Annotated in this window: 89 protein-coding genes and 1 pseudogene; 71 read left to right on the top strand and 19 right to left on the bottom strand. The window is 46.2% G+C overall.

Annotated elements, in window-relative coordinates:
• Window positions 1-134 precede the first annotated feature (134 nt).
• On the top strand, window positions 135-1,034 hold the full coding sequence (locus HMPREF1548_RS05305) for a nucleoside hydrolase (protein WP_021634798.1): 900 nt from the start codon (window positions 135-137) through the stop codon (window positions 1,032-1,034).
• 4 nt (window positions 1,035-1,038) lie between these two features.
• Here the strand turns inward: HMPREF1548_RS05305 and HMPREF1548_RS05300 are convergent, their stop codons facing one another.
• Together HMPREF1548_RS05300 and HMPREF1548_RS05295 are read right to left on the bottom strand one after the other, a co-directional pair.
• Window positions 1,039-2,610, bottom strand: coding sequence for a response regulator transcription factor (locus tag HMPREF1548_RS05300; protein WP_021634797.1), 1,572 nt, complete (start codon window positions 2,608-2,610; stop codon window positions 1,039-1,041).
• Complete coding sequence (locus tag HMPREF1548_RS05295) at window positions 2,607-4,334, bottom strand: sensor histidine kinase (protein ID WP_021634796.1); 1,728 nt, start codon at window positions 4,332-4,334, stop codon at window positions 2,607-2,609. Before HMPREF1548_RS05295 ends, HMPREF1548_RS05300 begins: the two co-directional genes overlap by 4 nt.
• Before the next feature lie 270 nt (window positions 4,335-4,604).
• Between HMPREF1548_RS05295 and HMPREF1548_RS05290 the strand changes: the two genes are divergently transcribed.
• The 12 genes from HMPREF1548_RS05290 (at window position 4,605) to HMPREF1548_RS05235 (ending at window position 22,635) form a co-directional block, all read left to right on the top strand.
• A complete protein-coding gene (locus HMPREF1548_RS05290; RefSeq protein WP_021634793.1) occupies window positions 4,605-6,128 on the top strand; it encodes an ABC transporter substrate-binding protein in 1,524 nt (507 codons plus the stop codon).
• Window positions 6,129-6,207: 79 nt separating this feature from the next.
• Entirely contained in the window at window positions 6,208-7,125 is a 918-nt protein-coding gene (locus HMPREF1548_RS05285) for an ABC transporter permease (protein ID WP_035321183.1), read from the top strand.
• Window positions 7,126-7,138: 13 nt separating this feature from the next.
• The gene (locus HMPREF1548_RS05280; protein ID WP_021634791.1) at window positions 7,139-8,023 is read left to right on the top strand and encodes a carbohydrate ABC transporter permease; all 885 of its coding nucleotides are present in this window, start codon (window positions 7,139-7,141) and stop codon (window positions 8,021-8,023) included.
• Between the two features lie 108 nt (window positions 8,024-8,131).
• On the top strand, window positions 8,132-9,460 hold the full coding sequence (locus tag HMPREF1548_RS05275; RefSeq protein WP_021634790.1) for a glycoside hydrolase family 1 protein: 1,329 nt from the start codon (window positions 8,132-8,134) through the stop codon (window positions 9,458-9,460).
• 15 nt (window positions 9,461-9,475) lie between these two features.
• Window positions 9,476-11,026 carry a DUF5597 domain-containing protein gene (locus HMPREF1548_RS05270; protein WP_021634789.1) on the top strand — a complete coding sequence of 517 codons (1,551 nt, stop codon included), beginning with the start codon at window positions 9,476-9,478 and terminating at the stop codon, window positions 11,024-11,026.
• Between the two features lie 23 nt (window positions 11,027-11,049).
• A complete protein-coding gene (locus HMPREF1548_RS05265) occupies window positions 11,050-13,467 on the top strand; it encodes a glycoside hydrolase family 3 N-terminal domain-containing protein (protein ID WP_035321118.1) in 2,418 nt (805 codons plus the stop codon).
• Entirely contained in the window at window positions 13,464-16,037 is a 2,574-nt protein-coding gene (locus HMPREF1548_RS05260) for a glycoside hydrolase family 3 protein (RefSeq protein WP_021634787.1), read from the top strand. The genes HMPREF1548_RS05265 and HMPREF1548_RS05260 overlap by 4 nt, the downstream gene beginning before the upstream one ends.
• Window positions 16,038-16,295: 258 nt before the next feature.
• Complete coding sequence (locus HMPREF1548_RS05255) at window positions 16,296-17,285, top strand: hypothetical protein (protein ID WP_051358323.1); 990 nt, start codon at window positions 16,296-16,298, stop codon at window positions 17,283-17,285.
• 258 nt (window positions 17,286-17,543) lie between these two features.
• The gene (locus tag HMPREF1548_RS05250; protein ID WP_021634784.1) at window positions 17,544-18,752 is read left to right on the top strand and encodes a DUF6273 domain-containing protein; all 1,209 of its coding nucleotides are present in this window, start codon (window positions 17,544-17,546) and stop codon (window positions 18,750-18,752) included.
• A gap of 280 nt (window positions 18,753-19,032) precedes the next feature.
• Window positions 19,033-21,003 carry an ABC-F family ATP-binding cassette domain-containing protein gene (locus tag HMPREF1548_RS05245; protein WP_035321115.1) on the top strand — a complete coding sequence of 657 codons (1,971 nt, stop codon included), beginning with the start codon at window positions 19,033-19,035 and terminating at the stop codon, window positions 21,001-21,003.
• A complete protein-coding gene (locus tag HMPREF1548_RS05240; protein ID WP_157065638.1) occupies window positions 20,982-21,809 on the top strand; it encodes an N-formylglutamate amidohydrolase in 828 nt (275 codons plus the stop codon). The genes HMPREF1548_RS05245 and HMPREF1548_RS05240 overlap by 22 nt, the downstream gene beginning before the upstream one ends.
• 37 nt (window positions 21,810-21,846) lie before the next feature.
• Complete coding sequence (locus HMPREF1548_RS05235; RefSeq protein ID WP_021634780.1) at window positions 21,847-22,635, top strand: sugar phosphate isomerase/epimerase family protein; 789 nt, start codon at window positions 21,847-21,849, stop codon at window positions 22,633-22,635.
• 96 nt (window positions 22,636-22,731) lie between these two features.
• Here the strand turns inward: HMPREF1548_RS05235 and HMPREF1548_RS05230 are convergent, their stop codons facing one another.
• The gene (locus HMPREF1548_RS05230; protein ID WP_021634779.1) at window positions 22,732-24,921 is read right to left on the bottom strand and encodes a hypothetical protein; all 2,190 of its coding nucleotides are present in this window, start codon (window positions 24,919-24,921) and stop codon (window positions 22,732-22,734) included.
• A 292-nt stretch (window positions 24,922-25,213) separates the two neighbouring features.
• On the opposite strand from HMPREF1548_RS05230, the gene HMPREF1548_RS05225 reads away from it, so the two are divergent.
• Both HMPREF1548_RS05225 and HMPREF1548_RS05220 read left to right on the top strand, forming a co-directional pair.
• Window positions 25,214-27,055: a glycoside hydrolase family 36 protein gene (locus HMPREF1548_RS05225; protein WP_021634777.1), complete on the top strand. Its 1,842-nt coding sequence runs from the start codon at window positions 25,214-25,216 to the stop codon at window positions 27,053-27,055.
• Between the two features lie 81 nt (window positions 27,056-27,136).
• Complete coding sequence (locus tag HMPREF1548_RS05220) at window positions 27,137-28,738, top strand: N-acyl-D-amino-acid deacylase family protein (protein ID WP_021634776.1); 1,602 nt, start codon at window positions 27,137-27,139, stop codon at window positions 28,736-28,738.
• A gap of 51 nt (window positions 28,739-28,789) precedes the next feature.
• On the opposite strand, the gene HMPREF1548_RS05215 is transcribed toward HMPREF1548_RS05220, so the two are convergent.
• On the bottom strand, window positions 28,790-29,869 hold the full coding sequence (locus HMPREF1548_RS05215; RefSeq protein WP_035321110.1) for a uroporphyrinogen decarboxylase/cobalamine-independent methonine synthase family protein: 1,080 nt from the start codon (window positions 29,867-29,869) through the stop codon (window positions 28,790-28,792).
• Between the two features lie 394 nt (window positions 29,870-30,263).
• On the opposite strand from HMPREF1548_RS05215, the gene HMPREF1548_RS05210 reads away from it, so the two are divergent.
• From HMPREF1548_RS05210 to HMPREF1548_RS05170, 9 genes are all read left to right on the top strand, one after another.
• Complete coding sequence (locus HMPREF1548_RS05210; protein ID WP_035321109.1) at window positions 30,264-32,021, top strand: extracellular solute-binding protein; 1,758 nt, start codon at window positions 30,264-30,266, stop codon at window positions 32,019-32,021.
• Window positions 32,022-32,088: 67 nt separating this feature from the next.
• Window positions 32,089-32,997, top strand: coding sequence for an ABC transporter permease (locus HMPREF1548_RS05205; protein WP_021634772.1), 909 nt, complete (start codon window positions 32,089-32,091; stop codon window positions 32,995-32,997).
• A 12-nt stretch (window positions 32,998-33,009) separates the two neighbouring features.
• Window positions 33,010-33,900 carry a carbohydrate ABC transporter permease gene (locus HMPREF1548_RS05200; RefSeq protein ID WP_021634771.1) on the top strand — a complete coding sequence of 297 codons (891 nt, stop codon included), beginning with the start codon at window positions 33,010-33,012 and terminating at the stop codon, window positions 33,898-33,900.
• Between the two features lie 24 nt (window positions 33,901-33,924).
• Entirely contained in the window at window positions 33,925-36,945 is a 3,021-nt protein-coding gene (locus HMPREF1548_RS05195; protein WP_021634770.1) for a glycoside hydrolase family 3 C-terminal domain-containing protein, read from the top strand.
• A 30-nt stretch (window positions 36,946-36,975) separates the two neighbouring features.
• Window positions 36,976-37,851 (top strand): AraC family transcriptional regulator, encoded by an 876-nt coding sequence (locus HMPREF1548_RS05190; protein WP_021634769.1) that lies wholly within the window; start codon window positions 36,976-36,978, stop codon window positions 37,849-37,851.
• Window positions 37,852-37,915: 64 nt separating this feature from the next.
• Complete coding sequence (locus HMPREF1548_RS05185; protein WP_021634768.1) at window positions 37,916-39,199, top strand: family 43 glycosylhydrolase; 1,284 nt, start codon at window positions 37,916-37,918, stop codon at window positions 39,197-39,199.
• A 39-nt stretch (window positions 39,200-39,238) separates the two neighbouring features.
• The gene (locus HMPREF1548_RS05180) at window positions 39,239-42,694 is read left to right on the top strand and encodes an alpha-L-rhamnosidase (protein ID WP_021634767.1); all 3,456 of its coding nucleotides are present in this window, start codon (window positions 39,239-39,241) and stop codon (window positions 42,692-42,694) included.
• 149 nt (window positions 42,695-42,843) lie between these two features.
• Window positions 42,844-43,854: a family 43 glycosylhydrolase gene (locus HMPREF1548_RS05175; protein WP_021634766.1), complete on the top strand. Its 1,011-nt coding sequence runs from the start codon at window positions 42,844-42,846 to the stop codon at window positions 43,852-43,854.
• Window positions 43,854-46,535, top strand: coding sequence for a glycoside hydrolase family 3 protein (locus tag HMPREF1548_RS05170; protein WP_035321165.1), 2,682 nt, complete (start codon window positions 43,854-43,856; stop codon window positions 46,533-46,535). The genes HMPREF1548_RS05175 and HMPREF1548_RS05170 overlap by 1 nt, the downstream gene beginning before the upstream one ends.
• Window positions 46,536-46,669: 134 nt before the next feature.
• On the opposite strand, the gene HMPREF1548_RS05165 is transcribed toward HMPREF1548_RS05170, so the two are convergent.
• Window positions 46,670-47,584: a LysR family transcriptional regulator gene (locus HMPREF1548_RS05165; RefSeq protein ID WP_021634764.1), complete on the bottom strand. Its 915-nt coding sequence runs from the start codon at window positions 47,582-47,584 to the stop codon at window positions 46,670-46,672.
• A 253-nt stretch (window positions 47,585-47,837) separates the two neighbouring features.
• Between HMPREF1548_RS05165 and HMPREF1548_RS30395 the strand changes: the two genes are divergently transcribed.
• The 8 genes and pseudogenes from HMPREF1548_RS30395 to HMPREF1548_RS05125 all read left to right on the top strand — a co-directional run bounded on the left by HMPREF1548_RS30395 (window position 47,838) and on the right by HMPREF1548_RS05125 (window position 55,262).
• Window positions 47,838-48,458: a cyclophilin-like fold protein gene (locus HMPREF1548_RS30395; protein WP_021634763.1), complete on the top strand. Its 621-nt coding sequence runs from the start codon at window positions 47,838-47,840 to the stop codon at window positions 48,456-48,458.
• A gap of 36 nt (window positions 48,459-48,494) precedes the next feature.
• Entirely contained in the window at window positions 48,495-49,361 is an 867-nt protein-coding gene (locus HMPREF1548_RS05155) for an aldo/keto reductase (RefSeq protein ID WP_035321160.1), read from the top strand.
• Between the two features lie 186 nt (window positions 49,362-49,547).
• Window positions 49,548-50,360 (top strand): flavodoxin, encoded by an 813-nt coding sequence (locus HMPREF1548_RS30390; protein ID WP_021634761.1) that lies wholly within the window; start codon window positions 49,548-49,550, stop codon window positions 50,358-50,360.
• Between the two features lie 16 nt (window positions 50,361-50,376).
• Complete coding sequence (locus tag HMPREF1548_RS05145) at window positions 50,377-51,096, top strand: DUF4405 domain-containing protein (RefSeq protein ID WP_021634760.1); 720 nt, start codon at window positions 50,377-50,379, stop codon at window positions 51,094-51,096.
• 46 nt (window positions 51,097-51,142) lie between these two features.
• Complete coding sequence (locus HMPREF1548_RS05140; protein WP_021634759.1) at window positions 51,143-52,015, top strand: DUF3737 family protein; 873 nt, start codon at window positions 51,143-51,145, stop codon at window positions 52,013-52,015.
• A gap of 79 nt (window positions 52,016-52,094) precedes the next feature.
• Window positions 52,095-52,316, top strand: coding sequence for a hypothetical protein (locus tag HMPREF1548_RS05135; protein ID WP_021634758.1), 222 nt, complete (start codon window positions 52,095-52,097; stop codon window positions 52,314-52,316).
• 87 nt (window positions 52,317-52,403) lie between these two features.
• Window positions 52,404-53,585: a MalY/PatB family protein gene (locus HMPREF1548_RS05130; RefSeq protein ID WP_021634757.1), complete on the top strand. Its 1,182-nt coding sequence runs from the start codon at window positions 52,404-52,406 to the stop codon at window positions 53,583-53,585.
• Between the two features lie 210 nt (window positions 53,586-53,795).
• Window positions 53,796-55,262: pseudogene (locus HMPREF1548_RS05125) on the top strand (sulfatase family protein).
• A 46-nt stretch (window positions 55,263-55,308) separates the two neighbouring features.
• Here HMPREF1548_RS05125 and HMPREF1548_RS05120 read toward each other — a convergent pair.
• Window positions 55,309-56,139, bottom strand: a complete 831-nt coding sequence (locus HMPREF1548_RS05120; RefSeq protein ID WP_035321107.1) for a creatininase family protein — start codon at window positions 56,137-56,139, stop codon at window positions 55,309-55,311.
• A 195-nt stretch (window positions 56,140-56,334) separates the two neighbouring features.
• Here HMPREF1548_RS05120 and HMPREF1548_RS05115 point away from each other — a divergent pair, with 195 nt between their 5' ends.
• On the top strand, window positions 56,335-58,098 hold the full coding sequence (locus HMPREF1548_RS05115) for an ATP-binding protein (RefSeq protein ID WP_021634752.1): 1,764 nt from the start codon (window positions 56,335-56,337) through the stop codon (window positions 58,096-58,098).
• Between the two features lie 37 nt (window positions 58,099-58,135).
• Here HMPREF1548_RS05115 and HMPREF1548_RS05110 read toward each other — a convergent pair whose 3' ends face one another.
• The 4 genes from HMPREF1548_RS05110 to HMPREF1548_RS05095 are packed head-to-tail and all read right to left on the bottom strand — an operon-like array spanning window position 58,136 to window position 61,569.
• Window positions 58,136-58,891, bottom strand: a complete 756-nt coding sequence (locus HMPREF1548_RS05110; RefSeq protein ID WP_035321105.1) for a hypothetical protein — start codon at window positions 58,889-58,891, stop codon at window positions 58,136-58,138.
• Window positions 58,892-58,940: 49 nt separating this feature from the next.
• Entirely contained in the window at window positions 58,941-60,383 is a 1,443-nt protein-coding gene (locus tag HMPREF1548_RS05105) for a sensor histidine kinase (protein WP_021634750.1), read from the bottom strand.
• Window positions 60,380-61,039 carry a response regulator transcription factor gene (locus HMPREF1548_RS05100; RefSeq protein ID WP_021634749.1) on the bottom strand — a complete coding sequence of 220 codons (660 nt, stop codon included), beginning with the start codon at window positions 61,037-61,039 and terminating at the stop codon, window positions 60,380-60,382. The genes HMPREF1548_RS05105 and HMPREF1548_RS05100 overlap by 4 nt, the downstream gene beginning before the upstream one ends.
• A complete protein-coding gene (locus tag HMPREF1548_RS05095; protein ID WP_021634748.1) occupies window positions 61,036-61,569 on the bottom strand; it encodes a hypothetical protein in 534 nt (177 codons plus the stop codon). The genes HMPREF1548_RS05100 and HMPREF1548_RS05095 overlap by 4 nt, the downstream gene beginning before the upstream one ends.
• A 343-nt stretch (window positions 61,570-61,912) precedes the next feature.
• Between HMPREF1548_RS05095 and HMPREF1548_RS05090 the strand changes: the two genes are divergently transcribed.
• A complete protein-coding gene (locus tag HMPREF1548_RS05090; protein WP_051358322.1) occupies window positions 61,913-62,626 on the top strand; it encodes a LytR/AlgR family response regulator transcription factor in 714 nt (237 codons plus the stop codon).
• Window positions 62,627-62,635: 9 nt separating this feature from the next.
• On the opposite strand, the gene HMPREF1548_RS05085 is transcribed toward HMPREF1548_RS05090, so the two are convergent.
• On the bottom strand, window positions 62,636-62,980 hold the full coding sequence (locus HMPREF1548_RS05085) for a GNAT family N-acetyltransferase (RefSeq protein ID WP_021634745.1): 345 nt from the start codon (window positions 62,978-62,980) through the stop codon (window positions 62,636-62,638).
• A 109-nt stretch (window positions 62,981-63,089) separates the two neighbouring features.
• On the opposite strand from HMPREF1548_RS05085, the gene HMPREF1548_RS05080 reads away from it, so the two are divergent.
• The 4 genes from HMPREF1548_RS05080 (at window position 63,090) to HMPREF1548_RS05065 (ending at window position 69,323) form a co-directional block, all read left to right on the top strand.
• Window positions 63,090-65,462, top strand: coding sequence for an ABC transporter permease (locus tag HMPREF1548_RS05080; RefSeq protein ID WP_035321152.1), 2,373 nt, complete (start codon window positions 63,090-63,092; stop codon window positions 65,460-65,462).
• Window positions 65,463-65,602: 140 nt separating this feature from the next.
• Complete coding sequence (locus tag HMPREF1548_RS05075) at window positions 65,603-66,289, top strand: response regulator transcription factor (protein ID WP_021634743.1); 687 nt, start codon at window positions 65,603-65,605, stop codon at window positions 66,287-66,289.
• A gap of 8 nt (window positions 66,290-66,297) precedes the next feature.
• Window positions 66,298-67,338: a sensor histidine kinase gene (locus HMPREF1548_RS05070; RefSeq protein WP_021634742.1), complete on the top strand. Its 1,041-nt coding sequence runs from the start codon at window positions 66,298-66,300 to the stop codon at window positions 67,336-67,338.
• A gap of 173 nt (window positions 67,339-67,511) precedes the next feature.
• The gene (locus tag HMPREF1548_RS05065) at window positions 67,512-69,323 is read left to right on the top strand and encodes an ABC transporter permease (RefSeq protein WP_035321151.1); all 1,812 of its coding nucleotides are present in this window, start codon (window positions 67,512-67,514) and stop codon (window positions 69,321-69,323) included.
• A 168-nt stretch (window positions 69,324-69,491) separates the two neighbouring features.
• Here the strand turns inward: HMPREF1548_RS05065 and HMPREF1548_RS05060 are convergent, their stop codons facing one another.
• Together HMPREF1548_RS05060 and HMPREF1548_RS05055 are read right to left on the bottom strand one after the other, a co-directional pair.
• Window positions 69,492-70,460 (bottom strand): helix-turn-helix transcriptional regulator, encoded by a 969-nt coding sequence (locus HMPREF1548_RS05060; RefSeq protein ID WP_021634740.1) that lies wholly within the window; start codon window positions 70,458-70,460, stop codon window positions 69,492-69,494.
• Window positions 70,461-70,658: 198 nt separating this feature from the next.
• The gene (locus HMPREF1548_RS05055) at window positions 70,659-71,027 is read right to left on the bottom strand and encodes a helix-turn-helix domain-containing protein (RefSeq protein ID WP_025489249.1); all 369 of its coding nucleotides are present in this window, start codon (window positions 71,025-71,027) and stop codon (window positions 70,659-70,661) included.
• Window positions 71,028-71,382: 355 nt separating this feature from the next.
• Between HMPREF1548_RS05055 and HMPREF1548_RS05050 the strand changes: the two genes are divergently transcribed.
• From HMPREF1548_RS05050 to HMPREF1548_RS05025, 5 genes are all read left to right on the top strand, one after another.
• Entirely contained in the window at window positions 71,383-71,658 is a 276-nt protein-coding gene (locus tag HMPREF1548_RS05050; protein WP_021634736.1) for a hypothetical protein, read from the top strand.
• A gap of 161 nt (window positions 71,659-71,819) precedes the next feature.
• On the top strand, window positions 71,820-73,517 hold the full coding sequence (locus HMPREF1548_RS05045) for a type 2 periplasmic-binding domain-containing protein (protein ID WP_021634735.1): 1,698 nt from the start codon (window positions 71,820-71,822) through the stop codon (window positions 73,515-73,517).
• Between the two features lie 96 nt (window positions 73,518-73,613).
• Entirely contained in the window at window positions 73,614-74,570 is a 957-nt protein-coding gene (locus tag HMPREF1548_RS05040; RefSeq protein ID WP_021634734.1) for an ABC transporter permease, read from the top strand.
• Between the two features lie 18 nt (window positions 74,571-74,588).
• Window positions 74,589-75,494: a carbohydrate ABC transporter permease gene (locus HMPREF1548_RS05035; protein WP_021634733.1), complete on the top strand. Its 906-nt coding sequence runs from the start codon at window positions 74,589-74,591 to the stop codon at window positions 75,492-75,494.
• 447 nt (window positions 75,495-75,941) lie between these two features.
• Window positions 75,942-77,048, top strand: a complete 1,107-nt coding sequence (locus HMPREF1548_RS05025) for an aldo/keto reductase (protein ID WP_276945827.1) — start codon at window positions 75,942-75,944, stop codon at window positions 77,046-77,048.
• Between the two features lie 15 nt (window positions 77,049-77,063).
• Here the strand turns inward: HMPREF1548_RS05025 and HMPREF1548_RS05020 are convergent, their stop codons facing one another.
• Window positions 77,064-78,281 (bottom strand): ATP-binding protein, encoded by a 1,218-nt coding sequence (locus tag HMPREF1548_RS05020; protein ID WP_021634730.1) that lies wholly within the window; start codon window positions 78,279-78,281, stop codon window positions 77,064-77,066.
• Window positions 78,282-78,544: 263 nt separating this feature from the next.
• Between HMPREF1548_RS05020 and HMPREF1548_RS28805 the strand changes: the two genes are divergently transcribed.
• Window positions 78,545-78,685, top strand: coding sequence for a hypothetical protein (locus HMPREF1548_RS28805; RefSeq protein ID WP_181970052.1), 141 nt, complete (start codon window positions 78,545-78,547; stop codon window positions 78,683-78,685).
• 120 nt (window positions 78,686-78,805) lie between these two features.
• Window positions 78,806-79,036, top strand: coding sequence for a hypothetical protein (locus HMPREF1548_RS05015; RefSeq protein ID WP_021634728.1), 231 nt, complete (start codon window positions 78,806-78,808; stop codon window positions 79,034-79,036).
• Window positions 79,037-79,086: 50 nt separating this feature from the next.
• Here HMPREF1548_RS05015 and HMPREF1548_RS05010 read toward each other — a convergent pair whose 3' ends face one another.
• A complete protein-coding gene (locus HMPREF1548_RS05010) occupies window positions 79,087-80,184 on the bottom strand; it encodes a helix-turn-helix domain-containing protein (RefSeq protein ID WP_035321099.1) in 1,098 nt (365 codons plus the stop codon).
• 226 nt (window positions 80,185-80,410) lie between these two features.
• Between HMPREF1548_RS05010 and HMPREF1548_RS05005 the strand changes: the two genes are divergently transcribed.
• From HMPREF1548_RS05005 to HMPREF1548_RS04900, 22 genes are all read left to right on the top strand, one after another.
• Window positions 80,411-82,420: a right-handed parallel beta-helix repeat-containing protein gene (locus tag HMPREF1548_RS05005; RefSeq protein ID WP_021634724.1), complete on the top strand. Its 2,010-nt coding sequence runs from the start codon at window positions 80,411-80,413 to the stop codon at window positions 82,418-82,420.
• Between the two features lie 103 nt (window positions 82,421-82,523).
• Window positions 82,524-82,739, top strand: a complete 216-nt coding sequence (locus tag HMPREF1548_RS05000) for a dTDP-4-dehydrorhamnose 3,5-epimerase family protein (protein WP_021634723.1) — start codon at window positions 82,524-82,526, stop codon at window positions 82,737-82,739.
• Between the two features lie 999 nt (window positions 82,740-83,738).
• Window positions 83,739-84,878 (top strand): GHMP family kinase ATP-binding protein, encoded by a 1,140-nt coding sequence (locus HMPREF1548_RS04995; protein WP_021634721.1) that lies wholly within the window; start codon window positions 83,739-83,741, stop codon window positions 84,876-84,878.
• 101 nt (window positions 84,879-84,979) lie between these two features.
• Window positions 84,980-86,299 carry an HAD-IIIA family hydrolase gene (locus HMPREF1548_RS04990; RefSeq protein WP_021634720.1) on the top strand — a complete coding sequence of 440 codons (1,320 nt, stop codon included), beginning with the start codon at window positions 84,980-84,982 and terminating at the stop codon, window positions 86,297-86,299.
• Between the two features lie 27 nt (window positions 86,300-86,326).
• Entirely contained in the window at window positions 86,327-86,974 is a 648-nt protein-coding gene (locus tag HMPREF1548_RS04985; protein ID WP_035321098.1) for a D-sedoheptulose-7-phosphate isomerase, read from the top strand.
• Between the two features lie 53 nt (window positions 86,975-87,027).
• On the top strand, window positions 87,028-87,750 hold the full coding sequence (locus HMPREF1548_RS04980) for a WecB/TagA/CpsF family glycosyltransferase (protein ID WP_286137814.1): 723 nt from the start codon (window positions 87,028-87,030) through the stop codon (window positions 87,748-87,750).
• A 71-nt stretch (window positions 87,751-87,821) separates the two neighbouring features.
• The gene (locus tag HMPREF1548_RS04975) at window positions 87,822-88,808 is read left to right on the top strand and encodes a metallophosphoesterase (protein WP_181970053.1); all 987 of its coding nucleotides are present in this window, start codon (window positions 87,822-87,824) and stop codon (window positions 88,806-88,808) included.
• A gap of 58 nt (window positions 88,809-88,866) precedes the next feature.
• The gene (locus tag HMPREF1548_RS04970) at window positions 88,867-90,252 is read left to right on the top strand and encodes a preprotein translocase subunit YajC (RefSeq protein ID WP_021634716.1); all 1,386 of its coding nucleotides are present in this window, start codon (window positions 88,867-88,869) and stop codon (window positions 90,250-90,252) included.
• Window positions 90,249-92,264: a GGDEF domain-containing protein gene (locus tag HMPREF1548_RS04965; protein WP_021634715.1), complete on the top strand. Its 2,016-nt coding sequence runs from the start codon at window positions 90,249-90,251 to the stop codon at window positions 92,262-92,264. Before HMPREF1548_RS04970 ends, HMPREF1548_RS04965 begins: the two co-directional genes overlap by 4 nt.
• Before the next feature lie 7 nt (window positions 92,265-92,271).
• Window positions 92,272-93,573: an O-antigen ligase family protein gene (locus HMPREF1548_RS04960; RefSeq protein ID WP_021634714.1), complete on the top strand. Its 1,302-nt coding sequence runs from the start codon at window positions 92,272-92,274 to the stop codon at window positions 93,571-93,573.
• Window positions 93,566-94,999, top strand: coding sequence for a flippase (locus HMPREF1548_RS04955; protein WP_021634713.1), 1,434 nt, complete (start codon window positions 93,566-93,568; stop codon window positions 94,997-94,999). The genes HMPREF1548_RS04960 and HMPREF1548_RS04955 overlap by 8 nt, the downstream gene beginning before the upstream one ends.
• Entirely contained in the window at window positions 94,996-96,090 is a 1,095-nt protein-coding gene (locus tag HMPREF1548_RS04950) for an acyltransferase family protein (RefSeq protein WP_021634712.1), read from the top strand. Before HMPREF1548_RS04955 ends, HMPREF1548_RS04950 begins: the two co-directional genes overlap by 4 nt.
• Window positions 96,091-96,108: 18 nt before the next feature.
• Window positions 96,109-96,345 (top strand): phosphopantetheine-binding protein, encoded by a 237-nt coding sequence (locus HMPREF1548_RS04945; RefSeq protein ID WP_021634711.1) that lies wholly within the window; start codon window positions 96,109-96,111, stop codon window positions 96,343-96,345.
• A gap of 3 nt (window positions 96,346-96,348) precedes the next feature.
• Entirely contained in the window at window positions 96,349-97,740 is a 1,392-nt protein-coding gene (locus tag HMPREF1548_RS04940; protein WP_021634710.1) for a class I adenylate-forming enzyme family protein, read from the top strand.
• 11 nt (window positions 97,741-97,751) lie between these two features.
• Window positions 97,752-98,702 carry a glycosyltransferase family 2 protein gene (locus tag HMPREF1548_RS04935; RefSeq protein WP_021634709.1) on the top strand — a complete coding sequence of 317 codons (951 nt, stop codon included), beginning with the start codon at window positions 97,752-97,754 and terminating at the stop codon, window positions 98,700-98,702.
• Window positions 98,703-98,902: 200 nt separating this feature from the next.
• Complete coding sequence (locus HMPREF1548_RS04930) at window positions 98,903-99,595, top strand: alpha/beta hydrolase family protein (protein ID WP_181970054.1); 693 nt, start codon at window positions 98,903-98,905, stop codon at window positions 99,593-99,595.
• A 23-nt stretch (window positions 99,596-99,618) separates the two neighbouring features.
• Window positions 99,619-100,683: a glycosyltransferase family 2 protein gene (locus tag HMPREF1548_RS04925; protein ID WP_021634707.1), complete on the top strand. Its 1,065-nt coding sequence runs from the start codon at window positions 99,619-99,621 to the stop codon at window positions 100,681-100,683.
• Between the two features lie 70 nt (window positions 100,684-100,753).
• Window positions 100,754-101,722: a capsular polysaccharide synthesis protein gene (locus HMPREF1548_RS04920; RefSeq protein WP_021634706.1), complete on the top strand. Its 969-nt coding sequence runs from the start codon at window positions 100,754-100,756 to the stop codon at window positions 101,720-101,722.
• Window positions 101,719-102,783 (top strand): glycosyltransferase family 4 protein, encoded by a 1,065-nt coding sequence (locus HMPREF1548_RS04915; RefSeq protein ID WP_021634705.1) that lies wholly within the window; start codon window positions 101,719-101,721, stop codon window positions 102,781-102,783. The genes HMPREF1548_RS04920 and HMPREF1548_RS04915 overlap by 4 nt, the downstream gene beginning before the upstream one ends.
• 203 nt (window positions 102,784-102,986) lie before the next feature.
• On the top strand, window positions 102,987-103,763 hold the full coding sequence (locus HMPREF1548_RS04910; protein WP_198168613.1) for a DUF2971 domain-containing protein: 777 nt from the start codon (window positions 102,987-102,989) through the stop codon (window positions 103,761-103,763).
• A 178-nt stretch (window positions 103,764-103,941) separates the two neighbouring features.
• Window positions 103,942-105,324, top strand: a complete 1,383-nt coding sequence (locus HMPREF1548_RS04905) for an AAA family ATPase (protein ID WP_083492919.1) — start codon at window positions 103,942-103,944, stop codon at window positions 105,322-105,324.
• Window positions 105,312-106,070: an RloB family protein gene (locus HMPREF1548_RS04900; protein WP_021634702.1), complete on the top strand. Its 759-nt coding sequence runs from the start codon at window positions 105,312-105,314 to the stop codon at window positions 106,068-106,070. Before HMPREF1548_RS04905 ends, HMPREF1548_RS04900 begins: the two co-directional genes overlap by 13 nt.
• 28 nt (window positions 106,071-106,098) lie before the next feature.
• Here HMPREF1548_RS04900 and HMPREF1548_RS04895 read toward each other — a convergent pair whose 3' ends face one another.
• The 4 genes from HMPREF1548_RS04895 to HMPREF1548_RS04880 form a co-directional block, all read right to left on the bottom strand.
• Window positions 106,099-107,112 carry a sensor histidine kinase gene (locus HMPREF1548_RS04895; RefSeq protein ID WP_021634701.1) on the bottom strand — a complete coding sequence of 338 codons (1,014 nt, stop codon included), beginning with the start codon at window positions 107,110-107,112 and terminating at the stop codon, window positions 106,099-106,101.
• Window positions 107,102-107,788 (bottom strand): response regulator transcription factor, encoded by a 687-nt coding sequence (locus HMPREF1548_RS04890; protein ID WP_025489279.1) that lies wholly within the window; start codon window positions 107,786-107,788, stop codon window positions 107,102-107,104. The genes HMPREF1548_RS04895 and HMPREF1548_RS04890 overlap by 11 nt, the downstream gene beginning before the upstream one ends.
• Window positions 107,789-107,874: 86 nt before the next feature.
• Entirely contained in the window at window positions 107,875-109,929 is a 2,055-nt protein-coding gene (locus tag HMPREF1548_RS04885) for an ABC transporter permease (protein WP_035321095.1), read from the bottom strand.
• A complete protein-coding gene (locus HMPREF1548_RS04880) occupies window positions 109,919-110,695 on the bottom strand; it encodes an ABC transporter ATP-binding protein (RefSeq protein ID WP_021634697.1) in 777 nt (258 codons plus the stop codon). The genes HMPREF1548_RS04885 and HMPREF1548_RS04880 overlap by 11 nt, the downstream gene beginning before the upstream one ends.
• Window positions 110,696-110,949: 254 nt before the next feature.
• Here HMPREF1548_RS04880 and HMPREF1548_RS04875 point away from each other — a divergent pair, with 254 nt between their 5' ends.
• The 4 genes from HMPREF1548_RS04875 (at window position 110,950) to HMPREF1548_RS04860 (ending at window position 113,937) form a co-directional block, all read left to right on the top strand.
• The gene (locus tag HMPREF1548_RS04875) at window positions 110,950-111,285 is read left to right on the top strand and encodes a hypothetical protein (protein WP_147331810.1); all 336 of its coding nucleotides are present in this window, start codon (window positions 110,950-110,952) and stop codon (window positions 111,283-111,285) included.
• A gap of 23 nt (window positions 111,286-111,308) precedes the next feature.
• The gene (locus HMPREF1548_RS04870) at window positions 111,309-112,952 is read left to right on the top strand and encodes a tetratricopeptide repeat protein (protein ID WP_021634695.1); all 1,644 of its coding nucleotides are present in this window, start codon (window positions 111,309-111,311) and stop codon (window positions 112,950-112,952) included.
• A 103-nt stretch (window positions 112,953-113,055) separates the two neighbouring features.
• The gene (locus tag HMPREF1548_RS04865; protein WP_021634694.1) at window positions 113,056-113,412 is read left to right on the top strand and encodes a hypothetical protein; all 357 of its coding nucleotides are present in this window, start codon (window positions 113,056-113,058) and stop codon (window positions 113,410-113,412) included.
• A gap of 42 nt (window positions 113,413-113,454) precedes the next feature.
• Complete coding sequence (locus HMPREF1548_RS04860) at window positions 113,455-113,937, top strand: RNA polymerase sigma factor (protein WP_021634693.1); 483 nt, start codon at window positions 113,455-113,457, stop codon at window positions 113,935-113,937.
• Window positions 113,938-114,046: the final 109 nt, after the last annotated feature.

The following is a 114,046-nucleotide window of genomic DNA, read 5'->3' as shown; positions in this document are numbered from 1 at the left end:
AAAACTGGCTTAATCAGCAGGCACTAATTAGCACTGATATTAAGTCGGATTATATAAAGTAAGTAGTAAGATTATATAAAGATTCCTGATTAAGCCGGTGGTAAACTTGTAGTATATAAGGAAGGAGGATAATTATGAATTATCATTACAACTGCCCGGAACATAAAAAGGTAAGAATCATTATTGATTCAGATGCAAAAAATGAGGCGGATGATCAGTTTGCTATCGTCCATGCGATGCTTACTCCTAAATTCAAGATCGCAGGCATTATAGCTGCACATTTCGGTAACTTCCACTCTGAGAATTCCATGGAGGATAGTTATAAAGAATGTCTGAAATTAAAAGAAATGATGGAATCTGATGTAAAGGTTTACAAAGGCGCCGCCAAATCGATTGAATCCAGGGGAATATATGAGTATTCCGAGGGGGCAGATCTGATTGTCAGAGAGGCTTTGAAAGATGATCCATCCCCTTTATACGTTTTATTTATGGGGCCAATCACAGATATGGCGTGTGCTTTGCTGGAGTATCCTGAAATACAGGATAAGGTGACAGCCATTTGGAATGGAGGCGCAGCCTACCCGGCTGGTGGAATGGAATTCAATTTAAGCAATGATATCCTCGCGGCTAACATAATAATGGAATCTGATATGAAGGTCTGGCAGATACCGGCAGATTGTGTCAGTGAGGTAATCTGCGGGATAGCAGAACTTGAACAAAAGGTAAGACCATATGGGAAAATCGGAAGGTATCTTTTTGAACAGCTTTCTGAGTTTAATGACTCCCCTTATGCCCACTGGACTTCAGGAGAAACCTGGGGACTTGGGGATTCCTGTACAATAGGCGTATTGCTGCATGACAACAGTTACTATTATAATATGCAGGAAGCCCCTCGGTTCAACATGGATATGACCTACGTGCATAATACCGGCTATAGGAAAATCCGTGTTTATCATAAGATGGATGCAAGATTTATCCTGGAGGACTTTTTCAGCAAGCTTGCGCTCACTTATAGGAAGCAAAAGCAGCTCTGATAGTTCAGTCTTTCCGTTCATCCGTAGGGGATACCCCCATAACTCTCCGATAGGCCTGGGAAAAGTAGGAGAAATTATCATATCCGAGTTTTGAGGCAATCACACTGACGGGAAGAGCGGTGGTTTGCAGCAGGTTCCGGGCCGATTCCATTTTGATTTTTAAAATATATTCTTTGAGCGTAATACCGCATTCGTTTTTAAACAGACGGGACAGATAATCGGCATTCATAAACAATGCGGCGGCCACATCTGCGGCGGACAAGGGCTGGTCTATATGATTTTCCAGATAGATTTTGGCCCGTTCCACCGCATTTTTTTCATTTCCGCAGGAGCTTTCCTCTGACTGGAAGTAATGGGTCGTCTCCTTAACGACTTCACGCATTTCCGGCAGGGAACGGGCATTCTCGCCCCGTTCCAGCAGGGGCAGGATTTTTTGTAGCTCCCTTCCCGGAGTATTTAACGCGTTGAGTATAATCTGCTGGAATTGAACCCAGAAGATATGGAGAAATCTGTGGTTTACCTGCTTTTTTTTGATGGCGTCATCAAAAAAATGATATACTTCCTCACATACAGTCTGCCCGTCCCCTTCTGCAAGAAGGTTTTCCCATCTGCGTATCTGTAAGTTATCCGCATACCTGGCAAAATGAGGCTGTGAATCGGCCGTACCGGTACTGAATATTCCGCTTGTCTGCAGGACATTGTCCCTTTTGGCCTGAAGCAGCCCCCCTGACAGTGTATTGAGCTGATTCAACGGGACCGCCGGGCTGCAGTAAAATGCGATGTCACAGTGCATATGTCCGGAAATTATGGGGTAGGCTCTGCTTAAAGGCTCCAGTATGGTATCCGGATCGGTGAAACGTCCGTTCGGTGCGTAGATAAGCCACCCCATAGAGGTGGAGTCAATCGTAAAAGACAATATTCCGTAATGTTTTTCTTCGTATACCTCAGTGACAATATTGTTGAGGGCGAAGTTCCATTCCTGGGCGGGCCAGGGCAGGGTATGCCACCGCAGTATATGTCCCCAAATGGAAAAACAGTCAGTTGCGGGGGTAACCTCCTTTCCCAACCGCCGGAGCACATCGCGTAAAGCAGAAATGGAAAGTGTTTTGCCGGCGGCCCAGTCGCTGAACAGGTTCTGAAGCAGGCCGGGGGTGTGCAGCTTGGCAAGCGTTCCATATTGCTCCAGTTCTTTTTCCGCATGTTCTTTTTTTACCCGTTGAATCGCCTTTGCCACGGTGGATTGAATATCCTCATAACGTGCGGGCTGCAGAATGTAGTCGAAACAGTTGAGCTTGATGGCTTCTTTGGCATACATAAAATCAGCGTGGGAAGTAAGAAATATACAGACAAAGTCCATTCCCTGCCTGCGTGCCCATCGCAGAAGGGAAAGCCCATTTTCTCCGGGCATTTCTATATCGCATAAAAGAACGTCGATTCGTTCCTTTTCCAGTATTTCCCTGGCCTGGATGGCATTGCCTGCAGTTCTGACGGATGTAATTCCCAAAGCATCCCAGTCCAATCCGGACATAAGACCGCTTAAAATACTTATTTGATCGTCTACCAGGAGAACAGTCATTGTAAATCACCTCCGGAAATGTTTGCATGTATGGGAAGAAATAGTTCAGCACAGGCGCCGCCGGCCAGATTCCTGAAATACAGAGTGGCTTTTTCCCCATACAGAAGACGCAGCCGCTGTTTCAGATTGGCTATGCCCACATGATAATCATTGTATACCTCATTGGCCGGGCCATTAAGTGTTTTCAGGATTTCTGCAGGGAAGCCGGCACTGTTGTCAGAAACTGTGATGTTTAAGTAACCGCCGTCCTCGCTGGCAAGCTTCCGGCACTTGATACGGATTTCCAAAGGGGTATCTATCAGCGAGGAATGCTTAATGGAATTTTCCACAAAGGTTAAAATACTCAGGGGCGGAATGGATGCCTGTGAAATGTCAGCATCTATTTCAAAATCCAGCTGCGGCGGCAGTTCCGTTCCAATCTGTTGGATACGGATATAGCTGTTTACGGACCGTATTTCTTCCTCCAGAGAGACTGGCTTGAAGCTGTTTTTAAAGGTACTGCGCAGATACGTGGAAAGATCGAGAATCAATTCCTGGATGTCAGCGTATTTTTTTTCTCCGGCCATGGAGTAAATCATATTCAGGCAGTTCAGGAAAAAGTGGGGACGGATCTGCATGTGTAAATATTGCAGCTGTGCCTGCTGGGTTTCCAGCTTCTGTTCATAAAAATCGATCTTTTGCTGACGGATAATATCCAGCATGGTATTAACGGTTCCGGAAATATCATTTACTTCCTGGATTCTGGATTCCTGCGGCACCCGGATTTGTGTATCTCCGTTTTGGATGGCCTGCGTGGTTTGGGTAAGGGTGTTTAAGGGCTCCAGTATAAACTGCCGCAGGCTGAGCCAGCAGAGAGGAATGGAAATCAGCAGTCCCAGGGTAATCGCCAACAGTACGCGCTGGGTGAAGTTGAGCATTTTTAACAAAGAAACGGAAGGCGTGGCATAGACAATATATCCGTTTTCCCGGGAAAGGGGAAGGAAGGTTAAATCATATTCCCTGCCGTTATCAGCCTGAAAAGTAACACCGGTATCTTTTCCGGGGAGGGGAATGGCATCTGCATGAAAAGCAATATTGCAAGCATAGGGAGTTCCGTCCTGCATAATGTAAAAAATCAGATTATTTTCACCCAGCACAGAATAGCTCTGCCGGGCCGGATCTATCATAGCGGCAAAAACAGTTTGGTTGCGTACATAGGTATTTAACAGCACAGTGCGGTCAGAGAAGGAAAGAGGAATCCATCCGGCTGCCGCGGGCCCGGCTTCGGCAGCAGCTTTGACCGCTGCGCGCAGAACGGCAAGATCTGACTGGGGATAGGAGCCGGTATATGAGATCCGATAATAATCAAAGGCTGTGGAATAGGTACAGAAGCTGCCTAAAAGTTCATTGGCTTTCAGCTGTACCTTACATGGAACCCCGACTGCCTGGGATGCCACATATGCATCTGTTTTTGTCCTGGCGTAAATAATGGAAGCAAAATCCATGCTGTTTACAACGGTATCGGTTAAAAAGTCCTCGGTTACACGGAGCGTATTTTCAAATTGCGCCTGGTATGCAGAAAGAGTACTGTAACGGGAATTGCGGACAGCGGTCTTCTGCTGCCAGACGGTATACACATCAAAAAGTACCACAACGATGAACAGCGGGAGTACGATAACTGACATAGTCAATATTGCCGTGTTGCGGAAGGATGTTGTATTATGACTCTTGAAAAAAACATTCATACTGTAAGCACTCCCTGTATTTTTATTGTGTTTCAAATATTTCAATCAGCTTCTTTTTCAGGGATTATAGCATATTATAAGAAGGTTTTGGGGAAAAGTCGGAAAAGCAACATCCGGAAGTAGGATTTTTAACATCAGCTTCCTTTGCGGTACAGCCATACATCGGATTTTCAACAATTCTCTTCGGATAAATTACAGAGAAGCAGCCGTATAAAAGATAAAATTGATTTAACAGTTATCCGAGATGGTAATGATGAAAGGAGCAATTTTATGAAAAACTTTTTAAACAGGTTGGGAATGACAGTTCTCACCGCTGCAATGCTGACACTTCCTGTCACCGGCTGCGGAGGCAGCAGTGATACAGGGGCGGCAGGCAGTACTTCGGCAGCGGGAAACGCATCTTCTGCAGCAGCCGGGAGCGAAACAGATAATGACGAAATAGTAAAACTCCGTGTCTGGGGCTTTGGTTACACGGCAACCTCTGATGATTGTGCAGCAGTGGCGGAAGCAATTAATGAGATTACACGGGACGAAATCGGTGTAGAAATCGAGCTTGTGCGTAGCGGTGACGGTGAAAAACTGAATCTTGCGCTTACCTCCGGTGAGCAGCTGGATCTGGTTAATTATCATACCTATTCAGGCGGCCTGGTCACACTTGTCAATAACGGAATGGCAACACCCCTTGAGGAGCTGGTGGAGCAGTACGGACAGGATGCTGTGTCAGCTGTTGGTGAAGAGAATCTGGCTATGGGAAAAGTAAATGGTACTTTGTATTCCATTCCTAATGTAACCTGCTTTGCAAATAGTTACGGTATGGCGGTGCGTCAGGACATCCTTGAAGAGCTTGAGGTTGATCCCAAGACTGTTAAGACCTGGGAGGAAATGCATGATTTGCTGGTCCGGGTAAAAGAAGCCCATCCTGATATGTACCCTGTGGTAAACAGCTGGGCAGGCGGCATGCAGAAAACCTTTGCTTTTGATAACCTTGGCACCGGTTTCTGGGATGCGCTCGGTATTCTGGAGAACGTGCATGATGGCAGTACGAAGGTTGTAAATATGTACGAAACGGATTCTTATCGTGAATTCTGTGAAATGATGTATCAGTGGAAACAGGACGGGCTTCTCATGCCGGATGTTACCACCAGCAATGAGAATAATCTGTGCAGCTCCGTAGGCTTTGCCGCGTTTGAGAATAACGGGCCTTTAAAATCGCAGCAGCTTTCCAAGGATTGGGGTAAAGAAGGGGTTGTTATAGAGCTTGTAAGCCCGTTTATAACATCAGATGCCGGAGGATCTTCTTTCTTCATTCCTTCTGTATCAAAGCATCCGGAAAAGGCGATGCAGCTTTGGAATCTGATGTATACAAATAAGGAAATTGCAAATCTGCTTACCAATGGTATTGAGGGAGTACATTACGAGTATACGGACGACAGCCGCAGTTCTGTCCGCTCCCTGGAGGGCAGTACCTGGGATTCCATGGACTGGCCCTGGCCAAACAGTTCTCTTGCCGCAGTTTATGAAGGGACTGATCCGGATATCTGGGCACAGAACATTGAATTCAGCAATAGTGCAAGTGTAAGCCCTGCACTTGGATTCCGTTTTGATAATTCCAGTGTTTTAAATGAGATTACCGCCTGCAATAATGTAATTGCCAAGTATGATGTGGGGCTGCGCTGGGGGGAACTGGATCCTGAGGAAGCGCTGCCGAAGTTCAATGAAGAATTGAAAGCGGCCGGCCTTGATACTATCATTGCTGAGAAACAGGCACAGCTTGACGCATTCCTGGCACAGTAAATATGATTTGAAGCTGATTGAACGGCGGGCGGAAATATCCGTGCCGCCGTTTTCTATCAAAACAGGAGGAATAGATATCATGCAGAAAGCTTTACGCTCACTGAAACGCTATTGGCCGTTATACCTGATGCTTCTTCCGGGTACGGTTTATCTGCTCATTAATAACTATATTCCCATGACCGGCATTGCAGTTGCCTTTAAACAGTATAATGTCCGGGATGGCCTTTACCATAGCCCGAATATCGGGTTGAAAAACTTTGAATTCCTTTTTAAGACAAGCGATGCATGGCTCATTACACGCAATACGGTTTTGTATAATCTGGTATTTATTATTTTGGGGGCGGTGCTGGCAATTTCGGTGGCTATTATTTTAAATGAAATCCGCAGCAAACGCGCAAAGCAGACGTATCAGACCATTATTTTGATTCCGTACCTGATTTCAATGGTGGTGGTCAGCTGCCTTGTCTTTGCATTCCTTAGCAACGGCAGCGGATTTTTGAATCATACGCTTCTTCCGGCGCTTGGCCTGGAACCCGTCAGCTGGTACAGCGAGCCAAAATACTGGCCGTTTATCCTTGTGCTGGTAAATACCTGGAAGATGGTCGGCTATAACTGTATCCTTTATTATGCCACCATCTGTGGCATAGATCATAGTCTTTACGAGGCAGCAGTCATGGACGGCGCCAATCGCTGGCACCAGATTACATATATTACCCTGCCTTGTTTGAAATCCACAATTATTATATTGACCTTGATGAATCTGGGCAATATTTTCCGTTCGGACTTTGGTTTGTTTTATCAGATCCCGATGAATTCCGGCGCATTGCTTGAAGTAACAAATACGATCGATACGTATGTGTACAGAGGGCTTATGCAGACCAACAATATTGGAATGTCTTCGGCGGCAGGCGTATATCAGTCCATTGTAGGTTTTGTTTTGGTGTTCACTGCAAATATGATAGTTCGCAAAATAGACAGTGACAGTTCTCTGTTTTAGGGAGGAGTTAAAAATGGTAGAAAAGAAAAAAGGTTTTCAAATATTTGCGCATTTCGTTATGATATTCATTGCGGTCTGCAGCGTGGCCCCTTTTATACTGCTTGTTATGTCCTCCATTACGGAGGAGAAGTCACTGATTGCCAACGGATATTCCTTTTTCCCGAAAGAATTCAGCCTCTATGCATATCAATATTTGCTGACGGGTTCGGGAGCCCTGCTGCGTTCCTATGTTATTTCTTTTATTGTAACGGCAGTAGGTACGCTGAGCAATCTGATTATTACAATTCTCTATGCTTATCCGCTTTCCAGGAAAGAACTGCCGGGGCGTAATTTTTTTGCCTTCTTCCTGTTCTTTACCATGCTGTTTTCCGGCGGTCTGGTGCCTTCCTATATCATGTGGACGCGTACCTTTCATATTCAGAATACAATTCTGGCGCTGCTGGTTCCGAATCTGCTCATGGGTGCCTTTAATGTTATTATGATGCGTACATATTTTACCGCGAATATACCGGATGCCGTGATAGAAGCGGCGCGCATCGACGGCGCTGACGAATTCCGTATTCTGTTCCGGGTCGTGCTTCCCATGGCGCTTCCCATTTTGGCAACAATCGGTATGCTTGTCGGACTGAGTTATTGGAATGACTGGATGAACGGTTTGTATTATATTAATGATGATAAGCTTTACAGTGTACAGGTATTACTGACAAATATCCAGCGCCAAATGGAATCTCTGAAGCAAAGCATGGGAACCGGGGGAAATGTATCGGTCGGGGAGCTTCCCTCCACATCAATCCGTATGGCAATTAATGTTATGGGAATTCTGCCTGTAATGCTTATTTATCCGTTTATTCAGAAGTATCTGGTCAGAGGTATTGCCATTGGAGCTGTCAAAGGATAGGTGCGGCCGAAACTAAAAAAGTAATTTTATAATTCTGTATATTATTTTACAATGAAAAAAGGTGGAAATATGTTATCCTTCATATAGAACAGGACAAGGAGGTAGGGAATGAGTTTTTCAAAGGATTTTCTATGGGGGGCAGCCAGCGCAGCTTATCAGGTGGAAGGTGCCTATAATGAGGATGGGAAGGGGATGGGCATCTGGGATGCTTTATCCGCTGGGCATGTGAAGCACGGGGACAACGGCAATGTTGCCTGTGACCATTACCACCGTTATAAAGAAGATGTGGCGCTGATGAAGCAGCTGGGGCTGAAGGCGTACCGGTTTTCAGTAAGCTGGCCGCGCATTATGCCGGAAGAAGGCTGTATCAATGAAAAAGGGCTGGAGTTTTATGGGAATCTTGTGGATGAACTGCTGGCAGCAGGAATCATGCCCATGTGTACCTTGTTCCACTGGAATCTGCCCATGTGGATTCATGAGCAGGGAGGCTGGCTTTGTGATAAGGTCAGCGATTATTTTGCAGAGTATGTAAAAATTGTGGTGGAAGCCCTGTCGGACAGAATATCCGTCTGGATGACATTAAACGAGGTATCTACTTTCCTGGGAGCAGGCTATATGGATGGTGTCCATGCTCCCTTTGAACAGTGCAAAGCCGGAACACCGGAAGCAAAAGAGCGGATCTGCGCTCTGACAAAAAATATTCTGCTGGCCCACGGCAAAGCTGTGCGTGTCATCAGAGAACAAGCCATTCTGCCTCCCGAGATTGGGATTGCCATGGATGGCACCTTATACATGCCCTGGGCGGAAACGGAGGAAGAAATCGAGAAAGCCAGAACAGCCACCTTCCCGGAAGGTGTGAGCTGTAAGGCGGTTAACTGGTGGCTGGAACCCGCAGTAAAGGGGAAGCTGCATCCTGAGATGGAAAGAATTATCAGTACGGAAGAATTGGGACAGATTCATCAGCCCCTGGATTTTATGGGCTATAACTGCTATAAAGCCAACAATTACGATGATGACTTCGGTCTAAATCCGGCATTATATCCGGGAATTCCCCGTACGGCAATGGATTGGGCAATTACGCCGGATGCCCTGTATTGGGCAGTCCGTTTTTACCATGAAAGATACGGCCTGCCGATTATGATTACGGAGAACGGCATGGCAAATGTAGATTTTGTCATGAGTGACGGCAAAATACATGATCAGCAGAGGATTGAATATCTCAAAGGCTATTTAAAAGGCTTAAAACGGGCTGTTGACGAAGGGTATCCGGTCATCGGTTATCTGTACTGGTCAATTCTGGATAACTTTGAATGGGCGGAGGGCTATGACAAACGGTTTGGGTTGATATATGTAGATTACCGCACGCAGGGGCGTACACTCAAGGACTCTGCGCTATGGTATGCCGGTGTGATACAGGAAAACGGTGAAAGGCTGTAAAAGGAGGGACAGGATATGAGTGGTATACCGGAAATCAGGACAGACAGAGGAATTCCCACACTTTATGTAAAAGACGTTCCCTTTTTTGCATTAAGCGGGGAAGTACATAATTCCAGTGCAGAGAGCCTTTCGTATATGGAGAAGAAGGTGTGGCCCAGGATTGCAGGAATGAATTTAAATACATTAGTTGTACCGCTTTATTGGAACCGGATAGAGGCACAGGAGGGCATTTTTGATTTTACACTTTTAGATGGGCTGATTTGTCAGGCAAGAGAGCAGAAGAAGCATTTGGTTTTTTTATGGTTTGGGTTATGGAAAAATGCGGAATCCACCTATGTGCCTGAATGGATAAAGCAGAATTGTGAGACTTACTTTCGTGTGGAAACAGTATATGGAGAAAAGCTGAATACTATTTCGCCTTTATGCGAAGCTGCTGTAGGCAAGGATGCCAATGCTTTTGCCCATGTTATGAAGCACATCCGCGCTATTGATGAAGAATTCTCTACTGTGATTATGATGCAGGTGGAAAATGAGACAGGTCTTTTGGGAACGCCTTGTGATTATTGCGCAAAAGCAAGGGAGGAATTTGTGCGGCCAGTGCCGGAAATACTTCTGGAGCTTCCTGCAGCACAAAAAAGGCCGGGTACATGGAAGGAGGTTTTCGGGGAGGATGCGGAGGAAGTTTTCATGGCCTGCCATATGGCCGGAGCCGTAGAGAAAATCACGGCGGCAGGCCGAAGCGAATATCCCCTGCCCTGCTTTACGAATGCCTGGCTGTATCAATTTCCCTGGTATGCAGGTTCCTATCCCTCAGGAGGCCCGGTCAGAAAAATGCATCAGGTCTGGAAGCTGGCAGCCCCTTCTTTATTTACGCTGGCGCCGGACATTTATGTACCCTACGCTGCTAAAGTGATGGATGAGTATGGATATGAAGGAAATCCGCTGCTGGTTCCGGAGATACGCAAGGATGCGGTAACGGCATCCTATGCCCTGTATGCTCTGGTGAAGCATAACGCCCTGTGTTATTCACCCTTTGGTATTGAAGATTTGGGGGAAGATACGGAAAATGTCAGCACTCCTACGGAGGAAATGATCAAGGCTTTAAAAATGGATCCATTATCCTTTGATTTAACAGGCAGCAGACAGGCATTATCAGCAGTTTATGGATTGTTTGAACAAATGAAACCACTGTATTTACAGATGCGCGGCACGGATCATATGCAATGCTGGCTGCAGAGGGATGAGAATGACCAGGGAGCCTTTTTTCGGTTTAAAGAGTATGATTTGGAAGTGGACTATTTTCCTAAAACTGCAGGATGTCCAGCGGCTGCAGGAGTTGTGTACGAACTGGGGAAAAACAGATTCCTGCTCATTGGCATGATGAGCAAATTTATATTCCATCCAAAAGCGGGCAGGAAAAAGAAAGTAAGCTTCCTGAAAATGGAAAAAGGCCAGCTGAGGAATGGCATATTTATGCCGGAGCTGGAAATGAACGGAGATGAATATATGGCGATGCTGATGATGGAGCAGCCGGTATGTTATCAGGTGGAACTTTTCCAGTACTGAGTAAGCAAAAGAAAGGGATTTATATGAGCGAAAAATATAAGGATACAGGCTTACGTCCCGAAGAGCGGGCGAAGTCGCTGTTAGAAGAAATGGGCCTGGAAGAGAAGATGGGACAGGTAAACTGTGTTTTCCCGTTTGACAGGGTATGCTTTGATTATGATTATATTTCCGAACAGACAAAATATGGAATCGGTGAGGTCAGTACCCTGGAAATGCGCCGCATGGAAACGCTGGAGGAAGCGGCAGCGTGGCAAAGAAAGGTTCAGGAGATTGTGATGGCTAACAGCGAGCATCATATTCCCGCAATTTTTCATATGGAGGGACTCTGCGGCGCTTTTATCCAGGATGCCACAAGCTTTCCTTCCGGTATTGGCAGGGCATCCTCTTTTGACACCGGGCTGGAAGAAAAAATTGCGGAAATTGTCAGCCGTCAGGAGGCGGCCTGCGGCATTACCCATGTATTGGCGCCGGTTCTGGATATTTCCAGGGATTCCCGCATGGGGAGGCAGGGGGAAACCTATGGTGAGGATCCGGTACTGGCTTCCGCTATGGGAACGGCTTATACAAGAGGCATCCAAAAGGGAGAAACTGCAGGAAGAAGGACAGAGAGTGTGGCAAAGCATTTTCTGGCTTTTCATAATTCGGAGGGCGGTATCCATGGGGCAAACAGCATGACTCCGGAAAGAACGCTTGAGGAAATCTATGGTAAGCCTTTCCAGGCAGCCATTACGGAATCCAATCTGCGCGGGATTATGCCCTGCTACTGCACATTAAACGGAGAACCGGTATCCGCTTCCCGCACCATTTTGACAAAGCTTCTGCGGGAAGAGATGGGCTTTGACGGGCTGTGCATCAGCGACTATGGCGCAATCGGAAATGTGCATAACTGTCAGCATGTGGGAGAAACAGCAGAGGAGGCGGGGCTTTTGTGCATGGAAGCCGGCATGGATGTTGAAATGCCAAATCCTGCGGGCTATAACGATAAGCTGGCCGCACAGTTTGCCAAAGGGGAGGCGGATATGGCGTTATTAGACAGGGCGGTGCTGCGTGTCCTGACTGCAAAATTCCGTATGGGGCTGTTTGAACATCCCTTTGCTTTGCAGGGGGAGGAACTGCGGAAGGCGTTTTCCCATGAGAAGGACAGGGAGGTATCCCTGCAGTCAGCCAAAGAATCAATGGTTCTCTTAAAAAATGAAGGGGTGCTTCCCATTTCAAGGGATACGAAAAAAATTGCGTTGATCGGCCCTCATGCCGACTGTGCGAGGAAATTTTTCGGCGGCTATACCCAGATGTGTATGATGGAATCCACCTATGCGGTTGCTAATTCCATAGCCGGTGTCAGCGGCAGCGAAAATGTGGACAATAAAAAAATAATTACAGTTCCCGGAACCAACATCCAGTCTGATGAAACGGAAGAATTTGATGAGATTTTAAAACGGCAGAAGCCGGGATGCAGGAGCCTGTTGGAAGAACTGCGTGAAAAAATGCCGGATGCGGAAATCATTTATGCTTACGGCTATCCCATAGCCGGAGCGGATACCTCACGTTTTGCCGGGGCGCTGGAGGCGGTGCGGAAAGCGGATGTGGTCATTTTAACCCTGGGAGGCAAGCACGGTACCTGTTCCATGGCATCCATGGGAGAAGGCGTGGACGGTGCGGATATCAATCTGCCGGAATGCCAGGATGCCTTTATCAGGCTGGCGGCGGAATTGGGAAAACCTATGATAGGGGTTCATTTTAACGGCAGGCCTGTTTCCAGTGATGCGGCTGACCGGTATCTGGATGCGCTCCTGGAAGCCTGGAACCCTTCGGAAGCCGGAGCGGAGGCAGTAGTGAGTGTCCTGCTGGGAGACTATAATCCGGGCGGGAAAATGCCGGTAACAACAGCCTATCACGCGGGGCAGCTGCCTGTTTATTACAACCATTTCCATAATTCGTCCTGGCATCAGACAGGAAGCATCGGGTTTTTAAATTATGTGGATCTGCCCCATACCCCCAGGTACTATTTCGGGCATGGGCTTTCTTATACCACCTTTGCCTATTCCGAGCTTCAGATATCCAGTGATGAGGTTGCGCCTTTTGAGAAGCTTACGATTTCCCTGAAGGTAGAAAATACAGGGGACAGGGCAGGGGATGAGGTGGTGCAGCTTTATCTGCATGATGCTTTTGCCAGCATGGCAAGGCCGGTAAGGGAACTGGCTGGTTTCCTGAGGGTTGGATTGGAGCCCGGCGAGAAAAAAACTGTGGTTTTTACTGTCGAACCCAGCCAGATGGCTTTTCTGGATAAGGATATGCGCTGGAAAATTGAGAAGGGGACGATTGAGGTTGAAATCGGCAGCTCTTCTGATGATATCCGTTTGACCGGTTCCTATGAGGTAACGGAAAACGGATGGGTTGCAGGAAAGGATCGGGCGTTTTATGCGAAGGCAGCTGTGGAATGAGAAAAAAGGATGGAGGAGTCGTGCAGATGCGGCATGAAATACTGGCAAAGAAAATTGTGGAGGAATCCGTAGTCCTGTTAAAAAATGAGGAACAGGTACTGCCTTTTGCCAAAAACCAAAAGGCCGCCTTTTTTGGCCGTTCACAGCTTGTCACTTATTTTTCCGGGAATGGCTCCGGGGCCGTGAAGGGTGCAGAAACCAATCATATTTTAGCTGCCTGTATGGAAAGAGGCATATGTCCTGCTGAGGAACTGAAATGCTGGTATCAGGCGCAGGCGTCAGAAGAAGAGGAACGCCCGGAAGAAGAATTTGATTTCTCCAGGGTAAAGGATCTGGTCAACAGCGGGCTGATGTATGAAATTTTTGGCAAATACCATGCGCCTGCCCCGGAATATGCCGTGCCGGAGGAGCTGTTGAGAAAATCAGCAGATTTTACGGATACGGCTGTGCTGGTGCTTGGACGGAATTCCGGCGGGGAAGAGTGTGACCGCCATCTGGAAGAGGATTATGAACTGACCGGAACAGAAAAAGCTTTGATTGACGGAGTATGCAAAAGCTTTTCACGGGTAGTGCTGGTGTTAAACTGCAACGGTTTGATCGATCTGGGCTGGACCGAGTCATATCCTGCCATAAAGAGCATTCTGTTTCTGGGGATACCGGGACAGAAGGGGCCTGAGGCGCTGGCAGGGATTCTGGCCGGGGAGGTGAACCCTTCCGGCAAGCTGCCTGTTACCGTAGCCCGCCGATATGAAGATTATCCGGCGGCCGGCCATTTTTCCTGGGATAAGGATCATCCGGAGAAGCTGCTTACCTATGAAAGCTATGGGCTTGATGCGGAGCAAAACGGAAGCATCGGCTTTACCAAAAGCCCGGTAACGGTATACCGGGAAGATATCTACGCAGGTTATCGTTACTTCGACAGCTTTGAAAAAAAGCCTCTGTTTGCCTTTGGTTTCGGCCTGTCTTATACCACATTTACCATCAGCGGCATACAGGCGGCAAAGAATACAGCAGGGCTGTGCATTTGGGCACAGGTACATAATACGGGAAATTGTGCGGGCAAAGAAACTGTGCAGGCATACCTGTCCGCTGTAACGAAGACAGAAAGGCCATATCAGGAGCTGAAGGGATTTGCCAAAACCGGGCTTATGCAGCCGGGAGAAGAGCAAAGGCTGGAAATCAGTATTCCCTGGAGAGAACTGGCGGTCTATGATGAGGCCTCAGCCTGTTGGATATTGGAAAAGGGAAGCTATCTGATAAGGCTTGGTAATTCTTCTGCGGAAACAAAAGCTGCAGTCCTGCTGGAGGCTGCATGGGATGTGGTGCTGGAACGCTGTCACAACAGATTGGGAATACAGGAATGCAATCGGGGGAAGGTAAGTTTCCTTTCCCGGAATGGGCAACGAAATGTATTTAAAAAAGAAGAAATAAGTAATGCAGTAAGGTTAACGCTGTCGGCAGAGGAGGGAATGCGGCTGGAGACGGAGGCTGCAGAGTATTTGTCGGAAAGGCGGGATAAGCTGACGGTGCCGGAAGAAAAACGGGGTCAGCTGCAGAAATTTACGGAGCAGCAGCTTGCCGCCCTATGCGTAGGCTATGGCCCCGGCGTACCCTTTTCTGCGTTTGGGGACGGAAGTGATCCGGAGACGATTTTTGATGAAAGCGGGAATCCCCTGACAACCAACAGCCATCCTGTGGGCGTGAATGGATATGTTTCCCCTGCTATGATTGAGGAAGGCATTTATTCAGTCAGCTATAAGGACGGACCGGCAGGCATCGGACAGACCGCATGGCCTTCGGAAATGCTGATTGCCTGTGCTTTTGACCGGGAGCTGTGGCAGGAGTTTGGAGATGCGGTGGGAGAGGAATGTGAAAAGGCCCGGGTGGATATTTGGCTGGCCCCGGCAGTGAATCTTCACCGCAGCCCTCTGGGAGGAAGGAATTTTGAATATTTTTCAGAGGATCCGTTTCTGACCGGTGTCTGTGCCTGCGAAATAGCCAGGGGCGTACAGCAGAAGCATCAGGTGCTTGTCTGCCCCAAGCATTTTGCGGTCAATGAACAGGAAACCTGCCGCCGTGGGAATGCGAAGAAAAATTATGATGCAGTCGATTCGATTCTGACAGAACGGGCTGCGAGGGAAATATATTTAAAGCCCTTTGAAATGCTCGTTAAAAATGCACAGATACATGTCTTAATGACCGCCTTTAATAAAATAAACGGAACCTTTGCCGGAGGCAGCAGGGATTTGTGCACCCATATTCTCAGAGAGGAATGGGGATTTGAAGGCGCCGTGGTGACAGACTGGGGTGATATGGATATCGTAGTGGACGGCGCAGACGCTGTGGCGGCGGGCAATGATATCGTGATGCCCGGCGGTCCGCCCGTGATTGCCCAGATTTTAAAAGGCCTGGAGGAAGGCAGAGTGGGCAAAGAAAAACTGGAGCAGGCGGCAGGTCGTCTTCTGCAGATGGAAAGCTTTCTGTATGATAAATTATCTGCGGACTCACGTATAGAGCTGTCAGGGCTTAATGTCCCGATAGAAAGAAACATCGTTTTTCTTTCGTTATAACAAGCCTTTACTGTGTGTTTGTGCTTTTATGCGGCGTGGTTTTTACGGGAACGGAATTAAAACGGCAAAGCAGGCTGTTCATGATGGAAGAACTGAAATAGTCATTTTCTGCCTGTAAAGCACTGTAATAGTCATTTTTTCTGCCTTGACAGAAAATCCTGTTTATAATATGGTTAAATTAAATAACGGTTTATTTATACTTTATGAAATTAACGCCATAAATATAAACGTGAATGATGTATATACAGGGAGGTTTTTATGGGCAGAAACAGCGGCGGCGGAAGCCGCAGAACAGGCAGCTCTTCCTCGGGCGGCCGTTCCTCCGGGAGCGGCCGGATCAGCGGCGGGAGAACCAGCCATCCTTCTTCCACCCGTTCCAGCGGTTCCTCATCAAGCGGAAGGATATCCTCCGGCCGCAGCAGCCTGGGATCTTCGGGCAGTTCTTACAGAAGCAGTTCTTTTTACGGATCGGGGTATCACAGTTCATCATCAACGTCTCATTCTTCGTCATATTCCAACTCGTCACAGAATAACAGCTGGGATGACGACGACTATTCTCCACAGGGAGGCTACGGTTATTCCTATGGAGGAGGGGGATACCGTTCAGGCAGCTGTCTCGGCTTGTGCCTTGCGCTGGTGGTAGCTTCTATTTTTGTGATAATTGGCGCCGTTTCGTTTTTCTCAGCAATTTTCTCATTGGGCGGACGGCATGACAGTTTTTACGGATACGTCGCCCCGCAGACGGTACAGCAAAGCGGGAAAGAGCACACCAATTCTTCCAGCCAGCCGAAAACGAATTACAGCGGGCAGTCCTCCGGGGCAATTGAGCCTGTTGTAGGGGAATATTTTACGGACAGGCTGGGGTGGATAAAGCAGTCGGCGACCCTGAATGCCGGTATGGAGGCGTTCTTTAAAAAGACAGGCGTAAAACCGTATCTTTATCTGACGGATAACGTCTACGGCAGTACGGAGCCCTCGGATAAACAGATGGATACATTTGCCAATTCACTTTATGATAAGCTTTTTACTGATGAGAACCATTTTCTGCTGGTATTTCAGGAATATGGGGATTATTATATGACCTGGTATGTTTCGGGAAGTGATGCGGCTGAGGTGGTTGACGAAGATGCAGCCAATATCGTTTTGGATTACGTGGATGAGTATTATAGTTCGGATATGGGAGAGGAAGAATATTTCAGCAATGTATTTTCCATGGCGGCCGGGGATATCATGGAGGGCGGGCAGTAAAAATGCCGGGGAAACGGTAGACCAGTTGGACAGATATTAGTATTTTAGAAAAACAGCTCCTTTTTGGTAAGAATTCAGATGTGAAAATTCTTACCAAAAAGGAGCATTTTTATGGCAGAAGCTAAGGGGCGGATTTTTCCGATGGACCAGCAAAGTAATGGAACGAAATGAGTTGTTTGACATTTCCATGCGTAAATAATAGAATGAAAAAGACGCAATATGTATTACATTATTTAATAATGAGGGGGAAGATTGAAAATGAAAAAAAGTGTATTATTGTTTTTAGTGGGTTTTACTATCTTAACAGGATGTGGGAAGGCTGTGGATGGAAGCAAACAGAGTCAGAGTGCTGCAGTAGATCCAGAGATACCCCAAATAGAATCAGAAGTAAGCGTAAGTGCTTCGGAAGATAATGCGAGGGTAACAGAACGCTCTCCGGAGGAAATCCAACGTGAGTTAGAAAGTGTTCCGGACATGATAACAGAGCCAACTGTTATTTCTGGAATTAATATTGATGATATAATAGAATTTGGAAGTTATGAACAAGATTATAATAAAGAAAATGGGGCAGAACCAATAGAGTGGTATGTTATAGATATAGATGATAAGAGTGCAAAGTTAATGAGTGTTTATGCCCTTGATTGTGAAAAATATAATGACATCGATGAAAGTGTAACATGGGAAACCTGTACTTTGAGAAAATGGTTGAATGAAGAATTTTATAATGAGGCATTTAGTTCCAATGATAAAAGTATAATAAGATTAACTAATTTGGAGAACGAAAGTAATCCAAAATCTAATATTAGTGGTGGAAATAACACGACAGATAGAGTATTTATATTAAGTTATGGAGAAGCAGTGAAATATTTCAATGCTGATATTAATGCAAGTCAAGAAAATCCTTACGATTATCATATTGCTTGTATTCCGACAAGATTTGCAGAGATCAGAGGATTGGAAACCAAAAATTCAATGCTTATGGATCCAAGTATTGGAGCAACATGTTCATATTGGTTCAGAACAGTAGGAAATTCTCAGAACAGAGCTGTTGATGTATGGGTAGGATTTGTAAGTGTCACAGGCAGTGATGTTAATTCTGGGAAGCATGGGGTTAGACCATGCATTACAATTAATCTTGATGGTGTACTTGCTGCTGATGAGGATGTGGAAAAATCACCTTCAATTGGAGAAATAAATGCATTAAGTATGGCAGATGCATATTTAGATGCTATGCCATTTTCCTTAAACGAATTAATTGATCAATTAGAATATGAAGGATTTACGTACGGCGAAGCTAAATACGCAGCTGACAATTGCGGAGCAAACTGGAAAGAACAAGCACTTCGTAAGGCTAAGTTATATCTGGATAATTTTAATTTTTCACGAATAGAGCTGATAGACCAGTTAGAATACGACGGCTTTAGTAGAGATGAAGCATCAAGTGCGGCATCAGAATTAGGATTATAGTTAGTTAAGGGGCTGTTTTTTATTTATTAAAAAACTTCGCCAGATAGCGGACTAAGTGGAACTGAGAATAAAAAAATACGCAAATTGCGGGAATATGGGGATTCCACTCCGGAGGACGACCGAAAGTAAGAAGAACGTAGATGAAACCGGTGACAAAGTTCAGGGATTTGAAAAAGAAAGGGAACCACAAGCCCTAACCGCACAAGATTGAGGGGCAGGGGAATTGATGTGCCGAAGATACTTTGGGTTTCATTTTCGGAAAAAAGAGAGGATAACCATCATGTTATATCAGATTTGCAACGGAGCGGTAAGATTTGCAGCGGAAACGGTGCTTGAGCATATTAATTTTGAAATAAGAAATAAGGAAAAGATTGCGGTGGTAGGCCGGAACGGGTGCGGAAAAACCACGTTGCTGAAACTTATCGCAGGGGAAGTGGAGCTGTCCAAGAGGGACAGTGACGAGGACATTTACATTGCCAGGGCGGGAAAGCCTGTGATTGGCTATTTAAAGCAGAATGCGTTTGAGGACGACAGCCTGACTATGGAACAGGAGGTGCGGAAGGCCTTTTCAGAACTACTTGCGATGAAGGCGGAGATGGAGCGCCTGGTGGTTCTTATGGAAAAGGAGAACGAGGAGGCTGCTGTTTCCCGATATGTCAGGCTGGAGGAGCGGTTTGCTTACCTGGGCGGCTACAGCTTCGAAAAGGAATATGAAATAGTGATAAAGAAGCTTGGTTTTTCACCGGAGGACAAGCAGAAAAAGCTGTCTGAATTTTCGGGAGGCCAGCAGACCAAAATCGCTTTTGCCAGGATGCTGTTAAGCAAGCCGGACATCCTGCTTCTGGACGAGCCGACCAACCACCTGGATATTGCGACCATCAGCTGGCTGGAAGGGTATCTGAAGGATTATGACCGGGCGGTGGTCATCGTATCCCATGACAGGATGTTTCTGGACCGGGTGGTGGATGTGGTATATGAAATCGAATATAAAACAGCGGTGAGGTATCCCGGCAATTATTCCGCTTTTGTGGAACGAAAAAGGCTGAACTGGGAAAAGCAGCAAAAGGATTACGAGCTGCAGCAGAAGGAAATCGAACGGCTGCAGACGCTGGTGGAGCGGTTTAAAAACAAGCCTACAAAGGTGGCGATGACCCGTTCCAAGCTCAAGCAGATTGAGCATATGGTAAAAATCGATGCGCCTGCCAGATATGATCTGAAAAGCTTCCATGCGGATTTCCAGCCGGCGAGGGAAAGCGTTACGGACGTACTGCGTGCTGCACAGCTTCGGATTGGCTATGACAGACCTCTGGCGGAGGTGACCTTTGAACAGAAAAAAGGACAGAAAATCGGGATTATCGGAGATAACGGCTCCGGGAAATCCACGCTGCTGCGCACGCTTACAGGCCAGCTGGAGCCGCTTGGCGGCAGCTTCGCTTTCGGTGACCGTGTGGATATCGGGTATTTCGAGCAGCAGATGGCTCAGTATACCAGCGATAAAACCGTGCTGGAGGATTTCTGGGAGGAGTTCCCGGATCTGAAGCGGCTGGAGGTCCGCTCCTGGCTGGGGGCATTCCTCTTCGGACAGGAGGAAGTATTTAAGAAAATAGATATGCTCTCGGGCGGGGAAAAGGTTCGGCTTGCGCTGGCAAAAATCTTTAGGAGGCTGCCCAATTATTTAATTCTCGACGAGCCGACCAACCATATGGACATTGTGGGAAAGGAATCGCTGGAGGCCATGCTGAAGGCGTATCCCGGCAGCGTGCTTTTTGTATCCCACGACAGATATTTTGTAAAGGAAATTGCAGATTCCCTGCTGGTATTTGAGAACGGGACGGTAAATTTCTATCCTTTTGGATATGAGCAGTATTGGGAAAAGCTGCAGGCGGACGAAAAAGAACGGCAGGATCAGCAGGCGGATGGAAAAGCGCAGCCGTCTGTTAAAAGTACCGTAGTATCTGCAAAGGACAGAAGCCCGGAAAAAGCGGTGGACGCCCTGGAGCCGCTTAAAAACGTCGCCGACCGGAAGGGGTATAATCCGGGAAAAGAAGAAGCGAAGAGAAAACGCCGCCTGGAGCGGCTGGAAATGCTCATTGCGCAGAAGGAAGAAGAGCTTGCGGCATACCAGTCGCAGATGAAGGAGCCTTCTATACAGTCAGACTTTGAAAAACTGATGGAGTTGGAGGCGCTGTGCACAGCGGCGGATGAACAACTGGAAGTGCTGATGACAGAGTGGGAAGAAAGCGGCAGCTGATGAGAAAAGGGGATTTGTTGATGGAGGAATATTTTTATCCTGTAACAATAATAAATGAGGGAAACCATGAAATTCCTGCAATTATCAGTATTCCTCACAGCGGCCTGTATGTGCCGGATGAGGTTAGATACAAAATGAACGAAGGAATTAAATTGCCTAATATGGACTGGTATCTTCCTGCATTTTATACTTTTTTAGTGGAAATGGGGTATACCGTTGTCATTAATCGGGTGAGCCGCTACGTCATTGATGTAAACAGGGGAGAAAATGAGAGGTGCGGTTCCTATCAGACTAATCTGGTATATACTACTACAACGCAGGGAGAGGAAATGTATCGGATTCCTTTAACTGCGGAGGAGACAGCGGAAAGAATTAAAAATTACTATGCGCCCTATCATAATGCCCTTATTGAGGCAATACGTGAGAAGCTGAAAAGGTATACCAGAGTATACCTGCTTGACCTGCATAGCTTTGGCCTGGATTGTAGGGCTGATATTATCCTGGGAAATGACTTTGGGAAAACATGTTCAGACGGTTTGGTTTCCTTTTTAACAGATAAATTTATAAAAAATGGGTTTTCGACGGTTGAGAATATCCCCTTTTCTGGCGCTTATATTACAAAAAATTACAGCAGGCAGTTTCCATGCTGCGAAACAGTTCAGATTGAGCTTAGTTATTGTGCCTATATTCAAAACAGAGTATTTGAAAACGGTGAGGAAAATCCGGTGATAGAACAGGAATATTTTAAGAATCAGAAAAAGAAGATGGCAGCAGTTTATAGCAGCTTACGGGAATATCTGCGGTAAGGGAAGAATCGCTATTGAAAAAAGGAAGGGAAACAAAATGTACTTACTGGGAAGGACACAAATGATACCGGCTGCAACCTATGAGGAAGCAATTGCCCGTATTATGCAGAAAGGCTTTGACGGCGTGGAGCTTGATATTTACGATGTGAATTTTCAGGCGCGGAAAGAGTTTTTTGAAGAAGGCTTTGCTGAAAAGATAAAGGAATGCATGAAGAAAAACAGCGTAAAAGCTTATTCCGTTGGCGCCCATATGGATTTTACGGAAAATGAGGATAAATTCCGTACGGTGGAGAAGGCGATTCCAATCGCGGCGGAAGCGGGAGCTGATACAGTTATCATCAATGGCGCCGTCAGGCGCGAGGGAGAGGCGTTTGAAAAGCAGTGGGAGAGGCAGATAAACCGGATGAAGGAATTATGCCGCATCGCAGAACAATATGGCATTTATCTGGCGGTAGAATTCGAACCGGGCTTTGTCATTGATAATTCGGAACTTCTGCTGAGCGCGTTTGACCAGATCGGTTCCCCCATGCTGCGCATGAATGCGGATATCGGGCATATGTTCCTCCAGGATCCGGATCCTCTGGCTTGCCTTGAAAAGTGCGGCCCTTATATCGTACATGCGCATTTGGAAAATATGAAAAAGGGTATCCATAACCATCTGGTTCCTTATGAAGGGGACATGGATTTGACGGCTTATCTGCAGAAGCTTATTTCTGTGGGCTTTGACGGGCCGGCGTCGCTTGATTTGTATCAATATGACTATGAGGCGGTTGCGGAAAAGAGCGTGGAGTATTTGAAAGGGATTTTATGCACGGCCGGTATATAAATATAGCGTGGAGAGCAAGTATAACGACAGCAAAAAAACGCAGGAAAAACCTGCGTTTTTGCGTATTATCACGTAGGTATCCCTTCTTGATAAAAATCAGAAGTAACTATCATAAATCCTGTTTCGTTTCTCCAGTTCCTCTCTGTCAAGTCTCTGTGCGTCTTCGATTTCATATACCCCAAAGGTTTCAAAAAGCCTTTCCGAAGGCTCAGCCTCCACAAAGGTACACCAAGGCAGCCAGTGGTACTGGCTTCCCAGCTTCTGGCTGGAGAAATTGCCGCTTTCATGGCCAAGGCCGGGCATAATATAACCGGAGGTGCCGTCTATGTCGTTGGACTGACGGGTATTTTTGTGGATAAACTGTGCGAAATCCAGGTAGTGGGCATCCTTGGTGAGAAGATAAAGCCTGTAATAGGTATAGGAACAGGCCGCCATATATACGTCGGCACCGCCGCCGATTGTAATAATGCTCTGGCCGCTGATGGAATACTGGTTAAGGGGGTGCTTCGGCCAGGGCGTACGTACCGGGAAGGTCCAGGCATAGGTCCAGGTTTCGGTATAATCCGCTGCACCCACTGCGCCTTCCAGCCAATGAGGATCCTGCGTCAGATCGTAGAGAGACAGGAAACCAAACAGTGCATAAATTCCTGCTTCCTTATCCTGGATATCCGTATTGTCACAGGTCCCGCCGCGATATTCCATATTCAAATAGGCATTTGTAAAGGACCATTCCCCGGCCTTCAGCGCAGCGCATTTATACGTTTCATTTCCGGTTACCAGATACAGCTGTACCAGAAAACGGATGACGCTTGGCGTATTTGATTTGGAATCCATGCGGATGGAACCGTCCGTGTTATATGCGCGGTAAAAGCTGCCGTCCTCATTTTGGACGCGTACAAGCCAGTCGCCGGTTTTGATACAGAATTTCAGCCAATCCTGCTTTTCTTCGTCCCGTTTGTGCAAGTAAACATAAGCATCCAGAATGGCTTCCATACCGTCTGCAAGCATACGCACATAGTGAGGATAAGGCTCGAAGCCCTGAAGATTAGGATTGTAGCACATCTGCGGCAGCCCGGACTGCGTCATGCAATTTTTCACCCAGAATGCAAGGATGCCGATTCCCTTTTCCCTGGCTTCAGGGATATTTTCCCGATCCCCATACCGCAGCAGCAGATTGCCGATTCCCGGCTGCTGCCCTACAAAGCCAAACTGGAAGGACACCGAGGAAATATCCATATCAGGCAGCTGGCAGGCAAAAGGAAGGCCGTAGGAATCCCCATATTTACGGGTATATTTCATGAAAATATTCATACAGTTATGGAAATGCTGTTCATTGTCCACACAGAAAAGCCCGTCCCTTAAACGGCGGTAAGTGGTCCGCCAGATATCCCGCATCATTTCCTGGAAGCTTTCATGCCGGCCGAAAGTGAGGGAAACGGAATAATTCTGCTCAAAACCCGGTTCCACAGGATGGTTGATTCTGCGGAAGCTCATGGCCTTATTATGATAATCCAGCCCGCCGTAGGAATTCTTTATGGGGGTCTGCCCGTCGCAGCCCGGATATACATAATCGATTGACAGGCCGTCAACCGGTGTGGGAATATCCTTGCGTACCGCAAAACCATAATACATATAATTGAGGGTACGGCTTTCGGGTTTGCTCATGCCCAGGGCCCCTATCGTGAACCGGGGATCCACATTGTTTTCGGACTGTTCTATGTCCAGGGAACGCATGCCTACGTCGGCAGCCCAGCGGGACAGGGAAACCATTTCACCGGAACCGGTGTGGTGCATGGAAAACAAAGGAAGAGCGCAGCGCGTTTCCAGCATCCAGAAATATTCACAGTCCAAATCCTTTCCCATCCTGTCGGCAGGGGCAAATTCATTCTGGCGGTACCAGACACCAGGAGCAAAGCACTGATAGTCACGGGGATTGTCGGACTCGGAAAGGACGAGGGAAAATTTGCTGGAAAATCCCAGATCATCTCCGGCCTCAAGAACCCTGACACAGCGGCTTACTTTAAAGCCGGCGGCATCTGTTTCATAAATATCTGTAAAGGCAAAGGCAGAGCCGGATGGAACACGAAGCGTCCCCCGGGCAGTCAGGCGCCCGTCTGCCAACTCTGTTTTTTCGTAGGGCGCGTCATAGAATTCACTTACGGCGAAGGCTGTCTTGACGGTGATAAATAAAGGACGTCTGTTAAAGTACAGCAGTCTGCCTTCTTTTCGTACTTCAATTCCGCCGTTGGCGCAGACAAGCTGATAATTATTGTATTGCAGTTCCATGGATAAAACCTCCCCAAATAAATATTGTATCCTGAGTATAGAACGAAAACTGTGAAGGCTCAATGGAGTATCTTTGCTGGAATCCGGCGAAGATGTATTATCTTGTTTTCATAAAAGCGGCATAGAATTCCAATATGTGCCAATGCGACATCTGCAGTATAAAGCTGTCGCATTTTTCTATAAAGTAATCCACAGGGATTCTCTATAATAAAAGGTAGGTAAAAGGGGCGGCAGGCTTAGTGCATTAACGAATAAGCTCTGTCCGGGAAAAAAGAAAGGGCAGGTAATCAGAATGGAATTTTATCCCGAAGTAAAATTAATGAAAGACGCATATGGCGCAGGCTTTTCCAATGGGCTGACGATGTGCCAAAGCCAGTCGGCATTGGCCTTCCATAAAACAGAGGACAGGGGAGAGGATGCGGTATATGAAGATGGCAGACAGCATCGTATTGTACTGCATAAGAAAATTAATGGACAGGCTGTGGAAGTGTGTACGGAATTTATTAACGAAAGCAGCGATGAAGTTACTTTGGAAATGTTAGCAACGTTTGCGTTAAAAGGAATCACTGCGGACAGGATACACCGGATGCAGTCCTTTTGGAGTGCGGAAGGGAAATTAAGGACAGAATCCATAGACGAACTGCATTTGGAGCCCTCATGGAACCGATGCGGAATGCGGATTGAAAAGTTCGGGAATACAGGCTCCATGCCTGTGCGTAAATATTTTCCGCTTTTAATTTTAGAGGACAGTAAACAGCAGGAATTTACAGGAATCCAATTATATTGTCCGTCCTCCTGGCAGATTGAATTGCTTTGCAAAGACGATGAAACGCTTACGGCTGCCGGCGGGATCGCAGACAGGGATTTTGGGCAGTGGACGAAAAAGATTCATCCCGGAGAAAGCTTTACAACCCCCAAGGCGGTAATTGCCCGGGGAAATACGATATATGAAGTATGCGACAGGCTTGTTAAGGCGCAGCGGCCTGCAATTTCAGAAGCAGATAATAAAATGGGGATTGTATTTAATGAGTATTGTACAACATGGGGAAATCCGAGTTACGATAACATTAAAAAGATATGTGATAAAATAAAAGGAAAGGGAATCCAATATCTTGTCATTGATGCAGGCTGGTATGGCAAAGCCCAGGGCTGGTGGAGCAGTATGGGGGATTGGAGCGTCAATGAGGAAAGATTCCCCGGCGGGCTGAAAAAAATTGCGGATTATATACGTTCCTGCGGAATGATTCCCGGACTGTGGTTTGAGATGGAATCGGTAGGCATAAATTCGGAGCACTATCAGGATAAAGAACATTTGCTTCTGAAAGACGGAGTGCCCTTAACCGTGGGGGAGCGCCGTTTCTGGGATATGGAAGATGAATGGGTAATCAATTATCTGAGTGAAAAGGTAATAAAGCTGTTAAAGGAGTGCGGCTTCGGTTATTTGAAGGTGGATTATAATGATACCATCGGCATGGGCTGTGACGGAGAGGAGAGCCTGGGAGAAAACCTGCGGAGGAAGGTTCAGGCCACACAGGGCTTTTTCAAAAAAATAAAGGAAGAAATCCCTGGGATAGTTATAGAAAATTGTTCCAGCGGAGGTCACAGGCTTGAGCCGTCCATGATGGAGCTGGTATCGCAGGGAAGCTTTTCAGATGCCCATGAGACTGTGGCGATACCGCTTATAGCGGCAAATTTACACAGGGCGGTACGGCCGGAACAGAGCCAGATATGGGCAGTGCTGCATGCCCAGGACAGCGACAACAGGATTTTTTATTCTATCATAAGTACTTTCCTGGGAAGAATGTGCTTAAGCGGTGACATATACGACTTATCCGGGGAGCAATGGAAGCTTGTGGAACAGGGAATGCATTTTTATGAGATGGCTTCGGATATTATCCGGGACGGCGTCACTGTAAAATGTGAATACAGCACACAGCAGTACAACCATCCGACCGGATCGCAGTTAGTTATCAGAAGGCTTGGCCGCCGCTGCCTGGCGATTCTGCATCGGTTTGAAGGCTCTGAAGCTTCGGATTTGGAGTTCCTGAAAAACAGCAGGCTGATTGCCGAATATGGCAGCGCGGAAGAAGATTTTAGCGCAAAGGCGTGGATATATGAAGTTGAACACTTCTGATAACTATTGATTAATTGAATCCGGCAGCCAGCCTTTCTGGCTGATAGTGCAGCACATTATGTTGTGCAGACGGGAGAAACAATGGAAAGAACCTATATCAGCAGCGGTATGGTATATGATGGAACGGGGAAAGAACCGTTCTGCGGGGATATTGTGATCAATGGAAGCACAATAGAAGCAGTGCTGCCTCACAGCATGGATCGTTTTACGGAAAAAAACGGACGGCTTATTTTGGCGCAGGGACTTGCAGTGACGCCAGGATTTGTGGATGTGCACAGGCATTGTGACCTGGCGGCGCTTACGGACCCTGATTTTGGACGGCAGGAGCTGAAGCAGGGAATTACTTCCGTGCTCGCCGGGAACTGCGGTATGAGTCCGGCGCCTTCCGGTGAGGAATCAAGGGCGGCAATGTACCGTTTTTTAGAGCCTTGCCTGGGGAAAGCGCCTGATGGGCTGCAGTTCCCGGATTTCAGGAACTATATGGAAGCGCTTCATGCAAAAAATCTGCCTCTTCATGTGGGGGCAATGGTGGGTACCGGGGCAGTGCGCATCGCGGTTAAGGGCTTTGGGGAAGGCCGTTTTTCGGAAAGAGAGCTGGACACAGCCTGCGGTCTGCTGGCGGAGGCTTTTGGGCAGGGCGCACAGGCGGTGTCTGCCGGGATTATGTATGTACCGGAATGCTTTAATACCAGAGAAGAATGGTATGCGTTCTGCCGGGAGGCTGCCAGGCATGGCAGGCTTTTTACCTTCCATGTCAGAGGAGAAGGGGACGGGCTGCTTTCTTCCGTGAAAGAGGTTATTGATTTTGCCCGGGAAACCGGAGTACGGGTCAATATCAGCCATTTTAAGTCCGTAGGGAGGACGAACTGGAGGCGTGATATTTATGAAGCAGTTTCCCTGATTGAAAGGTCGGGAATGGATATTACCGCTGATGTTTATCCTTACGACGGCGGGGCCACTATTTTGGGTTCCCTGCTTCCGCCGGTTATTAGCGCGACATATGGCGAAAGACTCTGCTGTGCGCTTGGTACGCCGGAGGGTGTAAAAGCCCTGAAGGAAGCCCTGGATAAAACCTGGGCTGGATGGGATGATATGCTCCGGGCCATCGGCAGCAAAAGGATTCTTATCAGCTCCCTGGAACGGGAAGAAAACCGTTGGATGATCGGCAGAAGCCTGGAAGAGGTGGTGAAGGAAGGAGATTTTTCTTCGGAAGCGGAGGCCATTGCCCGGCTGATGCATGAGGAGGAGGGAAAAGTAGGCATCATCGTTTTGAGCATGTGCCCGGAGGATGTGGAGTATGTGCTTTCGCTGCCCTTTACTTCAGTTATTTCAGATGCACTCTATGGAGGCGGCAGTCATCCGCATCCCCGGCTTTACGGCGCATTCCCCAAGGTAATAGAGGAATATGTCTGCCGCAGGAAGCTTTTAACCCTGCAGGAGGCTGTCCATAAAATGTCGGGAAAGCCTGCGCAGCGTTTTGGCCTTGAAAAGCGCGGCCTGCTGCGGGAAGGGTATAAGGCGGATATGCTGTTGTTCCGGCCGGAGGAAGTCAGAAGCGGGGCGTCTTATCTGGAACCCTGTGTGGAGGCTGAGGGAATGAGACTGGTGCTTGTGGACGGAAAGGCGGCATATTCGAAGCAGGGGATCCCTGAATATGGATCCGGGAACTATAATTACACTTAAATCAGCTCCCAGATCCTGTAAGATTAAGAATATCCAACACCAGAAGCAGGATTATTCTATTGCCTGAAATTCAGACAACAACTGCATCATACTTTGCTGCTGGGAATACGGACGTAAGCCGGCGTTAAAGTATAATCCCTTTGCCCCCACTTCCCCGGCAATTGCCCGGAAGTCGGTTTCATCTCCCAAAATGTGCATATTTTTCCCGGACTGCCGGATTTGCCTGTAAACCTCCATCCATTCCATCGGACGGGGAGCGCCGTCGCCGGGACACCACTGGACGGCATCGAGCTGTTGTATCTGCAGAAGCTGTGGCAGATGCGGCAGCTCACCCTTTCCATCCAGATGATACAGCGTGTGCGGGAGATGCGTACATAGCTGCGTTAAATCCTCGGCGACAAATTCACGGAACATATCAGGACTAATCATGTAGGAAAAATCACATTGGACAACATAGGAAGGCTCACTGCAGAACAGCCCGGTCCAATCGGTAAAGCCAGGGCCGGTCTGCATCAGGATGTCTGCGAATTCCTGATAATAGCGCAGCCAAATATTCTGAATCTCCCGGCTGACACGTTTCACCTCGTCAGGCTCATCATACAGATCATAAAGCAGGTTTTCCGAACCGCGCAGCGTGGCCAGGATATCCATTACCCCGCCCAGGTCCGGCATGCCCATCAGGACATTGCCCTTCCACTTTTTGGCGGCGGCGTAATAAATGTCCTTGATTCTGCAAAACCACACGTTATTTTCCTGGAATTCATAATGCATATCTTTTAGTTCCATATCACCGGTTGGATGAAACCACACATTCCCGGAGGAATTATCAAGCCTGGCCCCTAAAAAAGCAGCCACAATACCGGGGCCGAAAACATCAAAGTTAATCATGGGAAATGCATCACCCAAATATTCCTGCTGTTCCAGCTCCGCATTGATCCGTTCAATAACATCCTCAGGGCTGATGTCCAGCCTGTGGCAGGCAGCCTGGCTCAGGAGGGGGATATCTCCCTGTCCGTGAACTTCCTTTTGGAGCGTAGCTTTGATAATGGGGCGCTCCAGGGTTTGGTTCCACCATTTTCCGTAGGTTTCTTTCATTCTTGCCCAATCGTCTTCCGTAAATCTGATGCTCATCTTAGTCCTCCTGATAATTAATACTATGATATTTGTTTTTATAAACTTGGAATAGGGCATTCCATAATAAACCAATTAATTATTGTCTCTATTCTATCAGGAAAGCCTGCCGTTTAATAGACTGAAACCAGAGTTTTATCATATTTATCTGAGTGTAAATTACCAGGAAAACAGAACGGATCAACACAGACTGAAACCAGAAGGCGCCTTACTGGTTCATATAAAAATCAAAAATAGGTAGAAATCTGGGATAAAATTGTATAGAATCACAAACTTCCTGAACGATATAATAAACATGCAAACGCAAAGTGAAATAAGAGCTCATTCACACAGTATTTTTCATGTTGAAAATGCCGGAATGACCGGTCATCTATTTAATGAGGAGGGTTTTAGTATGTTGAGAAAAAAGTTAATCAGCCTGGTATTGGCAGCTGTTATGTGCCTGTCTGTCACAGCCTGTTCATCATCCGGCAGTAAGCCAGCAGATGCACAGGCTGAAGGGAACGCATCCCGGAACCAGGAATTATCCATGGAAGAGCTTGCTGAAATATGCAAGGATCCGGCCAAGGCTTTTCCCAATCCTGTTACTTTGAAAATTGGATTTGGCAATAACACCTATCAGGGAGAGGAAACGCTCGAAAAAAATGCATGGAATGATCTGTATCAATCAGTGGGATTAAATGTGGAACCTCTGTATCAGTCCAGTGAAGATTACACTGCCAAATTAAAAGAAATGGTTATGACGGGTGAGTATCCGGATATTTTTTATGTAGATCTGAATACATATGTTGACTTTATCGGGCAGGGGCTGATTGCTGATATTACAGAGTATTATGATAATGGTTTTCTATCTGATTATGCCATGCAATATCTAAGTTCTGATGATATGGCAACTGTGAAAAAAGGCTATATCGACGGTAAAATTTACGGAATTCCTCAGATGTCCGATACGGAAAACAGCGCGCCGCTGCTTTGGATACGCAAGGACTGGCTGGATAACCTGGGTCTGTCTGCGCCAACCACCATGGAAGAGTTTCAGGAAGTGGCCAGGGCATTCACCTTCGATGATCCTGATGGTAATGGTATCAATGATACCTATGGTTTTTCCATGAGAGGCAAGGACGTATCTACGGGAATGGGTTCCAGTGGTGTTGCCCTGAACTTTAATATGGTGGGACAGTACCCTACCGGCTTGCGGTTTATTGTGGAGGATGACCAGATTCAATGGGCCGGCCAGAATTCGGAAAAGATGATTTATGGGCTGGAGATTTTCCAGAATATGTATGAAGAAGGAACACTTGATCCCAATTTTGTGAGTACGGATGATGCAGCATTGAATGATGCTTTTGTCTCCGGACAGGTGGGTATGTTTATGGGCAGCCCCTGGTCAGTGGTAGGATCTTATGGAGATGCAATTCTTCTTAACCCGGATTTTGAATGTGAGGCGCTTCCCTGTCCTTCCTCTGCGGTTAACCCGGAAGGCGGTGTTTATCTGCCTTCAAGCTCACTTGTTTACTGGTGTGTCAGCAGTAAGTGCCAGAATCCGGAGGCTTTGTTCAAGGTTTACAATATGGCAATGAACTATGTTGCTTATGCAAACGATTTAACAAAGGAGGAGGCCTTCAAATATAATATCGGCGTAAATGGCCAATATACCGGAAAGGGGGCTTCCATAATCGGTGCCATTGATATGGCGCACTATAATTATACCTGCTGGCAGAATGAACATAGCTTATTGACAGAAGGCGGAGAGGCATCTGAACTGCCGTGGACGGAACAGCAGCAGTTTGAGTATATGAAATTTTTTGCGGAAAACAGAAATAATACGACAGAGTTGTCGGAAGAAGAACTGAATAAATGGAAAACAGGCGCTACCTATTATTGTATATTTGGCAATGATAATACGGGATATGGCGGAGCAGACAAAATAATGGCCCGTAAAAATTATAATGAGGCTTATAATGCGATTCCCGGACCGGAAATGACAGCCAATCTTGCCAATCTGGAAACTCTGACAGCACAGACACTGATCGGTATTATTACAGGACAGGCTGAACCGGATTCCTACAATGCATTTCTGGAAGAATGGAAAGCAAAGGGCGGACAGGATATTCTGGAAACGGTTACGCAGTGGTATGCCGGACAGAAATAAGAAACCTATGGTGTAATGGTGAGGGGCGGAGGTCCGTCCCTCCTGCATAAAGTCTGGGAGGGCTGTCATGAAAACAAAAACCTGGAAGATAAAAAAATCATCAACCATATACCATCTTATGTTGCTTTTACCAATGCTGTTTGTGCTTATTTTCAATTACATCCCCATGGGAGGAATTATCCTGGCTTTTAAGGACTATAAACCAGGGCTGGGATTATGGGGATCTGCATGGGTGGGGATGAAGCAGTTTGCGTATTTGTGGAATATGTCGGAATTCTGGAGTGCATTATCCAATACACTGATTATTGCGCTGCAGAAGATTGTCTGGGGACTTGTAGTCCCTCTTACTTTTGCATTACTGCTAAATGAAGTTAAAAATAAATTTTTTATGAAATCGGTTCAGACACTTACTTTTATTCCTTACTTCCTCTCCTGGGTAGTTCTGGGAGGAATTCTGATTGACTTCCTTTCACCAAATGGAGGAATGGTAAATTCCATATTGGGAGCGCTTGGCCTTCAGAGCGTGAATTTTCTGGGAAACCCAAATACCTTTGTTCCGACCATAATCGTTACGGATATATGGAAGGGACTGGGCTATAACGCCATTGTATATCTGGCCGCCCTTACCGGTGTGGATGAGTCTCTTTATGAAGCGGCAGCCATCGACGGTGCCGGACGCTGGAAACAGACAATACATATTACGATCCCTTCCATTGCGCCTTTTATCGCCCTGATGACCATATTATCTCTTGGAAACGTGCTGAATGCAGGCTTTGATCAGATATTCAATCTTTATAATCCTGCTGTATACAAAACAGGCGATGTGATAGATACCTTTGTTTACCGGCTGGGCATGGTAAACTATCAGTACTCCCTGTCCACAGCAGTCGGATTGTTTAAATCAGTTGTTTCAGGGATCCTGATTGTTGTTTCCTACAGGCTGGCGGATCGGTATGCGGGTTACCAGGTTTTTTAGAAAGGGGAAGATATGAAAAAAGTATCTCTATCCAGAAAAATTTTTATTGTATTAAATTATATTGTTTTAACAGCTGTAATGATAATCTCCGTCATCCCGATTCTAAATGTGCTTGCCACCTCCTTTTCCTCACCGGAGTATATCAGTTCAGGGCAGGTGTCGCTGCTGCCTAAGGGATTTACGCTGGCAGCATACAGATACGTGCTCAATCAGTCTCAATTTTGGACATCTGTTATTGTTACGTTAAAGAGAATGGTAATTTCCATACCGCTTACGTTAGTCCTGACAATACTGGCGGCATATCCTCTTTCAAAACCGAAAAGTGAATTTAAAGCCAGGGGATTTTATGTAACGTTTCTGATGATTACAATGATTTTCAGCGGAGGGCTTGTGCCGACCTATATGCTGATACACAGCCTTGGGCTTTTTGACACCATCTGGGCGCTGGTTCTTCCGGGAGCGGTCAATGTGTTTAATATTATTCTTGTGATGAACTTTTTCAGGGGGCTGCCCAAGGCAATTGAAGAATCTGCGATTGTTGATGGGGCAGGGCAGTTTACCATTATGCTGAAAATCATTCTGCCGTTATCCAAAGCCTCCATTGCTACAATTACCCTGTTTTCGGTCATTAACAATTGGAATGCATGGTACGACGGCCTGCTTTATAACAATTATACACAGAATTATCCTTTGCAGACGTATTTGCAGTCTCTGCTGAACATGACATCAGACTTAAGCGCTATGATGAAGGATATTAAGAGCATTATCGACAGGCAGGCGGTGACGGCCAGAAATCTGACAGCCGCCCAGATTTTTATTTCCATTATTCCCCTGATGTGCGCCTATCCTTTCATGCAGAAATATTTCACCAAGGGGCTGGTTATGGGCAGCGTAAAGGGTTAAATTTATACGATACAGGAGGTATCTATGAAAAATATCGGCAATCCCGTTTTTTCCGGGAAAAAAGAAGAACTGAAGGAATTTGTTGATTCAATATTGGAACAGCTTACGCTGGAGGAGCTTTCCTATTATGCTTACAATGGCATGGCCCGCGAAGGAATGACAACAGCCTCAGGGCTGCAGCTTCCGCAGGGAGAGGCGGGAGGCGTGGACGCAGTGGCGGGAATCGATACCGATCTTCCCATGCCTGTCCATATCGGCCAGAGCTGGAACCGGCAGCTGGCAAAAGAAGTGGGGGAAGTTATTGGGAATGAGCTGCGGGGAAAGAAAGATTCCACGAATCCGAATACGCTGATGTTTACGGCGATAGCGGATCTTAGAAGCAATCCCCTTTCCGGAAGATTTTATGAAGGCTATTCCGAGGATCCATATCTCACCGCTGAGATGGTGGATAATGTGGGGAATGGATGTACCGGAGACGATGAATTCTATATTAAGGCGCAGGTTGGTTCTAAGCATTACTGCGTATACCATAGCGAATGGGACAGAGCGTCCCGGAGTAATTATGTCTCTGTACGGGCATTAATGGACTATCATATTCCTGCATTTCTTAAAGGCTTCAAAAACAGCCATCTGGTAGGTGTGATGACTTCTTATGGCGGAACCAATGGAGTGACCAATATAACCTTTCCTTATATAAATGAGCTGCGGAAGGAATACGCATATAGTTTGCTAAATATCAGTGACCTCGATGCAGATACGGATTCCAAACGTGGCCAGGGGAATGGATTTGATCCAGTCTATACAGTGGATGACAGAATGCTTGCGTCAATGCTTATAAAAGAAAAGATCTATGCAGGCAATTGTGCTGATGCATCTGTTATTGGGCAGGCTGTGAAGGACGGTATTTATAATCTGTCAAGGAAAGATTTGGAGGAATATGTGCGTCCCCAAATCGAATTGTGGGTGCGTTCCGGATATTTTAATCAGGCAGATTATCCTTATACAAAGCTGTGCAATGATTATTCTCCGGCAGATCACAATAACGAATTAAGCCAGGATGTGGCGCTCCGGGCGGCGAGGGAAGGGATCGTCCTGTTGAAAAATGATGGTATCCTTCCGCTTTCAGGAGAAAAGAATGTCCTGGTAACAGGGATTTTCAGTGATACCCGGGTGCAGACACATTATTCCACACCCACACCCAGGGAACTGGAATTGGCGGGTCTGACTCCCATAGATGCCTATCTGGAATATATGAAAAAACAAAACGGCAGGGTTGTTTTTGCACCTGAAATTTCGGGAAGCAGGCTGAAAATTTATTCTGAAACCAAAGGGGGATACCTCACTTTTGAGGATCTTGGGGAAATGGGAAGTGACCCCGTGGAGTTTACAGTACATGATTTTGGCATGCGCGCAGTAGCGCTGTATAATAAAGAAAAGGACGCATTTTTAACAAATAAAAAGAAATCTGATAAAATGTGCCTGGAAAAAAGAAATCCGGAAAAGCCGCCGCACTGCCTGTTATTTGAAAAAGAAAAAGGAAATTTCTACAGGATAAAGAGCGGTGTCTTTCTGACTTGCTTTTGGGATCGTGTGGAAGAATACCATAAGAATGATATACCATTTTACCAGCGTTACAATTCTTCTGGAAAATATCTGACTTATCAGGACGAAGGCGGGGTAACCGTTCAGGAGGATGCACAGGAAGGCTCTGTATTCAGGATTGATAAGGCCATGGAGGCAGGGGCGGATGCGGATAAGTACCTTGGGCAGACGGATATGGCAGTAGTATTTGTGGGAGCTGATTCTTTTGTACAGGCTTCGGAAATGATTGACCGTCCCAATTTTGATATGGGAGAGGATCAGCTGTCTCTGGTGCGGCGTATCTCCGGTTTCTATCCCGGGAGGACAGTAGTGGTTGTAAAAAGTGATTTCCCTCTGAATCTGGCTGCAATTCAGGAAAATCCCAATGTGGCGGCAATACTCTATGAATCCTATGCAGGACAGTATGATTCATGGGCATTGCTGGAAACGTTGTATGGAGGAAATGTCCCCTCAGGAAGACTTTCCGCCACCTGGTACAAAAATCTGTCTGCATTGCCGGTTTTAACCAAAAGGGATGGGATTGATGCCGAATATACAGTGGATATGAAAAACGCCAGTCCGGAGGAAACGCATCTGACTTATATGTACAATAATCCGGAGGATGTGCTCTATCCCTTCGGCTATGGCCTCTCCTACACACAGTTTGTGTACAGCGATATCAGTGTGGTGAATGAGAAGAATCATATTACCGTGTCCTTGACGGTAACCAACAGCGGGAACTATACCGGGAAGGATGTTGTCCAGGTCTATCTTACTTCCCTGGACTCCGGCTATGGAAATGCAGTTCCGGGAAAACAGCTGGCCGGATTTGAGAAAACAAGGGAATTGAAGCCCGGGAACAGCCAAAGGCTTCAGATTTGCCTTTACGGGGACGCTTACCGGAAATGGGATGTGTCCGCAAAAAAATATCTGATAGAAAAGGGCAGCTATTGTATCCGCGTGGCGCATTCCGCGCAGGATGTGGTCTATTCGGAGGAAATTGTACTCGAGGGTGAAAGCCTGGGCTGCCTGGATATGTCAGTACCGCACAATGTCTGGGAGAGCCTTTCCGAAGCCAAAGGAGTGAAGGGGGCGGAAGTGTCAAAGAAACGTTCCGTCTATTTTGAAGGCGGCTATTATGCGGTGGAATCTGATGAAAAAGATGCAGAAATTAAAATATTGCGTTCAAAATTTGATAATGCAACCAGCCTGATTATACGGGCGGCCTGCCTGGATAAGGGAGCAAGCATACTGGTACAGCTGGCCGGCAGGGAATATATACTGCCTGTAAAGCAGACTTTACCGCAGGAAACCGTGCTGGAAGAGCATCTTCACCATGTTTCCACGGAGCTTGGTTATGAATCTGATAAGCTTGAGCTTGCAGAAGAACTCACAGGGATATATGATCTTACTATACGGTTTAATCAGCCGGGAATACGTCTGGAGAGTATCCAAGCAAAATAAATCTTTTTATCTGAAAGCAGAAAGGGGTATATGATGACAGAGAATGAATATCAGCATGAAATAGTGAAACCGGACAATGGGCTGCCGGCCAGGTATTTTTTAAGCAATGATGGCAGGCCGGCTATGGTCCCCATGCACTATCACGATGCGATAGAAATCATGTACTGTACCAGAGGCTGTGTTACCCTTACAAAGGGCAGCGAGGCCATTCTGCTGCAGGAGGGGGATGTGGTGGTGGTAAACATAAATGAAATGCATATGACTACCTGTAAAAACAGTTACACCACCGCATTCATCATTCAGATTTTGGCGCCGTTTCTGCAGTCCGTCAGCGGGATGTCCGAAACCTACTTCCGGATTCCTGTAATTTCCGGAGGAAATATCCCGCGCGGCATAATAGAAAAAATCAGGGAGCTTGAAGAAGCCATTGAAGATTTCTTTGAACTGACAAAGGGCATTCCGGAGGATCCATACCTGTTCATGAAGGCACAGGGATCCTTGTGTGGAATCCTGTACCTTCTGTTCCTGAATTTTCAGGATACGCATGTAAAGGTGCCGCAAAGGAATCATAAAAACTTTGAACGGGTACGTAAAATCCGGGAATATATTGACCGTAACTACGATAAGGGAATATCGCTGGATGATATTGCGGCCCATACCGGCCTGGCGCCTGCGTATTTTTCAAGATTTTTTTCTGAAACCTTTGGTATGGGGTTTCTTCAATATCTTTATCAAATTCGAATGAAGCATGCGTATGTGGATGTCATTACCACGAATACGCCGCTGATTTCTATTGCCATGGATAATGGATTTTCCAGTTATTCGCTTTTTAACAGTAAATTCAAAGAGACCTATGATCTGACTCCCGCACAAGCGAGAAGACGGTATTCTGGCGAGCAGAAGTGAAGAGAAGCCAAGAGAAAAAGATAAATAGCAGAGGATATGTTTTATATAGGAGAGGAAAAAGCAGATGAATCCATTATTTCCAAGAGAATTTTTTATCCCGGACGGGGAGGCAAGAAAAATGCCGGATGGCAGGCTTTATGTATATGGTTCTTCAGATATGCCGGAGGAACCTCAATATTGCAGCAACCGCTACTACGTATTTTCTACGCAGGACTGTCAGGAATGGGTAAATCACGGCATAGCCTTCAGTGCGGGTATGGAGGAAAACTCCGTCTTAAAAGAGCCTGTTACATTGGGCGGGCCGGATTGTGTGGAGAAGGATGGAAAGTATTATCTTTTTTATTGTACTTCCCGGACCGGGGAGGGTGTGGCAGAAGCAGAGACACCCTATGGCCCTTTCCATGACCCGTCGCCTATCCCTTTTGCAGATGGAGATAGTATCGATCCGGCAGCGTTTGTGGATGATAACGGGGATGCCTATTATTTCTGGGGGCAGTTCCATCTGAAAGGGGCGAAGCTGAAGAAAAATATGAGGGAGCTGGACATGGATACCTTCCATGACAACATTATTACAGAACAGCAGCATGGGTTTCATGAAGGGGCGTCCATGAGAAAAAGAAACGGACTGTATTATCTTATCTACACAGATATTACGCGCGGCAGGGCAACCTGTCTATCCTATGCGATGAGCAAATCTCCCTTCGGCCCCTTCGAAAAAAAGGGAGTCATTATTGATAATACGGGCTGTGATCCTTCCAGCTGGAATAATCATGGCTCCATTGAGGAAATAAACGGACAGTGGTATATATTCTATCATCGTTCTTCCCAGAATTCCATTGCTAACAGAAGAATGTGTGCGGAACCTGTTTTTTTCAGGGAAGATGGTACGATTGCGGAGGTGGAGATGACCAGTCAGGGCAGCAGCGCTCCCATAGATGCAGCCGCAAGAATTGATGCATCTATCGCCTGCCGGCTCAGAAAGCCCTTTTATTTTTCAGAAGAACCGCCGATCAGGATTGCCCCGGAACCCGGACATGGAGAGATTATAACCATGACGAAAAAAGAAGACTGGGCGGAGTATAAGTACCTTGATTTTAAAGCCGGAGCTGCCCGGTTTACAGTTTCGGCTTCCAGCCAGAAAAAATGTTATCTGGAGATCATGGTGGAAGAAGGGCGCGTGATTGGAATCTGTACGATTGAAAATACGGGAAGCTTTCATCAGTTCAGGGAGTTTAGCTGTGAACTTACGGAAAAAATTACAGGGGTACATGCAGTATGGCTGAATTTTAAACAGGCAGAGGGAGAATATGGACGGCTCGCAGATGTGGACTGGTTTACATTTGCCTGAACGGGCTGGCCGGCAGAATAAAAAAAGGAAGATCATATAATGACATCAGACAATATTTATAAGTTCCAGGTAGAATACCAGGATGCCCCGTTGGGATTGGATTGTGAAAAACCCAGATTTTCATGGAAAAGAAAGACAAGACGCAGCGGTGCACTGCAGAAGGCTTATCAGCTCACAGTGAAAACAGGGCAAGGTCAGGAAACGGTATGGGATACCGGAAGAGTGGAGTCCGATCAGAGTAATGAAATCTGCTATGGAGGGATGGCCTTGAGACCATGTACACGGTACAAGGTCTGTTTGTGCATATGGAATGAACTGGAACAGGAAGACAGGGCAGAGACTTTTTTTGAAACAGGGCTTATGAACCCTTCTATAGAGGCCTGGGAGGGAGCCCGTTTTATTGGTTCTTCCCGATATTCCATGTGCGCGGCTGTCAGAGGCGTGTTTGCTTTGGAAACGACGATGCGTATGGAGCCGGGAAGCTGGAAAGGCGGTCTTGTTTTTGGGGCCGGAGACAGCAGGCTGCTTGATTCCAGAATGAATGAAATGGGATTAGACGGGGAGCATTATATTTGCTATGAGCTGGATGTAAGCACCATACCCGCCTGGCTCTCCATTTACAGAACAGGGTATGCAAAGACGGATGTGCCGGATATTCCCCTTGCGAAGGTGCAGGTGGTGGACTGGGAGACAAAGTTTCCCGTAATTACGGAAGAGAACCGCTTTGATGCACACCGGTTAAGAATTGAAGTTACCGGTAACTGCGCATATGCATATGTGGACGGTATTCTGGTGGATGCCGTAATACGGGAACAGGCAGGACATCGGATGAAATCGCCGAGGCAGCTTAATCCCCGCAGATTTAATGACTGCATTACATATCCAAGGCTGAATGAAATCGGTTTTTTTGCGGGTTCAGGTGATACGGTGCTGTTTGAAGAGATTACAGTCAGCAATCTCCGCACACCCTGCGCGGTTGTAGTAAGGGAAACGCCGCAAGGCGGCCTTTATGGCGAAAAAAGCATTTATGATGAGAGGCTGGGAATAAAAGAAGGCTGGTTCTGCCTCACGGGGGCACAGGAGACGGGAAGCAGGATTACGGCCAGGCCGGCGGCAGTTTCCTGCCCCATGCTCAGGAGCCGGTTTACGGCAGCCTGCGGGAAAAAGGTGGAAAGCGCCAGACTGTATGCCACGGCAAGAGGGATTTATGAGTGCATGATTAACGGAAGGCCGGTATCGGAGGAATGGTTTGCACCGGGAAATTCCCAATATGATAAGCATTTGATGTATCAGACGATAGATGTGACGGAGCTGGTACATGAGGGAACCAACGGTATCGGGGTGACGCTTTCCTCCGGTTGGTGGAGTGATGCCCAGACATATATACTTCAGAATTATAATTATTATGGTGACAGAGAGTCCTTCCTTGCCAAGCTGGTGATTTCCTACGAAGACGGAAGCCGGGATGTATATACTACGAATACGGATGATTGGACCTGTTATAATAATGGACCGTATGCTTATGCGGGATTTTTCCAGGGGGAGCATCTGGACGGAAGACAGCTTGGCATTTATGAGGAATATTCTCTCCCGGCCTTTGATGACAGTTCATGGGAAAAAACGGAAATTATCCGTCCTGTATTCATAGAAGGGTTCTCTGATCTGCCTGCCGAATTAGGGGATACATGGCCGGATCTGAACGGACAGGAGCCCGCCCTGACAGGCAGCTATCAGGCACCGGTCAGAGAGTATTGCCGGGTCAGGGCAAAATCTATGACGGAGCCGAGAAAAGGGTTATATGTCTATGATCTGGAACAGGAAATTGCGGGAGTACCGATTCTCCGGTTTACGGAAAAGGCAGGTACGGTGATTACCATCCGTTATGGAGAAATGCTTTACCCGGCGCTGGAGGAATACGGCGATATGTGTGGAATGCTTCTGCTTGAGAACTACAGGGATGCATCAAGCACAGATATATATATATGCAGGGGAACCAAGGGAGGGGAAATTTACTGTCCCAAATTTACCTTTCACGGATACCGGTATATTGAAATAAGCGGTATTACAAGTCCTCTGCCGCCTGAAGAGGTGGTGAGCATTCAGCTGTCCTCCATCCGTGAAATGACAGGGAATTTTAATTGTTCTCATCCGCTGCTGAACCGCTTTGTGGAAAATGTAAAGTGGTCACAGTTATGTAATTTCATCAGCATTCCCACGGATTGCCCGCAGCGCAACGAAAGGATGGGATGGGCGGGAGACACCCATGTGTTCTGCCGGACAGCAAATATGAACAGTGATTTGCGGCTTTTCTATTACCGGGTTCTGGAGGCGTTCCGTGATTTACAGAATCAGGGGAAATTTCCGGAAATTGCTCCTGCAGGAGGAGGCTTTGGCGGCATTACCTATGAGAGTGCTCCTGTTTTTATCACATGGGAGCTGTATCAGCAGTACGGAGACATTAAAATTGTGGAGGAAACCTATCCCTCCCTGCAGGGCTTTATGGAGTATATCCGGGGGCAGGGAATGCCGGGGCTTTCTTTTGTGGGACCGCTGGGAGACTGGCTCGCTGTGGAAGAAACGGATATGAATCTTCTTTGGAATGCGTTCTATGGCAGAGACTGTTTGCTGATGAAGGAAATGGCCGGTATTTTGGGGGATAATGACGGCAAGGAATATTATGGAAGGCTCTGGGAAGAGGCTGCTGCATATTGGAACAAGACCTTTATTGATGAGGGTACCGGAAAAACGACAGATGCGGAAGGAAAGTCTGTGGACACACAGTGCTCATATGCGCTTCCAATCTGTTATGGATTGATTCCGGAAAAAAGAATTAAGACCGCAGGAGAGCATCTGGCAAGAAAAGTCCGTGAAAATGGTTATAGAATCAGTACCGGGTTTTTTGGGACAGGCTTGATCAATGAAGCGCTTACAGTTACAGGTCATACGGATTTGGCGTTCCGGCTGATGCTGCAGACAGACTATCCCTCATGGCTGTATCCGGTTACGCAGGGGGCAACCACTATCTGGGAACGGTGGAATTCATTTACCAGAGAAAATGGCTTTGGCGGGAATAATGATATGAACTCCTTTAACCACTATTCTTTGGGAAGTGTGGTATCCTGGCTTTACAGCTGTGTTCTGGGTATCCGCAGAGACGAGAGCCGGCCGGGATTCAAACACTTTTTCCTGATGCCGTGTGCACAGGAGCTTGAATTTGCCAAAGGCGGAATAGAAACGCCCTATGGAAGGATTGAAAGCGGCTGGTCCAGGCAGAATGACAGGATAAGCTTCCATTTTGTCGTTCCCCCCAATACCAGTGCTTCGCTTCGGCTGCCTGCAGACGCGGAGAACATATGGGAAAATGGGGAGCGGCTTCTTCCGGAAGAAGATGGAAGGATTGCAGACTGTTCAAAATTAAATACCTCAGAAGACGGATTATGGTTGGAACTGCCGGCAGGTGATTACAGTTTTGAAGTATTGAAAAACAGGCGGTAAACGGTCAGAATCTGAGATCTGCACGGCTTTTTTCTATGATTTCCCTGCTGGTTAACTATCCGTTTTTACAAAAATACTTTACGTGGGACTCGTTATGGGAAGTGTTAAAGGGTCACTATAAATAAAAATGAAAGAGAGAGGTTTGTCAAATGAATAATTCTATTAAACCGGGCCAGCCCTGGTATGATACCGAAGGGAAACTGATACAGACACATGGAGGTTCCATACTTTGCCATGAGGGAGTATTTTATTGGTATGGAGAAAATAAAGACACGCTGGATTACGAAAAACATATCTGGCATAACGGTGTGCGGTGCTATTCTTCCTCTGATATGTATAACTGGAAGGATGAAGGGATTATCCTTCCTGTGTCCGATGATCTGAAAAATCCCATGCATCCCACCCGTATTATGGACAGGCCTCATATTATTTATAATGAGAGAACAAAAAAATTTGTCATGTGGGTAAAGTTTGCCGGGACTGATACGGATTTTGACGCATGGCAGGTTCAATATATGGGGATTGCCGTATCGGAGGATATGACAAAGCCTTTTAAAATGGTTAAGACAATCCGCCCGCTGGGAATGGAAACAGGGGATTTTGATCTGTACGTGGACCCGCGGGATGGGAAAGGTTATTTTATTGCGGACAGGGTACATACGGAAGTGGTTATTGCAGATCTGACGGATGACTACATGGACGTTACCGGTTATTATTCCTCTCATTTTCCTCATACGGCGCCTCCTCTTGCAAGGGAAGCCCCGGCCTTTTTCAAAAGAAAGGATAAATACTATATACTTTCCTCCGGCACTACGGGATATCATCCAAATCCCACAGAGGCAGCGATGGCGGATCTGATGCATGGCCCGTATCAAGTACTTGGAGAACCTTGTATTAATGATGAAAAGCATACCAGCTTTGACTGTCAGTTCAGCTCCGTGTTCAAACATCCTCAGCGAAAGGATTTATACATTGCCGTTGGGGACAGGTGGATGAATAAAACTGTGAATGTAAATGGAGAAGCTATGGCGGATACAAGAGAAGCAGGTTATATCTGGCTGCCCGTTCAGTTTCATGGGGATGTTCCTTATCTTGTGTGGATGGAGGAGTGGAAGATAGAAGATTATCCTGAAGGCAGAGAAAAAGAATGGTGGGAATAATGGGAAAAATTTATGCAACAAAGAACCCGGAAATGAGTGAACGGGAAAAAAGGAATATGGAAAGGCTGCGTACGCTGGCCTCCCAGGGAATGGTACTCCTGGAAAACGACGGAACCCTCCCGATTACGGATAAAAGGAAAGGAATTGCCCTTTATGGCGTGGGTGCCAGAAAGACCGTGAAGGGGGGAACCGGATCTGGTGATGTTAATTCCAGATATGTCATTCCTGTGGAACAAGGGCTGGAAAATGCAGGTTTTCGTATTACGACGAAAAAATGGCTGGATGAATATGACAGGCTGGCGGAGGAGGCATATCTTGCGTGGGGAAGGAAGGGGGCTGAGGATATCCGTAATGGGGTGTCCCCGCTGATTTACCTCATGGAGAAGTCCTTTAAAACTCCGCAGCCGCAGCCCATTACAGAAGAAGATGTGGTAATGTCGGAAACTGATACTGCGATATATGTTATTTCTCGGAATTCAGGGGAGGGCGCGGATCGTTATAACATTCCCGGTGATTATCAGCTGAGCAGGGAGGAGGAGGAGAATCTGAAATTCCTTACGCAGCGATATGAGAAGGTGGTTGTTGTATTGAATACCGGCGGAATTATGGATACCCGCTTTTTGCGTCAGACACCGGGAATCGGGGCGGTGCTTCTTATGAGCCAGGCCGGCAATATCAGCGGTGACGCGGTTGCAGATATTATTTCCGGAAGGGTGAATCCCTCCGGAAAGCTTTCCGACACCTGGGCGGAAAATTATGAAGATTATCCCTTCAGTGATCAGTTCAGCCATAATGACGGAGATGTGGATGACGCATACTATAATGAAGGAATTTATGTTGGCTACCGGTATTTTGATACCTTTAACATTACGCCTGCATACTGTTTTGGATATGGCCTCTCCTATACCAGGTTTACGATACGGACAGGGAAGCCGGAGTTATGCGGTGAGGATTTGCTTATCCGGGCGGCGGTCAGCAATATCGGCAGCTGTGAAGGCAGGGAAGTGGTTCAGGTTTATTGTTCCGCACCGGGCTCAGCAGGAGATATGCAGGTATACAGAGATACACAAGCGCCGCAATTGTTGGAAAAGCCATATCAGAGGCTGGCTGCTTTTGCAAAAACAGCGGTTCTCAAGCCGGGAGAAGAACAGGAGCTTACCCTCCGTATTCCAATAAGGGAACTGGCTTCTTACTGTGAAAGCAGCGCATCCTGGATTCTGGAGGAAGGCTTCTATTATTTCCGTGTGGGCAATAGCTCCAGACATACTGAAATAGCAGGCGCAGTAAGGTTAAATGGTACTGTTGTAACAGAAAAGGATAAAAATTTATTTCCTTTGGATTGTGAATTGAAGGAGTTAACCTCAAAAGGGATAGAAGCATATTCTTATCCGGGGGAAGAGGGAGAAAAACAAAGAGCCAGGGATAATGCAATTGCAGTGGAACCTGAGGCGATAAAAACAAAGGAAACAGCATACCGGGGGAAACACCGGATATTGGTTCCAAAAGAGAACGGGAAAAAAATTACCGTGGAGGATGTCAGGGAAGGCCGTGAAGAGCTTGAACAGCTGGTGGCATCGCTCACCGTGGAAGAACTGGCCGAGCTGTGCGTTGGAAAGGTAAAGGAAGGCTTTTCAGCCATTGGAAATGCCTGTACAACGGTTCCGGGAGCCGCGGGTGATACGACTGACTCCATGACACAGAGCAGAGGCATCCGTTCCATGATTCTTGCAGACGGGCCTGCAGGGCTGCGTCTGACGAATAAATTCGAAGTAGATGAAGAGGGAAATATCGGCGGAGACGGAGGCTTTGATACGCTTGCCATAATGCGTGAAGCCATGGAAGCTACCATGCCCGGACGCAAACTGGGTGAAAAGACAGAAACCTACTATCAGTACTGTACTGCAATTCCGATTGCCACACTTCTTGCACAAAGCTGGGATATGGAGCTGATAGAGGAATGCGGTTCAATTGTGGGGGAAGAAATGGAGGAATTCGGCATAACACTGTGGCTGGCTCCGGGAATGAATATCCACAGGAATCCCCTTTGCGGAAGAAATTTTGAATATTATTCCGAGGATCCCCTTCTTTCAGGAATGTGCGCTGCGGCCGATACCAAAGGCGTGCAGTCCCATCCGGGCGTGGGAACTACAATTAAGCATTTTGCAACCAACAATCAGGAGGATAACCGCTCTTTTGAAAATAACCATGTTGGAGAAAGGGCGCTGCGTGAAATTTATCTGAAGGGCTTTGAGGTCTGCATTAAAACAGCACGGCCAATGTCCATCATGACCTCTTACAATCTTTTGAACGGCGTACACACGGCAAACAGATATGACATGCTTACCTCGGCAGCCAGAGATGAATGGGGATTTGACGGGATTGTGATGACGGATTGGGGAACGACAGGCAGTATGTCGCTGTTTAATACACAGCCGAAATATCCTTCCTCTTCGGCGGCGATGTGCATCCAGGCCGGAAATGACTTAATTATGCCCGGGACAAAAGAAGATATTGAGGAGATTGTAAAAGCCGTAAGGGAAGGCGGTATCCATGCTGAGGGGCTTAGGAACGGATCCTTAAGCCTGGGTGATTTACAGTTCTGTGCAGGCAATATTTTGAGGCTTTGCATGCAGACTTCCTGCTATGAAGGCGCAAAGCCTTACACATTGACAGAAAAGTGATAGAGATCTGATTTCCTGCAAAGTATTTATAATCTGTTGTTATGAGTCAGCGCCGACGTTTAATATACGTCGGCGCTGACTTATTGTATATGTGGGATTTCCTGGCTGCTGCCCGGCATTTTGCAGCTCTTTTCTTATTTTTCATTCCGGGATGGCATTCCGCCGTCCTGTATTTCCTCTATTTTCTTCATAAACTGCGCAGCAGCCTTCGTAAAAATCTGATATTTTTTCCAGACAAGGCTCATTTCTATCTCAATGTTCGGCTGGAGCGGCCGGAAGCACAGGGAGCTGTCGTCCGTAAGGTTTATAATTTTATCAAAGCCGATGGCATATCCCAGGCCTTCGTCCACAAGCAGGGAGGCATTGAAGAGCAGGTTATAGGTGGCGACGATATTTAATTTTGACATATCACGCTTCATCCAGGCGCTCAGCTCTTTTCCCTGGTTTCTCTGATGGGAGACAATCAGGGGCTTGTCCCACAGATCCTCTGGTGCTATGGTTTCCTTTTGGGCGAGTGGGGAATCGCGGTGCATTAATACGCCCCAGATGTCCTTTGTGGGCATTTTCAGGGAGTTGTATTTGGCCTGATCAACCTGGCCGAATATAATGCCGAAATCTATAAGGCCCTTATCCAGCTGCTCCACCACAAATTCCGCATTGCCGCTGGAGATGTGGTAATGGATTCCCGGATAGATGTCCTGCAGTTCCTTTGCCGCCTTTGCGAGCAGCCTGATGGCATCCGTTTCTCCGGTGCCGATATAAATATCTCCCATAATGATGCTGTCTGAAAGTGTGATTTCACTTTCGGTTTTTCTGACCAGCTCAAGAATCTCCTCCGCACGCTTTTTAAGAAGCATTCCTTCTTCGGTCAGGGTTATCTTTCTGGAGCCCTTGGTTCCGCGGATTAAAAGCTGTTTGCCCAGCTCCTCCTCCATATTTTTAATCTGGGTGGAAAGCGTGGGCTGGGACAGATGCAGTGATTCCGCTGCCCGGAGGATGCTTTGTTCTCTGGCCACGGCAAGGAAATATTGAAGTACGCGTAATTCCATGGGAAGGCCTCCTTATTTTCATAGTTAAGGTGTTTTTTTGACATGGTTATTTGATGTTATACATCCGGTATAGGTTCCAGTATACCATAAAATTCACTAGGTTTTAACTATAGAAAAGCATTATAATTAAGTATTTGCTAATTACCTGATTGAAAAATATAATTTAAATGTACCTTTACTATAAGACCTGCAATCCACGGAATCAAGTCCGGAAATGCCTTGATTTACTGGTATTGCATAGGAAGGGAGAACGATGAAACGAAGATATACTGTTTTCAGTCTTGCTGTAATTATTATGCTTGTCTGTGCGGCCGGATGTGGAGTACCTGGTGAGAAGGACTTCCAGCCTGCGGTAGAACAGGACAATCAGGAACAAAACAATCCGGAACAGAGATGTCTTGAACAGCGGACAGAAGAAGCAACGGATGCCATGGAAGAAAGCGCTGCGGAAAAAGCTGCGGAAGAAAAGGAGCCTGAAGTGATGAAAATTAAAGTGACCTCAGAAGAATATGAAATCGTGTATGAACTGAACCGGAGCCGGGCGGCCAAAGAGCTGTACGCCCAGCTTCCATTGACTCTGGAGGTAAAAGATTTCAGCACAAATGAAAAGACATTTTATCCACCGGAGGCGCTGGATGTCAGCGATGCCCCGCCGGCCAATGCCGGAAAGGGAACCTTAGCCTATTATTCCCCCTGGGAAGATGTGGTGATGTTTTACGATCATTTCGGAGAAGGCAGCAGTCTGTATGAGCTGGGGGAAGCGGTTTCAGGGACAGAGGATATTGAAAAGCTGGCAGGGACAATTACGGTTGCGGTTTTTGAGAAATTAGCGCCAATTCAACAGGATGGGAAAAACAGAAGCAGTGCGCATTAAGCTGAGAGGAGAAGAAGTATGATAAAAAAGAGCATAATAAAAAATTGTAAGCTGAATAATGGAGTTGAAATGCCGATGGAAGGATATGGTGTATTTCAGGTGACGGATCCTGCCATATGTGAGCAGGCCGTCCTGGAGGCTATTGAAACCGGATACCGCCTGATCGATACCGCCAGCTCCTACCAAAATGAGACGGCTGTGGGCAGGGCAATCCGCAGCTCCGGAGTCCCCCGTGAAGAACTGTTTATCACGACAAAAGCCTATATCCAGCAGATGGGGTATGAGAAAACCATGCGGGCCTTTGAGGAATCGCTGGATAAGCTGGGCCTTGACTATCTGGATCTGTATCTTATCCATATGCCGTTCGGCGACTACTATGGTTCATGGCGCGCCATGGAGGAACTGTACAGGGCGGGCAGGGTCAGAGCTATAGGCGTATGTAATTTTCTGCCGGATCGTCTGCTGGATTTATGCTTTAATGCAAAGGTTATCCCGCAGATCAATCAGATAGAGCGTCATCCACATTATCAGCGGGAGGAAGAGCTGAAGCTTATGGAGGAATTCGGCATACAGCCGGAAGGATGGGCGCCTTTTGCGGAGGGACTGAAAGGAATGTTTACAGAACCTGTTCTCGCGGAAATCGGGGCGAAGCATGGGAAAACACCGGCTCAGGTTATTTTGCGCTGGGATGTGCAGCGCGGTGTTGCCGTGATACCCAAGTCTGTCCATAAGGAGCGGATGGCTGAAAATTTGGCAATATGGGATTTTGAGCTGGATACGGAGGATATGGCGAGGATCGCCTCATTGGATCAGGGTTGCCCGTCCATGCTTGACACCAGTGAAGTCAGTGAAGTCAGGCGGGTGTATGATTATCTGAAAAATCGGGTGTTGACGAGTTTATAGACTTCGGCCCGGATAAAGCAATGCTTTTAAAACATGGCCGGAGATATATTTTAAGCATTAGACTTGACTAACACAAATCGTTACAATGGAGGTGTTTCATGAAAAGCCCCTCTGTTTCTAAGATTTGGAAGGAATTGCCGCCATCTGATATCAGTGGGGGGAACTGACAGAAGGAGAGAATAAGATATGACAAAGGGAAGAATGGTAATTTTTTTGACACTGTTAATAATAACGTTGGGAATTACTGCCTGCGGGAACAGAACAGAAGGTCCGGACGGCAGTACAGGCGACAGTGCGGATACACAGGCTGCGCAGACAGGGCAAATCGGACAGACGGAACAGAGCACACAGACGGAACAGAACACCCAGACGGAGCAGGACGCGCAGACGGAACAGAACACCCAGACGGAGCAAGACGCGCAACCGGAACAGACCGAGCGGTCGGAACAAGCCGAGCAGGCACAACAAGCAGATCCAATGTCTTCAAATCCAGCTCTTGCCGCGGAAAGTGAAGCGTCCGGAAAGGCGCTGATAGTTTATTTTTCCTGGTCTGGCAATACGGAAAAAGTGGCGTTTGGGATTCAGGCGCAGACAGGGGCGGACATATTTGAGATAGTGCCGCAGGAGGCGTACACGGAGGATTATGACTCACTTCTGGGCATTGCACAGGAGGAACAGAAAAACGATGCCCGTCCTGCAATATCAGATACGGTGGAAAACATGGAGGGCTATGACTTGATCTATGTGGGTTACCCCAACTGGTGGGGCGACATGCCTATGATACTCTACAGCTTTTTTGATGAATACGATCTTTCCGGGAAAACCATCGCGCCCTTCTGCACCAGCGGAGGAAGCGGTTTGTCTGACACCGTCCGCACGATAAAAACGCTGGAGCCGGATGCATTAGTGCTGGACGGCCTGCATATCGGAAGTTCTGAAGCGGCCGATCCGGAAAGCGCAGTGAAAGAATGGCTGGATAACCTGGGACTGGCGGAGTAGGAGCGCAGCTTGGAGCATGATACAGAAAGCAAAGATCAAAATTGTGACGGATATCCTGATGACAGCCGCAATGCTGTTCCTGATGGGGTATCAGTTTTGGGGGGAAATAGCCCATGAGTGGGCGGGAGCAGGGATTTTCCTGCTGTTTATCACACATCACGTCCTCAATGCCAGTTGGTACAGGGGACTTGTAAAGTGGAAATATACCCTTACGCGCATTCTTATGATTGCAATTAACTTCCTGCTCCTTGCGGCAATGTTGGCTCTGATGTACAGCAGTTTCGTGCTGTCGCGCCATGTATTTGCTTTCCTGCCCGCCGCAGGGGGGATGGCGCTGGCCAGAAGGCTCCACATCCTGGGCGCCTTCTGGGGATTTATTCTTATGAGCCTGCATCTGGGGCTTCACTGGGGGATGCTTACCGGCTTCCTTCGCAAAAAAATGATTTCATCCTGGGCATTCCGGCGATATCCTGTTATTTTGAAGGCGTCAGTGTGGACGGCGGGAAGCTTGATTGCAGCCTGCGGATTGTATGTTTTTTGGAAGAGGGATTTTATAAGTTATCTTTTCTTAAGATCGGAATTTGTATTTATGGATTATGAGGAGCCGGTGGTTTTGTTCTATCTGGATCATCTGGCGTTGATGGGTTTCTTTGTTTTTATTTCTGACAAAGCCTTCAGACTTGCCGACAGAATGAACGGACGGAAACGGGCCGGAACCTCCCTTTCCAACGATTAATTGATGTTTATCGCAGTTAACCCTGCAATATATTAGGAGGTATTATATGAAACGGATTGAAAATCAAACCTTTGATCAGGAGCGGGCGCTTTATGGAAGCGAGGATGTATTTGTAAAGAACTGTACCTTTGATGGACCGGCAGATGGAGAAAGCGCTTTTAAGGAGTGCCGCAATATTCAGGTGGAAAACTGTTTTTGGAATCTGCGCTATCCGTTCTGGCATGATCATGGCCTGAAGATCAGGGCTTCTGAGCTGACCGGGCTTTGCAGGGCGGCCCTGTGGTATTCCGATTCGATTGAGATTTCGGACACAAGGCTGCATGGAATCAAGGCGCTAAGGGAATGCAGTGACGTATTGATAGAAAACTGTGACATTGTTTCACAGGAATTCGGCTGGTCGGTAAAAAATATTACCATGCGAAAAAGCCAAGTGGAAAGCGAATATTTTATGATGCGTTCAGAAAATCTGGATTTTTCAGAGGTGGGGCTGAATGGGAAATATTCCTTCCAGTATATCCGCAATGCGGTTTTTGATAACTGTACCTTTGATACCAAGGATGCCTTCTGGCACGCTGAAAATGTGACCGTTAAGAACAGCACCATCAAAGGGGAATACCTGGCCTGGTATTCAGACGGGCTGACCCTGATTAACTGCCGGATTATCGGCACACAGCCCCTGTGCTACTGCAAAAACCTGAAATTAATCGACTGTGAAATGGAGGGCACGGATCTTGCCTTTGAAAAATCAGAGGTGCAGGCCGATATCCTGACGCCGGTGGTGAGCATTAAAAATCCGCTTTCCGGCAGCATCCGTGTTCCAGCAGCCGGTGAAATCATATTGGACGACCCGGAAGCAAAGGGCGAAATCCTCATCTGTGATGAGGCTCCCGGGAAATACGGAAAAACGTTCTGCGCCTGAGAAAAACAGGAGAACCCCGTTCTTTTTTATGCAGGAAATATAAGAAAGTCGTAAAAAAGGAAAAGCCGTGAGGTGTGGCATGGATTTTTTATCAAGGGAAGCTGTTGTACAAAACCTGAAGGATGCAGGCTGCTGTGCTGCTGTCATAGATGCTTTTATGGCCTGTTATGACGAAAAACAGGAGGAGAAGGAGCTGGCGCTGCTGGAAAAGCACAGGGCTTGTCTCCTGGAACGGGTACATAAGGAGGAAGGCAGGATATCCTGTCTGGATTACCTGATTTACCAGATTAAGAAACAATAACCGGCCAAATCGGTGTAGATGACGGAACCCTGAAATAGAAAAGGGATACGATGGCGGCACCTGTCCCACAGGAAAAGGAGAACAATTATGAAATATGATTTTGACACGGTGAGGAAACGAAAGGATACGGATTCTCTGAAAAGGAATGCGTCGGGAAATGGCCTGTCCATGTGCACGGCGGATATGTTTTTTAATACGGCGCCGGAAGTGCGCAGCGCTATGGAAGGCCTGGCGGCACAGGGGATATTTGGGGAACAGCCGGTTACGGAGGAATGGCGCCTGGCCTATACCGGCTGGTGGAAGGAACGGTACGGCTTCCTCATGGATAAAGACTGGTTTGTTTTCTGTACGGGAATTATCCCTACGATTTCCAGCATTATCAGGAAGCTTACAACGCCGGGGGAACAGGTGCTGCTCCTGACGCCGGCTGACGATTGCCTTTTTGCCGCCATTACGGATAACGGCCGGCAGGTGCTGGAAAGCCCGCTGAAATACGATGGGGAAAGGTATCGTGTGGACTTCCGGGATTTGGAACGCAAGCTGTCGGATCCGCAGACAACGCTTATGATATTAGGTAATCCGCATGCTCCGGCGGGTATCCTCTGGGATCGGGAAACGCTGGCCGCGGTTGGTGCGCTTTGCGCAAAATATCATGTAACCGTAATTGCAGAGGAAGGCGGCTGCGACTTAACAGCTCCCGGCCGCAGCTATATCCCCTTTGCCTCTGTTTCTGAAGACTGCCGGAAAAACAGCATTACCTGCATTTCTCCGGCAAAGGCCTTCCAGCTTGCAGGGCTGCAGACGGCTGCCGCCGTGGTGCCGGATGAAATGCTCCGCCATAAGGTAATCCGGGGCCTGAAGACGGACGCCGCCGCAAGCCCGAATGCTTTTGCGGCAGCGGCAGCCATCGCCGCTTATACCAAGGGGGCCTCCTGGCTGGATGCACTCAGGGATTATCTTGCGGAAAACTGGCAGACAGCCATGGAATTTATGAAAAAGGAAGCGCTGCAGATAAGGGCGTACCCTTCCGATGCCGGTTACTTCCTGTGGCTGGACTGCAGGGATATGGCGGGAGGCGCAGCGGAAATGGCCCGGTTTATCCGTGAAAATACCGGGCTGTGTCTTTTCCCGGGAAACCGCTGCGGCGGTAACGCGCGTGATTTCCTTCAGATGAATATTGCCTGCCCGCTTCCCCTGCTGCAGGATGGGCTGGCCCGGCTCAGAGACGGCGCGGCAGCTTATGAGGAATATGTTATCAACCGCTGTTGAAGGCGGCGGGAAGGACAGATCGCCCAGACATCCCGAAAGGACTTCATCCGCCGCTGTCCTGAAACGATATTCCGGTATAAGCATATTTATTATTTTCCCGGCGCTGTCATTCATCCCGCCCATCTGATATAATGAAAAAATGAAGCAGCAACAGCATTTTTTTCTGCCTCATAATACCGCAGTTAAATTCGGAAAGCAGAGGGAAAATGAATGAAGCCGAATATTATTGTTTTTATGACGGACCATCAGCGCGGAGACACCATTTTAGAAGGATCCCCGGTAAAAACACCGAACCTGGATCGGTTCAGGAAGCAGTCGGTAACGTTCCGGGAGGCCTACTGCCCGGCGCCTCACTGCTGCCCCAGCAGAGCTACCTTTTTTTCAGGCCTGTACCCTTCGGAGCATGGTGTATGGAATAATGTGAATGTGGGTAACGCTTTGTCCACGGGACTGTTTGAGGGAGTGAAGCTGTTTCCGCAGGACTTGACGGAGAATGGCTATGCGGCTTATCTGTCCGGCAAATGGCATGTAAGCGCGGAACAGGGGCCGGAGGAGTTCGGACTGCAAAGGCTGTATCACGGCCAGACATATGCGAAGCTGCCGGACGGGCCGGATACGCGGGAATGGGATGCGTATTTGCAGGAGAGGGAAAATATGGATTACGGCGGGGAGACGAGGGAAGAAGGCGGCATTATCCGCCCGGGGTATCCCCATTTTACCTTGTATGGACAGACGGAGCATCCCTTTGATGATGACAGAGTGGTGGATGAGGCGGTGCAAAAGCTGCCGGAGCTGTATGGGGCAGGAAAGCCGTTTTTCCTGTTTGCCGGCCCTCTTGGCCCGCATGATCCATATTTTGTGCCGTAGCGCTTTCTGGATATGTATGATCCACAGGAGCTGGAACTTCCGGAGAGCTTCGCAGATACCATGGAGGATAAGCCCGCCCTGTACCGCCGGACACGGGAACGGTTCGGCCAGCTGACGGAAAGGGAGCAGCGGGAATGCCTCCGCCATTTTTATGCGTTCTGCACCTATGAGGACTGGCTGTTCGGAAAGCTTCTGCATGCGGTGGAGGAGTTGGGAAGGATGGAGGATACGGTGATTCTGTACCTGTCGGATCACGGAGATTATGTGGGTGCGCACGGCCTTTGGACAAAGGGGCTGCCCTGTTTTAAGGAGGCATATCATATCTGTGCCATGATTGGCGGCGCAGGCATCAGTGAACCGGGGAGAACGGAGGACTGCATGGTATCCCTTGCCGACTTTGCGCCGACCATTCTTGAAATGGCCGGGATCCCTGCGGGCAGAAGCTTCAGCGGCAGCTCCCTGGTGCCGTTCCTGAAGGGGGAGAGCACTCCTGCATGGAGGCAGGAGTGCTGCACCCAGACCAATGGAAATGAGGTTTATGGCATCCAGCGGGCGGTGTGGAACCGTAAATGGAAGTATGTATTCAATACGTTTGACTATGACGAGTTGTACGATTTGGAAGCGGATCCCCATGAAATGCATAATCTTCTGCAGGGCAGAGGATTGACGGAGGACAGCCCCTTCAGGGACATCGTAAAGGAGATGTGCTATAAGCTGTGGAGCTTTGCAAGGGAACACAAGGATACCTGTGTAAACCCTTATGTCACCACAGCCTTTGCGCCGTTCGGGCCGGGAATCCTGCTGCGGTAACCCGCCGGGCCTCATCCCTCCTCCCTGCTCCATACTACAGGCGGAGTTAAATAATTTGTTCAGCGATATTCACTGCCTGTAAATCCAGAATTTTTTCAAAAATGTCACCGACTGCTTTATAACCCGCGGGATTGCCGGCATAACCGAGAGGCACCGATTCCCTGGTAGCATCGCCGCCCTGCAGCCACTTCTGCAGCCCTTCCTGGTCAAGCGATGTGGAGGCCAGCCTTTCCGCTGTATTCAAATCAACCAGTTCCGGACAGAAATAATTCATGGCGGCAGTCTCAAATGCGCCGGCATGGATATCCAGGAGGCCGCGTTCCGAAGCGTCCTCCTCTTCGAACCATTCCATGGGGTATTCCGGATTGGCTACCAGTAAAAAGTCTTCATTCCCCTGCCAGCCAAACAGAGGCAAATCCATTTCATTCAGTACAAGCCTGGCTGAAAGCTCCAGTTTTTCATTTACTTCTTTTATGGTATCCACGATAGCGCCTACATGATAAGAATCCCCATGATAATTGAAACAATAGACATCATGAAAAGAAAAATCCCGGACATTTTCAAAGATTTCGAACAGAACCTGTTTCATGGTCTGCGGACGCAGCGAAAAGGTGCCGGGGAAATTATGGGTGCAATGATTTACCCCCCAGTAGTAGGGCGGCAGGATGACACTTTTTTTCCCCATGCTTTCCAGCTTATCCCTGACGATTCTGCACATTCCATAGCTCCAGTAAATATCGGCTCCCAGAGGAAGGTGCGGCCCGTGTTCCTCGATAACTCCCAGGGGGAAGAGTGCGGGTATCTTCCGGCCTCCCAGCTTTTGGACCTCCTGCCAGTTTTCTTCGGCTAACGTCTCCTGTAAGATTGATTGAAACATATATGGCGCCTCCTTATACATTTTGGTCTGACTATTTTACCACGGGGAATGGTTTTATCCAAGGCATCCGTCATGAAAGGATACCGTTATTGTAACGAAACGGAGTTTGAAGGGAAAGGCTCCTCCTGTATAATTAATGGTAAATAATAACAGCCTGATAAGTTTCTCCATACGTATTGGAGAAAACCAGGCGGTATGATAGAATATAACCTGCGCCGTCTGCGTTTTAATACAATGAAAAGGAGAGAAGCGATGGACGCCTTATTGATAAAATCCATCATATTTTCACAGGAGCCGGATACCCCGGAGACGGAGGGCAGCTCCAACGCCGTCATGGTACCGGATCCGGATTCGGAATATGGCTATAAAGTAGAGGAGGCGCCGTCTACCTGGAGGGAGCTGACGGAGGAGGAATTCATTGCGGAAAACAGTTCCGCGAATGCCATAGAGACGATGGAGCTTTCCAGCAAGTTTCCGTTCCTGTTTGCGCTTACTGCCAGTATCTGCCTGGTATACCTGCTGAACCGGTTCCTGAAATCAGGGGCGGGCCGTATGAAGTGGCTGGGCAATATCCTTCTGACGGCGGTCTTTTTTGCATTATTCCAGTATCATTGGTGGATCCGTCTGCCGCGCAGCGTTTACTATTTATTTCCTGTGCTGGAGGTGGTTCTTTTGCTGACGGTTATCAGTCTGGTCTCCCGAAAAAGCTTCAGTAAAAAAATTTATATTGCAGTCACCTTTCAGGCTGTTTTCGGCCTGTGCGAAGTGCTGCGCAGCTATGGGGAGCTGTTTTTGGAACGGCTGGGCGGCTATCTGGGAATCGCCTCGAACGCGGAGTCGTTTCTTTTATATTCCTATATGGCGGATCCGGCGGACGCTTACCCCTATGCATCACTGAACATCAGGGTTTACCTCGACTGGGAGGCCTGCCTGATGCTTGTCCTGTCCTGTGCGGTAATGATTCTTTCGGTCAGGAAACTGGCGCGGGGAGGGCATCGGAATATGGAGGAAATCCCCCGCAGCGAGCTGTATTTTCTTTTGACGCCGGCCTTTGCTGCAATCGTGTATTCCGTCTTTACCGGGGTGGCCCGGCTGCTGCTGAGAAATACTGTTTTTGTCAATTGGGCCACCTGGGACAGCCCGGTCCAAAGCATGACCCTGTACCTTATGATCCCCTCCCTTGCCGTCGCCTCCCTTGTGTGTATCCTGTACGCCTATACCATATATCAAAAGCTCATCACCTATATGGAGGAAAAGCAGAGGGCGGTGATCCTGGCAAACCAGGTGGAGCAGATGCAGGGGCATATCCGGGAGATCGAACAGCTTTACACCGGCATCCGATCCATGCGGCATGATATGCAGAATTACCTCTTCGATATCAAGAGCCTCCTGGCGGCCCGGGGAATTGACGTGGAGGAAAAAGGCAGCGAGCTGGCCGGTTATTTCTCCGGAATCGGCAATTCGCTGGACGCGCTGAACTATTCCATACATACGGGGCATCCTGTGACCGATGTGGTGCTTAATGGAAAAGCCGGACGGGCCAGGGAGCGGGGCATCCGCTTCGACAGTGGCTTCCGTTTCCCGTCAGACTTTGGCATCGATGCCTTTGATCTGAGCATCATCCTGAACAACAGCCTGGACAATGCGCTGGAGGCCTGTGAGCTGCTGCTGGAGCAGACGCCTGAAGCCGGAGCGTATATAGAGGTTACCTCCTGCTGCAAAGACAATATGTTCCTGATGGAGGTGGAAAACAGCTGTGACGGCGTCCTTCTGGAAGCTGAGAGCACAGCAGCCCCGCTTACCCGCAAAAAGGACACCGCCCGGCATGGGCTTGGATTCCAGAATATTCTGCGCTGTTCGGAAAAATATTTCGGAAGCGCAAAATATTCCTGCAGCGGGCAGACATTTCATCTTACCGTTATGCTGCAAAAGGCCGAAAACAATCCTGCTGCCGATTGATTTCCGGGAGCAGGATTGTTTTCGGCTAATTTGCAGATCAGCCCAGCCCCTTGCCTTCCTCCAGGGGAGTAATTGATTTCAATGCGTATTTTTCGGTCGTGTCTTCAAAGAACCTGACTTTTCCGGCCAGTGAGTCCACGCCAATCAGCAGGGCGCGCCCTCCGCTGCGGCGGATTACAACGGAAATGGTGTCCGACGAGGTAGTGGCGCTGCCAAGGATTTCCAGGCTGCCTTCCTCCGCCAGATCATGGGAAACCACGAAATCCTTCGCCAGCTCCTTTGCCGAATCCGCATTGACGGGCTTCTCGCTGCCTGCCCAGTCCACATAGCTTAAATGCATGCCTTTTATCATGCCTTCTTCTGTAAAAGCCACATCATACATGGGCTTTGTCTTAATGTTCTCCATATCGATCTCGGCGTCGGCGGAAATTTCGCCTAAATTAAGCTCGTCGGGAAGAAAGGTTACGGCCGTCTGCGCCTCGGCGTCAAATTCAGGCATTGCCTCCATGTGCTGCACACTGACGGAATAGCCGGCAGTATCGGACATATCCACATCAAAATAGCTGAGCAGCGCCTCTTTTGCCAGATTGATAAAAAGCTCCTCCGGTTCAGCCTGCCTGGTTTCCGCATTATTTCCGGCTGTTTCAGCAGGGGTCTGTACCGGGACGACGGCAGAGAGGGGCTGGTTTTGCATTTCCTGGGCGCTGACGCTTCCGCAGGCCGGCAGGCTGAGCGCCAGAACTCCTGTACAAAGTAATCCCATCATTTTTTTCATGCTTTTCTGTTTTCTCATATTGAGTCTCCTTTTCCTGTGTTTTTTACCTGTTTGGTATGATGCTATCTTAAACAGGAAATGTTTCATGTTTGTAACACGGGAAAATAATTTTTATTCTGGTGCCTTCCCCTGCCCGGCTTGTCAGTTCCAGCTTTGCGTGATGGATTTTTACGATATCGGCGCAGATGGATAAGCCAAGCCCCACGCCGTTATTTTTCCGGCTCCTTGTTTTATCCACCATATAAAAGGTTTCAAATACCCTGGACTGTTCCTCCTCCGGGATCCCCTTTCCCTGATCCTCAATTTCCATAATCGCGCAGGCTTCTTCCTTCTGGACAGAAATCCGGACGGCGCCGCCCGCGGCGGAGGCCTTTCTTGCATTATCCGCCAGATTCCCGATGAGGTTTAGCAGGAGATCCTTTTCCCCAGGGATAACAACAGGCTCATCCGGCATTTCCAGCACCAGATCCATCTGCGCCTGCAGGATGGACGGCGTCAGGAGAGCTTCCGCCTCCGCCAGCACCTCCCTCAAATCACATGGGACAAGCGCAAAGCTGTGCCGTTCCAGAAAAACAAGCTGGAGCATCGTTTCGGATAATTTTTCAATCCGTTTTCCCTGTTTAAAAATCCGCTCGCCCAGCTCCTTGCAGGCCGCGCCGTCATCCTCTGAGGTACGCAGCAAATCCGCATAGCCGATAACGGCAGTGAGAGGGGTTCTCAGCTCATGGGAAAAATTATCGATAAACCGCCGCTGTTCCTCCGCCGTCTTTTCCAGGGCCGCTATTTTTTCCTCAATGATCCGCGCCATTTCGTTATAGCGCATGGCCAGCTCACTGATTTCATCCTTTCCCCGCACCACAACATGCGCCGTATAATTGCCGCCGCCCATTTTTCTGATGGAATCTGTAAGAAGACGGAGCGGCTTTGTCAAATAGCCGGATATTGCGTACATACCGGCAGACAGAACGATTACGGACAGCAGAAAAAGATTGAAAAAGTAACGGTATTGCCGGCTGCGTTCCTGCACAAAAGCGGTAATATCCATGAAAACGGTATTCCTGTAGACATGGTTCTGAAAGGAAAATTTGCCGGTCAGGCGGAGATAGCTTTTTTCGCCGTATTCCAGGACCGTATACTGTGGGGCATAGGTTACCTCCTGCATGGCCATCATGGGAAGCTCCGAATCCAGATTGCTGTACACGGGCAGGACGCCGTCCTGTGCATATTCCGCAAGCTGGTAACAGACGCCCTGGGTTCCTGAACGGTTTTCCATATATTCCTTGATGTATTGGTTGAGCTTTCCCAGCCCCCGTTTTGAATCACGTATGCTGCTGATATAAACGTACCAGTTCAGGCCATCTGAAACGCTTTTTTGTTCCTCCGCCAGCTGCGTTAAATTGATTTGGAACACTTCCTTTGCATTCTTTTCGATGAGCAGAATACCCGTCCCCAGAAAAATAAAAACGGAAAAAAGAAGCGGCCACAGACAGAATTTTTGCCATAGCTTCACGTTTCCGGCACCTCCAGCCTGTAGCCAACCCCTCTGACAGATATAATAGAATCCTCCAGCCCCGTCTTTTTTTTCAGCCGCTGTACATGGATATCCACGGTCCGGCTGTCCGGGTCGAATTCCCCCTCCCATACCTCTTCATAAATGCGCTCCCTGTAAAGGGCAATATTCCTGTTCCTGAGAAACAACAGAAGAAGCTCATATTCCTTTGCGGTAAGCTCCACCGGCTGACCGTTTTTCCTTACGGTTCTTGACAGGGTATCAACCTCTATCCCGGCCGCTGAAATCTTATCCTGCAGCTTATGGCAGCGTCTCAGGACCGCCTCCACACGGACCGTCAGCTCGGCCAACTCGAAGGGCTTGGTGATATAGTCGTCCGCGCCCAGCCGAAAACCCTTCACCTTGTCCTCCAGCCGGGTCCTGGCCGTAATAAAAATAACGGGAATCCCAAAATCCTTTATGTACCTCATTAATTCATACCCGTCCGCCCCTGGCAGCATGATGTCAAGGAGGATTAAATCGTACCGGTGTTCCTCCAGAAGTTCGGCGGCCTCAAGGCCGTCATAAGCGCACAGGCACTGGTATCCCGCCCTGGCAAGCCCCCGTGAAATGACATCCGCAATCATTTCCTCATCCTCAACTATCAGAATTCTCATTTCCTTTTACTCCCTGCTGTACTTTTCAGCCGCCTTATTTTTATTTTTTTATTCCGGCTTTTCAGTAAGGCAAACAGCGCCTCCACTCCGTCCGGCCCTAACTGATCCTTGAAAACAGGGACAAACCATGTCTTCGTCTGCACGGCTAAAATATCCTCGGTTTCAATTACCTTTATCAAATGCTGATACAGTATTTTCCCTTCCGCATGGTTCGTGAAATTAATAAGGGCAATGCCTTCCTCATCGAACCAGGTGGTACACTGAAAAGCAGACGCACCGTTCAACAGCTGCATATTCTTTAAATTATGATGAACCGTAATCCTTTTAAATAAAACCATCTGATAAAGCAGCAGAATGAGGCCCACTATAAAATAAATGACTGCCAGGACATGTACTTTCAGAAGTATAAAAACAGTGCCGCCTGCCAGATAGACCAGCGTCGCAACCTTTTCTGTCCTGCTAATCCCATATTTTGCAATTCCCCGCAATATATGCTCATCAAGTATGCCGTTTGTTTTAAACCATTCCATTTTTATCCCCCTGCATATCGCAGATTTATCTGCGATACTGCGTTAATCAGCAGCTTGAAATTTATATTAAATATACCATAGGTAACGGAAGGATTTTCTTCCTTTTCATTACATTTCCATATGCGATTCATTACATATTCTTTGCGCCCTGGTCAGGATTATGGTAAAATCGTAGCAATTTGTAACTATCCAATCAGGCCTTCACTTTTGCCGCCCAGACCGGAAAAAGTGATTCAGAGGTGCAAAAAACCATTGCTGAAGGCGGTTTTTACTGAATTTTTGCAGCGATATGGTAAAAAAAGGAACGGTTACACAGTCTGAACAAGGGAACAGGAGAATGATTATGCTGCGGATTGCTATTTGTGATGATGATCCCCATATGCTGTCCAGCCTCGCTGCTTTATGTAAGAAAATCCTGCCGGAAGCGGAGGTTACGGAGTATAAAAGCGGTGTGGAGCTGTTAAGCGGTAACGGAGGTTTTGAAATTATATTGATGGATGTGCGGATGGAGGAAATGGATGGCTTAGATGTGATCAAACGGCTGCAAAGCAGGGAGCGGGAAAAATCTCCCGTCCGGCCTTCCGTGATTTTCATTACGGCCTATGATGATTATGTATTTGAAGCGCTGGATTTATTTCCCTTCCATTATCTGCTGAAGCCTCTGGATGAGGAAAAATTCGCAAAGGTCCTGAAGCTTGCAGCAGAAAAATATACGAAACAGGAAAAAGAGGAAGCTATCCTTTTCCATACAAAAAATAATCATCTGCGCCTTTATCCCAGTGATATTTATTTCGTGGAGAGCAACCTGAGAAAGGTCATTATTAATATGGAAAATGAGCATTTTGAAATCTATTACACGATGGCGGAGCTGGAAAAGCTACTGGGAAGCGCTTTTTTCCGCTGCCACAGGGGATACCTGGTAAACCTGGATAAAATCAGGAGCTACGACAGAGAATCAATTAAGCTTACCAATGGCAGCAGCCTGATTCTATCCAAAACGAAATATGCGGAATTTGTTGATGCTTATATGCATTATCTTGCGCTGGAGGAAGGATGAGGGGGTAGCTTATGTCAGGCGGTACTCCTCCCGGAGAACCGCATAATAAAGGTCGTCAAAGAACGCGCCGTCCTGGTAGATTGCCTTTACAAACCGGCCCTCCCGGCGCATCCCCAGCTTTTCCATGACACGCCAGGAGCCTGTATTGGTTTCCAGGGCGCTGGCGCAGATACGGTTGATGTCCAGGGTGCAAAAAGCGTAGTCGCAAAGCTGTTTTGCGGCGCGGGTGGCGATTCCCTGTCCCCAGTACTGCTTTCCAAGCCAGTACCCCAGCTCTACAGACTTCTGCCCGCGCCACGGGAGATAGAAGTAGACGATGCCTGCCGGGTGGCCTTTGATTTGTTTTGCGGACATTTCTGTAACCTTTTTGTTTTACAATAATTCCATCAACAGGCGATGGCCCTGCAGGAGGTATTGCAGGGCCTGAAAATGTCCTGATTACAGAATGATGGAGGTAAAACATATGATCCGGCCTTTTGAAAACAATACCGAAGCCTTTGTAAAACGGCTGGCAAAGCGCAGCATGCAAAGTGAAAGACGCCGCAACGCCATGGTGGTGATATCGGTTGCCCTGGCGGCTTTTCTTATCAGTTTTGCCGGAAGTACGGCGGTTTCCCTGGTACAGATGCAGAACAATCAGATTTCGGATACCTATGAAGCGGTATACAGTAATCTGACGGAAACGGATATGGAGGCTCTGAAAGAACAGCCCGGAATTGAGCGGGCGGGGGAATATTATCTGATTGGAGAGGAACAATCCATACAGGGGTTCAAGGGCTCTTTTATTTATGCGGATGAAACCATGATGTATACAGGGCGGAACCAGATGGAAATCGTTGACGGGGAACTGCCGGAAGAAGCCAATGAGATCATGGTAAGCAGGAACTGGCTTAAGAAATTTGCCCCGGAGGCCGGGATCGGAGACTGCATAGCCTTAGGGACAGAAAGCTTCCCGGGGGAGTACAGGATTTCCGGGCTGATGGATCTTGCGAATGTGGAAAACTCGGAAATCTATGGTTTTATAGTATCAAAAGCGCAGCTGGTGCAGCTGCCCGGTTATAACCCTTCCGGATTCCGTGCCTATGTCCACTTAAAAAATGTGCAGGAGATGGACGAAGAGGAGATAAAAGGCTATTGTGAGAAAATCGCTGAAAAATACGGGTTATCGGCTCCGACCTATTATTCCCTGTTTTTTTCACGGACCTTCGGCAGTGTGGATTTCGGTACGACGGCGGTGCTCGGCGTTTTGGCGGCGGTTGTTCTGACAGGGGGCTGCGTGGTAATCCAGAGCATTTTCCGCATATCAATTCATGATAAAATCCAAAGCTTCGGGCAGCTGCGTACTCTTGGGGCCACCAAAAAGCAGATCATGCGCATGGTAAAAAAAGAGGGGCGCCGGCTCGGATGGCTTGGAATTTTTGCCGGAACGGCGCCGGAAATCATCATACCGGTTTTTCTGGTCCCGAAGGGACTGCATATTGCCGGATACCTGATGGCCCTTGCGGCCACGGTCCTGATCTGCCGGGGAATGGTGGCGCTCTCCATTAAGAAACCGGTCAGGATGGCCGCGGATACTTCTCCCATGGAAGCGGTGCGGATAGCCTCGGTGCAGAAAGGATTTTCACACCGGCGCAGGAAGTGCCAAAAACTCAATCCCCTGACGCTTGGCAACATGAATTTTCGCCGGGACAAAATGAAAACCGTCAGCATTACTATTTCCTTAAGCATTGGCGGGATACTGCTGTTATGCGCATCCACGCTGCTTCTGACCTACGAACCGGAAGCATTGGCAGGCAAATATTTTCCCAACGGCCATTATAAGGTTTATACCGATTCGGAAGAAGAGCTTTCCAAAGTCCTGTATTCCGGCAATCCGTTGTCGGAAGAGCTGCGGCAGGAGATTCTTGCCGTGGAAGGCGTAGAGGATGTGATTACAGCGCGAAAGAGTGTGGGAACAGATTATAAGGCAGGCTCTTATACCGGCGGCGGTATGGGGGATATGATTACACGGGACAATTGCCAGGCACTGGAGAAGGGGCTGACGCAGGGGCACATGCCGGAGGGAAAGAAGGGAATTCTGCTGCCAGATCATGTGGGGGTTGAAGTGGGAACGGCCGTACAGCTGTCGCTGGGAGGCAGCACCGTGGAGGTTACGGTAGACGGACTTTTTGACATAACAAAGGTAAGCGCCGGATACGGCCATGGGAAATACCAGTTTGACGGCGCTATGCTGTATCTGCCGGAAGAACTGTTTCAGGAGCTGCTGCCTGGTGTCGGGAACTTCGATTACTCCTGGGACATTGTAAGCGACCCTGCCATGGACAGCGCTGTTAAAATGGCGCTGCAGGAGATACTTGACAGCCATACGGGAATCGGGCTGGACACCTTTTCCGACTATGCGGAATACTGCAGGTCAACCAATTCGGCGGTGTTCCATATCATGCAGGGAATCGCCCTGCTTATCTCCCTGTTCGGAATCATCAATCTCATTAACACGACGCTGTCGAATCTGATGTCCAGGAAGTGGGAGAACAGTGTGCTGCGGTCTGTTGGGCTGACTAAAAAGCAATTATACCAAATGATTACAGTGGAAGGGGTAGGGTATGTATTGCTGTGCGTTCTCCTGACGGCACTGCTTGGTCTGCCGCTGTCCTTTGTTCTGCATCATGAAATAAGCGCGGCCGTATATGGCAGCCCGACGGCTTTCCGCTTCCCGTTTTTTTATATGGCGCTGTATTTTCTGCTGCTTATGGCAATTCAGTTCCTGTTGTCTTTGTGGAGCATCAGGAAACAGGGAAAACAGTCCCTGATAGAACAATTACGGAAGCTTGATTAGCTTTGGCGGGGTGCTTCGCCATTTTTGTGGTGAAAATTGTTGAGATATTATCAATAGAGTGCTAAGATGATGACAGGGGGCGTGAACAGCGCCCCCTGTCGCATTTTGGAATGCAGGACGGAAAAGGGTGGTAGAAATAAATGAAACGGATATTTTTTGTGGAAGATGATTTAAGCCTGATTAACGGCCTGGCCTTTGCCATGAGGAAACAGGGCTATGAGCTGGATATTGCAAGGACAGGCACCGAGGCCGGGCAGCTGTGGGCGGACGGGAAATACGATTTGGTCATTCTGGATGTATCCCTGCCCGATGGATCCGGATTTGATTTGTGCAAAAAGATACGGAAAACATCCAGGGTGCCGATTATGTTCCTGACCGCTGCGGATGAAGAAACCGACATCATCATGGGCCTTGATATAGGCGGGGATGATTATATTACCAAGCCCTTCAAGCTGGCGATATTTCTTTCCAGGGTGAATGCCCTCCTCCGCAGAAGTGAAAACTTTAACCAGGCCGAAACGGAACTGAACTCAAATGGGATAAGGATCTGCCTGCTCAGCCGGGAGGTCCGTAAAAACGGGATGTTGGTTGAACTGACCGCCAGCGAGTTCAAGTTGCTGCGCCTGTTCATGGAGAACCCGAATATTGTCCTCTCTCCGGAACAGATTCTCAGCAGGCTCTGGGACTGTGACGAAAATTTTATAGACAGCAATACCCTGACCGTTTATATCCGCAGGCTGCGCACAAAAATCGAGGATAACCCCGCCGAGCCGCGGAACATAGTGACCGTCCGCCGCATGGGTTACCGGTGGAACAGTACGGATTGAGGTGCGTTATGAAAATATTCGTAAACCGAAAAATAAAAACTTTATTTTGCAGCGTGCTGCTGGCCATTGCCGTATTTTCCCTGATTTCCGCCGCCTGCGCCGGGCTGGGGTTAAAAAATGCGGCGTTCTGTGTGCTGCTTTCTTCCGCAGGCATGGGGCTTTTGGTTTTCACGGCCATGTATTTATATTTCAGGGAGCAAAGCAAAATCATGGAAAGCGCTATTTTGCAGATCCGGGACTATATATCGGGAGATCGGGACGCCAGGATCGAATGCGACGATGAGGGAGATCTGTACCGCCTGTTCCAGGAGGTCAATTCCCTGGTTTCCATTCTGAACGCCCATGCCGAGAATGAGGGACGCTCAAAAAAGTTTATGAAGGATACCATCTCCGATATTTCCCACCAGCTCAAAACACCGCTGGCCGCCCTGAATATCTATAATGGGATTATGCAGGAGGAAACGAAGGATATGGAGACGCTCAGGGAGTTTACCGCCCTTTCGGAGCAGGAGCTTGACCGGATCGAAACCCTGGTACAGAACCTGCTTAAAATTACGAAGCTGGATGCGGGAACAATCGTAATAGAGAAGGCGACGGAAAATGTATCCGAAATGATGGGCTGTATTGAAAAGCAGTTTGCTTATCGGGCGGAACAGGAGGGAAAGCGCCTGATTCTGTCCGGTGATGACACGGTTACTTTTTCGTGCGACCGGATCTGGCTGCTGGAGGCGGTTGGCAATGTTGTTAAAAATGCCTTTGACCATACGGACAAAGGGGCCGAAATCAGGATTGAATGGTGTGAATTTGCCTCCATTGTCCAGATTGTCGTAAGAGACAATGGCAAAGGTATCCATCCGGAAGACCTGCCCCATATTTTCAAACGGTTTTACCGAAGCCGTTTTTCCAAGGATACCCAGGGAATCGGGCTGGGGCTGCCTCTGGCAAAGGCAATTACGGAAGCGCACAGCGGGACCATCGAGGTTGACAGTGAGCTGGGGGCAGGCACAACCTTTACCATGAATTTCCTTTGCAACTGCCCGGCTGGCTGAAGGGGCTGATTTTCCCAATCCTACAAAATTGTAGGATTCATGTCATCTGACAGTAGGGTTGATGTGTTAATCTTTCTATATCAAAACAGAAAGAGGTGATCAGCCTTATGGAATTATCAGGGGTTAAAAATATTTCCAAAACTTACGGGAGCGGCGGGGCTGGCAAGCATGCGCTGAAGAGCTATCTCAGCCTGATTCCTATCTCCGCCAAAGTACACAGGCGGCAGAACCGCATGACGCTTCTGTGTATAATCTTTGCGGTGTTCATGGTGACGGCTGTGTTCAGCATGGCCGAAATGAGCGCCAGGATGGAGCAGACGAGATTGTTGGAGAAGCACGGCAGCCTGTCCTTTGCAGAACTGTTCCAGAGTGAGCTGGGACAGGCGTTTATACTGACTGCAGGGGGAGTGTTCGTGCTGATCCTGATTGCGGGCGTGCTGATGATTTCAAGCAGTATCAACAGCAGCATTGCCCAGAGGGTTAAATTTTTTGGAATGATGCGCTGTATCGGGATGAGCAGGCGGCAGATTATCCGCTTTGTAAGGCTTGAAGCCCTGAACTGGTGTAAAACTGCGGTCCCGATCGGGCTCGTGCTTGGCATTATCGCCTCATGGGGGCTGTGTGCTGCGCTGCGTTTCCTCGTGGGCGAGGAATTTTCCAACATCCCCCTGTTTGGGTTCAGCATCATTGGAATTGTCAGCGGGATCGTTGTGGGCGTTGTTACGGTATTGCTCGCCGCCAGGGCTCCCGCCAGGAGGGCTGCAAAGGTATCGCCGGCCGCTGCGGTTTCGGGCAGTTCGGAAAGCGCCGGGGCACAGCTTCATCCTGTAAAAGCCCGTTTGGTCAAAATCGAGACGGCGCTGGGCATTCATCACGCTGTTTCCGCCAGGAAAAACCTGTTCCTCATGACGGGCTCCTTTGCCCTCAGCATTATTCTGTTTTTATGTTTTTCCGTTCTGATCGATTTTGTCAACTGTGTTATGCCGCAGTCGGCGGCGGATTCTGATATAGGAATAACAAGCAGCGATGGTACGAATTCCATAAACAGCGGGCTGGTTCAGACGCTCAGCGGCATGGAGGGCGTCAGACGGGCCTACGGACGCAGGAGCTGTTTTGAAATCCCTGCGGGATTAAACGGCGATACTACATTTTCCACAACGATCGATCTGATTTCCTATGATGATTTTGATTTGGACTGCCTTAAAAAGGACGGTCTTCTCAAAAGAGGCAGCGACCTGTCAAAGGTATACGGCGACAGTGATTATGTTCTTGCAACATGGGATTGGAACAGCCCCTGGAAAATCGGAGATAAGATCCGTATCGGAGAGGAAGAGCTGGAAATTGCAGGGCTGCTGAAATATGACGTGTTCAGCGGCGACGGGCTCACAAACGGCAAAATAACGCTTATCACTTCAGGGGAAACCTTTGCCCGCCTGACAGGGGTGAACGGCTATTCACTCGTTATGGTACAACTGACCGGCAGTGCAGATGATGCGGATGTTGATGCAATCCGCAGTACAACAGGCAGTGAATATGTCTTCAGCGATAAGCGTGACCAGCGCACGAGCGGGACATATCTTGCCTTTGTAACCTGCGTATATGGATTTCTGGGGATTATCACGCTGGTTTCGGTGCTCAATATTGTCAACAGCATCTCCATGAGCGTGTCTGCCAGGATGAAGCAGTACGGAGCCATGAGGGCGGTGGGAATGGATGAACACCAGGTTACTAAAATGATTGCCGCCGAAGCCTTTACCTATGCTTTCTTGGGAGGAATCATTGGCTGTGGAATCGGGATACCCGTCAGCAGGATGATTTTCAACTTCCTCATTGTTGATCATTTCAGCTATGTGGCTTGGAGCCTGCCGGTTGCTTCACTGGCCATCATACTCCTGTTCGTTGTTACTGCGGCGGTACTGGCCGTTTATGCACCGGCAAAGAGAATACGGAATATTTCCGTAACAGAAACGATCAATGAATTGTAATGAACGCTGACTGAAGCCCCGGAATGCGGGAAGGACGCCGCCTGCGTGGATGCGTTTATCCTGCTGACTGAAGGTAAAACTTAATAGGATCTCTCCGTCCATTGTTTCAGCGGAACAGATGAATACAGACGCCCGCGCTGCTTTCCCGCGCGGGCGTCTGTAAAGTAATTAAATCTTTTTCACCGGCCTGATGTACTTAAAATACTGCTCCGGATTAAAATAGAAATACAGGATCCTGCCGGGCTGTTTATCATAGCAGTAGCCGGTTCCGGAAAAATCAAAATCAGCCATCGCCTTTTCAATCTTTTCCTCAACACTGCGGTTTTCCTGTTCATAATCAAAGGGGCCGTGCTCAAAAACAATATATTCGGCCTCCGGGACATCGTTCATCATCAGCTGAGGGGGAACCTCGCCGTCATAATCGGCGGGAAGCCGTATGCCATGGCATTCCGTGCGCGGGTATCCCCAATCGCAGAGCCTGCCGTCCGGGTCGTTAATATACGCCATAATCTGCCCGCTTCCGCTGTTCGGCTCACTTCCTCCGTCATCGTCCAGCTTGCCCTTGATGCTGTCTAACAGGCCGCAGATGGTTTCCCGGTCCTGTCCCGGAATCAGGCTTTGCTTCTGCCAGAAATCCCAGTACCCATTGCTTTCATAATTTTTGATGTGCATAAATTTGTGCGCAGGTATTGTCACAAAATAAATCTTAACGTCTTCGTCAGATTTCATCATACCAATCTCTCCTAATCCTAAAAAGTAGCGGTCGAAGGGGTTTATTTTTGTACGCAGAACGACTGGCAGGGGATTTTTCCGATATTCGCTGGGCGTTATGCCATAAGCCGCCTTAAAGGCTCTTGTAAAAGCCTCATGCGAAGAAAAGCCATAGTCAAAAGCGATATGCAGCAGGCTTTTATCACTGTCCCGGACCTCCTTCAGCGCAAAGGCCAGCTTCCTGTGCCGCAGATAATCCCGCAGCTGCATGCCGGATATTTCCCTGAATTTCCTTGTGGTATAGAACTCGGAATATCCCAGCCTGCGGGAGAGACAGCGCAGCGTCAACGCTTCATCCTCATAGTTTTTTATGCAGCTGTCGATTTCATCAACAATCATCTGGATCTGCTTCTGCCATTCGTACATGCCTGTTTACCTCGTTTCGCCGCTCTGAAGCCATTATAAGCTCGTGGGAAAGGGAATGCTTGATTTAAGTTGCCATGATTTATTATTATCGGCGGCACAGCATTTGACTCACCTGTGCTTCGTCTGTTTTACGGGAATTACAGGCCGGTCAATAAAAAAAGTATATAAATGCAGGGAAAATACATTTACATACTTTTCTTAATTGTCCGGTGATTTGCTGTATTTGGGGATCAGCGTTAAATTTTCCAGCTGCCGCGCGGCTTCCTTCTTCCCTTTGACGTTCAGCTTCCTGAAATAACGGAGCATGCGTTCCTCATCCCCGGGAATATCCGGCGGGGAAGCTGCCATGGATTCCCAACCCAGCAGATAGGGAGGGGAGCACTGCAGTATTTCTGCAAGCAGGGCGAGCTTATCATAAGGTATGTTTTTGATTTCACCGCTTTCATATCTTTGGGCGGTGGGCTGTGAAATGTCCAGGGCTTCGGCTATCTCAGTCAGGGTTATATTTAACAGCGTCCTCCGCTCCTTCATGCGCGTGCGGAAGGTTTCATATGGATTGGGATTCATGAATTATCACCTGTTTGAAAATTATTTCTGATACAAAGTAAATATATCATAAAATTGCGTTCTAAGCAACGAATGTCCAAAATCGGAAAGGGAGGATCCGGAAATAAAAGTAACAGTTCGGACAGGTCTGTACATTTGCCGTACAGAACGCCTGAATGCACAGAAAAAGCAGGTCTCCGGCCTGTCGTACAACGTTTTTGGATGCCTGCCGCCTGTGACGGTACAGCTGTCTGGACGGTTAAATAGAACGAAAAAATGGCTGGCAGGAAATGATAAGACTAATTGACAATATATGGTAGATTATGTTACTATGAATATACGCAATATATATATTTTTAAATAAGGATAAATACGCATGAAGTATAGAGTGGATTTAAAATCACTGAAAACGGAAATTGAACGGAAGGGGTTTCAATCCGTAGAAGAGCTTTCTGAAAAGAGCAGGATTAACGAAAGAGAGCTCACGCTTGTATTGGATGGGAAAAATCTGCCTGCGATGGACGTTATGGTGGAGCTTGCCTCCGCCCTGGAGCTTACTCCGGAAAAGGCGAATGAAATTTTTTTTAACAGGATTATACGTAATACGTATAAAAAAGAAAGACATTTCGGGGACGGGAAGAAGGGTTTCTGAAAGGGCACGGCGCCTGGCAGACGGGGATACGAAAAACCAATGGCTGTATAGCCGGGCGGCAGTCTGAGGGGATTTAACAGGACAGGCAGGAAAAATGGAAATATCCGGAATTTTGCCATTCTGTTGAATTAATAAAACAAACTGAACAAGGAGAGGGTTACATGAAAAGAGGAAAAATCACATCAATCCTGGCATTAGGAATGTCGGCGGTTATGATGCTGTCTCTGGCAGGCTGCGGAAGCGGCGCGGAGGAAGCAGCAAACGCGCCGCAGACGGAAACGGCAGCGAAGCCTGCTGAGGATGGGGAAGGAGAGGCGCCTGCTGCGGAGGCGGGAAGCATTTCTTATCCGTTAAACAGCGATATTAAGGTTCTTTGGTATGCGCAGGATAATATACTGCCTCATGAGAAGTTCAAGGATGCATCGGAATCACCGTTCCATATCGGGCTGGCTGAGAAGCTGGGAGTGTCAATCGACTGGCTGTTCCCTACCACCGGCTCCGACGGGACAACTTTTACAACCACCCTGCTGGCAGATCCTGCTAACCTGCCGGATATTATGGGCGTTTACTGGATGAACAACGCCAACCAGTACATAGAGGATGAAATCATATGGGATTTGACGGATTATATCAGGCAGTATGCGCCGGATTATTATGCATGGCTGCAAAGCAACCCTGCCTATGACAGGGCAATGAAGACGGACGACGGCCGGTATTATGCCTTTGGCTTCTTCCGGGAGGACGGCGGCTGGAACGACAGCTACCAGGGACCCGTAGTGCGAAAGGACTGGCTGGATGAATGCGGCCTGGAAATACCGGAAACTATTTCCGAGTTTGAAAATGTAATCCGCGTATTCAATGAAAAATACGGCGCTACCTTTAATTCCTCATTTTCAGTCAGATATAAGGCGGAGGGCGTTGCAGGCGCGTTTGGCGCATATGGGAACGCGGATGCCGGGAACGGCTGGTATGTGAAGGACGGTAAGGTCGGCCTCGGCCAGGCGCAGCCGGAGTGGCGTGATTACGTGAGCTGGCAGAACAAGCTGTGGAAAGACGGCCTGATCGATCAGGATATCATGACGGAGGACGACACAACTATCAAGGATAAGATTCACAATGATAAATGCGGCATCTCAATCACCTCCATGGGCCAGATGAATATCTGGAATACGGAGCGTGAGGCGGACGGCAAGGAAGCGGTATGGATCGGCATCCCTTATCCCAAGTCGGATAACGGTGAGATCTCTTCCATATTCGGCGGCCCCGGTATTGGCACGCAGACGACTGTCATTACCAAATCGGCGGACGAGGAGACGATGAAGCTTTGCCTTCAGATGCTGAACTATGCATACACGGAGGAAGGTTCCCTGTACTGGAATTACGGCACGCAGGGCGTATCCTGGGAGTATGACGACCAGGGTGTTCCGGCCTTTACAAACCTTGTGACGGATGACAAGGATACCGATCCGATGACAAAATATAATGGCCTTACCTGGGGCGCTCCCGGGATCCAGGCAACCAACCTGCTGTATTTAAAGAACAGTGAAGCGGCGATTGAAGCCAATAACACATGGTTTTACGTATATCCGGATGATGAAGAAAAGAATCGGGCTGTCACCAGCGGATGGAAATGGCCGATAGGCGTTACCTTTACCACTGCAGAGGCAGACAAGCTGGATGAGATAGCGCAGAATATCCCCACCTTTGTGGAAGAAAGCTTTGCCGAATTCCTCACAGGCTCCAAGGACATCAATGATGATGCCGTATGGGAAAAATATCTGTCAGATCTGGAAACCTACAATTTGTCCCGCGTACTTGAAATCCGTCAGGCCTGCTATGACCGGTACAAAGAGCGTTAACAATAAGCGGTAAAAAAGCTTGGAAGCAACCGGCAGCAGCGAAAGGCGTATGCCTTTCGCTGCTGTCCGGCTATAAACGCTGAAAGGAGAACAGATATGAAGGCAGATGCTGCAAAGGGCGGCGCCGGAACTCTCAAAAAAAGGCTGACCAGGGACTGGAACATGAACAAATGGAAATATGTGATGATCATCCCGGTCCTTGTTTATCTGGCGCTGTTTTGTTATAAACCGATGTACGGCCTGATCATTGCTTTTAAGGACTACAAAATCACAAGGGGGATCCAGGGCTCATCCTGGGCAAATCCCTGGTACAAATGGTTTGTCAATTTCGTCACGGATCCTTATTTCCCGCGTGTTATCAAGAATACATTCCTGCTCAGCGGGCTGACGATCATCTTCAGCTTCCCCGCGCCGATTCTTCTGGCGCTTCTCATAAATGAAGTGCGCAACCGGACGTTTAAGAAGACGGTGCAGACAATTACATATATGCCTTATTTTATTTCCATGGTTGTCCTGTGCGCCATGGTAAAAATCTTCTGTATGCAGGACGGGCTATTCGGACAGATAGCGGGCTATTTCGGAGGAACGGCGGAGAACTATCTGGTGAACCCGTCCTACTTCAGGATTATCTATGTGGTGTCGGATATCTGGCAGAAAATAGGCTGGGATTCCATTATTTACCTGGCGGCGCTGTCCGCGATAGATCAGGAGCAGTATGAGGCGGCGCGCGTGGACGGGGCCAACCGGTTCAAGCAGATGCTGCATATCACGCTGCCCGGCCTGCTTCCCACCATTATGATCCTTTTTATCCTGCGCATGGGCAATATCCTGAACGTAGGCTATGAAAAAATCCTGCTGCTGTACAATGCGTCTACCTATGATGTGGCGGATGTGATTTCCACATATACGTACCGTTTGTCATTTCCCACCAGCGGTACGCCTATGTATTCAAAATCAACCGCCATCGGGCTGTTCAATACGCTGGTCAATGTGGTTTTTCTGCTGATAACGAATGCAATCAGCAAGAAATCCACGGAATCCAGCCTGTTCTGACAGGGAGGAAACAACGACATGAAGAAAAGCTATTCTCAACGACAGAAGCGTATAGAATCCCGCGGGGACAGGATTTTTTCAGGGGTAAACGCAGCTATTCTGATACTGCTGTGCATTGTGACGCTGTATCCCATCTGGTATGTCCTGTGCGCTTCCTTTACATCCAATACGTACCTGGTGTCCCATCCGGGGATGATACTCTGGCCGCATGAGTTCACGCTGGGGGCGTATAAGCTGGCGCTGACGCATCCCCTGCTGCTGTCAGGATATAAAAATATCCTGATCGTGCTGTGCGTATCCCTGCCGATCAATATACTTCTCACACTGTTTACCGGATATTTTATGGCGTCAAAGAAAATGATGTTCAAGCCGGTAATCCAGTTTTTAATTTTGTTTACCATGTTTTTTTCGGGAGGCATGATCCCGTCCTATCTGAATATACGCAGCCTCGGATTGTACAATTCCCTTTTTGCGCTGATCCTGCCCGGTGCGGTAAGCGTCTATAATTCGATTATATGCAAAACGGCAATCGAGGCCATGCCGGATTCCCTGATGGAATCGGCGTATATTGACGGGGCAAACGATCTCACTATCCTGTTCCGCATCGTCGCGCCGCTGATCAAGCCTACCATGGCGGTGCTGCTGCTCTACTATGGCGTGGGCCACTGGAACTCCTGGTTTAATGCTTCTATTTATCTGCAGGATAACAACAAGCTTCCGATCCAGAATATCATGAGGGCTATATTAATTGCCAACTCCAATGTCCTCAATTCGGCCGCGGCGGAAAACGATCAGGTGAACCAGTTTGCGGAAGCGATTAAATATGCCACCATCATACTGACAACTGTACCGGTGCTGTGTATTTACCCGTTTGTGCAGAAGTATTTCGTGAAGGGTGTTATGATTGGGGCGGTTAAGGGGTAATCCCGGAGGAAATATACGGCTTTCCTGTAATGATTTAATGAATGAAAAAAGGCTGTCGCTTTAACGGTTAGAATCGTAAAGCGGCAGCTTTATTTGCATGGAAAGGTGTATTTTGTTTTTTGGTTTGCCTGGGTAAACAGCATCCAGTGGCCGTTATGCCGGTTCAGAATATCCATCACCGCATGGGAATCGATGCCCCGGCAGCGGTACAAAGAACAATTATATTGGAAAGAATCAGGTTCCGGACAGGTGAAATCCAGACGAACCAGCCGATCTTGGAAGGATAATAAGTTTTTCTGCATACCTTGTCAACAGATATTCTGATCGGTAATTTCATGTCATAGCCATAAGGTATTGGCTATTTACAAAAATGGATTATATAATAACATCAGGAAACAGCGCCGGAATCCCCCGGATGCTAACAAGATTTTTATATGGAGGGAACGAATGATGGAATATAGAATAAATAAACGGACTAAAGACAAAATCAGCATGCTGGGGTTTGGAACCTCTTATATTGCACAGGCCGGTGAAAAAGACGCAGTGGAAGCCATCCGGAGAGCCTATGAGGGCGGCGTAAACTATTATGATCTTGCCACTGCAGAGAGCAGGACCTTTCCGTACTTTTGCACAGCGCTTGGGGATGTGCGTAAAAGTGTGATGTATCAGGTGCATTTTGGCGCGAATTATGAAACCGGTGCTTATGGCTGGACAACGGACGGTGAAACTATCCGGCGCAGCATAGACTGGCAGCTTAGCCAGCTGAAAACAGATTACATAGATTATGGTTTTATCCATTGCCTGGATGAAATATCAGATTGGGAGGAGTATTGCAGAAACGAAGCTTTTGATTATCTGATGCAGATGAAAAATGAGGGTGTGGTGAAGCATATCGGTCTGTCCTCTCATACGCCGGCGGCGATCCGGCGTGTGCTGGATGAAGCTCCTGTGGATATGCTGATGTTTTCCATAAATCCGGGATATGATTATCAAAAAGGAGATTATGCCAACGGTACAGTGGATGAACGCGCGGCCGTGTACCGCCGCTGCGAGGCGGAAGGAATCGGTATCTCGGTAATGAAACCCTTTTCCGGCGGACAGCTGCTGGATGCTTCCATTTCACCCTTTGGCAAAGCCTTGACGGTATACCAGTGCTTACAGTATGCCCTGGACCGCCCCGGAGTTCTTACCGTGCTGCCGGGGATGAATTCCGCGGCCCAGGCGGAACAGCTGCTGCAGTTTTTTGAGGCCTCCGGAGAAGAGAGGGATTATTCGGTGATCGGTTCCTTCAAGCCGGCGGACGCGGTGGGAAAATGTGTCTACTGCAACCACTGCAGGCCCTGCCCTGTGGGAATTGATATCGGAACCGTCAACAAATTTTATGACCTTGCAAGAAATGGAGATACCATGGCGGCCGGACATTACTATGAATTAAAGCTCCGGGCGGATGCCTGCATATCCTGCGCTCACTGCAATAACCGCTGTCCCTTTGGCGTGGATCAAAGCGGCCGGATGCGGGAGATTGCAGATTATTTCAGAACGCAGGATGAATGAAAATGCAATAATTAATTATTCCCATTTTTCAGATAACAGGAATTCGCGGATATTCCGATGCTTGATGCCATTGCGGCTCATATCGATTTCATCCATGGAAACCACATATTTGGGGAAATTGTCGCGGATAGTATCGTAGACACCAAATTCCCGGTGAATGGTATCTTCTGAGGCCAGAAGATAAGTTACCTGAATATACAGCTTCTGATTCTGTTTTTCACAGATAAAATCAATTTCCCTTTCCGCAGATTTACCTACGGTGACGGTATATTCCCGACGCAGCAGTTCCATGAAAACAATATTTTCAAGAATCAGGTTGATATCCCGCATATTGCCTCCGAACACGGCTTCACGGATACCATGGTCTGCAATATAGTATTTTTCGTTTGTCGTAAGTATCTGTTTGCCCTGTAAATCCTGTCGTTTTACCCGATAGAACAGGTAAGCGTCCAAACAGTACCTGATATAGTTGAGCACGGTTTCAGAGGATACGGTACGGCCTTCACTTTTAAAAAACTTTGTGATGGAGGTTGCAGAAAAAGGAGTCCCCACATTTGCCGTGATGTAAGCGATAATCCGTTCCAGCAGATCCACATCACGTACATTATTACGCTTCACGATATCCTTTAAAACAACAGAATCGTAGAGCGCTTCCAGATATTGGCGGCATGGCTCCCGGGCATAGCGAAGATTGGCAAGGTAGGGCATGCCGCCAGCAGTAAGATATTCGCGGAAGGCTTGCGCCGGATTGGCAGCAGGAAATACGGAGGTGTAAAGCTCCCGGAATTCCCCGAAAGAAAAAGGATAGATGATGAATTCAATATATCTGCCGGCAAGATAGGTAGCCAGTTCCCCGGAAAGAAGTTTAGCATTAGAACCGGTGATGTAAATATCACAATCTAATTCCACACGGAAGGAATTGATGCATCTTTCCCAGTTCACTACCTCCTGGATTTCATCAAAGAAAAGATAAACCTTTCCATTAATTTCAGCTGTCTGCTGAATAATTTCCCGATATAATGCTTCCGCCGTGCAAAGATGGGAGTTTTTCATTGCTTCAAAATTAAATGTAATGAACTGCGCATCGCTTATGCCGGATGAAATCAGTTCTTCCTTAATCAAATCCAGCATAACTGATTTACCGCTTCCACGGATACCAGTAAGAACTTTAATCGGATCATTTCCGATAAAGGGGCGGAGTCGGCGCATGTATTGTTCACGCTTAATCATCATGAGCACCTCTCTCAAATCTTGTTAACATCATCATATTCCACTTATAGCAGAAAAACAATATAAAATTAATATTTATTCGATATATAGAGTGAATGTAAAACACGACATGGTTTGCTTGATATAATCAATAATTCACGTGAATTAATTCTTTTCCGGTTTTCGGAAGTTATCTTCCTGATCCTTTTATGACTGTTTTGGGCATATGGCTAAAAGAAAAGATCTGGAATATGACCGGTGGCGGGCCGGCCGGAGGAATAAAGCTGATGGCAACCTATATGTATAAGCTGCCCTTCCAGCAGTTCAACATGGGCTACTGTCCCTGTGTCGCGGCAGAGCTGTTTCTCCTGATTACTTCAATTGTGCTGCTGTTCCAGAAGATCTTTGTGGTAAAGGAGCACTATTGAAATGGTTAAGCAAAAAGAGGTTGATTACAGGGGGAAAAAGCTGAAATCCCGGATTGCCTGGGAAATTGCCATTTTTTCGCCTGGGCCTGGCTGGTTGTAACGCTGGTTCCGTTCATATTCATGATTATGAACTCCTTCCGAAAACAGTTCGATATACTTGCCCAGGGGGGCATCTTCCTGCCCCATGAAACGCTTCCCCTGGCTCTTGGACAGTTTAAAGGAGAGCATTCCCTGGATATCCCGATCATTCTTTCCGTGCTGGTATTGTCCGTGCTGCCCATGATTATCCTTTTTATTATTTTCCAGGATAAGCTGGTCAAAGGAATGATGGCGGGGGCGGTGAAAGGATAGATAATGAAGAGATTTGTCGGGGCTTCTAAAAGAAGCCCCGTTTCTTCCAATTAAAACGCGTCCGGCTCCAGCGCCCGGTATTCCGCGGGCGTCATGCCATAGCGTTCAATGAACAGCCTGTTGAAATGGCTCCTGTTCGTATAACCCAGCTCCTCGCAGATTTCGCCTACTCTTTTGTCCGTGTTTTTCAAAAGCTCCGCCGCCTCCTTCAGCAGAAAGGCGCGGCTGTAATCCGACAGGGTCTGGCCGGTATACTTTTTTATTACCCGGTTGATATAGTCGCTGTTATAGTTTAGTTCCTTTTCCAGTTCCCCGCGGCTGATCCTGCCCTTTCTGTTCTGCAGCAGCCAGGATACCTGGTAGAAGAGCCTTTCTTCCTTGGAAATCCTGGTCTGATGGGTCTGAATCAGGTAATTTTCCTCGTCTCCCAGCATGGCGATGAAACGGCAGAAATATCCTCTCACCATATAATTTCTGCCGGAACGGCTTTCGCTCAGTTCCAGTACGATGGCATTGATCAGCCTGTAAAAATCATCGGGGTCAAAGCTCTTTTTCCTTCTGAAGTCGATATACTCCTTTGCACTGTAAAAGGAAAGCTTCTGGTTTTCCGCAAAAAGATGGTGGAAAAAAGTATGATTGGTACAGCTTCTTCCTTCCTCATCATAAAGCAGATCCTGTTCCAGCACGGATTTGATATATTCCTCCTGAAACATGAAAAGAATGATTTCAAATTCACTGTCATGCAGCTCCTTGTGGCGTATATTTTTATTGCACAGGCAGCACTCACCCGCATGGTAGGTTACAGTTTCATTTTCAATCTGCAGATGAAGCTCGCCCTCCAGTACGATGGTCAGTTCATAAAAATCGTGGGAATGGAGAGTACGGGTTCCGGCAAGATCCAGCCTGCTTGTGGAGGAGAAAAAATAATTCTTATTGCTTTCCGTAAACTCCAGGGAATTCAGCTCGCCGCGTTTATGGTCGGTTGACTCATGTATGATCATATAGGGCATTCCGATTTCCACAAATTCCGAGGTATAGCTGCCCAGGTTATGAAAGGTAAGAAAGGTTTTTGGGATCCCCAGTTTTTTCAGAAAGCCCTCCTGAGATAATTTTCCGCCCGTATCTCTGAATGGTTTGATTTTTTTCATTATATTCCCCTTCCGGCTTCCAAAGATAGTCTGATTTGGACACAAAAAAACACTGATTCCTTCTGGATACGACATTTCCAGGTTAATATAATGATTATATAATGGCTTTATAAGATTAGCAAGAAAAGTCAGGCGGTTTTTATAAAGGCAAAAGTAACTGGTGCAGCTGTGAAAGGAGCAGGCAGTTACAAAAACAGAAAACGCACGACAGGAAAGGAGATCAAGTATGATTTATTATGTGAACGCAGCCGCGGCTAGAGAGGGCGACGGCAGCAAGGAAAGGCCTTTCAGGCGTATTAACGAGGCAGCGAAGGTTGCCGCGCCCGGGGATGAGGTTTTAGTTGCGCCGGGCATTTACCGGGAATATGTGGATCCGGTGAATGGAGGAACGGAGGATGCCAGAATTACCTATCGCAGCGAGCAGCCTCTGGGGGCGGTCATTACCGGTGCGGAACCGGTGGATTCCTGGGAACCTTATCAGGGAAATGTATGGGTCTGCCGCATTGATAACGGTGTATTCGGAAGCTATAACCCTTACACCACTTTTGTGGGAGGGGACTGGTATTTCGCTCCTGTCATAAGACATACCGGCGCCGTATACTTAAATGACCGCCAGCTGTATGAAACCCAGACTCTTGAGGAATGCATCAAGGGTGAGGTATATCCCCCTTCCTGGGATCATGATTTCTCCATTTATAAATGGTATACCGAGCAGGAAGGCAATACCACAGTGATTTATGCCAATTTCCAGGGACATAACCCCAACGAGGAAAATGTGGATATCAATGTGCGCCGCAACTGCTTTATGCCCTCCAAAACCGGAGTGGATTATATCACCTTCAGCGGCTTTAATGTAAACAAGGCTGCAACTACCTGGGCGCCGCCCGCCGCTTATCAGGACGGTATGGTAGGCCCCCACTGGTCAAAGGGATGGATTATTGAAGACTGTGAAATCAGCAACAGTAAATGCTGCGGTATTTCACTGGGAAAATATTACGATCCGGAAAATGATCATTATTTTACCAACAAACATGTGAAAAGCCCGACCCAGATGGAGAGGGATGCGGTCTGCCGCGGACAGTATCATGGCTGGCTGAAGGAAAAGGTGGGCAGCCATATCGTAAGACGCTGCCATATCCACCATTGCGAACAGGCAGGTATTGTAGGACGTATGGGATGCGTGTTCAGCCTCATTGAGGACAACCACATTCATCATATCAATAATATGCAGCAGCTGGGCGGCGCAGAGATTTCCGGTATCAAATTCCATGCAGCCATCGATGTTGTGTTCCGCCGCAACCATATCCATCATTCCACTATGGGAATCTGGTGTGACTGGCAGGCGCAGGGCACTCGGATCACACAGAACCTGCTTCATGACAACCATGCGCCGGAAGGCACTCCCATGGCGCAGGGCGCTATGATGAGCCAGGATATTTTCGTTGAAGTGGGTCACGGCCCCACATTGATTGACAACAATGTGCTGCTTTCCAAAGCGGCGCTGCGGATTGCAACCGAAGGCGTGGCTTGTGTACATAATCTGATTCTGGGCGCATTTACGGCGGTAGGCGGCGGAACGGACAATACCGTAAACGGTATCAACCAGCCCCGTTATACCCCTTACCACATCCGTCACCGTACCGAAGTGGCCGGCTTTATGTCGATCCTTCACGGAGACGACCGTATGTACAACAATATCTTCATCCAGAACTGGCCTGCTACAGCGGCAGAGGAAAAAGAAGATATGGGCTTTAAAACCTCCGATAACCGGGAAGTGGGAACGCATGTATTTGACGATTACCCTACTTATGATGAATGGATTGGCTGGTTTGAAATGGATAAGCCCGCTGATATGGGTGCGCTGGCAAAGTACCATTTCTCACACCTTCCCGTATGGGTAAACGGCAACGCTTATTTCAACGGAGCCAAAGCCTGGAAAAATGAGAAGGATAATCTGGTGGATGATCAGAATCAGGTATCCGTTGAGCTGGTGGAAGAGGACGGAAAGTATTATCTTAAGACAAATGTGTATGACGTGATGAAAGCTTTCAAAGTAGGACTTATCGACAGCGATCTGCTTGGCTGTGCTTTTGAGCCGGAACAGCGCTTCGAAAATCCGGACGGCACCTCCATCCTGTTCGATACGGATTATCTGGGAGAACACAGGGGCGTTGCATCCATTCCCGGGCCTTTTGCATCTGCGGAAGCGGCTGCTAAGCTTCTCTGGGAAGACTGAAGATAAATGGACAATGGCCGGCGCTGTAAATGCGCTGAGCTGTTGAATAATGACAGAGCTTTACATAATCAAAGGCCGGCATTCGTAAAAGGATGCCGGCTTTTTGGTTTTATCCGACGTCGCCGAGTTTTCCTATAAGCTGTCGGATTTTTACCATCCTGAGGATGAAAGCGGTATATTATGGAACGATGAACGATTGGGAATACAATGGCCAATTACTGAAGATATGCAGATAATTACGTCGGAAAGAGATTCCTCGAATTTACCATTTTCAGAGGAAGTGGCCCTGAAGCCCAAGAATATCCAGGCTGGAGAGTAGACGGGAGCGTTAAGCCCTGCCACCCGGTACAAGATACCCAAACGCAATATCTGCCTGCTCCAGCCCCAAATAGCTTTTATCCAGTGCAGTTTCCTGAAACCAGCATTTCCTGTAAATATGCAGGGCGGGCTTCAGGAAGCTGTTGGATATGAACATAAGCTTTTTTGTTCCGTGCGCAATGGCGTAGTCCGTGCAGTTAAATGGAGTATGGGATCAAGCTGTGCATGTAGTGGCTTGAGTTGAAAAAGTAGAAATGTAAGAACATGACACACAAATAAAGTTGATTTATGTGTACAGTGTAAATATAGGTAATGATTGATGACTGTGTTCTATAATGGAGAACACGGTCTTTTTTTGTTTAATAGAATCAGCGGGTGCTGATAGGCATGTACTTTATAGTTTTTTATAGCAAAGTCAGGGCTGGTAGTGAGAAAAATTCCCCGGAATTCAGATAGTGTATCCGGACGCGGGATTCCTTCAGCAATGACGGGGAGAGGGGCAATGATAATATTATAACATGCCGGATTCAGGGGAGGGGATACCGATTGCGCACATTATTAACCGTTTATACACCAATAATTGTTTTTTACATGGGCATATGTTACCCTTGCTTCATAAAATATGTTATTGCTTAGCTATAATAGACAATAGGCTCTCGGAATCTTGAGGCTGCCGACCAGGATTCATCATCGGATGAACATTGACAAGTAGACATTATCCAGAATGGAGCAGATGCATGGCCTTTCACAGATGCAGGAAGGGATTCCGCCAGCGAAACTGATTTAGGGCATTTGAATTTCGTCCTGCCGGCAGAAGCTTGTCCATGTTTGCTTCCGGCAGGAATTGTTTCATGGAGTACCAGTTATAAAGAAACCCGAGGGAATCATGTCTTGAAGCGGAGCCGGGGAAAGGGAAGAATATGCCTTTTTAATCAAGGGCGCGAAGCGCTGCGTTTTTCGAGAGTTTATTTCCATAAAATAAAGGGGGGAATAATTAATTATGATTATAACGAGGACACCTTTTCGAATATCTTTTTTTGGCGGAGGCACAGATTTCGCAGAATTCTATAAAGAGCATGGAGGTGCCGTATTATCCACGGCAATTGATAAATACTGTTATGTTAATGTGAGGCATCTTCCACGTTTTTTTGATTATGCATCAGAATTGTGCTATTCGGAGATTGAGCGTGTGAATCATGTCAGTGAAGTGAAACATCCTTTGATACGGGAAGCATTGAAAATGCTTGACATGCATGAAATACGCCTGTCTTATGAGTCTGATATACCGGCCAGATCGGGAATGGGAACCAGCAGTGCTTTTGCGGTAGGGATGCTTAATGCCTTTCATTCCATAAAAGGGCAATATATGAGTAAAAAGCAATTAGCTGACGAGGCAATTTACTTAGAGAGAGTGCAATGCAAAGAAGTAGGAGGAATCCAGGATCAGATCGCTACAGCCTATGGTGGAATGAACAAAATTGAATTTGGTGATTTTGGCTATATAGTAAAGCCGGAAGTAATTTATCCGATTCGAAAAAGAAAACTGAATTCTCATCTTATGCTGTTTTTTACAGGCTTTTCGCGTTATTCCTTTGAAATTTCAGTCCGGACTCGCGCCCAGATAAAGAATAAGGAAAAGGAACTACTGGAAATGAAACAGCTGGTAGAAGAGGCAGAGAAAATTTTGACCGATAAAAACAAAGATTTAAATGATTTTGGCCGTTTACTTGATTACAACTGGAAACTGAAAAGAGGGCTTAATGAAGAAATTTCCACAGATGCTACCGATCTGATTTATCACAAGGCAAAAGCGGCCGGCGCTCTGGGAGGAAAACTGCTGGGGGCAGGCGGGGGTGGATTTATCCTTTTGTATGCAGAATTGGACAGGCAGGCTTCAATCAGATATGCGTTGAATGATCTTCTGTATGTTCCCTTTAAATTTGATGAAGAAGGTGCAAAAGTCATCTATTATGAACCGGAAACATATGTGCCGACGGGTACAAAAAGGGAAATTTCTGATGATGTTCGGTATGATGATTTTCAGGAAAAATGGATTGATAATACCCCAAAATTACTTAAATTAACCGCGCAAATAAATAAACATGACAAAAACCAGGCTGTTTATAAACATCAAGGATAAGCAGCATTAATAAAAAAGTTGAAAGAAAAAGACCTTCAACCTCCCTGAATTGTATGTGACTTTAGTTACATGAGTGCCCAAGCGTGCAGAGAGGAGTAAAAATGATAGTGGTTATTATGGCAGGTGGAAAAGGAACAAGAATAGCTTCTGTGAATGCAGAGGTCCCAAAACCAATGCTGCAGGTAGGGGGAAAACCAGTTCTGGTACGTCAGATTGAAATGCTGCAGAAGCAGGGAGTGACGGAAATTATTCTTGTAACCGGATATTTACACAAAATAATAGAGAATTATTTTGGGACCGGTGGAAGCTATTGTTGCGGAGAAAACGGAAAAGAGAATGTTAATATCCGATATGTAATTGAAGATGAACCGTTGGGCACGGCGGGAAGCCTGTTCTTTTTGAAAGATTTAATAGATGAAGATTTTTTGCTAATTAATGGAGATATTGTCTTTGATATCAATTTATTACGATTTCAGGAAGCGCATCACAGAAACGGAGGATTGGTTACTATATATACGCATCCTAATCAGCACCCGTGGGATAGCAGTATTGTTGTAACAGACGAACAGAACTGCGTTATTGAGTGGAACAGCCCGGAGGGTGAGAGAGGCTGGTATCGGAATCGGGTTAATGCAGGGTTACATATGATATCGGCAGAGCTGTTTCATTATTTACAGCGTAAGGGGATGCTGAACCATCCTCTGAAATTGGATTTTGACAGAGATATTTTAAAGCCAATGGTAAAAGACAGGTGCTTGTTTGCCTATGATTCGCCTGAATATGTTAAAGATATGGGAACGCCGGAAAGACGTAGTGAGGTGGAAGCAGATATTAATTCAGGACTTGTTGCCAGGAAGAGTCTGACACATTGGCAGAGGGCTGTTTTTCTTGATCGGGATGGGACAATAAATAAATATGTTGGTTTTTTAACAAATCCAGACCAGTTCGAGTTACTGGACGGAGTAGCAGAAGCGATTATAAAGCTGCATCAAAAAGGATTTTTGGTAATTGTAGTAACCAACCAGCCTGTGATAGCGAGAGGTGAAGTAAGCCTGTTAGAGTTGGAACTAATCCATAATAAAATGGAAACTCTGTTAGGCCGGGCAGGAGCTTACCTGGATGCGATATATTTTTGCCCGCATCATCCGGAGAGCGGATTTGAAGGGGAACGGCCTGAATACAAGATACAATGTAAATGTCGGAAGCCTGAACCGGGAATGCTTCAAAAAGCCGCTGCGGATTATCATATTGAGTTAAAAAATTCCTGGATGGTTGGGGATGGAAATAATGATATGGCGGCGGGGAGAAAAGCAGGGTGCCATACTGCCGGTATATGTGGATGCGAGGGAGGGGAAAAAAATTTCAGAGACTTAAAAGCGTTTGCTCATTTCTTATGTGATGGGAAGGTTGAGGAAAAATAGAAGATTGCCCAAGGAGGAAATATATCGTTGGAAAAAGATGACGGGGGACGAATCGGTTGTTTGGTTAAAAGATATCCACTTCTGGATTGTATCAGCGGGCAAATTTTAACAGCATTTCTCTTGATGGAAGAATGTTATAAGCGGGGTAACAAAATATTAATTGCCGGAAATGGAGGGAGTGCCTGTGATGCACAGCATATGGTTGCTGAACTGATGAAAAGCTTTTTGCTGAAAAGAGAATTGTCAAAAGAAGAGAAAAAAAAGATGCTCGAAACTGATTTTCAACGAGGCAGTATTCTTGCATCTAAGTTACAGGGCGCTTTGCCGGCAATTGCATTGGATAGCCATGCCGCATTAAATACGGCATTTGCAAATGATGTGGATGGCAGGCTGTGTTTTGCACAACAGGTATACGCTTATGGGAGAAAAGGAGATTTATTTCTTGGCATAACGACTTCGGGCAATTCTGAAAATATACTGTTTGCAGCTGTCACAGCCAGGGCATTGGGAATGAAAGCAATTGGTTTCACAGGGCAGTCGGGAGGAAAAGTAGCTGAAATAGTGGATTTTTGTGTAAAGATACCAGCGACCCAGACTTATGAAGTTCAGGAACTGCAGCAGCCAGTTTATCATTGTTGGTGCCAGATGCTGGAAGAAGAATTTTTTAGAAGATAAAGAGGCGGAATATGCAGAAAGGAAATGAGATATTACAAGGAAAAACATCTTTATTGAATACAAAGTTTTCGAATATGGATAAAGCTGAACTGTTGTCTGCAGTGATAGAGCATGCAAAACGAAGGGAGCGTGCCAATCTTATTTTTGTGAATGTTGACGTCATCATGAAAATGGAGAAAGACGATTATTTGCGACAAATCTCAGAGGAGGCGGAATATGTTTTAGCCGATGGTATGCCGATAGTCTGGATATCAAAACTGAAAGGCAGAACATTGAAAGAAAAGGTATCCGGTTCAGATTTCCTTCCACTTTTATGTGAACAGGCGGCAAAAGAACATTTGAGACTTTTTTTTGTGGGTGGACGGGAAGGAGTTGCGGCGAAAGCGGCTATGCGGCTGGCCGATAAATATAAGGGGCTGGAAATAACCGGGACCTATGCCCCGCCCTTTGGATTTGAAAAAAAACCAGATGAGATTGCGAAAATGAATCAGATTATTCGGGAGAGCAACTCAGATATTTTGGTGGTGTGCCTGGGATGCCCCAAGCAGGAAAAATATGTATACGAAAACCAGGAAAAATACCAGATTCCAGTTTCTGTCTGTGCTGGGGCAGCAATTGATTTTTTAGCAGGTAATATAAAACGGTGCCCTTCCTGGATGAGCAGATACGGTCTGGAATGGTTTTATCGTTTTTTGCAGGAACCTGGAAGGCTCTTTAAAAGATATTTTATAGATGACATGCAGATAATAAGATTAATTTTTAAATATCGGGACTGAAAATTGTTGTTTTTATGGAAGAGACTGGCAGCTGAGAGAAGATAACGATGGCAGCATATGAGGTGAATGGTATGAAAAGTAAAGAAAAACGAAATAAGCGTAAAATAACAGTCTCTCCAAAATTTATTAAGTCAGTAAAGTGGATTGCAGTTATTTTCGCATTATTTCTGCTTATTTATACTGTTTTATACGTAATAGGAAGATATCGGTTTGAAGTTAGCTTTTACCAGCTATCTTCTGAAAAAGTGGCGGATAAAATAAGGGTAATTGAATTGGCCGATTTACATAACTGGACTTTTGGAAAGGATAATAAGGATTTAGTTAAGAGAATTAAGGATTTAAAACCTGATGTGATCGCGATCGCAGGAGATATGGTTTTGGCGGGGGAACAGGATATTTCAGTGGCGGTATCATTGTGCCGGCAGCTGGTTGAAATTGCACCTGTGTACTATAGTTTCGGTAACCATGAGAATGAAATGGTATATGGAACAGACATGTTGGCTGATTTCCTGGATGAACAGGCGGCTATATCAGGTACGGAAGAAGATGGGACCCTGGATTATGATAAAATTTCTATGGTAGACGCCAGGTTGCCTGAGGCATTGAAAGAAGCCGGTGTTGTCATACTAAATAATAATACAGCAGGTTTAAAAATCCGGGATCAACAAGTGGATATAGCTGGAGTTGATAATTTAAGCGGCGGATATTTTCCATATTCGGCTCATATGATAGAAAATTTCCTGACAACAAATTCAGATAATTTAAAGATTATCATTGCTCACAGGCCATTGATTCCGTATGCCGGGATTTGTTACCAGGAGGAGTTACGCTATGATTTACTGCTGTGTGGGCACAAACATGGTGGGATTATACGTGTGCCTGGCCTGGGAGGGATGTTTACATCAGGGGGAGGCTATTGGAATTGGTTTACTGGATATGATTCGGGGCTAATCCCGAATGCACAGGGAAATGTGGTTATCAGCAGAGGCCTGGGCAACAGCAATTTACTTCCGAGAGTCAATAATACACCAGAACTTGTTGTAATTGATATTGACTAGAAAACGGATTATGTTGCAATGAAAAAGAAATATTTTGCGAAATGGGGAGCGTGATGATATGAATTATTATCTGTTAACGGCTGGGAAAATGATGGTTTTTCTTATTTTTGTCATTATGTGTATCCGATTACTTTTTCTGTTTTTGAAAAAACGGAAGAAATATATGCGGATAGAGTTAATGAATGCATTAAAGCCTGGAAGGGTAGTAAAAAAAGGATGGATCGTAGTATTTACGCTTCTTTTCCTTTTCTTTTCTACCATAGTTGCTGCAGAAAGTAATCAACAGAGTGCTTCGTTAAATATAGCATTGACTTATAAGGAAGCATCTAACGGATTAAATCCTAACGGCAGCAGGTATAATATGAGCGATATTCTGTCGGATGAAGTGCTTGAAAATGCAATCAGCTATGGTGGATTCAGTGGAATTACTGTTGCGGAACTGGAAAATGCTCTGGATATTGAACCGGCTGGAAGCGATAAGGATTTGAATGAGCTTGTTTCCACCCAGTTTATACTGAAATTTAAGAATAATAAAAATGTTGGCAATCTCTCAGGAAAAGAAGTGGTTCATTCGGTAGCATATGCATACAGAGATTGGTTTATAAATAAATACACTGCTAATTACAGCATTCTGGATATTCCTTTTGATGATATTAAAACTTATGATTATCCTGAACTGGAAAGCTATTTGTCGAATGCAATACAGATAATATGCAATTATTCTAATTCTTATTATGAGAAGGATCCCGCTTTTCTGTCAGCAAAAACGGGAGAGAGCTTTTTTTCGATTAACAGCAAGGCCTGGGATATTAACAATACAGGTTTGGAGAGCCTCAGTTCTTATATTCTTTCCAATGGTTTGTCGACTGACAGGAAGGCGTATATGAGCCGTCTGAGATATGAGTATACTCATAATACCAACAATTATAAACGGGATATTTCGGCTTATCATGTACGCCTTAATGCTATAAGTAAATATGATAATGATATGGCAACAGTGGTGTATATACCGACTTATGATACGGATAACACCTTTTATATGTCCAAAACCAAAATAGGGATAGATCATTTTTCAGCGGATGCAGATTCCTTCAGCAGCAATGCGGCAGATACTCTGTCAATGATGCTGAAAGAAAGATATTGGCTGGAACGTCTTCAGGAAAGTACGGCAACCAGTGATACATATCTCAAAGCTGAAGAAATGATAGAATCTTTGAAAAAACAAATATTGGATTTGGCTGAGCTTACCAAAAGCACAGTGCAGGACTATATTGATACTTCTTCTAATGGATACGTGTCTATCGCAGAACCAGTGGAAGCGCCAAAGACCCAATATATCTTGGGATTGACGTTGGGACTGCTGTTTTTCTGCATTACATATGTTGAAGAAGCAATGAGGCAGTTAGGCCATGATATGTCCAAAAGAAAGGATAAAAAGAAATGAATAAATTTCGGCCAATTCAGTATCTGAAAAAATATACTTTTCTAATAATAGCATTGTTTGTTTTTTTAACCCTGGGAATGTATATGGTTTTGCGCTCATTACAGACTTATACAGCAACCACGATAATTGATTATGTCTATGGGGATGCCGAAAATGGACTTGCTCCGGATGGGACTGAGCTGGATACGACAGGTATATATTCATCGAGTGTAATCAGCCAGGCTTTGGATAATCTCGGATTAGATCAGGGGAAATATCCTATTGACAGTATACGGGCAGAGATAAAAGTTCAACAAATCGCAGATGAAGCTGTGGATGCGGTGAATGAAGCAAAGAACAAGGAAGGAGAGACTTCTGATCTGCAGTCTACAAAGTATGCCATTTCCTATAAGGCAGATAGCAGCAATGGCGCCGATATGGCCAGGGCGGTACTTGATGAGATAATGGACGGCTACTTTACCCAATTCTCCAAACAGTTTATTAATACCTCTTCTGTAGTGAACAGCACATCATCTGTAAATCAAGGCAGTTATGACTATATTGAGCAGATAGAATTAATAGACGCTGCATTAAAGGATACAGTAAATAGTCTGGACAGCCGGGCAAAAGCTTCTCCTTTGTTTTATTCATCTGGTACCGGTTATTCTTTCAATGAACTGGTAAATGAATTTTCTATACTTCAAAATACGGAAGTCTCATCCCTGTATTCATATATACTTAAGCATCGCGTAACAAAAGATACAGACGCTTTAGTAGGCAAGTATAAAGAACGGGTACAGTCAAACAAGCTTTTGCAGGAACAAAACCAGGCACGCGTCGGAGAAGTAGAGGGAATTCTGGAGGCTTATGTTGAAAAACTGAGGAAGTCTGATAATACAGCGCAATCACAGGTCATTGGTGCAGATGGAGATACAACCAAAAAAAATAATGTTTTGGGGGAAGTAGAAAGCCCGAATTATAAAAATGAAGACGATGAATATGTAGCTTATGATCAGACAACAGAGTATGAGCAGCTTCTTCAAAACTGGATTGATATTTCCGATGTGTATAATAATTCAGCAATAGATGAAGAATACAGTCAATATGTAATTGATTGTTTTACCGGAAATACAGAAGCGGTAATCAGATATCAAACGGAAATCGCACAGAGGATAGCCAGGCCAGAGAAAGAAGGCGATGATGAAACAGATAATGCTTCCGATTCGGATATGGATATCACGGAAAATGCCGAAGCAATTGATGGAGACAACGCAGAGAAAATTTATACGGAGGGAACGGTTCCCTGCAGTCAGCAGGATATAAAATACGTAGAAGAAAAAATCAAGGATATCATAAACCGAATGAATGCTTTGTATTCTGTTACGAATGCAACAGACTCAGAATATAATGAATATCTGGGTGCCGAATATATTAAGGTAATCTCAAGTAATCATATAACTGAGGGGATAAACATTCTGTTATATACAGCTATTGGGGCTGTTTTGTTCTTGGGACTTGGATGCCTCGGGGCCATTATTCTTGGAAGAGTTGGTGATATGATTGAATATGTTGCTTTTACAGATCATCAGTTTCAGATATCCAACCGGGTTGCCTGTGACAGATATATTAATAAATATAAAGAAAAAATATTGCCTGCAAATTTCAGCTGTCTGATTCTTCAGACGTTAAACCAGAATGATATTAACCATCAACTGGGAAGGACGGGAGGCGATGAAATTTTAGCATACCTTTCGAGCTGCCTTAGATCATTATTCAAGGAAAATGTTTTTCTGGGATACAATGGCAGCGGACAATTTATGATATTTGTTCAAAACGGCAATTACGAAGAACTGAAGTCCCTGATTAATAATTTACATATTTTATTAAATGAAAATATGAAGGAAAAGAAAATCGTGTTTAAATATACCGTTGGTTTTGCTGTTTCTTCTAAAGAGGAGATTTATCAGATCAGAGATCTGATAAGCTCAGCGATGAAGCAGCGGGAAGGTTACGAGGCAGGAATTTCCGATTGAGGTAAAAATGGAGAAAAAAGCAGGGTATCATATTTTGGCCATTGTTGTCTGTATACTGGCATGTGTATATAACTACAGCGGAGATGAAATGTTTTCGGTTGGCGGATTTGATTTTTATTTTTATTTGCCGATTGCTGTAATAATAGTCCTGGCAGCTCTTTGCGCGTTTTTAATTGCACCGAATTTTGCCCGTATGGAAATTGTTGTAAAACAACTTGGTATTGTGTTACTGCCAGTCATTTTCCCTTTTGTATGGTCGCTTATGTTATGGATAATCAGAGGGGCCGGCCTGGTGGAAATCAGAAAAGGAATTATGACAACGGCTTATTTAGCATCAGGAATTTGCATGATGGCAGCTTTGGTTTATATTACCGGAGAGAATGCGGTCTGGTGGTATTTGGCATCTTTGATTATTGCAAATTCCATTACAGCAATTATTGTTGTAATGAGTGGGGGACCGGGTAACTTTCTTGGAGAATTTTGGACGCTTTTGGTTACATTTGCCGGTGAAACCGGCGAACTAATGAAGAAAATGGAACTTCATGCCATTACCTATGCATTGGGCTGTTATTTAGTATATTTTGGTATAGAAAATAAAAACATATCCAAAAGATGGCCTTTATTTATGCTCTCAATTCTCTGTTTTTTACTGGGGTTAAAAAGAATTGCCGTTGCGGCTGTATTGGCTGCAATTGTGGTTGGCCTGATCTGGAACGGGCTGAAGCGTTTTCCTCATGTATCCCGTTTTTTACTGAGAGTGGCAGGGATATTATTCCTTGTATCAGCATTGGCATATGTAGGAGCTGTTTTTTATGGTTTGTATGATTATTTGGAGCAAATAGGAATCAATACCAGTGCCAGGGCTGATATCTACAGGATGTACCGGCCATATTATAAGTTCTCGCCATCTTTCCTGGGGAATGGCTTGGGATGGGTAGAAGCACAGATGAATGTCTGGAGTTCACAGACAACAGATTTGGTATACCATACACACAATGATTATCTTAGAGAATACATTGAGCTGGGGATGGCGGGTTTTTTAATTTGGTGTTGTTTGCGTTGTCATGTGCAGATCTCCTCTGCAAAAAAGAGAATGGGGGTGGCAGGAGAAGCTATCGCATTTGGCCTGATTGTTTATATGGCAATTACATACACAACGGATATGACGGCTATGCAGAGTTTTATCAACAATTCTTTTGCGGTGATTCTTCTTTCTTTTCAGCTTCGAAAAAGAGAAACAGAAAGAAACAGCATGATGGAAAGGGAAAACCGAAGATTGAGTGATCCGCCGGGTGAGCATTATGGATAAAGAAAAAAGTCTGAAAAGAAATTATGCATATAATCTGTCCTATCAGTTGCTGGCTATCCTTGTACCGTTGGTTACAACTCCTTATGTGACAAGAGTATTGGGACCGGAAAAACTGGGAGATTATGCCTATACGAGTGCAATGGTCTCCTATTTTGGCATAGTGGCAGCATTAGGGACGGTTACGTATGCACAAAGAGAGGTGGCTTGTTATCAAAAAGCGAGGGAAGAGCGAAGCAGGACTTTTTATGAAATTTTGTTTTTGCGATTATTTATGGTGGGAATTGTTTTTGCTGCTTATTGTGTGTTTTTATTTTTGGCAGGGACTTATAGGGTTTTGTATATAATACAGTTGTGTACAGTATTATCCTGGGCCTTTGATATCAGTTGGTTTTTTCAGGGGATGGAAGATTTTAAGGTTACAGTAATCCGAAACTCTACAGTGAAGCTGATAAGCGTGATTTTAATTTTGACGCTTGTAAAGTCAAGGGATGATTTATGGATATATGCCTTCATTTTATGCTTCTCCGCATTGCTGGGGAATATGACTATGTGGCCCTTTATAAAAAAGTATTTATGCAGAATACGGAGAAAAGAACTTCATCCACTGCGGCATTTAAAGGGATCTCTTGAATTATTTGTTCCTGTGTTGAGTATTCAAATCTATACAGTATTGGATCAGACAATGTTAGGGGCAATGATCAATACAACGCAGGTAGGATATTATGCACAGACACAGAAGATTATAAATCTTGAATCATCGCTCTTATTTTCTCTGACCTCTGTACTCATGCCGAGAATGACTGTCTTATTATCTGAAAATAAAGTGGAACTTGCGAACTCATATTACCGAAAAGTGGTTTCTTTTGGCTTTATGCTTAATTTACCGATGACCGCAGGAACAATTCTGATTTCTAAATATTTGATCCCCGTTTTTTTTGGCAGAGGATACAGAGAATGTATTCCTTTACTGCGTATCCTCAGTTTTATCTTTGTTACACAGGGGATCGGACAGATTGCGGGAACGCTGCTAATTGCCATGAAGCGACAGAAACAATACACGATTGCGGTGACGGCAGGGGCTGTAATCAATTTGATATGCAACGGTTTATTCATCACCCGGTTTGAGGCAAAAGGTGTTGCAGCAGCTTCTGTGTTTTCTGAGATATGTATCGAAATTATGATGCTGCACTATATTCGGCCGACCTTTGAAAAGGGGGCTCTTAAGGAAGCTTTTTTTAACTATCTGCCTCCGACCTTAGGAATGAGTCTGGTACTTTGGGCGGCAGAATGTTTTCTGGAAGTAAATTTGATATCACTTTTCATACTGGGAGTATCAGGCGTAGGGGTATATAGCCTGTTATTGATACTGAGAAAGGATATATTTCTGAAAGAGTTGTTACATAAAGGAGGAAGGGGCTTTCGATGAGGGAGAGGATCAATAAAAATGTAATTGGAATGTGGTCGGCGCTTAAGGGATTGATGGTTTTAGTGGTAATCCTTACTCATTCTATTGCGGAAGGCGCAACTCTTTGCGCTTATGGTGATGTGTATCCCATACCATTTCGGGTGCTCACCAAAGGAAGGGGAATTGTCCTGTTTACTTTTTTTATGATCAATGGTTATCTGATGAGACCTGAAAAAAGTAAAGGGGAAATTAAAAGACATTACTTTAATTATTTGAAAATATATTTTTTTACTCTTTTGACTATGGCTGTGGCATGCATAATACATAACCTTTTTATCGGAGAAAAATGGAATGTACAAGTATGGCAGCTTTTGATCGGAGGGCTCTTCGGCGCAACAAACAAGACTTATCTCAGCGGATATAAAATTCCTTTCCCTTCTGCTTTATGGTTTTTTGTGGTTTTAATGAACGCCAGCCTGCTGCTGGATTTGATTGGAAAGTTGGATAGCAGAAAAGTTCAAAAAGCAATTATATATGGGATACCTTTCTTATTTTTCCTGTGGTATTTTTTCTCTGGTCACCTTGGTAAGAATGTATTTGTCAATATTCCCTTCTATCCCGTACAGACGAGTATTGCAATCGTGTTGTTGTATGTTGGATATGAAATGAAAAAAAGCAATATTTTGTTTGTGAAAATAAACTGGTATTGGAAGGCGGGAATCGCATTATTGGCCTTATTTACCTATTTATTCGGACAATTGGATTCCCTGAATAATGAATACCGGTTGGGGATTTTAGAGTGTATCGGAGGGATTTGCGGTTCTTTTGTATTTATTTATATTTACTTACAATTGGTAAATCCGGAATGGAAGCTGATTGAATGGCTGATGTGGATAGGTAGAAGAAGTCTGTGGATTATTCCTGTTCATTGTGTGGAAGAGGCTTTGTTCCGCTGGGATGAATGCAGCCAATTTATGAGATTAGGGATATATGGATCTACCTCACTGATCTTCTTCATCCGATTGTTTTTTATCATTGTGGTCTGTTGTCTGATGGAGATGTTACAAAAAAAGATAAAAAAGAAAAAATTTAACAAATATGCAAAAATGTAGGACAGAAAGGAGAATCTGATGGAAACAGTACAGGAAAAAGTAATTCACTTAATTCAGAAAATTGGTGTGGAGGAGGAGGTGAAACCGGAAGCTTCCCTGATGGATGATTTAGGACTGGAATCTTTGCAAATCTATACAATGCTTTCTGATTTGGAGATCCTCTTTTCCATTCGAATTCCGGAGAAAGTATTAATGCGGGTAGATACGGTGCAGGATATGGTGAATGAGATTCAGAAGATACTGGGGGTATCCTGAGAAATGGTAGATTATTTGGTGTCAACGTTAAAATTTTATGGGGACAGAGAAATACTTTTGGAGGGGAGCAAAAGGATAATGAGTTCCCAATTTATCGCAGATATTGAGAGAAGCTGCAGCTTTTGGAAGCATTCTTTTGCCGGTGGAGGCCACCATATCGGCATTGTAGCAGAGAATAGCTATCTGTGGCTGGTCCAGTGTATGGGAATTATCGCTTCAGGGAACACGGTTGTGGCTTTTAACTACAATCTTGGAGAAGAAGAACTGATTGATTTTATTGAATTATCAGATACGGAAATAGCCCTGTGTGATGATGGGATGTTACATGAGTATACAACGTGCGGGGAACGTATCCCATTTCTGGAATTGTCGCAGGCATTTTGCGAGATACCTGTTTCCTTTACAAAAAGAAGCGAAGACGATGTGATAATGATGTATTTTTCATCCGGGACCAGCGGAAAAAGCAAGATCGTTCAGTTACGCAATAAAGGAATGATGATATATGGACATTATTATCTTAATGTAAATGAAAGAGGAAGTAAAACCGTTTTAATCGCACTTCCCTTGCATCATGTGGGCGGAATTTTTAACAGTTACGATGAATTGTTATTTGGGAATCGTATTGTCATAAGCAGTGCGAAATATTTGCTCAGAGATCTTCGAAGAATTAAAGTTACAAAAATTGTTTTGGTCCCTTCTATGTTGAGAAATATATTTACCCAAATACAGAAGGGAAATTTATCGAAGGAACAGTTATCCGGTGTAAAGGAAATATATTATCTGGGTGCACCGCTATTTCCGGGAATGTATGATAAGGTCAGGCAGTTGGGCATGCGTTTGCAAGCCAACTATGGCTTGACAGAGGTAACAAGGGGGATATCCGGAGCAGGTCCCTATCGGGAAAATTCCGTGGGCAGGGTGGAACCATATGCAAAAGTAAAGATCGAAGAAGGCGAGATCTTAGCTGGTGGTGAGGGAATGATGCTCGGATATTATAGAAATCCTGTGGAAACAAATAAGGTTTGTCAAAACGGATGGCTTCATACAGGAGATATGGGAAGAATGGATGAGGATGGATATCTATATATAACCGGCAGAAAAAAGAACATTATAATTCTGGCCAACGGAGATAATGTAAGTCCGGAAGAATTGGAAGACAAGCTGTATGGATGTCCATTTATATCGGAATGCAGAGTATATGGGAGTGATGATAAGATTACAGCTGAGATTTATACCTGTCCTGATGAAAGAAAATTTGAGGAGCGGAAGTCTCAGATTGAGAACTATATCAAAAAGCTGAATACGGCTCTTCCGACAATGAAGAGAATTGGGCAGATCTATATAAAAGAATCGGAGCTATCCAAAACAGCTATGGGTAAAATCAAGAGAAATTGAAGGGATGATATATGGTTGAAGTGTCCGTTATTGTACCTATTTATAACAGTGGAAAATATCTCAGAAAATGTTTATTATCTCTGGCTGGTCAAACCTTCAGTAAAATGGAAGTAATACTGATAGATGATGGCTCAACTGATTTAAGCCGTTATATTTGTGAGACATTTTGCAAAGAATTTTCTTCTTTTCATTATTACTGGAAAGAAAACGGCGGATCATCAGATGCGCGAAATATGGGGATCCAAAAGTCACAGGGGAAATATCTGTCTTTTGTAGATAGTGATGATTATGTAGACAAAAAATTTATTGAAAAGCTATGGAAAAAAGCGACAGAAGAAGCGTCTCAGCTTGTTTGCTGTGGCTATTATCTGGACAGAGATAATAAAAAGAAAAAAATGTGTTATCCAAAGTCCGGGAGAATAGGATTTGTGGATTTTTGGAGTCAGGTTTTATCAGGTGAAGAAATTGGTAATTTTATGTGGAACAAACTTTTTGAACGACAATTATTTGATGAAGTACAATTCCCAATTGGAAGAAAGTATGAAGATAAGTTTACTTTATACCAGTTGTCAGATCGGTGTAAAGGAATTTCAATTGTGGCGGAACCTCTGTATTACTATGTTTTCAGGGAGGCCTCAGTCGTAAATAGTTTTGGGAAAGACAGCGCCTGCGATCTGATAGATGCAGGGGAGAGATTATGTGCATATATCAGAAGGAGATACCCTGAATTAAGGGTACAGTGTGAACGTCATATGATGAAAGAACACATTATAACGGTAAATGCTCTTTCTAAAGCCGGGATTTTTAGGAAGGATACGCTGTGGGATGCGTCAAGAGATTATATTCTTAAAAATTGGAAATGGCGCAGAGGATTACAGAGAAAATTTCTGGTAAGTGCGTGGATGATTCGGATAATTCCCTGTTTATATGGTCGAATCCAATATTGGAGGATCAGAAAATGAATCAAATTAGCAGGTGCATAATGACCGTCATACTATTGATGTGTATTCTTTCGGGCTGCGGATCTGAAATATTTAAATCCGGAACAGAAACGGAAAAAATTCTGAAAACACAAACAGAAGAAATAAAGGATCACTATTCATATAAAATGAAAGAGGTATGGTGTACAAACGGAAATAAACGTATTTACGGGGTCCTTTATTTGCCGGAAAGGAAAGGCCGGGTTCCCCTGCTGATTTATTCCCATGGCCTTTCGGATACTCATGCAAAGGGAGAACTTTATGCAACCAGCTTGGCAGCAAGGGGAATTGCGGTATATTGTTTTGATTTTTGCGGAGGCTCGGATGAAAGTAAAAGTGATGGAAAAGTAATTGATATGTCTGTTATGACAGAAGTGTCTGATTTGGAGGCTGTGTTAAACTCAGCGAGAAAATGGAATGCCATAGATAAAAATAAAATTGTTCTGGCAGGTTTTAGTCAGGGTGGGATTGTCACGGCAATTACGGCAGCCAGATGTGAAGAAAATGTTGCGGGCATAATCTTAGAGAGTCCTGCATTTCTGATTCCTAAGGAAGCACATGATTTATTTGAGACTATTGCTGATATTCCGGATGAATATTATTACCATTTCCTCATGGTGGGGAAAAAGTATTTTGAGGATATCTGGGATTATGATGTATATAAGGAAATTGGTAATTATAAGAAGAATGTGCTGCTGATACATGGGGAACAGGATGATTCCGTTGATATTATATATTCCGAATATGCCTCAGAGGTGTATGAGAATGTTGAGTTTTACAGAGTAAAAGGCGCCGGTCACGGTGTTGTAAACCAAATGCCGGAAGAGACAATGGGTTACATATTCGATTATTTACACCAGATTGATATTTTTTGACGTGGGATAACCTGGTATCCGTGATGGGAGGAATATTAATGAAGGAAAAACATCCATTAATCAGTGTAATTATTCCGGTTTTCAATGTTGCGCCATATTTGAACAGATGTATGGAAACGATTGTGTCTCAGACGTATACAAATTTGCAGATCATAATGGTTGATGACGGTTCCACAGATTTCAGCGGCAGTCTTTGTGATCAGTGGAAGAAAGCGGATAACCGGATAAAAGTAATTCACAAAAAAAATGAAGGCCTGGGCATGGCACGCAATTCCGGTATTATAGCGGCGGAGGGGGAATATTTTCTTTTTGTCGATTCGGACGATTATGTGGATAAGGTTATGGCAGAAAAACTTTTGCAGACACTTGTTATACAGCAGGCGGACATTTGCTACAGCGGATTCGTGGATGTATCGATAAATGGGGAAGAAAGGGCAGGAGTCCCTCCTGAGAAATTAATTTACTCAGGAGATGAGATCATGGCTGAATTTATTGGGGAGGCCCTTGGGGCGGTACCTGAAATATCACGTAACTGTTTTGCTGGAATGAGTGCTTGTGCTGCACTTTACCGTGCGTCACTTTTTAGGGAGGAGGAAGTATTTTTTCGGAAGGAAGAGAAGGTGCTTTGCGAGGACCTTTTTTTTAACATTGCAATATGCAGGTATGCAAGGAAAGTTGTTCTGCTGCCTGAATGCTTTTATTATTACTGTGCCAATGAAAGCTCTCTGACTAAGAGATATAAGAAGGACCGTTATGAGGTGGCAAAACATATGAAACGGCTTTTGGATACGGAACTGAAGGATTGCGGAGCTGGGAATATATCATTCAGGCAAAGGATAGACAGGAATTATATGGATAATCTGATTACATGTATGAAACAGGAGGTTGCTTTTAGAAAACAAAATGGAAAGGACTGGTGTATGAGACGGCTTAAGGAGATGGCGGAAGATGAGACAACATTACAGGTTCTGAAGACATATCCTATTAAAAAAATGGAAAAAAAGCAGAGGATTCTGTTTACAATGATCCTGACAAAAAATATGTATGTTGTATACTGGCTATTTCGGCTCAGGTACCGATTGAGTTAGACCTCATAGCAAATGGCTCTAATCCAATCACTCTGTCTGAGGACACGGACCGAAGGGAGAAGAATGTATTATGGGAGCATTCCAAAATATTGGAATAAAGGATTATTTTAAGAGATATGGGGTTTTAAATTCAATAAAACGGGGATTATTTACTGTAAATCCGCTGCACATAGTTACGGATTATGAAAATAAAAAAATACTATATTATAGAAAAGTACGCAGATGGATTGAAAATAAATATTCTTATGCGGCAGCTGTTGAACCAATAGGATTAGAGTTTGGCAATCTTTCACCTGGGAATCCTGTATGGATTTACTGGAATCAGGGAGAAGAAAATGCGCCGTTAATTGTAAAAAGATGTATTGAGTCTATTCGCTGTTATTATAAAGATTCAGTAATTATGTTATCGGATAAGAATCTGTATAAATATATTAAGCTTCCACAGTTTATTGAACAAAAATGGGATAAAGGTATTTTGTCTGCGGCGGCTTATTCTGATGTAATACGTTTTTCTCTACTGGAGCATTATGGAGGGACATGGATAGATGCAACAGTACTGTTAACTGGCCCGTTGCCGGAATATGTGATGAACAGCGATTTGTTTGCTTTCCGTGATTCCTTAGGATTAATATATAATCCGGCGCTATTTCCCATCTGGCTATTACACTGCAGAAAGTCTAATCAAATTATGAGAGAAACCAGAAATATTTTATACGAATACTGGAGAAAAGAAAAGCATGTAATAGAGTACTTGTTTACCTGTATTATTTTTACGATTGTATTGGAAAATAACAGGGATATACTTGAACAGATACCTTGTGTGCATAGTGGATGTACGGGACTTTTGTTAAATGAGCTAGAAAACAACTTTAGTGAAGAAAAATTAAATTATATAACAGCTTTGACAAGCGTACATAAATTAACCTATAAATTGAAGGATACCGTAACTTCTGAGAAGGGTACCTTTTATGAGTATATACTTGGGCAGGACTTCGGAAACAAGAAACCATACATATTAGGAAAGGATTCAGGAATATGAATGTTTTAATGATTGGGGTAGATAAAACCTCTATCGGGGGAATGCTGACTGTTGTGGAAAACTATCTTAATAATGAAGATTTCTGCCGGAAGACAAATTTAAAATATATTGCAACTGTAATAAGAGCAAATAAATTTGTTAAAATATTTACTTTTTTAAAAGTGCTGCCGAAGATTATCTATGTTATAAAGAAAGGGAAAATAGATATTGTCCATGTTCATATGGGAGAACGGGGGAGCGTTTTTAGGGAAGGTTTAGTAGTTTGGATTGCGAAGCGGATGGGAGTAAAAACGGTGATCCATATGCATGGGGCTACCATAGAGGATTGGTATGAGAAAAGAAACCGGATTATTCAGAAGATCATAGCAAAAATTTTCACACTACCGGACAGAATGATAGTTCTTGGAAAGAAATGGTCTGTATTTATGGAGCAGGTCATGGGTGATGCAAATAAAGATAAGATTATTGTTTTGCATAATGCGGTGAATGTGGAAAAGACAAATTGTTATAATGCTGAAGCCCATAATGTTTTGTTTTATGGTATGTTGATACCAAGAAAAGGGATAGAAGATTTATTGCAGGCATTTCAACTTATCCTGGATCAAATTCCGGAGAATGTTAAATTAACCATATACGGAGATGATAAGGAATTTGATATTGCCGGTAAAATAGCTGAATATCATCTTGAGGGAAGAGCTGTATACTGTGGCTGGCTGCCAAAAGAAGAACGGCTCAGGTGCTTTTCAGAGACAATGCTGAATGTACTTCCTTCTTATAATGAAGGCCTCCCTATGACTATTCTGGAGAGCATGGGCTATGGAATACCGAATATATCTACTAATATTGCATCAATACCTGAGGCAGTCATTGATGGTATCAATGGAAATCTAATTCCTCCAGGAGATGTTGACAGACTGGCTTATGTAATGAAAAGGTTAATTCTGGATGTTGATTTAAGAATTTCATATAGTCAAGAAGCTTATTTGAAAGCAAAGGAGGAATTTTCATTACCTTATCATTTTAAGAAACTACTTAATATATATGGAGAGTTAGCTTCCTGATGTCATCAAAATCAACCAAATATTGTAAATAGGAGTAATACCGGCCGAACTTTCTGTGGTGTTATCAGATACAAAATGTTCGGTCCGCCAAAAAGTGAATAAGGGGAAGAACACAGGAAATACTTCACAGAGAACCGATAATTATTCTGCATTAGGCAATGTATTTTCCACAAATCCAGGCAGAAAAGAAAGGCACAGGGGATATGGACTATTTATATCAATATACAAGCCTGAGCGCGCTGGCCCAGATAGTAAAAACCCGGTCAATCCGGCTGAATTCCCTGAAATATGTGGACGATCCGAATGAACTGGCAAGCGCTGATTTCAGAAGAGCCGGGAAATATTGTTTTGTAAGCTCATGGACCAGCGAAAAAGAGGAATCCATACCGATGTGGAATATGTACTCAAAAATGGACGGCGTAAGAATCAGGCTCCCTCTAAATCCCTTTGAACAATATACCTGGGAGGATCCCAGGCAGAAGGGCCGCTTTGTAACCAGCTGTATTCCCGAAGAAGATTTATATCAGGAAAACATGTTTCCGGTAATGGAAGAAAAGCTTCTTCATAAAGTCAATTATACGGATGACGAGAGACTGTTATACCCCAGTCTCAGGCGGCAGATGCAGCACGGCGGAGAGGACTGTGCCGGCATTGAGCTTACCCGGTTAGGCAAGAATAAAAACAGTGCATGGGAGTTTCAGAAGGAATGGCGGTATCTGCTGTATTTTATGCCGGTTTCCCTGGAGGAGCTGCTCAAGGATCCCGAACAGGCCAAACGAAAAATGGATGATAATATCAGAAACAGCATCAGCCTGGCCAGAGAGGATTATTTCCTGAAAATCAGAGAAGAGTGCTTCGATGAGCTTGAAATATTGTGCGCGCCCAAGTTCAGCCAGGGAGACAGGATACTTCTGGAATGTCTTGTGAATACGTATTGCCAGGATGCGGTGATTATGGACAGCAGGCTTAGGATTAGATGAGGGATTGGTATTTTTTCTCTAAAAAGTTTTATCATGCAAATGAAAATAGAATTTAGAATAGCTTAAATATAAAAAACAGAGATAAAATCTCTTGATAATACGCATTATAGTGGTATAATTTTAAATATATCTGATATAATGTTATTTAAGTTGAGAAAAAATCGGGAGAGTGATTAGAATGCTAATGCGGTTTTCGGTATCAAATTTTATGTCTTTTGGTTACAGAACAGATGAAAAAGAACAGATTATACCGGAAGAGTTTCACCTGTACGCCGGAAGAACGGAACAGTTCAAGGATAGAGTTATTAATTTCGACGGAAGAAAAATATTAAAATTCTCTTCTCTTTATGGTGCAAATGCATCAGGTAAAACAAATTTGATTCGTGCGATTGACTGCGGTAGAAAAATTATACTTTCCACGATAGAGGGCATAGATTTTAATGATAAGTATTGCAGAAGTAAAAAAACAAATAAAGATTTACCTACATTGTTTGAATACGAATTTACTATAAAAGAAAAATGTTTTGCCTATGGTTTTACAGTAAATCTCAATAAACATTGTATAATATCTGAATGGCTGTATGAGTTAAAAGGGGAAAGAGAGCATACAATTTTTGAAAGACTGGTCGAACAAGAGCAGTATTATTTTGACGAGGAATTATTTGAAAATTCAGATAATATTCAGCAGTTCCATTACTTTATGAAGGATGCAAACCGTATTAACACTTCCTTGTTTTTGTATGAGATTAACAGAAGAAAACTGGATGAGAAAGATTATGGAATTTTTACGGAGATATATAATTGGTTCCGTTATAAATTAACGGTAATTTATCCGGAAACTAAGATTGGTTCCAGTTATTTTTGGTTTGGAAGTGACAATACCAGGTTAGTAAAGGTTCTTGATTATTTAGATACTGGAATTACCGGATATGAAATGAAAAATTTGAATGAAAATGCATTTAAAGAATATTTTTCCGATGATTCTCTGGCTGAAAAACTTTTAAAGGGGCCGGAAAGAGAAAACAAGCATAAAATGAAACGTATTGTCAATTTTGGTGAAACTTTGTTTGAATTGGATTATGGGGCAAACGGGCCGGATAAAATTGCAAAATTGATGTTCCAGCATGGAGAGGACGAAGCCAGCTATGAATATGGAGAAGAATCAGATGGCACACAAAGACTGATAGAACTGTTAGATGTTATTTTAAATGACGATGATGAACGTGTATTTATTATCGACGAGTTGGATCGCAGTCTTCATCCGCAAATGACAATAAAATTTGTCGAAACGTTTCTTAAATTCTCCGAACACAGGAACACACAGCTGATTATTACTACCCATGAATCCAATCTTATGGATTTGAAAATTTTAAGAAGGGATGAGATATGGCTTGCAGAACGTGATAGTGATAATATGACCTCACTTTATACATTAGATAAGTTTAAAATCCGTTATGACAAGGTAGTCTCCAGAGATTATTTGTCAGGCAGATATGGAGCTGTTCCTATATTTAAGGACTTTGATTATGTGTGGGGGAGGGATGGGGATTGGAAAGACTGAATTTAAGAAAACCAAAACCATACGATTACAGTTCAGAGGCTGGAACAGTAAAACCAAGAGTTCACTTTTACTGTGTATCAGAGGGCGCAACGGAAGAGTCATATTTTGAGGGAATACGCAACAATAGAGTAACATTACGTATAAAAAATGATGTTTTTATTGAAATTGTCCCCAAGGAAAATGGGCAGGAAACTTATAGTCATCCGTTGCAGCTTGTAAATGCCTGTTTACATTCAATGGGGCGTATAGATAATGAGGGACAAGAGTTACCAAAGGACAAGTGGAAAACTTATTGCGCCTGGGAAGATTTCGATCCGGAAATAGATGTTGTTTGTGTAATATTTGATAGGGATTATAAAGGTTTGACCGCATGTCTGGATGAGATATTCAAACTATGTCTGCTACATAAGATTCGTATTGTTATTTCTAATCCCAATTTTGAATTATGGCTCTTGATGCATTTTCCGGGATTGGAGAACTATGATAAAAATAAGCTTTTGGAGAACCGTAAAAATCTGAGAAAACAATTGTTCCCGGATGCTTCCGAAAAGAAACGATATCTGGAAATTCTGGTGGGCCAGCATTCAGAGGGTTATAGTAAAGGAAGTAAACTGAAATTTGAACGTTTCAAGCAAAATGTAGATCTGGCAGTTGAACAAGCGGCTCTTTTTTGCGAAGAGCCGGAGGCGATTAGAGAGGAATTGGGAACCTCCGTTGGAAAACTTATACGTGATATGCGAACTTGAACGATTTATCAGATAGGTTGCATTAGCATCAGACTACAGGGAAAATTATTTTCATCACAAAGCCCTCTCCCCACCGGGAGTCCGCTTCCAGCGTCAGTTTAAGATCCCCGGCAATTTCCTTTGCCAAATACAGTCCCATGCCAGTGGCCTTCTTCCTGCCTTCCCCGGAATCCCCGGTAAAGCCTTTTTCAAAAATATAAGGCAGGTCACTGCTGCGTACGCCCATGCCATTATCACGGATGATCAGCGAGCAGTGAGCTTCTTTGCGGATAAAGAAAAGGGATAGCTCGGGCCGGATATCGTCACGGCAGTATTTTACGCTGTTGCTGATAACCTGGCTGAGCAGGAAATGCAGGCCTCTCCGATCTGAAAAAACAGCGGCGTCACAAATATCCGTGCTTACCAGGAACCCTTTTCCCTCCAGCAGGGGACGGTAATCCTCCAGCACGTCCTCCACACATTCAGAAAGTGAAAGGGTTTCCAGCAGATAGTCCTTCCGCGCGCTTTTCAGGCGGGCGTAGAAAAGCATCTGGTTCACGGATTCCTGCATCCGGTTCCGGATATAGTCCAGCTTCTGCTGTTCATGCTCCGGCATGTCGTCCCGCCGGTTATCGATCAGCATGGTGAGCAGGGAAACAGGCGTTTTGATTTCGTGGGCCCAGGCTTCCACATAATCTTCATAGTCGGATATCCGGCCCTGCAGCAGCTGATATTCCTCCTGCTTTTGGCGGAGCGCGGCGCCAAGGATACGTATCATGTCTTTTTCAGCCGCACCGGAGAGACGGAGCAGCTGTTCCTCCTGATATTCCTCAGGCGTGTGCAGAAATGCCAGAAATGCCTTCTGCCGCCTGTTTTCACGTAAAATTACCACGGACAGGACTGCTGAAAACAGCAGTAGGGTGCCAAGCACCAGGAATGCGGCAAATGCCTTCAGGGCCTGTATGTCGGCAAGCCACAGCAGCAGGACGAAGACGCCGTCCGTGCCAAGAAGCAGCAGAAGCCAGGGCAGGTATTGCCTGCAGATTTTCCAGTTATGTTTCATCGTTATTTTCCTCAGGGATCAGCTGATAGCCCACACCGCGCACGGGGATGATTTTCCGGCGCATTTCCAGCTCCTGCATGGTCCTTTTCAGTCTGGTCAGATTGACCTGGAGTGCATTTTCGTCGATATACTCCGTGGTTCCCCACAGGGCGGTAAGCAGCTCCTCTTTTTTTACGGGATTGGCGCCGTGGAGGAGAAAAGCTTCCAGAAGCTTTCCCTGATTCCCCGGCAGCACCACGGATTTATTATGGATATAAAGCGTATAGGTCTGGCGGTCCAGCAGGAAATCCGGGCCTTCCAGCATATGGGCGCGCCCTTCATAGCGTTTTAGCACATTGGCTGCCCTTGCCAGCAGGCGTTCCTTCCGGCAGGGCTTTGTGAGATATTCATCCGCGCCCAGCTCCAGGGCATGAAGTTCATCCCGCATCTGATCACGGGAGGTCAGCACCAGTACGGGGATGGCGCTTTTCTGCTTTATTTCCCGGCAGATCTGAAAGCCGCTTGCCTGGGGGAGATTGATATCCAGAAGGATCAGATCGGGAGACAGCCGGAGCAGCTGGCCGGCGGTGTCCTCAAAGATGGTGATTTCATGCACCTCATAATCCGCGCTTCGCAGCATTTCCGCAAGCTCTTCCCTCATATAGACTTCATCCTCCACAATTGCAATCCGTTTCAAGCATCTTTCTCCCTTCTTTTTTATTTCCGCGGGCAACGAGCCAAGCAGCCATGCTTGCATGGATATTTGGCGACTGCCGCGAGGGCCTATGCCTCCCGCTCCGGCACCATGAGAGTCAGCAGGTACCGGCAGCTCAGCTTTTTAACAGCAGCCATATAAATGTATTCTACTATAAGGAGCAGTAAAATCATAGCCAGGGATAACCACATCAGTGAGGAAATATATGGCTGGCTCCGGGATGGAAGCAGGCCGCTTAACAACGACCTCACGCCGAAAAGACTGCTCACCGCTGCGACGGCGACAGGAATCCCGAAAAACCAGCGGATCTGTTTTGCGGCGGAGCAGCAGAGCGTCTCACAGGGGGCGCCCAGCCTTATCAGGGTTTTGTAGCGCCGCCGGTTTTTCTGCTGCTGTGTAAGGAACTGTACGCCGAGGACCGTATTTGCAACGATCAGGAAAATAATTGCCAGGTAAATGGTAATATAGCTGACGGATACCACATAAAAAAGCTGCCGTCCTATGTTCTGCAGGTAGCTTTCATAGGGAATGCCGGTGCGGGTAAGCCTGTCGTTGGTTTCGGAAACCGCCCCAAGCAGGCTCTGCCCTTTCAGCCTGTCGGGAGAAAGCACCGCGTTGAGATAAACGGCATAATTGCCGTCCGTCATGCGTTCAAAGACTTCGTCCGGCACAATGAGCGCCAGGGCCAGGGTAATGGAACGATCCACGACGAGGTTGGTGGTATTGACATTGCCGGTGAGCAAAAAGGCTTCCCCTGCAATCCATATCTCAGGGCGTCCGTCAAGGATCCCGTTGAAAAGGACAAGCCGGTTGTTTCCGGTGAAATCCGTATCCATATAGACCGCCGCCTCATTGCCGGACAGCGTTATCTCCGGAAGTCCGGCGGCAGCAAGCAGCTGGTTATATCCGGACAGGGCGATCAGGCGCGGCGTATATCCATCGGAAAAATTGTTCAGAAGGACATCCCTGCCTTCAGATTCAGGCAGGCCCTCCAGCGCCTTCAGGACTGCGTCCATGGAAAAGCGCGGCGTGTTCTCCTCTGCGGGAATGATATGCCCGACCTTCATTTCAAACAGGCTGCCAAACGTATCGGAAAAACCGGCGGCGGAGAGCTGTTCCCGTATGACGGAAGGATTATCCGGGCAGGGAAATGTGTAATCGAGGACATGCTGCTCAGAATCCCCGTAAACCAGCGCGACTGCCACCCCTGTGCCAAAGCAGCAGAGCGCAGCCAGAATCAGCAGCGAGCTGATGGCAAGGGCGTGGGAACGGTGGATTACGTTTTCCTGCAGCTGACGGAAGGTGAAGGTATGCAGCTTTTTTTCCCGGCCGGCGCGGCCTGCCAGCAGCCCCAGGAAAGAGCGGAGGCCGAAAAAGTACAGGAGAGTGCCCAAAAAGCCGGACAGCAGGGTAATTCCCATATGGGCAACATTATTCCAGGAAAAACCGCAGATAGCCATGGTATAAGCTGCTGCAAGCAGCGCGGCGCCGGCAAGGAGGGCCAGTGCATAAACGGCGGAGGGCAGCTGCTTTTTAGTCCCATCCGGGGCCTCTGTCAGCAGGCTTCCGATTTCCTCCCCCGCGATGCGCCCGCTGAGTATCATAAAGGCGGCCAGTTTGATCAGGGCGAACCCAATGGCTGTCCACAGGATTGCAGTCAGGGAAATGTTCAGGCGGTGGCCGATGATCCCCAGGCCGGTGAGACGCGCCGTGATCAGGCTGATCAGCTCGGACAGGAGGACAGCGGCGGGCAGGCCGATGGCAAGCACGAAGGCGCTGTTTCGTATATCCTCTCCCAGAAGCAGGAAAAACAGCCTGGAACGGCGCATTCCCAGCATCAGATACACGCCGAATTCATGCCTGCGCCGTTCCAGCTGGTATTTGCTGGCAAAGTAAATCAGGAAGAACAGGATGAGCAGGGTCATCCCGTAAAACAAAGGGATCATCCGAAGCAGCCTGCTGATGGCGTCGCTTTCCATTTTCATGAGAAATTTTATCACATCCTGTTGGGACAGGGATAAAATGATATAAAAGGCAATCACCGAGATGAGCAGGGAAGCGAAAAACAGTCCGTTTTCTTTTCTGCTCCGTCTGCTGTTGCGTGAAATCAAATCAAAGAACATTTGCACTGCCACCTCCTAACTGGGCCATGACCTTCAGGATTCGTTCATAGAATTCCGGCCGGGATTCCTCGGGCACATTCTTTCGCAGCTCATGGAAAATAACGCCGTCCTGGATAAACAGGATCCTTTTACAGTAGCTGGCTGCATTGGCATCATGGGTGACCATGAGGATGGTGGTATTGTGTTCCTGGTTCAGTCCTGACAGCTTTTCCATCAGCGACTTTGCATTTCCGGAATCCAGGGCGCCCGTAGGCTCGTCCGCCAGGACAATATCCGGCCGGAGGATCAGTGCCCTCGCTGCGGCAATGCGCTGTTGTTGGCCGCCGGACATCTGCGCCGGGAACTTATCCAGCACATCCGTAATTTCCAGATAGTCCGAAAGAGACTGCAGACGCTCCCTGCTTTCCTTTGCCGGGACACCGTGCAGCGACAGCGGCAGCAGAATGTTTTCCCGCCCGGTGAGATTGTCCAGCAGCTCAAAGCTCTGGAACAGATAGCCGATTTTCTTCCCCCGGTATTCCGCCAGGTCCGCTCCCCTAAGAGAATGCACATCGGTTTCCCGCATGCGGATCCTGCCTCCTGTGGGCCGGATGACCGTTGCAATGCAGTTAAGCAGCGTGGATTTCCCGGAGCCGCTGCTTCCCATAATCCCCAGAAACTCGCCGGCCATCACCTGAAAGGTAATGCCGTTGAGAGCCTTTGTCTGATTATTTCCTTTCCCATACGTCTTGCGCAGGGAATCAATTTCAAGAATCTGTGTTGTCATATCGTTCCTCTCCTTTCCTGTCTGTACACATCATAGCACAGGCAGTCCGGTAAGGACACTTACAGTGGATGAAAGGTTTCCCGTTATTGTATTGAACTTATCTGGGGAAAAGCCCCCATTGCTTCAAAACTCTTTCTATAGTAATATAGTATCGATGGAGAAGAGTGGAGAAAATTTCACTTTCATATGCCGGAAGACAGATATCTGTGGCCGGCTGGTTTGTACGCGCGCCAAATGCGCAGAAGGGAGATAGTGTGAGTAATAATGCAAAAAAAGTTCTGTTTTGTCTGGCAGCGGTATTTTTTATCGCTTTCGGGGTGGTTACCTATCGGGGATATGATAAGATGACGAAATATTATAATTCCGGTATAAGCAGTCTCAACAAAAACGCTTATGTTGAGGGAGATGCCTATAATTATATTATTAACGGCACCTATGCGACCGCTTATTTTGTTCTTGGATCAGGCTTCCTGCTTACCAGTGCGGTATGCATGACCGGCGGATTGCTGATTACTGCAATTGACGGAAAAAATGAAAAAGCTGCGGCTGAAGGCCGGGAAGCAGCCGGGGAAGAACTGCCTCCGCTGTAACATAAGGAAGGAAATATGCGGTTATGGGAAGATATAAGACGGTGAAGTACCTGCAGGAAAAGCAGTGGAGTGCCGGATCTCCGGTTATGCTGAATAAAGGCGCTGTTTTAAAGGATACAGTGACCGGTAACCATATATTGCAGCTGCAGTTTATCTGCCTGTCTGAAAAGGAAATAAGGGAGGCAGTCGTTGAGATTGCCTGCCTTGATTTTTTAGGGAAATGCATTGAAACCCTGGACTATACATATACAGACCTGAAGGCGGGGCGGAACGAGCTTTTTGGCGACAGGGTTCCGGTTTTTTTCAGCAATGCAAAAGCAAGAAATTTCGAAATCAATATAAAGGAAATAACTTTTCAGGACGGAACGCGCAGCAGGGCAGAATATAAGCTCAGCGCTGCGGGAGAGCGTCAGGAAAAGAAAAAGGGCAGAAGCATTGAAGAAAATCCTGAAAAAACCGCTCAAAGATCCAGAAAAAGAAAGATAGCGGCAGGCGTGGCCTCTGCTGTCCTTGTCTGTGCCGCTGCTGTGTCGGCAATTATTTTTTTATTGATTCCGAATATGAAGTATATGGAAGCGGTTAAGCAGGCGGAGCTGGGGCAGTATGAAACTGCTATTGAGAGTTTTAAGCAGCTGGGTGATTTTAAGGACAGCCAAAACCAGGTAGTTGAAACTACTTACCTGATGGCTCTGGATAAAAAGGAAAGCGCGGAAAATATACAGGACTATGAAGCTGTGCTTAAGATACTGGATTCCATCCGGAAGGAAAAGGACTGCACGCAGGCCGTAAAAGAGACCCGCTACGCCATGGCAGAAATTTTGATGAAGAATGCCGTGGATGTAAAGGATTATAGAGAGGCGCTGAAGATATATGACAGCTTGCAGGGATTCCTGGACAGCAAAGGAAAAATCCTTGAATGTAATTATCAAATTGCCTGTATTTACAGTGATTCGCAGGACAGGGTGTCGGAAGCAAAGGATATGTTCACGGAATTAGGAGACTATAAGGATTCCAGGAAGCAGATTGCAGATATCTTAAAAGAACATGTGGAACTGACGGAGGAATATCTGACAGCTTTGGAATTCTGGGAGTCGTCTGATTTCGATGAAGCGCTGGAAATCCTTGATAAAATGGATCAGGATAACGAATATGTGTTGGAGCTGCGGGGAAAGTGCCTGGAGACAAAATATTTGATTGCTGTTTCAAATTGGAGGTATCAGAGATATGAGCTGGCGCTGAAGCAGTTTGAGTCCATCAGAGAATATAAAGACAGCGAGGATTATATAAAAAAGATAAATGATTTGGATAAGCAGCAGGCAGCGGCAAAGGCGGAAGCCCAGAATGCTGTCAGCCTTGCGGAACTGCTGACCTGGCTGAACGGAAACTGGTCAGGAGACGGTATTTACTGGAAGGCTGTTACCTTTACCAAGCTTTCTGATAATACGATGGCGCTGGATGGAACATTTAGCAGGGTTTCAGGATTCGTGGGGAGTGCGAGCAAGCTATCCAATTCGTCATTGCAGCTTGTATTTGTTACAAGCAACTTTGGATTCCAGGACATTTGTATTGTTACCAAAACCGGTGAAAACAGCGCTACGCTCAAGCGGTGGAGCGTTACTGAAAAGGGAATTAAAAGCAAGGAAGATGTCATACATTTGGTCCGGTAAGGAAAATGCAATACAGTTATATAAAAAAATTTATAAAAAATGAAAGGATTCCGTTTCTCCAATCGTATTAGTATCAGAACAATGAAAAATGGAGGAACCAATCATGAAAAAAACAATCGTAGCTCTTGCACTTTCCGCGGTTATGCTTACCGCTATGCCGTTAACCGTATTTGCCCATGGACACAGCCACGGGACGGATTCGTCCGCCGCCTGCAATTCCCTCTGCAGTGTGGAAAACTGTAATGAGACCGGGAACCATCAGCACGACGGCGTTACGTACTCCGGCCACTATATCGGTGACGGCCACGATTACCATCAGGCCTGCACCACCGAGGGATGTACCCGGACCGGCTGCCATGAACACAATGGAACTGTCTGCCTGCCCCACAGCGGGAATGGCTGTAACGGCGCTTCCGGCTCCCATCATAATGGAAGCCATCATGGCGGGAACCATCATTAAAAGTCAGGAGAGCCAATCACTGATTAGCTAACAGGTGATGTCATGCGGAATGAAGCCGAGGTGAACCGTGCCATTGATTTGTATGCGGACACGGTCCGCCGGATCTGTTTTTTATATCTGAAAAATGATGCGGATGTGGATGATATTTTTCAGGAGGTATTTCTTAAATACCTCCTGCATCCCTCCTCTTTTGAAAGCGATGCCCACGAAAAGGCATGGCTTATTCGTGTTTCCATCAACGCCTGTCAGGATCTTCTGAAAAGCTTCTTCCGCAGGAGGGTGCGCTCCATTGAGGAGGTAACTACGGAACCGTTTTACCTGCAGGAGGATAAGGGCCTGTTGGATGCCGTTTTCCGTCTCGCCCCGAAATACAGGAATACCATCTACCTGTTTTATTATGAAGGCTATACGGCGGTGGAAATAGCCGGGATATTAAAACGCAGTGAAAACACGATTTACACCTGGTTAGACCGGGCGCGAAAGGAACTGAAAAAGCAGTTGGGAGGTGAGTGGGATGGAAAGTAAGCTTCGCGGTACCTTTGATAAAATCCATGCGGATGCGGACCTGAAGGAGAGGACGGCGGAATACCTGCGCGGGGAAATCGGAAAACGCCGCCGGGCGGCATGGATGGGA

Source organism: Clostridium sp. KLE 1755, from assembly GCF_000466465.2.
In the GTDB taxonomy this organism is placed as follows: domain Bacteria; phylum Bacillota; class Clostridia; order Lachnospirales; family Lachnospiraceae; genus Eisenbergiella; species Eisenbergiella porci.
This window is presented reverse-complemented; position numbering and strand designations above follow the sequence as displayed.

Excerpts from the sequence above, each read along its gene's own strand:
- HMPREF1548_RS05290 (WP_021634793.1), top strand. The coding sequence starts at position 4,605 with ATGAAAAACTTTTTAAACAGGTTGGGAATGACAGTTCTCACCGCTGCA.
- HMPREF1548_RS28805 (WP_181970052.1), top strand. The coding sequence starts at position 78,545 with ATGGCAACCTATATGTATAAGCTGCCCTTCCAGCAGTTCAACATGGGC.
- HMPREF1548_RS04925 (WP_021634707.1), top strand. The coding sequence starts at position 99,619 with ATGGGAGGAATATTAATGAAGGAAAAACATCCATTAATCAGTGTAATT.
- HMPREF1548_RS05260 (WP_021634787.1), top strand. The coding sequence starts at position 13,464 with ATGAGAAAAAAGGATGGAGGAGTCGTGCAGATGCGGCATGAAATACTG.
- HMPREF1548_RS05135 (WP_021634758.1), top strand. The coding sequence starts at position 52,095 with ATGGATTTTTTATCAAGGGAAGCTGTTGTACAAAACCTGAAGGATGCA.
- HMPREF1548_RS04975 (WP_181970053.1), top strand. The coding sequence starts at position 87,822 with ATGAAAAGTAAAGAAAAACGAAATAAGCGTAAAATAACAGTCTCTCCA.
- HMPREF1548_RS05205 (WP_021634772.1), top strand. The coding sequence starts at position 32,089 with ATGAAAACAAAAACCTGGAAGATAAAAAAATCATCAACCATATACCAT.
- HMPREF1548_RS05090 (WP_051358322.1), top strand. The coding sequence starts at position 61,913 with ATGCTGCGGATTGCTATTTGTGATGATGATCCCCATATGCTGTCCAGC.
- HMPREF1548_RS05235 (WP_021634780.1), top strand. The coding sequence starts at position 21,847 with ATGTACTTACTGGGAAGGACACAAATGATACCGGCTGCAACCTATGAG.
- HMPREF1548_RS05180 (WP_021634767.1), top strand. The coding sequence starts at position 39,239 with ATGACATCAGACAATATTTATAAGTTCCAGGTAGAATACCAGGATGCC.
- HMPREF1548_RS05285 (WP_035321183.1), top strand. The coding sequence starts at position 6,208 with ATGCAGAAAGCTTTACGCTCACTGAAACGCTATTGGCCGTTATACCTG.
- HMPREF1548_RS04965 (WP_021634715.1), top strand. The coding sequence starts at position 90,249 with ATGAATAAATTTCGGCCAATTCAGTATCTGAAAAAATATACTTTTCTA.
- HMPREF1548_RS05245 (WP_035321115.1), top strand. The coding sequence starts at position 19,033 with ATGTTATATCAGATTTGCAACGGAGCGGTAAGATTTGCAGCGGAAACG.
- HMPREF1548_RS05305 (WP_021634798.1), top strand. The coding sequence starts at position 135 with ATGAATTATCATTACAACTGCCCGGAACATAAAAAGGTAAGAATCATT.
- HMPREF1548_RS05010 (WP_035321099.1), bottom strand. The coding sequence starts at position 80,184 with ATGAAAAAAATCAAACCATTCAGAGATACGGGCGGAAAATTATCTCAG.
- HMPREF1548_RS30390 (WP_021634761.1), top strand. The coding sequence starts at position 49,548 with ATGACAAAGGGAAGAATGGTAATTTTTTTGACACTGTTAATAATAACG.
- HMPREF1548_RS05120 (WP_035321107.1), bottom strand. The coding sequence starts at position 56,139 with ATGTTTCAATCAATCTTACAGGAGACGTTAGCCGAAGAAAACTGGCAG.
- HMPREF1548_RS05070 (WP_021634742.1), top strand. The coding sequence starts at position 66,298 with ATGAAAATATTCGTAAACCGAAAAATAAAAACTTTATTTTGCAGCGTG.
- HMPREF1548_RS05165 (WP_021634764.1), bottom strand. The coding sequence starts at position 47,584 with ATGGAATTACGCGTACTTCAATATTTCCTTGCCGTGGCCAGAGAACAA.
- HMPREF1548_RS04865 (WP_021634694.1), top strand. The coding sequence starts at position 113,056 with ATGAAAAAAACAATCGTAGCTCTTGCACTTTCCGCGGTTATGCTTACC.
- HMPREF1548_RS04905 (WP_083492919.1), top strand. The coding sequence starts at position 103,942 with ATGCTAATGCGGTTTTCGGTATCAAATTTTATGTCTTTTGGTTACAGA.
- HMPREF1548_RS05110 (WP_035321105.1), bottom strand. The coding sequence starts at position 58,891 with ATGAGAAAACAGAAAAGCATGAAAAAAATGATGGGATTACTTTGTACA.
- HMPREF1548_RS05295 (WP_021634796.1), bottom strand. The coding sequence starts at position 4,334 with ATGAATGTTTTTTTCAAGAGTCATAATACAACATCCTTCCGCAACACG.
- HMPREF1548_RS05145 (WP_021634760.1), top strand. The coding sequence starts at position 50,377 with ATGATACAGAAAGCAAAGATCAAAATTGTGACGGATATCCTGATGACA.
- HMPREF1548_RS05055 (WP_025489249.1), bottom strand. The coding sequence starts at position 71,027 with ATGAATCCCAATCCATATGAAACCTTCCGCACGCGCATGAAGGAGCGG.
- HMPREF1548_RS05005 (WP_021634724.1), top strand. The coding sequence starts at position 80,411 with ATGATTTATTATGTGAACGCAGCCGCGGCTAGAGAGGGCGACGGCAGC.
- HMPREF1548_RS04915 (WP_021634705.1), top strand. The coding sequence starts at position 101,719 with ATGAATGTTTTAATGATTGGGGTAGATAAAACCTCTATCGGGGGAATG.
- HMPREF1548_RS05185 (WP_021634768.1), top strand. The coding sequence starts at position 37,916 with ATGAATCCATTATTTCCAAGAGAATTTTTTATCCCGGACGGGGAGGCA.
- HMPREF1548_RS05270 (WP_021634789.1), top strand. The coding sequence starts at position 9,476 with ATGAGTGGTATACCGGAAATCAGGACAGACAGAGGAATTCCCACACTT.
- HMPREF1548_RS05045 (WP_021634735.1), top strand. The coding sequence starts at position 71,820 with ATGAAAAGAGGAAAAATCACATCAATCCTGGCATTAGGAATGTCGGCG.
- HMPREF1548_RS05195 (WP_021634770.1), top strand. The coding sequence starts at position 33,925 with ATGAAAAATATCGGCAATCCCGTTTTTTCCGGGAAAAAAGAAGAACTG.
- HMPREF1548_RS05190 (WP_021634769.1), top strand. The coding sequence starts at position 36,976 with ATGATGACAGAGAATGAATATCAGCATGAAATAGTGAAACCGGACAAT.
- HMPREF1548_RS30395 (WP_021634763.1), top strand. The coding sequence starts at position 47,838 with ATGAAACGAAGATATACTGTTTTCAGTCTTGCTGTAATTATTATGCTT.
- HMPREF1548_RS04945 (WP_021634711.1), top strand. The coding sequence starts at position 96,109 with ATGGAAACAGTACAGGAAAAAGTAATTCACTTAATTCAGAAAATTGGT.
- HMPREF1548_RS05280 (WP_021634791.1), top strand. The coding sequence starts at position 7,139 with ATGGTAGAAAAGAAAAAAGGTTTTCAAATATTTGCGCATTTCGTTATG.
- HMPREF1548_RS05300 (WP_021634797.1), bottom strand. The coding sequence starts at position 2,610 with ATGACTGTTCTCCTGGTAGACGATCAAATAAGTATTTTAAGCGGTCTT.
- HMPREF1548_RS05050 (WP_021634736.1), top strand. The coding sequence starts at position 71,383 with ATGAAGTATAGAGTGGATTTAAAATCACTGAAAACGGAAATTGAACGG.
- HMPREF1548_RS04885 (WP_035321095.1), bottom strand. The coding sequence starts at position 109,929 with ATGTTCTTTGATTTGATTTCACGCAACAGCAGACGGAGCAGAAAAGAA.
- HMPREF1548_RS05095 (WP_021634748.1), bottom strand. The coding sequence starts at position 61,569 with ATGGAATGGTTTAAAACAAACGGCATACTTGATGAGCATATATTGCGG.
- HMPREF1548_RS05115 (WP_021634752.1), top strand. The coding sequence starts at position 56,335 with ATGATAGAATATAACCTGCGCCGTCTGCGTTTTAATACAATGAAAAGG.
- HMPREF1548_RS04895 (WP_021634701.1), bottom strand. The coding sequence starts at position 107,112 with ATGAAACATAACTGGAAAATCTGCAGGCAATACCTGCCCTGGCTTCTG.
- HMPREF1548_RS05170 (WP_035321165.1), top strand. The coding sequence starts at position 43,854 with ATGGGAAAAATTTATGCAACAAAGAACCCGGAAATGAGTGAACGGGAA.
- HMPREF1548_RS04950 (WP_021634712.1), top strand. The coding sequence starts at position 94,996 with ATGAGGGAGAGGATCAATAAAAATGTAATTGGAATGTGGTCGGCGCTT.
- HMPREF1548_RS05255 (WP_051358323.1), top strand. The coding sequence starts at position 16,296 with ATGGGCAGAAACAGCGGCGGCGGAAGCCGCAGAACAGGCAGCTCTTCC.
- HMPREF1548_RS05210 (WP_035321109.1), top strand. The coding sequence starts at position 30,264 with ATGTTGAGAAAAAAGTTAATCAGCCTGGTATTGGCAGCTGTTATGTGC.
- HMPREF1548_RS05250 (WP_021634784.1), top strand. The coding sequence starts at position 17,544 with ATGAAAAAAAGTGTATTATTGTTTTTAGTGGGTTTTACTATCTTAACA.
- HMPREF1548_RS04955 (WP_021634713.1), top strand. The coding sequence starts at position 93,566 with ATGGATAAAGAAAAAAGTCTGAAAAGAAATTATGCATATAATCTGTCC.
- HMPREF1548_RS04940 (WP_021634710.1), top strand. The coding sequence starts at position 96,349 with ATGGTAGATTATTTGGTGTCAACGTTAAAATTTTATGGGGACAGAGAA.
- HMPREF1548_RS05175 (WP_021634766.1), top strand. The coding sequence starts at position 42,844 with ATGAATAATTCTATTAAACCGGGCCAGCCCTGGTATGATACCGAAGGG.
- HMPREF1548_RS04920 (WP_021634706.1), top strand. The coding sequence starts at position 100,754 with ATGGGAGCATTCCAAAATATTGGAATAAAGGATTATTTTAAGAGATAT.
- HMPREF1548_RS05060 (WP_021634740.1), bottom strand. The coding sequence starts at position 70,460 with ATGTACGAATGGCAGAAGCAGATCCAGATGATTGTTGATGAAATCGAC.
- HMPREF1548_RS05275 (WP_021634790.1), top strand. The coding sequence starts at position 8,132 with ATGAGTTTTTCAAAGGATTTTCTATGGGGGGCAGCCAGCGCAGCTTAT.
- HMPREF1548_RS05265 (WP_035321118.1), top strand. The coding sequence starts at position 11,050 with ATGAGCGAAAAATATAAGGATACAGGCTTACGTCCCGAAGAGCGGGCG.
- HMPREF1548_RS05075 (WP_021634743.1), top strand. The coding sequence starts at position 65,603 with ATGAAACGGATATTTTTTGTGGAAGATGATTTAAGCCTGATTAACGGC.
- HMPREF1548_RS04860 (WP_021634693.1), top strand. The coding sequence starts at position 113,455 with ATGCGGAATGAAGCCGAGGTGAACCGTGCCATTGATTTGTATGCGGAC.
- HMPREF1548_RS05100 (WP_021634749.1), bottom strand. The coding sequence starts at position 61,039 with ATGAGAATTCTGATAGTTGAGGATGAGGAAATGATTGCGGATGTCATT.
- HMPREF1548_RS05220 (WP_021634776.1), top strand. The coding sequence starts at position 27,137 with ATGGAAAGAACCTATATCAGCAGCGGTATGGTATATGATGGAACGGGG.
- HMPREF1548_RS04935 (WP_021634709.1), top strand. The coding sequence starts at position 97,752 with ATGGTTGAAGTGTCCGTTATTGTACCTATTTATAACAGTGGAAAATAT.
- HMPREF1548_RS04960 (WP_021634714.1), top strand. The coding sequence starts at position 92,272 with ATGGAGAAAAAAGCAGGGTATCATATTTTGGCCATTGTTGTCTGTATA.
- HMPREF1548_RS05020 (WP_021634730.1), bottom strand. The coding sequence starts at position 78,281 with ATGATGATTAAGCGTGAACAATACATGCGCCGACTCCGCCCCTTTATC.
- HMPREF1548_RS05215 (WP_035321110.1), bottom strand. The coding sequence starts at position 29,869 with ATGAGCATCAGATTTACGGAAGACGATTGGGCAAGAATGAAAGAAACC.
- HMPREF1548_RS05130 (WP_021634757.1), top strand. The coding sequence starts at position 52,404 with ATGAAATATGATTTTGACACGGTGAGGAAACGAAAGGATACGGATTCT.
- HMPREF1548_RS05025 (WP_276945827.1), top strand. The coding sequence starts at position 75,942 with ATGATGGAATATAGAATAAATAAACGGACTAAAGACAAAATCAGCATG.
- HMPREF1548_RS04970 (WP_021634716.1), top strand. The coding sequence starts at position 88,867 with ATGAATTATTATCTGTTAACGGCTGGGAAAATGATGGTTTTTCTTATT.
- HMPREF1548_RS05080 (WP_035321152.1), top strand. The coding sequence starts at position 63,090 with ATGATCCGGCCTTTTGAAAACAATACCGAAGCCTTTGTAAAACGGCTG.
- HMPREF1548_RS04870 (WP_021634695.1), top strand. The coding sequence starts at position 111,309 with ATGGGAAGATATAAGACGGTGAAGTACCTGCAGGAAAAGCAGTGGAGT.
- HMPREF1548_RS04990 (WP_021634720.1), top strand. The coding sequence starts at position 84,980 with ATGATAGTGGTTATTATGGCAGGTGGAAAAGGAACAAGAATAGCTTCT.
- HMPREF1548_RS05040 (WP_021634734.1), top strand. The coding sequence starts at position 73,614 with ATGAAGGCAGATGCTGCAAAGGGCGGCGCCGGAACTCTCAAAAAAAGG.
- HMPREF1548_RS05225 (WP_021634777.1), top strand. The coding sequence starts at position 25,214 with ATGGAATTTTATCCCGAAGTAAAATTAATGAAAGACGCATATGGCGCA.
- HMPREF1548_RS05015 (WP_021634728.1), top strand. The coding sequence starts at position 78,806 with ATGATTATGAACTCCTTCCGAAAACAGTTCGATATACTTGCCCAGGGG.
- HMPREF1548_RS05230 (WP_021634779.1), bottom strand. The coding sequence starts at position 24,921 with ATGGAACTGCAATACAATAATTATCAGCTTGTCTGCGCCAACGGCGGA.
- HMPREF1548_RS04880 (WP_021634697.1), bottom strand. The coding sequence starts at position 110,695 with ATGACAACACAGATTCTTGAAATTGATTCCCTGCGCAAGACGTATGGG.
- HMPREF1548_RS05035 (WP_021634733.1), top strand. The coding sequence starts at position 74,589 with ATGAAGAAAAGCTATTCTCAACGACAGAAGCGTATAGAATCCCGCGGG.
- HMPREF1548_RS04995 (WP_021634721.1), top strand. The coding sequence starts at position 83,739 with ATGATTATAACGAGGACACCTTTTCGAATATCTTTTTTTGGCGGAGGC.
- HMPREF1548_RS05140 (WP_021634759.1), top strand. The coding sequence starts at position 51,143 with ATGAAACGGATTGAAAATCAAACCTTTGATCAGGAGCGGGCGCTTTAT.
- HMPREF1548_RS04910 (WP_198168613.1), top strand. The coding sequence starts at position 102,987 with ATGGACTATTTATATCAATATACAAGCCTGAGCGCGCTGGCCCAGATA.
- HMPREF1548_RS05085 (WP_021634745.1), bottom strand. The coding sequence starts at position 62,980 with ATGTCCGCAAAACAAATCAAAGGCCACCCGGCAGGCATCGTCTACTTC.
- HMPREF1548_RS05200 (WP_021634771.1), top strand. The coding sequence starts at position 33,010 with ATGAAAAAAGTATCTCTATCCAGAAAAATTTTTATTGTATTAAATTAT.